This window comes from Pseudomonas sp. PvP001, assembly GCF_040546375.1.
GTDB lineage: Bacteria > Pseudomonadota > Gammaproteobacteria > Pseudomonadales > Pseudomonadaceae > Aquipseudomonas > Aquipseudomonas coleopterorum.
Window position 1 is genome coordinate 3,120,125 of record NZ_JBEPNQ010000001.1, and the last position, 112,553, is coordinate 3,232,677.

Annotated in this window: 103 protein-coding genes and 5 pseudogenes (2 of these 108 running past the window's edge); 50 read left to right on the top strand and 58 right to left on the bottom strand. The window is 63.5% G+C overall.

Annotated elements, in window-relative coordinates:
• The 6 genes from ribH to ribA all read left to right on the top strand — a co-directional run.
• Positions 1-372: the 3' portion of a 6,7-dimethyl-8-ribityllumazine synthase gene (gene ribH / locus ABMD26_RS14215; RefSeq protein ID WP_049860801.1), read on the top strand. 105 nt of this gene lie to the left of the window's left edge; the window shows 372 of its 477 coding nt (coding positions 106-477); the start codon falls outside the window, past its left edge; the stop codon is at positions 370-372.
• The gene (gene nusB / locus ABMD26_RS14220; RefSeq protein WP_049860802.1) at positions 369-869 is read left to right on the top strand and encodes a transcription antitermination factor NusB; all 501 of its coding nucleotides are present in this window, start codon (positions 369-371) and stop codon (positions 867-869) included. Before ribH ends, nusB begins: the two co-directional genes overlap by 4 nt.
• 17 nt (positions 870-886) lie before the next feature.
• The gene (gene thiL, locus ABMD26_RS14225) at positions 887-1,852 is read left to right on the top strand and encodes a thiamine-phosphate kinase (protein WP_122742730.1); all 966 of its coding nucleotides are present in this window, start codon (positions 887-889) and stop codon (positions 1,850-1,852) included.
• Positions 1,849-2,358 (top strand): phosphatidylglycerophosphatase A family protein, encoded by a 510-nt coding sequence (locus ABMD26_RS14230; RefSeq protein ID WP_049860803.1) that lies wholly within the window; start codon positions 1,849-1,851, stop codon positions 2,356-2,358. The genes thiL and ABMD26_RS14230 overlap by 4 nt, the downstream gene beginning before the upstream one ends.
• A gap of 37 nt (positions 2,359-2,395) precedes the next feature.
• Positions 2,396-3,139: a substrate-binding periplasmic protein gene (locus ABMD26_RS14235; protein WP_122742697.1), complete on the top strand. Its 744-nt coding sequence runs from the start codon at positions 2,396-2,398 to the stop codon at positions 3,137-3,139.
• A gap of 102 nt (positions 3,140-3,241) precedes the next feature.
• Positions 3,242-3,883, top strand: coding sequence for a GTP cyclohydrolase II (gene ribA / locus ABMD26_RS14240; RefSeq protein WP_134723822.1), 642 nt, complete (start codon positions 3,242-3,244; stop codon positions 3,881-3,883).
• 45 nt (positions 3,884-3,928) lie between these two features.
• Here the strand turns inward: ribA and dxs are convergent, their stop codons facing one another.
• The 6 genes from dxs to ABMD26_RS14270 form a co-directional block, all read right to left on the bottom strand.
• A complete protein-coding gene (gene dxs, locus ABMD26_RS14245) occupies positions 3,929-5,827 on the bottom strand; it encodes a 1-deoxy-D-xylulose-5-phosphate synthase (protein WP_354310340.1) in 1,899 nt (632 codons plus the stop codon).
• A 70-nt stretch (positions 5,828-5,897) separates the two neighbouring features.
• Positions 5,898-6,785, bottom strand: a complete 888-nt coding sequence (ispA, locus tag ABMD26_RS14250; RefSeq protein ID WP_134723820.1) for a (2E,6E)-farnesyl diphosphate synthase — start codon at positions 6,783-6,785, stop codon at positions 5,898-5,900.
• Complete coding sequence (locus ABMD26_RS14255) at positions 6,782-7,024, bottom strand: exodeoxyribonuclease VII small subunit (RefSeq protein ID WP_090360636.1); 243 nt, start codon at positions 7,022-7,024, stop codon at positions 6,782-6,784. Before ABMD26_RS14255 ends, ispA begins: the two co-directional genes overlap by 4 nt.
• Positions 7,025-7,104: 80 nt before the next feature.
• A complete protein-coding gene (locus ABMD26_RS14260; protein ID WP_167649373.1) occupies positions 7,105-8,130 on the bottom strand; it encodes an NAD(P)-dependent alcohol dehydrogenase in 1,026 nt (341 codons plus the stop codon).
• Between the two features lie 8 nt (positions 8,131-8,138).
• On the bottom strand, positions 8,139-12,218 hold the full coding sequence (locus ABMD26_RS14265) for an SDR family oxidoreductase (protein WP_167649372.1): 4,080 nt from the start codon (positions 12,216-12,218) through the stop codon (positions 8,139-8,141).
• 14 nt (positions 12,219-12,232) lie between these two features.
• A complete protein-coding gene (locus ABMD26_RS14270) occupies positions 12,233-13,180 on the bottom strand; it encodes a DMT family transporter (protein ID WP_354310343.1) in 948 nt (315 codons plus the stop codon).
• A gap of 62 nt (positions 13,181-13,242) precedes the next feature.
• Between ABMD26_RS14270 and ABMD26_RS14275 the strand changes: the two genes are divergently transcribed.
• Positions 13,243-14,181, top strand: coding sequence for a LysR substrate-binding domain-containing protein (locus ABMD26_RS14275; RefSeq protein ID WP_354310345.1), 939 nt, complete (start codon positions 13,243-13,245; stop codon positions 14,179-14,181).
• 3 nt (positions 14,182-14,184) lie between these two features.
• On the opposite strand, the gene cysC is transcribed toward ABMD26_RS14275, so the two are convergent.
• Genes cysC through ABMD26_RS14305 form a run of 6 tightly spaced genes read right to left on the bottom strand, consistent with a single transcriptional unit; the run spans position 14,185 to position 19,972 of the window.
• Positions 14,185-14,769 (bottom strand): adenylyl-sulfate kinase, encoded by a 585-nt coding sequence (cysC, locus tag ABMD26_RS14280; RefSeq protein ID WP_354310347.1) that lies wholly within the window; start codon positions 14,767-14,769, stop codon positions 14,185-14,187.
• Complete coding sequence (locus tag ABMD26_RS14285; protein ID WP_354310349.1) at positions 14,762-15,916, bottom strand: aromatic ring-hydroxylating oxygenase subunit alpha; 1,155 nt, start codon at positions 15,914-15,916, stop codon at positions 14,762-14,764. The genes cysC and ABMD26_RS14285 overlap by 8 nt, the downstream gene beginning before the upstream one ends.
• Positions 15,909-17,012 (bottom strand): mandelate racemase/muconate lactonizing enzyme family protein, encoded by a 1,104-nt coding sequence (locus tag ABMD26_RS14290; protein WP_134723814.1) that lies wholly within the window; start codon positions 17,010-17,012, stop codon positions 15,909-15,911. Before ABMD26_RS14290 ends, ABMD26_RS14285 begins: the two co-directional genes overlap by 8 nt.
• Positions 17,009-18,337 (bottom strand): NAD(P)-dependent oxidoreductase, encoded by a 1,329-nt coding sequence (locus ABMD26_RS14295; protein ID WP_320523176.1) that lies wholly within the window; start codon positions 18,335-18,337, stop codon positions 17,009-17,011. The genes ABMD26_RS14290 and ABMD26_RS14295 overlap by 4 nt, the downstream gene beginning before the upstream one ends.
• Before the next feature lie 19 nt (positions 18,338-18,356).
• Positions 18,357-19,298 carry an isopenicillin N synthase family dioxygenase gene (locus tag ABMD26_RS14300; RefSeq protein WP_354310352.1) on the bottom strand — a complete coding sequence of 314 codons (942 nt, stop codon included), beginning with the start codon at positions 19,296-19,298 and terminating at the stop codon, positions 18,357-18,359.
• Positions 19,295-19,972 carry a class I SAM-dependent DNA methyltransferase gene (locus tag ABMD26_RS14305; protein ID WP_134723811.1) on the bottom strand — a complete coding sequence of 226 codons (678 nt, stop codon included), beginning with the start codon at positions 19,970-19,972 and terminating at the stop codon, positions 19,295-19,297. The genes ABMD26_RS14300 and ABMD26_RS14305 overlap by 4 nt, the downstream gene beginning before the upstream one ends.
• 492 nt (positions 19,973-20,464) lie before the next feature.
• On the opposite strand from ABMD26_RS14305, the gene ABMD26_RS14310 reads away from it, so the two are divergent.
• Positions 20,465-20,992, top strand: coding sequence for a glyoxalase superfamily protein (locus tag ABMD26_RS14310; protein ID WP_134723810.1), 528 nt, complete (start codon positions 20,465-20,467; stop codon positions 20,990-20,992).
• A 12-nt stretch (positions 20,993-21,004) separates the two neighbouring features.
• On the opposite strand, the gene ABMD26_RS14315 is transcribed toward ABMD26_RS14310, so the two are convergent.
• The 4 genes from ABMD26_RS14315 to ABMD26_RS14330 form a co-directional block, all read right to left on the bottom strand.
• Positions 21,005-21,778 carry an amino acid ABC transporter ATP-binding protein gene (locus tag ABMD26_RS14315; RefSeq protein WP_134723809.1) on the bottom strand — a complete coding sequence of 258 codons (774 nt, stop codon included), beginning with the start codon at positions 21,776-21,778 and terminating at the stop codon, positions 21,005-21,007.
• Positions 21,771-22,433, bottom strand: a complete 663-nt coding sequence (locus ABMD26_RS14320; protein ID WP_056843985.1) for an amino acid ABC transporter permease — start codon at positions 22,431-22,433, stop codon at positions 21,771-21,773. Before ABMD26_RS14320 ends, ABMD26_RS14315 begins: the two co-directional genes overlap by 8 nt.
• 12 nt (positions 22,434-22,445) lie before the next feature.
• Positions 22,446-23,087, bottom strand: a complete 642-nt coding sequence (locus tag ABMD26_RS14325; protein WP_043192613.1) for an amino acid ABC transporter permease — start codon at positions 23,085-23,087, stop codon at positions 22,446-22,448.
• A 172-nt stretch (positions 23,088-23,259) separates the two neighbouring features.
• Entirely contained in the window at positions 23,260-24,153 is an 894-nt protein-coding gene (locus ABMD26_RS14330; RefSeq protein WP_240050172.1) for a transporter substrate-binding domain-containing protein, read from the bottom strand.
• Between the two features lie 286 nt (positions 24,154-24,439).
• Here ABMD26_RS14330 and pdxR point away from each other — a divergent pair, with 286 nt between their 5' ends.
• Positions 24,440-25,936 carry a MocR-like pyridoxine biosynthesis transcription factor PdxR gene (gene pdxR, locus ABMD26_RS14335; RefSeq protein ID WP_134723808.1) on the top strand — a complete coding sequence of 499 codons (1,497 nt, stop codon included), beginning with the start codon at positions 24,440-24,442 and terminating at the stop codon, positions 25,934-25,936.
• Positions 25,937-26,062: 126 nt separating this feature from the next.
• Here the strand turns inward: pdxR and ABMD26_RS14340 are convergent, their stop codons facing one another.
• Positions 26,063-27,385, bottom strand: coding sequence for an aspartate aminotransferase family protein (locus tag ABMD26_RS14340; RefSeq protein WP_354310357.1), 1,323 nt, complete (start codon positions 27,383-27,385; stop codon positions 26,063-26,065).
• A 230-nt stretch (positions 27,386-27,615) separates the two neighbouring features.
• Here ABMD26_RS14340 and ABMD26_RS14345 point away from each other — a divergent pair, with 230 nt between their 5' ends.
• Complete coding sequence (locus ABMD26_RS14345) at positions 27,616-28,401, top strand: aldolase (RefSeq protein ID WP_354310359.1); 786 nt, start codon at positions 27,616-27,618, stop codon at positions 28,399-28,401.
• A gap of 368 nt (positions 28,402-28,769) precedes the next feature.
• Here ABMD26_RS14345 and ppa read toward each other — a convergent pair whose 3' ends face one another.
• From ppa to exaC, 4 genes are all read right to left on the bottom strand, one after another.
• Positions 28,770-29,297: an inorganic diphosphatase gene (gene ppa / locus ABMD26_RS14350; protein WP_354310361.1), complete on the bottom strand. Its 528-nt coding sequence runs from the start codon at positions 29,295-29,297 to the stop codon at positions 28,770-28,772.
• Between the two features lie 271 nt (positions 29,298-29,568).
• Positions 29,569-30,360, bottom strand: coding sequence for a M90 family metallopeptidase (locus ABMD26_RS14355; protein WP_320523169.1), 792 nt, complete (start codon positions 30,358-30,360; stop codon positions 29,569-29,571).
• Between the two features lie 4 nt (positions 30,361-30,364).
• Complete coding sequence (locus ABMD26_RS14360; protein ID WP_049860825.1) at positions 30,365-31,012, bottom strand: DedA family protein; 648 nt, start codon at positions 31,010-31,012, stop codon at positions 30,365-30,367.
• Positions 31,013-31,213: 201 nt separating this feature from the next.
• Positions 31,214-32,734 (bottom strand): acetaldehyde dehydrogenase ExaC, encoded by a 1,521-nt coding sequence (gene exaC, locus ABMD26_RS14365; protein WP_049860826.1) that lies wholly within the window; start codon positions 32,732-32,734, stop codon positions 31,214-31,216.
• A 187-nt stretch (positions 32,735-32,921) separates the two neighbouring features.
• Between exaC and mpl the strand changes: the two genes are divergently transcribed.
• A complete protein-coding gene (gene mpl / locus ABMD26_RS14370; RefSeq protein ID WP_354310364.1) occupies positions 32,922-34,271 on the top strand; it encodes a UDP-N-acetylmuramate:L-alanyl-gamma-D-glutamyl-meso-diaminopimelate ligase in 1,350 nt (449 codons plus the stop codon).
• A complete protein-coding gene (gene ubiX, locus ABMD26_RS14375) occupies positions 34,268-34,897 on the top strand; it encodes a flavin prenyltransferase UbiX (protein ID WP_043192628.1) in 630 nt (209 codons plus the stop codon). Before mpl ends, ubiX begins: the two co-directional genes overlap by 4 nt.
• A 15-nt stretch (positions 34,898-34,912) precedes the next feature.
• On the opposite strand, the gene ABMD26_RS14380 is transcribed toward ubiX, so the two are convergent.
• Together ABMD26_RS14380 and ABMD26_RS14385 are read right to left on the bottom strand one after the other, a co-directional pair.
• Positions 34,913-35,554 (bottom strand): oxidoreductase, encoded by a 642-nt coding sequence (locus tag ABMD26_RS14380; RefSeq protein WP_049860828.1) that lies wholly within the window; start codon positions 35,552-35,554, stop codon positions 34,913-34,915.
• Positions 35,555-35,594: 40 nt separating this feature from the next.
• Complete coding sequence (locus tag ABMD26_RS14385) at positions 35,595-37,304, bottom strand: C13 family peptidase (RefSeq protein WP_354310367.1); 1,710 nt, start codon at positions 37,302-37,304, stop codon at positions 35,595-35,597.
• Positions 37,305-37,525: 221 nt separating this feature from the next.
• Between ABMD26_RS14385 and ABMD26_RS14390 the strand changes: the two genes are divergently transcribed.
• Genes ABMD26_RS14390 through ABMD26_RS14400 form a run of 3 tightly spaced genes read left to right on the top strand, consistent with a single transcriptional unit; the run spans position 37,526 to position 39,206 of the window.
• Positions 37,526-37,891, top strand: coding sequence for a CidA/LrgA family protein (locus tag ABMD26_RS14390; RefSeq protein ID WP_049860830.1), 366 nt, complete (start codon positions 37,526-37,528; stop codon positions 37,889-37,891).
• On the top strand, positions 37,888-38,604 hold the full coding sequence (locus ABMD26_RS14395; RefSeq protein WP_049860831.1) for an LrgB family protein: 717 nt from the start codon (positions 37,888-37,890) through the stop codon (positions 38,602-38,604). Before ABMD26_RS14390 ends, ABMD26_RS14395 begins: the two co-directional genes overlap by 4 nt.
• A gap of 11 nt (positions 38,605-38,615) precedes the next feature.
• The gene (locus ABMD26_RS14400; RefSeq protein WP_320523165.1) at positions 38,616-39,206 is read left to right on the top strand and encodes an LON peptidase substrate-binding domain-containing protein; all 591 of its coding nucleotides are present in this window, start codon (positions 38,616-38,618) and stop codon (positions 39,204-39,206) included.
• 36 nt (positions 39,207-39,242) lie between these two features.
• On the opposite strand, the gene ABMD26_RS14405 is transcribed toward ABMD26_RS14400, so the two are convergent.
• Positions 39,243-40,562, bottom strand: coding sequence for a bifunctional DedA family/phosphatase PAP2 family protein (locus tag ABMD26_RS14405; protein WP_354310371.1), 1,320 nt, complete (start codon positions 40,560-40,562; stop codon positions 39,243-39,245).
• Between the two features lie 3 nt (positions 40,563-40,565).
• Complete coding sequence (locus ABMD26_RS14410) at positions 40,566-41,237, bottom strand: DNA-3-methyladenine glycosylase (RefSeq protein WP_354310373.1); 672 nt, start codon at positions 41,235-41,237, stop codon at positions 40,566-40,568.
• Positions 41,238-41,405: 168 nt separating this feature from the next.
• On the opposite strand from ABMD26_RS14410, the gene ABMD26_RS14415 reads away from it, so the two are divergent.
• The 13 genes from ABMD26_RS14415 to ABMD26_RS14475 all read left to right on the top strand — a co-directional run bounded on the left by ABMD26_RS14415 (position 41,406) and on the right by ABMD26_RS14475 (position 53,656).
• Positions 41,406-42,677, top strand: a complete 1,272-nt coding sequence (locus tag ABMD26_RS14415; protein WP_320523162.1) for a glutamate-5-semialdehyde dehydrogenase — start codon at positions 41,406-41,408, stop codon at positions 42,675-42,677.
• A 1-nt stretch (position 42,678) separates the two neighbouring features.
• Positions 42,679-43,368, top strand: coding sequence for a nicotinate-nucleotide adenylyltransferase (gene nadD / locus ABMD26_RS14420; RefSeq protein ID WP_122742659.1), 690 nt, complete (start codon positions 42,679-42,681; stop codon positions 43,366-43,368).
• Positions 43,369-43,384: 16 nt separating this feature from the next.
• Positions 43,385-43,792, top strand: coding sequence for a ribosome silencing factor (gene rsfS / locus ABMD26_RS14425; protein WP_090360562.1), 408 nt, complete (start codon positions 43,385-43,387; stop codon positions 43,790-43,792).
• 8 nt (positions 43,793-43,800) lie between these two features.
• Positions 43,801-44,268, top strand: coding sequence for a 23S rRNA (pseudouridine(1915)-N(3))-methyltransferase RlmH (gene rlmH / locus ABMD26_RS14430; RefSeq protein ID WP_043192648.1), 468 nt, complete (start codon positions 43,801-43,803; stop codon positions 44,266-44,268).
• A gap of 15 nt (positions 44,269-44,283) precedes the next feature.
• Positions 44,284-46,179, top strand: a complete 1,896-nt coding sequence (gene mrdA, locus ABMD26_RS14435) for a penicillin-binding protein 2 (RefSeq protein ID WP_310792324.1) — start codon at positions 44,284-44,286, stop codon at positions 46,177-46,179.
• A 31-nt stretch (positions 46,180-46,210) separates the two neighbouring features.
• On the top strand, positions 46,211-47,314 hold the full coding sequence (gene rodA, locus ABMD26_RS14440) for a rod shape-determining protein RodA (protein ID WP_049860839.1): 1,104 nt from the start codon (positions 46,211-46,213) through the stop codon (positions 47,312-47,314).
• A gap of 17 nt (positions 47,315-47,331) precedes the next feature.
• A complete protein-coding gene (mltB, locus tag ABMD26_RS14445; protein WP_049860840.1) occupies positions 47,332-48,342 on the top strand; it encodes a lytic murein transglycosylase B in 1,011 nt (336 codons plus the stop codon).
• Complete coding sequence (locus ABMD26_RS14450; protein WP_056843999.1) at positions 48,342-49,361, top strand: septal ring lytic transglycosylase RlpA family protein; 1,020 nt, start codon at positions 48,342-48,344, stop codon at positions 49,359-49,361. Before mltB ends, ABMD26_RS14450 begins: the two co-directional genes overlap by 1 nt.
• A gap of 122 nt (positions 49,362-49,483) precedes the next feature.
• Positions 49,484-50,644, top strand: coding sequence for a D-alanyl-D-alanine carboxypeptidase family protein (locus ABMD26_RS14455; protein ID WP_049860842.1), 1,161 nt, complete (start codon positions 49,484-49,486; stop codon positions 50,642-50,644).
• 79 nt (positions 50,645-50,723) lie between these two features.
• Complete coding sequence (locus tag ABMD26_RS14460) at positions 50,724-50,999, top strand: DUF493 domain-containing protein (RefSeq protein ID WP_049860843.1); 276 nt, start codon at positions 50,724-50,726, stop codon at positions 50,997-50,999.
• Complete coding sequence (gene lipB / locus ABMD26_RS14465; RefSeq protein WP_056844000.1) at positions 50,999-51,646, top strand: lipoyl(octanoyl) transferase LipB; 648 nt, start codon at positions 50,999-51,001, stop codon at positions 51,644-51,646. The genes ABMD26_RS14460 and lipB overlap by 1 nt, the downstream gene beginning before the upstream one ends.
• Before the next feature lies 1 nt (position 51,647).
• A complete protein-coding gene (gene lipA, locus ABMD26_RS14470; RefSeq protein ID WP_049860845.1) occupies positions 51,648-52,679 on the top strand; it encodes a lipoyl synthase in 1,032 nt (343 codons plus the stop codon).
• A 65-nt stretch (positions 52,680-52,744) separates the two neighbouring features.
• Positions 52,745-53,656 carry a S66 peptidase family protein gene (locus ABMD26_RS14475; RefSeq protein WP_354310380.1) on the top strand — a complete coding sequence of 304 codons (912 nt, stop codon included), beginning with the start codon at positions 52,745-52,747 and terminating at the stop codon, positions 53,654-53,656.
• A gap of 25 nt (positions 53,657-53,681) precedes the next feature.
• On the opposite strand, the gene ABMD26_RS14480 is transcribed toward ABMD26_RS14475, so the two are convergent.
• The 4 genes from ABMD26_RS14480 to leuS form a co-directional block, all read right to left on the bottom strand.
• On the bottom strand, positions 53,682-55,001 hold the full coding sequence (locus tag ABMD26_RS14480; RefSeq protein WP_354310382.1) for a lytic murein transglycosylase: 1,320 nt from the start codon (positions 54,999-55,001) through the stop codon (positions 53,682-53,684).
• Positions 55,002-55,199: 198 nt separating this feature from the next.
• Positions 55,200-56,237, bottom strand: coding sequence for a DNA polymerase III subunit delta (gene holA / locus ABMD26_RS14485; RefSeq protein ID WP_122742656.1), 1,038 nt, complete (start codon positions 56,235-56,237; stop codon positions 55,200-55,202).
• A gap of 74 nt (positions 56,238-56,311) precedes the next feature.
• Positions 56,312-56,917, bottom strand: coding sequence for an LPS-assembly lipoprotein LptE (locus ABMD26_RS14490; RefSeq protein WP_354310385.1), 606 nt, complete (start codon positions 56,915-56,917; stop codon positions 56,312-56,314).
• 72 nt (positions 56,918-56,989) lie between these two features.
• Positions 56,990-59,596: a leucine--tRNA ligase gene (gene leuS, locus ABMD26_RS14495; protein ID WP_354310387.1), complete on the bottom strand. Its 2,607-nt coding sequence runs from the start codon at positions 59,594-59,596 to the stop codon at positions 56,990-56,992.
• Between the two features lie 252 nt (positions 59,597-59,848).
• Here leuS and ABMD26_RS14500 point away from each other — a divergent pair, with 252 nt between their 5' ends.
• Together ABMD26_RS14500 and ABMD26_RS14505 are read left to right on the top strand one after the other, a co-directional pair.
• The gene (locus tag ABMD26_RS14500; protein WP_354310389.1) at positions 59,849-60,175 is read left to right on the top strand and encodes a hypothetical protein; all 327 of its coding nucleotides are present in this window, start codon (positions 59,849-59,851) and stop codon (positions 60,173-60,175) included.
• Between the two features lie 59 nt (positions 60,176-60,234).
• A complete protein-coding gene (locus ABMD26_RS14505; protein ID WP_354310391.1) occupies positions 60,235-60,999 on the top strand; it encodes a YdcF family protein in 765 nt (254 codons plus the stop codon).
• 106 nt (positions 61,000-61,105) lie between these two features.
• Here ABMD26_RS14505 and lnt read toward each other — a convergent pair whose 3' ends face one another.
• From lnt to miaB, 5 genes are all read right to left on the bottom strand, one after another.
• Positions 61,106-62,611, bottom strand: coding sequence for an apolipoprotein N-acyltransferase (lnt, locus tag ABMD26_RS14510; RefSeq protein ID WP_354310393.1), 1,506 nt, complete (start codon positions 62,609-62,611; stop codon positions 61,106-61,108).
• Between the two features lie 33 nt (positions 62,612-62,644).
• Positions 62,645-63,484, bottom strand: a complete 840-nt coding sequence (locus ABMD26_RS14515) for a CorC family transporter (RefSeq protein WP_354310395.1) — start codon at positions 63,482-63,484, stop codon at positions 62,645-62,647.
• A gap of 6 nt (positions 63,485-63,490) precedes the next feature.
• The gene (gene ybeY, locus ABMD26_RS14520; RefSeq protein ID WP_049860855.1) at positions 63,491-63,991 is read right to left on the bottom strand and encodes an rRNA maturation RNase YbeY; all 501 of its coding nucleotides are present in this window, start codon (positions 63,989-63,991) and stop codon (positions 63,491-63,493) included.
• Positions 63,984-64,991 carry a PhoH family protein gene (locus ABMD26_RS14525; protein ID WP_354310398.1) on the bottom strand — a complete coding sequence of 336 codons (1,008 nt, stop codon included), beginning with the start codon at positions 64,989-64,991 and terminating at the stop codon, positions 63,984-63,986. The genes ybeY and ABMD26_RS14525 overlap by 8 nt, the downstream gene beginning before the upstream one ends.
• 241 nt (positions 64,992-65,232) lie before the next feature.
• Positions 65,233-66,561, bottom strand: a complete 1,329-nt coding sequence (gene miaB, locus ABMD26_RS14530) for a tRNA (N6-isopentenyl adenosine(37)-C2)-methylthiotransferase MiaB (protein WP_090360529.1) — start codon at positions 66,559-66,561, stop codon at positions 65,233-65,235.
• A gap of 133 nt (positions 66,562-66,694) precedes the next feature.
• On the opposite strand from miaB, the gene ABMD26_RS14535 reads away from it, so the two are divergent.
• Positions 66,695-67,021, top strand: coding sequence for a DUF1820 family protein (locus tag ABMD26_RS14535; protein WP_043192686.1), 327 nt, complete (start codon positions 66,695-66,697; stop codon positions 67,019-67,021).
• 24 nt (positions 67,022-67,045) lie between these two features.
• Here ABMD26_RS14535 and ABMD26_RS14540 read toward each other — a convergent pair whose 3' ends face one another.
• The 4 genes from ABMD26_RS14540 to ABMD26_RS14555 form a co-directional block, all read right to left on the bottom strand.
• Positions 67,046-67,600, bottom strand: coding sequence for a tetratricopeptide repeat protein (locus tag ABMD26_RS14540; protein WP_049860857.1), 555 nt, complete (start codon positions 67,598-67,600; stop codon positions 67,046-67,048).
• Positions 67,601-67,915: 315 nt separating this feature from the next.
• Positions 67,916-69,199, bottom strand: coding sequence for a glutamate-1-semialdehyde 2,1-aminomutase (gene hemL / locus ABMD26_RS14545; protein WP_354310404.1), 1,284 nt, complete (start codon positions 69,197-69,199; stop codon positions 67,916-67,918).
• 17 nt (positions 69,200-69,216) lie between these two features.
• Positions 69,217-69,843, bottom strand: a complete 627-nt coding sequence (gene thiE, locus ABMD26_RS14550) for a thiamine phosphate synthase (protein ID WP_090360520.1) — start codon at positions 69,841-69,843, stop codon at positions 69,217-69,219.
• 34 nt (positions 69,844-69,877) lie between these two features.
• Positions 69,878-70,675 (bottom strand): hydroxymethylpyrimidine/phosphomethylpyrimidine kinase, encoded by a 798-nt coding sequence (locus ABMD26_RS14555; RefSeq protein WP_049860860.1) that lies wholly within the window; start codon positions 70,673-70,675, stop codon positions 69,878-69,880.
• Between the two features lie 310 nt (positions 70,676-70,985).
• On the opposite strand from ABMD26_RS14555, the gene ABMD26_RS14560 reads away from it, so the two are divergent.
• The 3 genes from ABMD26_RS14560 to ABMD26_RS14570 all read left to right on the top strand — a co-directional run bounded on the left by ABMD26_RS14560 (position 70,986) and on the right by ABMD26_RS14570 (position 75,646).
• Positions 70,986-73,412: a 7TM diverse intracellular signaling domain-containing protein gene (locus ABMD26_RS14560; protein ID WP_354310407.1), complete on the top strand. Its 2,427-nt coding sequence runs from the start codon at positions 70,986-70,988 to the stop codon at positions 73,410-73,412.
• An 80-nt stretch (positions 73,413-73,492) separates the two neighbouring features.
• On the top strand, positions 73,493-74,962 hold the full coding sequence (gene amn / locus ABMD26_RS14565) for an AMP nucleosidase (protein WP_049860862.1): 1,470 nt from the start codon (positions 73,493-73,495) through the stop codon (positions 74,960-74,962).
• Positions 74,963-75,079: 117 nt separating this feature from the next.
• Complete coding sequence (locus ABMD26_RS14570) at positions 75,080-75,646, top strand: pseudouridine synthase (RefSeq protein WP_192069080.1); 567 nt, start codon at positions 75,080-75,082, stop codon at positions 75,644-75,646.
• A 124-nt stretch (positions 75,647-75,770) separates the two neighbouring features.
• On the opposite strand, the gene ABMD26_RS14575 is transcribed toward ABMD26_RS14570, so the two are convergent.
• On the bottom strand, positions 75,771-76,250 hold the full coding sequence (locus ABMD26_RS14575; protein WP_043192694.1) for an Lrp/AsnC family transcriptional regulator: 480 nt from the start codon (positions 76,248-76,250) through the stop codon (positions 75,771-75,773).
• Positions 76,251-76,725: 475 nt separating this feature from the next.
• Here ABMD26_RS14575 and ABMD26_RS14580 point away from each other — a divergent pair, with 475 nt between their 5' ends.
• Positions 76,726-77,733: a DUF6515 family protein gene (locus ABMD26_RS14580; protein ID WP_354310410.1), complete on the top strand. Its 1,008-nt coding sequence runs from the start codon at positions 76,726-76,728 to the stop codon at positions 77,731-77,733.
• 678 nt (positions 77,734-78,411) lie between these two features.
• Here ABMD26_RS14580 and ABMD26_RS14585 read toward each other — a convergent pair.
• Entirely contained in the window at positions 78,412-79,281 is an 870-nt protein-coding gene (locus tag ABMD26_RS14585) for a cation diffusion facilitator family transporter (protein ID WP_192001359.1), read from the bottom strand.
• An 8-nt stretch (positions 79,282-79,289) separates the two neighbouring features.
• Entirely contained in the window at positions 79,290-79,709 is a 420-nt protein-coding gene (gene pmcY, locus ABMD26_RS14590) for a periplasmic Zn2+ metallochaperone PmcY (protein WP_056844017.1), read from the bottom strand.
• A gap of 283 nt (positions 79,710-79,992) precedes the next feature.
• Here pmcY and ABMD26_RS14595 point away from each other — a divergent pair, with 283 nt between their 5' ends.
• Positions 79,993-80,430 carry a YqaA family protein gene (locus ABMD26_RS14595; RefSeq protein WP_354310413.1) on the top strand — a complete coding sequence of 146 codons (438 nt, stop codon included), beginning with the start codon at positions 79,993-79,995 and terminating at the stop codon, positions 80,428-80,430.
• Between the two features lie 78 nt (positions 80,431-80,508).
• A pseudogene (gene hrpB / locus ABMD26_RS14600) lies at positions 80,509-83,017 on the top strand (ATP-dependent helicase HrpB).
• A 57-nt stretch (positions 83,018-83,074) separates the two neighbouring features.
• On the opposite strand, the pseudogene ABMD26_RS14605 reads toward hrpB, so the two are convergent.
• Together ABMD26_RS14605 and ABMD26_RS14610 are read right to left on the bottom strand one after the other, a co-directional pair.
• Positions 83,075-83,308: pseudogene (locus ABMD26_RS14605) on the bottom strand (IS3 family transposase); the annotation flags it as partial.
• Between the two features lie 311 nt (positions 83,309-83,619).
• A complete protein-coding gene (locus ABMD26_RS14610; RefSeq protein WP_354310415.1) occupies positions 83,620-84,516 on the bottom strand; it encodes a LysR family transcriptional regulator in 897 nt (298 codons plus the stop codon).
• 107 nt (positions 84,517-84,623) lie between these two features.
• Here ABMD26_RS14610 and ABMD26_RS14615 point away from each other — a divergent pair, with 107 nt between their 5' ends.
• Together ABMD26_RS14615 and ABMD26_RS14620 are read left to right on the top strand one after the other, a co-directional pair.
• Positions 84,624-85,496, top strand: coding sequence for an aspartyl/asparaginyl beta-hydroxylase domain-containing protein (locus ABMD26_RS14615; protein ID WP_354310417.1), 873 nt, complete (start codon positions 84,624-84,626; stop codon positions 85,494-85,496).
• Positions 85,497-85,510: 14 nt separating this feature from the next.
• Positions 85,511-86,416, top strand: coding sequence for a DMT family transporter (locus ABMD26_RS14620; RefSeq protein ID WP_197979283.1), 906 nt, complete (start codon positions 85,511-85,513; stop codon positions 86,414-86,416).
• A 51-nt stretch (positions 86,417-86,467) separates the two neighbouring features.
• On the opposite strand, the pseudogene ABMD26_RS14625 reads toward ABMD26_RS14620, so the two are convergent.
• Positions 86,468-86,701 (bottom strand): annotated as a pseudogene (locus ABMD26_RS14625) (IS3 family transposase); the annotation flags it as partial.
• Between the two features lie 485 nt (positions 86,702-87,186).
• Here ABMD26_RS14625 and ABMD26_RS14630 point away from each other — a divergent pair.
• Positions 87,187-88,095, top strand: coding sequence for a LysR family transcriptional regulator (locus ABMD26_RS14630; protein WP_320523148.1), 909 nt, complete (start codon positions 87,187-87,189; stop codon positions 88,093-88,095).
• Here ABMD26_RS14630 and ABMD26_RS14635 read toward each other — a convergent pair.
• From ABMD26_RS14635 to rutR, 9 genes and pseudogenes are all read right to left on the bottom strand, one after another.
• The gene (locus ABMD26_RS14635; protein WP_354310420.1) at positions 88,081-88,857 is read right to left on the bottom strand and encodes a substrate-binding domain-containing protein; all 777 of its coding nucleotides are present in this window, start codon (positions 88,855-88,857) and stop codon (positions 88,081-88,083) included. The genes ABMD26_RS14630 and ABMD26_RS14635 overlap by 15 nt on opposite strands.
• Before the next feature lie 30 nt (positions 88,858-88,887).
• The gene (locus ABMD26_RS14640; RefSeq protein ID WP_320523147.1) at positions 88,888-90,186 is read right to left on the bottom strand and encodes an MFS transporter; all 1,299 of its coding nucleotides are present in this window, start codon (positions 90,184-90,186) and stop codon (positions 88,888-88,890) included.
• A gap of 251 nt (positions 90,187-90,437) precedes the next feature.
• Positions 90,438-91,229 carry an outer membrane protein OmpK gene (locus ABMD26_RS14645; protein ID WP_134723765.1) on the bottom strand — a complete coding sequence of 264 codons (792 nt, stop codon included), beginning with the start codon at positions 91,227-91,229 and terminating at the stop codon, positions 90,438-90,440.
• A gap of 179 nt (positions 91,230-91,408) precedes the next feature.
• Complete coding sequence (locus ABMD26_RS14650; protein ID WP_122742635.1) at positions 91,409-92,167, bottom strand: SDR family NAD(P)-dependent oxidoreductase; 759 nt, start codon at positions 92,165-92,167, stop codon at positions 91,409-91,411.
• Positions 92,168-92,195: 28 nt separating this feature from the next.
• Complete coding sequence (locus ABMD26_RS14655) at positions 92,196-93,122, bottom strand: ABC transporter permease (RefSeq protein WP_354310423.1); 927 nt, start codon at positions 93,120-93,122, stop codon at positions 92,196-92,198.
• A complete protein-coding gene (locus tag ABMD26_RS14660) occupies positions 93,122-94,234 on the bottom strand; it encodes an ABC transporter permease (RefSeq protein ID WP_192069023.1) in 1,113 nt (370 codons plus the stop codon). The genes ABMD26_RS14655 and ABMD26_RS14660 overlap by 1 nt, the downstream gene beginning before the upstream one ends.
• A pseudogene (locus ABMD26_RS14665) lies at positions 94,227-95,742 on the bottom strand (ABC transporter ATP-binding protein). The gene ABMD26_RS14660 and the pseudogene ABMD26_RS14665 overlap by 8 nt, the downstream one beginning before the upstream one ends.
• Positions 95,739-96,830, bottom strand: coding sequence for a BMP family ABC transporter substrate-binding protein (locus ABMD26_RS14670; RefSeq protein ID WP_192069021.1), 1,092 nt, complete (start codon positions 96,828-96,830; stop codon positions 95,739-95,741). The pseudogene ABMD26_RS14665 and the gene ABMD26_RS14670 overlap by 4 nt, the downstream one beginning before the upstream one ends.
• A gap of 212 nt (positions 96,831-97,042) precedes the next feature.
• Positions 97,043-97,765, bottom strand: a complete 723-nt coding sequence (rutR, locus tag ABMD26_RS14675) for an HTH-type transcriptional regulator RutR (protein WP_090360487.1) — start codon at positions 97,763-97,765, stop codon at positions 97,043-97,045.
• A gap of 279 nt (positions 97,766-98,044) precedes the next feature.
• Here rutR and rutA point away from each other — a divergent pair, with 279 nt between their 5' ends.
• Genes rutA through rutF form a run of 5 tightly spaced genes read left to right on the top strand, consistent with a single transcriptional unit; the run spans position 98,045 to position 101,576 of the window.
• Positions 98,045-99,127, top strand: coding sequence for a pyrimidine utilization protein A (gene rutA, locus ABMD26_RS14680; protein WP_043192722.1), 1,083 nt, complete (start codon positions 98,045-98,047; stop codon positions 99,125-99,127).
• Entirely contained in the window at positions 99,127-99,867 is a 741-nt protein-coding gene (rutB, locus tag ABMD26_RS14685) for a pyrimidine utilization protein B (protein ID WP_354311831.1), read from the top strand. Before rutA ends, rutB begins: the two co-directional genes overlap by 1 nt.
• A 10-nt stretch (positions 99,868-99,877) precedes the next feature.
• A complete protein-coding gene (rutC, locus tag ABMD26_RS14690) occupies positions 99,878-100,261 on the top strand; it encodes a pyrimidine utilization protein C (RefSeq protein WP_310792343.1) in 384 nt (127 codons plus the stop codon).
• A gap of 20 nt (positions 100,262-100,281) precedes the next feature.
• Positions 100,282-101,064 carry a pyrimidine utilization protein D gene (gene rutD, locus ABMD26_RS14695; protein WP_354310426.1) on the top strand — a complete coding sequence of 261 codons (783 nt, stop codon included), beginning with the start codon at positions 100,282-100,284 and terminating at the stop codon, positions 101,062-101,064.
• Positions 101,061-101,576, top strand: a complete 516-nt coding sequence (rutF, locus tag ABMD26_RS14700) for an NADH-dependent FMN reductase RutF (protein ID WP_122742628.1) — start codon at positions 101,061-101,063, stop codon at positions 101,574-101,576. Before rutD ends, rutF begins: the two co-directional genes overlap by 4 nt.
• Positions 101,577-101,585: 9 nt before the next feature.
• Here rutF and ABMD26_RS14705 read toward each other — a convergent pair whose 3' ends face one another.
• Positions 101,586-102,239: a YciC family protein gene (locus ABMD26_RS14705; protein ID WP_122742627.1), complete on the bottom strand. Its 654-nt coding sequence runs from the start codon at positions 102,237-102,239 to the stop codon at positions 101,586-101,588.
• Between the two features lie 220 nt (positions 102,240-102,459).
• Between ABMD26_RS14705 and ABMD26_RS14710 the strand changes: the two genes are divergently transcribed.
• The 5 genes from ABMD26_RS14710 to rhlE1 all read left to right on the top strand — a co-directional run bounded on the left by ABMD26_RS14710 (position 102,460) and on the right by rhlE1 (position 107,005).
• A complete protein-coding gene (locus tag ABMD26_RS14710) occupies positions 102,460-103,179 on the top strand; it encodes a DUF2076 domain-containing protein (RefSeq protein ID WP_134723758.1) in 720 nt (239 codons plus the stop codon).
• A 362-nt stretch (positions 103,180-103,541) separates the two neighbouring features.
• Positions 103,542-104,021, top strand: a complete 480-nt coding sequence (locus ABMD26_RS14715; RefSeq protein ID WP_043192734.1) for a LabA-like NYN domain-containing protein — start codon at positions 103,542-103,544, stop codon at positions 104,019-104,021.
• 12 nt (positions 104,022-104,033) lie between these two features.
• On the top strand, positions 104,034-104,645 hold the full coding sequence (locus tag ABMD26_RS14720; RefSeq protein ID WP_049860889.1) for a 3'-5' exonuclease: 612 nt from the start codon (positions 104,034-104,036) through the stop codon (positions 104,643-104,645).
• A gap of 86 nt (positions 104,646-104,731) precedes the next feature.
• Complete coding sequence (yedA, locus tag ABMD26_RS14725; RefSeq protein WP_049860890.1) at positions 104,732-105,619, top strand: drug/metabolite exporter YedA; 888 nt, start codon at positions 104,732-104,734, stop codon at positions 105,617-105,619.
• A gap of 51 nt (positions 105,620-105,670) precedes the next feature.
• The gene (gene rhlE1 / locus ABMD26_RS14730; RefSeq protein ID WP_354310430.1) at positions 105,671-107,005 is read left to right on the top strand and encodes an RNA helicase RhlE1; all 1,335 of its coding nucleotides are present in this window, start codon (positions 105,671-105,673) and stop codon (positions 107,003-107,005) included.
• Between the two features lie 160 nt (positions 107,006-107,165).
• Here rhlE1 and ABMD26_RS14735 read toward each other — a convergent pair whose 3' ends face one another.
• The 4 genes and pseudogenes from ABMD26_RS14735 to ABMD26_RS14750 all read right to left on the bottom strand — a co-directional run.
• Positions 107,166-108,392: a TIGR03862 family flavoprotein gene (locus tag ABMD26_RS14735; RefSeq protein WP_354310432.1), complete on the bottom strand. Its 1,227-nt coding sequence runs from the start codon at positions 108,390-108,392 to the stop codon at positions 107,166-107,168.
• Positions 108,393-108,730: 338 nt separating this feature from the next.
• Positions 108,731-109,633 (bottom strand): LysO family transporter, encoded by a 903-nt coding sequence (locus ABMD26_RS14740; RefSeq protein WP_354310434.1) that lies wholly within the window; start codon positions 109,631-109,633, stop codon positions 108,731-108,733.
• A 169-nt stretch (positions 109,634-109,802) separates the two neighbouring features.
• Positions 109,803-111,543, bottom strand: a pseudogene (locus ABMD26_RS14745) (acetyl/propionyl/methylcrotonyl-CoA carboxylase subunit alpha).
• Positions 111,540-112,553, bottom strand: the 3' portion of a protein-coding gene (locus tag ABMD26_RS14750) for a 5-oxoprolinase subunit B/C family protein (protein WP_354310436.1). The gene runs 606 nt beyond the window's last position; only the last 1,014 of its 1,620 coding nucleotides appear in the window; its start codon lies off the right edge, out of view — the gene reads right to left on this strand; it ends in the stop codon at positions 111,540-111,542. Before ABMD26_RS14750 ends, ABMD26_RS14745 begins: the two are co-directional and overlap by 4 nt.

Genomic DNA, 112,553 nt, shown 5'->3' on the forward strand with positions numbered 1-112,553 from the left:
GCCATCGATGCCCTGGTTCGCCACGGCGTCAGCGAAAGCGACATCACCATCATTCGCGCCCCTGGCGCGTTCGAGATTCCGCTGGTCGCACAGAAAGTTGCCCAGCAAAGCGAATACGCCGCGATCATCGCCCTGGGCGCCGTCATTCGGGGCGGTACGCCGCACTTCGAATACGTCGCCGGTGAATGCACCAAGGGCCTGTCCCAGGTGTCGATGGAGTTCGGCGTGCCGGTCGCCTTCGGCGTACTGACCGTGGACACCATCGAGCAGGCCATCGAGCGTTCCGGCACCAAAGCCGGCAACAAGGGCGCCGAAGCTGCGCTGTCGGCCCTGGAAATGGTCAGCCTGCTGGCGCAGTTGGAGGCCAAGTGATCAACGACGAAAGCGATCGCTTCAATCCGCGCGATCCCAAGCCTGCAGACGCCGGCAAGCCTTCGCGCAGCGCCAAGCGTCGCGAAGCCCGCCAGTTGGCGACCCAGGCCCTGTACCAGTGGCACATGGCCAAGCACTCGTTGAACGAGATCGAAGCGCAGTTTCGCGTCGATAACGACTTCAGCGACATAGATGGCGCGTACTTCCGCGAAATCCTGCACGGTGTGCCGGCCAGCCGCGATGAAATCGACAGCGCGCTGGCGCCCTGCCTGGACATTACCATTGAAGAGCTCGATCCGGTCGAGCTCGCCGTGCTGCGCCTGTCCACCTGGGAACTGCTCAAGCGTGTCGACGTGCCGTACCGCGTGGTCATCAACGAAGGCATCGAGCTGGCCAAGGTGTTCGGTTCCACCGACGGCCACAAGTTCGTCAACGGCGTGCTCGACAAGCTGGCGCCGAGCCTGCGTGGCCCGGAAGTAGCAGCGCACAAGCGCTGATCGCGGACATGCAGCCCATGGGCGAATTCGAGCTGATCCGACACTATTTCGCCGCGGCGTCCTGTGCGCGGGCCGGCGAGGGTGTCGCCTTGGGCATCGGCGACGACTGCGCCTTGCTGGCACTGGCGCCGGGTGAGCAGATGGCGGTTTCCACCGACACCTTGGTGGCGGGCGTGCATTTTCCCGACGGTGCCGATCCTTTCCTGCTGGGCCAGCGCGCCCTGGCCGTTGCGGCCAGCGACCTGGCCGCCATGGGCGCCAGCCCCCTGGGCTTTACCCTGGCCCTGACCTTGCCCAGCGTTTCGGCGCAATGGCTGGAAGAGTTCGCCAGCGGCCTGGATGCCATGGCCGAACGCTGCGCCCTGCGCCTGGTCGGCGGCGACACGACCCGTGGCCCGCTGAGTTTGACCCTGACGGTCTTCGGCAGCATTCCTCAAGGCCAGGCCCTGACCCGCAGCGGCGCCCGACCGGGAGATCTGCTCTGCGTGGGTGGCAGGTTGGGCAACGCCGCAGGCGCCCTGCCATTGGTGCTGGACCAATGTCGCGCCGAGCCGGAGGTGGCCGGTCCTCTGCTGGCCCACTATTGGTCGCCGCTACCGCAATTCGCCTTGGGCCGGGCGTTGCGCGGCAGGGCCAGCGCGGCGCTGGACATCTCCGATGGCCTGCTGGCCGACTGTGGCCACATCGCCAGGGCGTCGAAAGTCGCCCTGCTGGTGGAACGCGAGCGGCTGCCGGTGTCCAATGCCCTGCAGGCGCTGCTTGGACTGGAAGGGGCCTGGTCGGCAGCCCTGAGTGGCGGTGACGACTATGTACTGGCGTTCACCCTGCCTCCTGAAGAAGAAGCCACCCTGCGCGCGCAGGGCGAGGTGTTTTTCGTCATCGGCCAAGCGAGTGTTGGCGAAGGCGTCACGCTGGTCGATCATCACGGCCAGGACATCACCCCGACCATCCGGGGCTACCAACATTTTGCGGAGACACCGTGACAGACCATCCCAACCAGGTTCCAGCGGAGTTCGTGCCCCCTTCGGTGTGGCGTAATCCATGGCATTTCCTGGCCTTCGGTTTCGGCTCCGGAACCTTGCCCAAGGCGCCGGGCACCTGGGGATCGATGGTCGCCGTGCCGTTCATTCCGTTGTGGCAGATGCTCCCCGATTGGGGCTACTGGCTGATGCTGGGCGTGAGCATGCTGTTCGGCATCTGGCTGTGCGGCAAGGTCGCCGACGATTTGCGTGTGCACGACCATGAAGGCATCGTCTGGGACGAGATGGTGGGCATGTGGATCACCCTGTGGCTGGTGCCCGAAGGCTGGGTGTGGTTGCTGGTGGGGTTTCTGGTGTTCCGCTTTTTCGACATTCTCAAGCCGTGGCCGATTCGCTGGATAGACCGGCATGTGCATGGAGGTGTGGGTATCATGTTCGACGATGTGCTGGCCGGGGTATTCGCCTGGTTGGCCATGCAGTTGCTGGTGTGGGGTTGGAGCTTCGTGTGAGCCGGCCTCGGGTGGATCGGCTGTGAGGGCGCAACGGATGGGTCGGTGGCGATGGTTGCTGGGAGCGGCGGTGCTGATGTGCGGGGCGGCCATTGCAGGGGTATTGCCGCAGCCGGCCCGCATCGATCTGGTCAGTGAGGCATGGGAGGACTACACCGACGCCGATGGCAAGGGCCTTGCCTGGGACGTGTTGCGTGAAGTGTTCCAGCCGGCGGGTATCACCGTGGTCATCCACACCGCGCCTTACATCCGCTCGGTGGGGTTGGTGCAGCAGGGCCAGGCCGATGCCTGGGTCGGTTCGTACCAGAACGAAACGCAGGCCCTGTACCCGCGTTGGCATTACGACACCGATCACATCTACGCCCTGAGCCTGGTCGACAGGCCCCAAGTCGATTTCACCAGTCTGGGTGGCTATCGCCTGGCCTGGGTACGGGGCTATCAGTTTCAGAAATACCTGCCGAACGTGAAAATCTACAACGAGGTTCAGCGCCGCAACGGCATCCTGCCCATGCTCGAACACGACCGTGCCGACTATTACGTCGATGCCCTGACCGAAATCGAAGTCATCCTGCGCGAGGCGGCCGATCCCGCTCGTTTCAAGCGCGTACACGTGGCCGAGCTGCCGTTGTACCTGGGCTTCAACGACAGCGCGCGCGGGCGGGCGTTGCTGGCCATCTATGACCAGCGCATGGAGCAGTTGGTCCAAGGCGGACAGCTGCGCGGGATCTACCAGCGCTGGGGCCAACCTTATCCATTCGATGCCCCCCAGCCAGCGCCTTGACCGGCATGTGTAAAGCGCGCCACGATCATCCGCTGAGCAGGCCCGCAGAGCTGCTGTTACAATACTGCCCTTGTCAAGTTCATCAAGAATCAGGAGCACCCGGTGCCCGTCGTTTTTGTCGCTGCTTCTCAGCTTCCCACGCCTTTCGCTTTGTTCACCATGCATGGTTTTCTCGATGAGGCCACAGGCCGCGAGCATGTCGTGCTCAGCCTGGGCGATGTGGCTGACGGTGCGCCCGTGTTGGGACGCCTGCATTCGGAATGTCTGACGGGGGATGCGCTGTTCAGCCAGCGCTGTGACTGCGGATCGCAGCTCGAGGCCGCGTTGCAGGCCATTGCCCGGGAAGGCCGTGGCGTATTGCTGTACCTGCGTCAGGAAGGCCGGGGTATCGGTTTGCTGAACAAGATCCGCGCCTATGAGCTGCAGGACGGCGGTGCCGATACGGTCGAGGCCAACGAGCGCCTGGGCTTCGCTGCCGATCAACGCGACTACGGCATGTGCGAACCGATGCTCGAACACCTGGGGGTCAAAGCCTTGCGCTTGATGACCAACAACCCGCGCAAGGTCAAGGCATTGACCGACATGGGCATCAACGTTGCCGAGCGAGTGCCGCTGCACACCGGGCACAACCCGCACAACAAATACTACCTGGCGACCAAGGCCGGCAAGCTTGGCCACATGATGGGCAGCGAGCATCAGGGCGAAGTCGTCGGCACGATCCGCAAGGGTAGCGAAGGGCTTTAGTGTGCAATGCCGGGCCGACGACGTCGGCCCAGCATCGCGACGTCGTCAGCGCTGCAGCAGGCGCTGGCGTAGGGTGATGGCGGCTTCGATGCCGGCGGCATCCAGGCCGCACTCGGCCAGCATCTGCGCCGGCTTTGCGTGTTCCACGTAGGTGTCCGGCAAGCCCAGGTGCAGCACCGGCTTGAGCACGCTTTCGCGGGCCAGGAACTCGCTGACCGCCGAACCGGCACCGCCCATGATGGCGTTTTCTTCCAGCGTGACCAGCAGATCGTGACTCTCAGCCAGTTCGCGCACCAGTTGCTCGTCCAGCGGTTTGACGAAGCGCATGTCGGCGACGGTGGCATCCAGCTTCTGCGCCACCTTCAGTGCTTCGGCCAGTTGCACGCCGAACACCAGAATGGCAACGCCACGACCTTGCCGACGGACCACGCCCTTGCCGATCTCGATGCTGTCCAGACCTTGGTGGATCGCCGCGCCCGGACCGTTGCCGCGTGGGTAGCGCACGGCTGCCGGACCTGGGTAGTGGTGACCGGTGCTGAGCATCAGGCGCAGCTCGTTTTCGTCGCTGGGCGTCATCACCAGCATGCCGGGGATGCAGCGCAGGTACGACAGGTCGTAGCTGCCGGCGTGGGTCGGGCCGTCTTCGCCCACCAGGCCGGCTCGGTCGATGGCGAACAGGACATCGAGGTTCTGCACCGCCACGTCGTGGATCAGTTGATCGTAACCGCGTTGCAGGAACGTGGAATAGATCGCGACTACCGGCTTGGTGCCTTCACAGGCCATGCCGGCAGCGAGGGTCACCGCATGCTGCTCGGCAATGGCCACGTCGAAATACCGTTCGGGGAAGCGCTCGCTGAACGCCACCAGGTCCGAACCTTCTTTCATGGCCGGGGTGATGCCGACCAAGCGAGGATCGGCTTCCGCCATGTCGCACAGCCATTGCCCGAATACGCCCGAGTATTTCGGCCCGCTGGCCTTGGCGGGAGCGGCGACCGGCGCGTCGAGCGGGTCGAGCTTGGTGATGGCGTGGTAGCCGATCGGGTCGACCTCGGCCGGGGCGAACCCCTTGCCCTTCTTGGTGACCACGTGCAGGAACTGCGGACCCTTGAGGTCGCGCATGTTGCGCAGGGTGGCGACGAGGGTCGGCAGGTCATGGCCGTCGATCGGGCCGATGTAGTTCCAGCCCAGTTCTTCGAACAGGGTCCCGGGAACCAGCATGCCCTTGGCGTATTCCTCGGTGCGACGGGCGATTTCCCAGGCGCCGGGCAGGCGCGACAGGACCTTCTTGCTGCCCTCGCGCATGCTGGTGTAGGTGCGGCTGGAGAGAATCTTGGCCAGATAGTTGGACAGGCCACCGACATTGCGCGAGATCGACATGTCGTTGTCGTTGAGGATCACCAGCATGTCGGCGTTGACTTCCGGCGCATGGTTGAGCGCTTCGAAGGCCATGCCTGCGGTCAGGGCGCCATCGCCGATCACGGCAATGGCCTTGCGCCCGCTGTTCTGCAGGCGTGCGCCGATGGCCATGCCCAGCGCGGCGCTGATGGACGTGCTGGAATGGCCGACGCCGAAGGTGTCGTATTCGCTTTCGCTGCGTCGCGGAAAGGCGGCGATGCCGTCCTTCTGGCGCAGGCTGGCCATGCGTTCGCGGCGACCGGTGAGGATCTTGTGCGGGTAGGCCTGGTGGCCGACGTCCCAGACCAGACGATCGTCGGGCGTGTCGAAGACGTAGTGCAGGGCGATGGTCAGCTCGATGACGCCCAGGCCGGCACCGAAATGCCCGCCGGTCTGACCGACCGTGTAGAGCAGCTCCTGGCGCAGTTCGTCGGCCAGTGTTTCGAGCTCGGCTTCGCCCAGACGGCGCAGGCCGGCAGGAGTGTCAGCACGGTCGAGCAGAGGCGTCGCCGGGCGTTCGCGGGGGATGTCTTGAAACGTCGTGGGCATCAGGCGAATCGTTATGAGTTTTAAGAATGGAGCAGTTTACCTGATGCGGCGGCGGCTGCGCACGCGCTCGTCAGTTGCGTCGCGTCACAATGTAGCGTGCCAGCCCGCGCAGCGGCTCGGCCGCGGCATCGAAAGGCTGCAACGCAAGCAAGGCTTGGTCGCGCAGATCCAGGGCGTAGGCCTTGGCGGCTTCCAGACCGAGCAGGGCCGGGTAGGTCGGTTTGTTCAAGGCGATGTCGGCACCTTGGCGCTTGCCCAGGGTGGCGGTATCGCTTTCGACGTCGAGGATGTCGTCCTGCACCTGAAAGGCCAGTCCTACCGCTTGGGCATAGGCTTGCAGCGCTTGAAGTTGCGCTGGCTCGGCGCGGGCGCTGGCCAGCGCGCCGAGGCGTACGCTAGCCTCGATCAAGGCGCCGGTCTTGTGCCGATGCATGAATTCCAGGGCGTGCCGATCAAGCTGCAGACCCACCGAGCCGAGGTCGATGGCCTGGCCGCCGACCATGCCGGCCGGGCCTGCGGCTTGGGCCAGCACCTGGACCATGCTCAGCCGGATGGTATCGCTTTGCGGGCTCAGGCTCGGGTCGAGCAGGGCAGTGAAAGCCAGGCTCTGCAGGCCATCACCGGCGAGGATCGCGCAGGCTTCGTCGAACGCCTTGTGAGTGGTCGGCTGGCCACGGCGCAGGTCGTCGTCGTCCATGGCCGGCAGGTCGTCGTGCACCAGCGAGTAGGCGTGGATCAGTTCGACCGCACAGGCCGCGCCATTGGCCTGGCTTGCGTCGCCACCCAAGGCTTCGCAGGCGGCATAGGCCAGCAGCGGACGGACCCGCTTGCCACCGTTCATGACGCTGTAGCGCATGGCCTGGTAAAGCCGTGTCAGCTCCGTCGACGGAGGGATGAACAGACCTTGCAGCGCGCCATCCACGCGTTGTTGGCAGAGAGCCTGGTAGGCAGCGATCATTCAGGCTGTTCCGTGTCGAAAGGTTCTTCGGTGAGCTCGCCGTCCTTTTCCAGCAGGACCTGGACTTTCTGCTCGGCCTGGGCGAGCGCGCTCTGGCAGTCGCGGGTGAGGCGGATGCCGTTCTCGAAAGCGCTGAGCGAGTCTTCCAGCGAAAGCTCGCCGTTCTCCAGGCGTTCGACCAGCGTCTGCAGGTCGGCAAGGGATTGTTCGAAATCCAGGGAGGCTTTTTTGCGGGCCATGGCAGCGGTCTCGGCGAGAAGGATTGAAACCGGGCGACGTTAGCAGACGGGCGGCTGCGGGGCAAATGGGAGCGCCGTGGCTACTGTGCCGGGCCGTGCTCCTTGCCGACATGCATCACGGCGCGATAGTGCACGCGTCCTTTTCGCAACTGCCGTATGGCCTGGTTGACGTCTTCCAGTGGCCAGGACTGCACCCAGGGCCGCACCCCGCGCGCTGCGGCGAAGTCCAGGGTGTCCAGGATGTCCCGTCGTCCGCCGACATTGGCGGTGGTGATGCTCAAGGTCTTGTACATCATGGAGGCGATATCGAAGGTCACCGGTGGTGGCATGCCGGCGAAACACAGCGTTCCGCAGGGCCGCAGCATGTCGATGATGGTTGGCCAGTCGCAGGCGACCGAACTGGTCACCAGGATGTAGTCCAGGGCGTTGCGCACTCGCTTGCACTCCACGGGTTCGCTGAGGTCGACGAAGCGTTTGGCGCCCAGGGTCAGGGCATCGCGTTCCTTGTGCGGGCTGCTCGACAGCGCCGTGACGTGACAGCCGCGCTTGGCCGCGAACTGGACGGCGAGGTGGCCCAGGCCACCGATACCGACGATGCCGACCACCATGTTGGGCTCGGTGGCGCGCTTGAGCGCCGTGTGCACGGTGACGCCGGCGCACAGCAGAGGTGCGGCGTGCTCGCTGCTCAGCGCGCTGGGAATGGGGAAGACGAAGCGGCTGTCGCAGTGCATGTAGTCGGCCAGCCCGCCGTGTTCACCATGGGTACAGGTGGCGATCAGGCAAGGGCAGTGCTGCTCTTGGCCACGCAGGCAGAACTCACAGGCCAGGCAGGCGCTGCGGTACCAACCGACGCCGACCCGTTGGCCCAGGCGCAGACCGGCGACGTTTTCACCCACTGCACTGATGCGACCGATCACTTCATGGCCGCACACCTGTGGGTAGACGCTGGCATCACCCCAGTGGCCATCGATCAGGTGCAGGTCGCTGCTGCACAGACCGCAATGCGTGACCTGGATTTCCACGTCCATCGGCCTCAGGGGCGGGCTGCGGTAGCTGAGCGTCATCAGTTCGCGCTTGCGCTGAGCGGCGGCCCAGGCGGTGACCATGCGCCCGCTCATGAGCGGGCCTGCTCGAGGGTACGTAGCAGCTGCCGCGTCAAGCGGGCGGCCCACTGTGGGTTCAGGCGAATCGCCGAGGTACGGGGAAACTCCAGATCGTTGCGCGGCGGCGTGGCGAGCAGATCGTCAAGGATCATCGACAGGATCAGGCGCGTCTTGGCAATGGTCGGATGCTGGCGGGTATCGTGGTCCAGGCATCGTCGCCAGCGGTCCAGGGATAGCGGGACGAAGCTGCCCGGTTCGAGGTTGTCGGCCACCCAGCCACACAAGGTTCGCCAGTCCAGGGCACCGTGTGGATGGCACAGGTTCGAGGCTCGGCTCGTTGCGCTGGCGGGTACCTGGATCGCGAGTTGCGTCATGACCTGTGCGGCGACGTCGACAGGGGTCAGATTGACACTGCCCTCGAGGTCCGGCCAGCATCCGAGCAACATACAGGTGCCCAGTAGCAGGCACACATAGTCGCTGTCGTTGACAACGCTGTGCGCAACCTCGAGGGGCGCGGCGAGGTCGCCGCAACGGGCTATGGTGACGGGCAAGCCATGTTCACGAGCGGCGTTGAGTGCCATGGCTTCGGCGACTTGCTTGCTTTCCTCGTAGCCGGTCCGCGCGCTGCCACCGCCGGCGAGGGTGGACACCAGCAGCAGTGGCATCGCGCCGTCGAGGGCCAGTTGCACGATCTGAGCGGTGCCTTCGACGTTGCACGGCACCAGGTTGGCGTAGGGCTTGACCCAGTTGACTTCGGCGCCGGCGTGGACCACGCAATCGACGGTTTCGGTCAGGTGCCGATAGGTGTCCGCAGCAAGCCCCAGGTGCGCGGTGGTCAGGTCGCCACACTCCATCTGCAGTTTGCTCAGCCAGTCCAGGGGCACGCCAGGGGGGACCAGACCATGGCGGTGCAGGCTGTCCAGGCAACGTCGGCGTGCTTCTGCCAGGTCTGTGGCACGGACCAGGCAGATCACGTGCTCGACCTCGGGCTGACGGGCCAGGGTGGCCAGGATGAACGCACCGAAAAACCCCGTGGCGCCGGTCAGCAGGATGCGTTTGCGCGGTTTGGCTCGGTAGGCGTGGATAAGGTCTTCACCGCGCTGCGGCCCGGGGCTGAATGGGTAACGCGCTGCCTCCACAGCGACTTCGCGCAGGATCGATACCGCAGGCAACCCGGCCTGGGCGCGATCGATGGCCAACGCCATGCCCTGCAGTCGCGTGTCCCTGAGCAGGGCGGAGAGGGAGAGCTGCACATCGAAGCGGTTGTTGAGCTCGAGCAGCAATTCGCTCAGCTGCAGGCTGCCGCCGCGGTCAAAGAAATCATCGTCTTCGTGCAAGGCCGGAATGTCGTCGCCCAGAACCATGCGCCACACCGTTGATACCTGTGCCTGGGTGGCGGTCAGCGTTACCTGATCCTCAGGCAGTGGTACAGCCTGATCCAGGTGCGCTGCGCTCAACCGCTCACGCTTCTGATTGCGGCCAGCATCCAGGCTGGCCACTGCATAGTAGGCGCTGGGCACGGCGAAGAACGGCAGATTGAGAGCCGCCCAGGCGCGCAGGGCCGTGGCCGTGGGCAACTGCGCGGGGTCGGCGGGGACGACGTAGGCCAGCAATTGGCGGGCGGCACCCTCGTGACGACTGCCGATGTAGCTCTGGGCCACCAGCGGGTGGTTGTTCAGGACCTGCTCGACGTTTTCCGGATGCACCTTGTAGCCGCGTATCTTCAGATGAGCGCTGTCGCGCCCGAGCAGTTGCAGGCGACCGTTGCCCAGGCAGATCACCCGGTCGCCGCTGTCGAACAGCCTGCCGTTCACCGCGGCAGTGTCGGCTTGCCCGAGGTAGCCACTGAACAACCCTGGTGTGCGCAGGTGCAGTTGGCCTGCAACGCGGAGGGGGACCGCTTGCCCTTCCCGATCCAGCACCTGCGCTTGGACGCCTCTGATCAATTGCAGGGTGCCATCGTCGTGCTTGAGCGCAACGTCGCCGGCTTCGTTGGAACCGTACAGGTCGAGCAGGTGGCAGTCAGGCAGCAGCGCCTGCACCTGTGAGCGCAAGGCTGCCGACAGCTTCTCGCCGCTGCTCCAGAGGAGCCGCAGACCCGCACAGCAGGCGACGAAGCGAATCTCTTCGCGCACCAGCCCCTGCAACAACGATGGAGTGATCATGATCTGTTGCAGCTGGTTGTCGACGATGAAGTCCATCAGGCGGATCGGGTCCAGTACCACCTCATCGGCGATGATCACGGTGGTGCACCGGCTCAGCAGCGGGTAATACAGGTAGCTGGTCAGCCAGGCGTTGAAGCCCACTCGCTGCCCCGGCTGCAGATAGTTCTGCCACAGGTGCAGGGAGTCGAGCATGGCCGACGGTGACATCAGCGCCACCTTGGCCGGACCGCTGGTGCCCGAGGTCAGCAGGCCATAGGCGATGGCCGGGCGAGTGCGTGCCCACGGCGGACAGTCGGCAGGTACCTGGCGGGCGAACTGGCTTTCCAGCAAGTAGGGTTGTGCAGCTTCCAGCTGTCGTGCGCCATCGGCGTCGCACAGCACCAGGCACTCACCCAGGCGCTCCAGCAACTGCTGGCAGTGCTGAGCGCTGTACCAGGCGGGTATCTCGAGATATCGGCGTCCAGCCAGGGCGCAGGCGGTCATGGCGACGGCGGTGTGGATGTTCTTGCGCTTGAACAACACTGCCCAGGCATCAGGCGCCAGGCGCGCCTGCAGGACCCGCGCCAGCCGCTGCGCCTGGTCATGCAGTTGCTGCAGGGTCAGGCTGTCGCGCCCATCGCTGACGGCGATGTGATCCGGCTCGGCGGTCACGCTGGCGCTGAAGGTGTCCAGCCAGTCGGGTACGTCCGCCGCGCTTCGGTTGTAATGGTTGAAGGTGCCCCAGTCATCCAGACTGCGTTCGCGCAGGCGTTGCAGTTGCAGGGTGCAGGCCTGGGGAGCTGTCAACGACGAGGGTCCGGTTCGGCCCTGCGCATCCAGCATATGAAAGCCGGTTTCGGTCAACAGGCCGATCACGCACGACTGCGCCATCAGCTTGTCGATGGACGGCCGCTGCGCCGTGGCGCTCGCTTCTGTGCAGGCCAGCAGCAGCGGCTGGCCGACCAGCTCATGCAGCTCGGACGGCTGCCGGTTCTGTGTCCAGGTGGATGCCGAGGTGTCGAGGGCATGGCAGCTCACGTTGGGGAGTTGGGCCATGCTCCAGAGCAGATGGCTGAGGTCCTCGCTGCTGCTGTGCAGCAGAACGATATCCAGGTGCGCCGAAGGCGCGCGGTGCAGGCTGCGAAGCATTCCGGCGGTGCTGCCGGGTCGCTGCAGGCCGGCCAGCAGGGCGAAGAAGCGATAGGTCGGCTGGGCGCTGTCGGCGCATTCCCTGACCACAGCCGGGTAGGTTTGCTCAGGATGGTGCACCGCTGCGAAGCCGGTCGAGCGCTGCGCCTCTTCGTGCCAGCCCTTGAAAAACTGCCAGGCCGGTACCGTTCTGGCTTCCCAGTGCAGCATGGTCGGATTGAACGGTACGCCCATGAAGTCGCACAGGGTGCTCAATCCGCTCGCGCTGTCGTGCATCAAGTCCGAATCGCTTTCCAGGGCCAGCAGGCTCTGGGCCGGACACACTCGGTGGACACGCCAGTACAGCGCCAGCAGCTCCTCGAATCCCGACTCGTCGGGATCGAACCATGTGTCCTCGCCGTGAGTGCCGACGCGATACAGGGAGCGCATGACCGCCTCCGGCTCGCGGACCAGAAACACGTGCTTGAACTGCTGCAGCCAGTCGTCGCTGATCTGGGCGAAATCGCAGAACCAGGCGATTTCCTTGCTCAACAGCACCGACTTCCCGTCGGGCAATGGCGCCTGGGCCAGCGCTTGCAGAGCCTGACCATAGGTGGGCACAAGGTCTCGGGTGCCGGTCTTGCGGCGGGTGTCGAGTACGCTGCGATACTTTTCGGGCCAATGCTGCATCAGGAACGGTTCGCTCAGGCGTTCATGCAGGACGTGCACGGCGGGGTGTTCCATCACACAGCGTTCGAGTGCGGTAGAGCGACTCCGGGACACGGCCCAGATGATCACTCGCAGCGGTCGCATCAACATGTCCAGCTCCTTGGTCAACCACGCAGCACCCATACCCCGGATGCGGCAATCAGGCCCATGCCCACGATCATGGTGGTGTCGGGGACTTCATCGAACAGGGCAAAGCCCCAGAACATCGCAAACAGCAGATAGCTGTAATCGAACGTGCCCACAACCGTGCTCTGGCCTATCTGGTAGGCCTTGGCAACGCCCACGCTCATCAGCACCATCAGTACCGCGAGCACGCTCATCAGCCCCCATTGCGCCGTTCCCATCGGCGCCCAGTGCGGGGTCAGGAAGCCATCGTGCGACGGCTCCGGTGAGGGGCCCAGTAGTCGATGGCCCAGCAACACCACTGCGCCGACCAGGCACAGGCACAGGTTGAGACTGAGCGCTAGCGACAGTGCACCGCGGTCATGGCAGCGGGTGCGCGTCACCACTGCAGCCACGGCGTAGAGCAAGGCTGCCAGCACCGGTAACAACGTCATGACGGAAAAGTCGGCAGCCGTCGGGCGCAGGATCAGCAGCACGCCCAGGAAACCCAAGACGATGGCCATCCAGCGCCGTGGGCTTACCGGTTCGCGCAGCACCCACGCCGACAACAGCGCAATGAACAGCGGCGCGGTGTAAAGCGCCAGTGCGGCCAGGCTCAGGCTCACGTGCGGCAGTGCAGCGTAGAAGGCGATCCACATCAGGGAGAGGGCCGCACTGCGAAGCAATGTCCAGCGATCCCAGGTCAGGTGATGCCACGCGCCGCTGCGCTGCGAAAGGCCCAACCACAACAGGAGCAGGGCAATGGCGATCGCGGAACGAACGACGTACAGCTGCCATACCGTGAACTGGGCGCTGCCCAGCTTGATCAAGGCATCGGATGTCGCGACCAGGAATACCGAACCGGTGATCAGCCCCGCGCCTGCGCGTGTGTCGTGGAGGAGCCGTCGCTGTTCCATGCCGTGGTGAGTCCAGGCGGTGAGTCTTTGCATGATGCCCTAAAAGGTGACATGGTCTGTAACGACCATTTATTCGGCCAGGGCAACTTTAGGTTATGGAAAACCTCCGGCGTAAATTACCGCCACTTTCAAGTCTCATCCCGTTCGAGGCAGCCGCCAGGCTACAGAGTTTTTCCCGTGCGGCGGACGAGTTGCACCTTACCCAGACGGCCATCAGCCGCCAGATTCGTTCTCTCGAAGAGAACCTGGGTGTGCAGTTGTTCGATCGCAAGAGCCGTGGCGTTTTCCTTACCGACGCGGGTGAAAGCTATCGCCAGACGGTTGCCGCCGCCTTGCGGGATATTGCCCAACGTACCGAAGAGCTGCGTCAGCATCAGTCGTCGGCACGGGTCGTGGTGCTGTCGTCGCAATTGGTCGAGGCGTTCTACCTGTTCATGCCGGCGCTGGCGGGCTTTCATCAGAAGCATCCGCAGATCGAATTACGCCTGCATTCCACATTGGCCGCTATCGGTGACGAGCGCGAACGCTTCGATGTGGCGGTCCAGACCCTGGGCCGGGCCAGTGCCGATCACGTTCTGCTGTTCAGCGCACCCGACCAGGTGTTCCCGGTGTGCAGCCCGGCCTACTACGACCGCATCTGCAGACGCTTGACCCTGGAGGAGCTGCCCAACTGCCGTCTGCTGCACTACGAGCCCAGCAGACAGGACTTCGTGGGCTGGGACCAGTGGCTGGAACATGTCGGCGCGCCGTTTCGGGTTGGCCGCAAAGGCATGGGCTTCAACAGCTTTCCGGTCATGATGCAGGCGGCGCTGGAGGGTCACGGCGTGGCGCTGGGCTGGCAGATGACCACACGGCAGATGCTCGAGGACGGCAGGCTGGTACGCCTGTTCGACGAACGCCTGACCATGCCCGACGCCTTGGGTGTCTACAAGTGGCATGCCAATCCGCTCTCGCCGGCAGCCAGCCTTTTGGTGCAGTGGCTGCAACAGCTTTTGCTGGAGTCCAGGCCCAGTGTGGAACCCGTGCCGGCCTAAGGGTCACATCACCGCATCGCGCAGGGACAGGCAGGCGAGCAGCGACTGCACGCAGCTCGCGCAGCTCATGTTGGCGGTGGTGAGCCTGACCGGTGCTGCCAGGGGCGCTTCGTAGACGGCATCGAGACCGGTGAGGCCGCTCAAGGCGCCGCTGCGTGCCTGGCGATACAGCCCCTTGGGATCACGCGCTTCGGCGAGCGCCAAAGGTGTGTCGACGAAGACTTCGACGAAGGCATCGCTGCCGATGATCCGTTGCGCCAGCGCGCGGTGGACAAGGCGTGGCGAGATCAACGAGGCCAGGACGATACTGCCCTGGGTGCAGAACAGGCGGGCGACCTCAGCGGTTCGACGCACGTGTTCCAGGCGATCGCTGTCGCTCAAGCCAAGGTCTTGGCAGAGCCCGCGCCGCAGCTCGTCGCCATCGAGTACCACACACGCGTAGCCCAGTGCCTTGAGTTCCGCGTGCGTGGCCTGGGCGATGGTGGTCTTGCCGGCGGCGGGGATGCCGGTCAGCCACAGTACCGTAGGGCGCGTGCTGACCAGGCGCCGGTTTGGCAAGCGAAAGGTACCGTGGGGGGATCTAAGCATCGCGTGCTCCAGGATCGGCAAGTGCTGCCAGCACCCTTTTCTGGATGTCGTGTACGGCATGTTCGCTGAAACCGCTGCGCGGTGCATCCACCATCAACCGCCCCCCTGAGTAGCCCAGACTGTGCAGACCTTTCTGGACACTCTCGCACAAGGGCAGATCTTCTTCACGGACCACCGCGACGAAATCGATCACGGCCTGCTCTTGGGGATCGGGGTGCGGGCCTTGGGTGAACCATTGCACGCGCTGCTCACAGCGCTGCGGGCCTGTGGGTACGTGGTGCAACAGGTTCATGTAGCCGCCGGGATAGACTTCGATGCACAGGTTCGGCCATACGTACCAGGCACCGAACTCGCCCGTGCGCGGCGCGCCGGGGTTGGTTGCATAGCCTTGTCGTTCACCCTGGTCGGCGCTCAGGTGGGCATGGAAACCCGGATGCAGGTCGATACGGTAACTGCTCAGATCCAGTGTCTGTTGCGACAGGCTGGGGTGGCAGCCGGGGCAGTGATAGCACTCTGAATAGTTTTCCACCGAGACTTTCCAGTTCGCTTGCAGCGCATAAGTATGGCTGTAGCTGTGGTAGAGCGACTCCGGCGCAGGCGAGAAGCTGCGCAGTTGCGCTTCGAGCCCGGCGAGCTGGGTGGCCAATGGTGCGGCGTCGGGGTCCAGATTGACGAAGACCAGCCCGCACATCACCTCCAGGCGGACGCTGGCCAGGCGGGCACGTCCAGGTTCGAATCCCGCCACGTCGCAGCTGTGCCGAGCGCTCAGCAAGCTGCCTGCGTGATCGTAGCGCCAGGCATGGTAGGGGCAGGTGATTGCGCCACGCAGTTGCCCGCAGCCTTCGAGCAGACGATGGGCGCGGTGCTGGCAGACGTTGTGGAACGCCCTGAGTTGGCCGTCCTGGCAATGCAGCACCAGTACGCTCTGCTGGCCGATGTCGCAGACGATATAGCTGCCTTCGACCGCCAGCGCGGAAACATGGCAGGCGTACTGCCAGGTGCGATGGAAGATGGCTTGCAGTTCCTGACCGTAACGTGCGGCGTCGAAATAGAAAGCACCGGGGAGGTTGTAGGCGTGCTCCGCATCGGGATGAAAAGCGCCGACGTCGAGGCTCGTACAGAGGTGTTCTGCGACATATTCATTCATGGACAGCCACCGCATCGCCCAGGGCGTCCAGGCACAGGGTCAGGCCCAACCCCGGACTGTCATCCAGGTGCGCGATGCCGCGGTTCACGTTCACGCCGCCCTGCGCCGTGACGATGCTGTGATGGCGGCAGGCATTCCAGCTAGCGCGCAGGTATTGGTGGGGGGTGGCCATGGCCAGGTGCATGGCCGCAGTGTCGGCGATCTGGCTGCCGCCGACGTCTTCGATGTTCATCTGGATACCTTGCTGGATGCAGTAGTCGCGCAGATGCCGGGCCTTGGTCAGGCCGCCGACCCGGGCGATCTTCAAGCCGATGACCTGGGCGGTATTCAGGGAGCAGGCGCGGTACAGGTCGGCGGCACCGTGGATGCACTCGTCCAGGATCAACGGCTGGCGCGTCAGGTTGCGCACATGCTGGCACTGCTCCAGCGTCTCGCACGGCTGCTCGAAATGCACCTCGTAGTCCCTGACGGCGTTCATCACCGCCACGGCCTGAGCGGGCAGCCAGGCGCGATTGGCGTCGAAGGTCAGGTGGTCGCCGCGCATCCGTTCGGCCAACAAACCCTGGATCCGCGACAGGTCGGCCGTCACGCCCGAGCCGACCTTGCACGAATGGGTTCGGTAGCCTTCGGCATGGGCCAGGTGCATGTCGGCGACCATCTGCCGTGGCGTCGATGTGGGGATGCTGCTTTGCAAGGTCAGCTCGGTGTTCAGGCGTCCGCCGAGCAGCGCGTGTACCGGCAGGTTGCAGTAGTGTCCCAGAAGGTCCCAGCAGGCCATGTCCACGGCGGTCTTGACGTAGGGGTGGCCCGGCAGTGCCAGGTCCATGACCTGGTTGATCGCATTCAGGTTCAGCGGGTTGCAGCCCAGCAGATGGGGCGCCAGTTCGGCCAGTCCGGCGCGCACGCCGAGCGCGAAGGCGGGCAGGTAGGACGCGCCCCACGGGCAGCTTTCGCCGATCCCGGACAAGCCCTGGTCGGTCTCAATCACCACGATGGTGCTGTCCAGCGCGCTGTAGTGCAGGCGCCCGCCGGACAGCGAGTAGGGTTTGTCCAGCGGCAGGTCCACTTGGTAGATACGCAGGCGGCTGATTTTCATGAGGCCTGCCTCACAGGTTGGCAGGCGACCACGGCGTCGAGGTCCAAGGCGCGCAGGATGGGCAGATGCAGCGATTCCATCAGCCTTGGCAGATCCTGTAGCACCGCTCCATGAGGCACATAGCGGTCGCGATGGTCATCCACCCAGCTGGCGCCGCAACTGCGGCTGACCACCTGATCGAGCAAAGAGGGCTCCAGGCCCATGGCGCGTCCCAGTTGCAACGCTTCCTGCAGGATGGCGTGGTTGGTCCAGGCCATGACTTCCAGCAGGCACTGGGCATAGCGGCCGCACGCGGGATGGCTGAGCGGATAGCCGAAGCGCTCCGGCAGACTGGGCTTGCGGCGCCCGCGGGCGTCGACGTCGAAGGTATCGGGATGGCGATAGTTGCGGTCGGCGCCGTAGGGGGAGGGCGCTGTGAAGCCTTCGATCAGCAGGCGACGCTGGTTCTCTGCTTCCATCATGGCCACCACCTTGAGGTGGTTGGCACGGGCCGGATAAAGACCCCCGGCCTGGCGATAGCGCGCCTCGGTCAGCCGACCCAGTGGCAGGTCAACGCCGAGCTCATCGGCCAGGGCCACCGTCAGGGCCATGTCCTTGACGGTGATTTCCAGGGTACAGGAATGGTCGTAGCTGCCATCGAGCAGCATCGGCGTGACCTGGTCGACAACGAAGCAGTTGGCCCGCGACGTCTTCGCTACATTCCACAGCCAGCGCAGGTCCAGGCCCTGGTTCTGTGCCACCAGCAGCAACTCGCCCCACGCCAGTGTCGCGCAATAGAACAGCAGGTTGGTCAGCAGCTTGACCGACTGGCCCTGACCGATGGCGCCGACGTGGAAGCTGTATTGGCCCATCGCGTCCAGAACTCCACGGACTTTGTCGTAGGCCTTTTTTTCGCCGCCGACATAGAAGCAGACGTTGTTGAAGTCCACGCCCATGTGCGAGAGGTTGCTCACAGGGGCTTCCAGGCTCATGACGCCGCGCAGCGCGGCCACTCGGGCGATGTCCAGGGTGTTGTGGTAGTCGGTGGTCGAGGTGTCGATCCATACCACGTCCCTGGCGTCGTCGACGGGGGCCGCAAGGGCGCCGTCGCGGCCGATCATGGTTTCGCGCACATGCTCGGGCAGCGGCAGGCAGGTGATCAACACGTCGATGTCCTGCGCCGCAGCGGCGGGCGTGCCTGCCCACTGCGCGCCCTGGCCGCGAACCCAGCGTTCGCAGCCCGGGTCATGGTCATGGACGGTGACGCGGAATCCGGTTTCCAGCAGTGCACGAATGAACGGGCGGCCCATGTTGCCTGCCCCGATAAAGCCGATAGAAAGGGTCATCGAACGATTCCTTGTGTGTTCAAACCAGTTGGCGGGCCCTTCCAGCGCCCTGTTTGCGTACCCAGATCGAGTCGAAGTTATCCAGCATCACGTCGGCGGTGGAGAAGCTCTGCCCGCCGCCGATGGGCGAGATGCTCGCGTCGATGTCCGGATAGATGAAAAAGGCCAGGGACACCCGCGCGTCGGGCTGGCGATGCAGGACTTGATGAGCAGTACTGACCAGACGTCCATTGGTCCAGCGTTGCAGCAGATCACCCAGATTGACCAGCACGGCGCCTTCCAGGCACGGCACGTCGCGCCACTCACCGCGGGTATGGACGCGTAGCGAAGGCTGCGGCAGGGGTTGCTGGATCAGTACGGTGAGAAAGCCGTTGTCGGTGTGCTTGCCGGCCGTTCCCGAGTTGGCCGGGTAATAGGAGGCGCGCTGGATCAGCGTCGGTCGGCGAAAATGCGCGTCGAAGGCGTGCGGCGGTAGCGCCAGAGCGGTGGCGATCGCACGGCGCAGGTTCGGGAACAGGTGTTCCATGACCTCGTCCTGCAAAGCGTAGGCGCTGGCGTTGAGGTCCGGGGCGACATGCTTGTCGGGCAGTACGCTGGGGCCGCTGAAGGGGGCGCCACCGCACCGATCGATGCCCCAGTCCAGGTGCTGCTTGTTGTCCGGGCCCGCGTCGGGGTGCAGGGTTTCGCCGTAGGCTGCGACGTAACCGCGCGCAGTGCGCGGGTAGCCGAGCTGCCGATGGTGGCCGAAGCGCTGTTTGACCGACTCGGGCAGGGCGAAAAAGGCCTGAGCAGCGCTCAGGTATCGCTTGATCAGCTCGTCTGAAAGATCATGCTCCACCAGATAGAAAAAACCGTCATGCACACACGCGTCGTGCAACTGCGCAAGCGCCTCCGGTTTGCGTGCGATCAGTTGCGCGAGGGAAATGACCGGAAGCACCGGCGTGCCATTGACCCGGTTCATGCGACCTGCAACGCCAGGTAGTGCGCCCGTGCGTTTTGCAGGTAGCTGGCCGACAGTTTGGTTTGCAGCACGCTCAGCCCCTGCTCGTGCACCAGCGTCTGCAGCAAAGCCTCGAAGCCGTCCGTGGTGTAGTAGGCCTCGCGAATGCTCACCACCACCACACCACCGGGTCGAGTCATGGCGATCAGGTTGCGCAGTGCAGTGGCCGGCAAATGAGTGGGAATGAAGGCGCCGCAGCACACCACCGCGTCGAAGTTGCGGGGCAGATCATCCGGCAGTGGCTGGGTCAGGTCTGTGTTGGGGTACAACGTCTTGTACACCTGGCTGGCTTCGGCCTTGTCGATCATGATCTTGGACAGGTCGCAGCCGCTGATCAGGCGATAACCGCGTGCATGCAGGGTTCGCCCGACCAGACCGGTACCGCAGCAGGCATCGAAAATGTGACTGTCATGGCGCACACCTGTGAGCTGCGCCACGGCATCGAGCAGATCAACGATCATGGTCGGGCCGCAATAGGCCTCGGCTTCCACATCGGCATCGTAATGACGCGCCCAGTGATCGTAATAGTGCTTGAGAGTATCCGTGCTGTGGTGCGACAGCGCCTCAGCGATCGAGCGAGTGCTCGAGGTCCGCGGCGCAAGGTCCGAAGGGGTGAGGGTGGTGGCTTCATCCATGGTTTGAGTCTCGAAGGAAAACTGTTGGGCGGGGTAGCTGTCGTAAGAGTTAGCAGCGCCGCCGGACAGGGTCAATCGAGCTGGAGTGACGCCGGTTTGAAAGAAAATTTACGGCCGCAGCGGGGCCTCGCGGGGTTGCCGGCGGTTGTACCTGTGTCGGTGTCCAGCGCCTGCCTCTGGACCCCGAAAGCACGCCATGCTAGGGCTGTAAATTCCTTTACGGTCCGTCATCGCGCGCGCTCGCGAATGGTCGATGCATGATTTTTTCGCCGGGCATGCCGTCAATTTAATCGTGGCTCACAGAGCAGAATTCACGGCACTTTTCGGGATGACCACCGTCCTTTTTTGCGCTAGGCTCTGCGACGGCCCATGCTGCCTGCCGCTCGCTCCGCAAGGAAAGGTGAAAGCATCTTCGAGTACCGCCCTCATACCTCTCTTGATCGTCGAGGTCTGGCAACGCGAGCACCAGCATGCATCGACTCGGGAGTTGTCATGTTTTCAATCGAGCAAGCCAAGCAGATGGCCAAGACGTTGCGCGTCGGGCTGCAGGCGCAGGGTCATGAAGTGTCCCATTCCAGCGCCTTGGAGATGGTGGCCCGGCAACTGGGGCACAAGGACTGGAACACCGCGTCAGCCAGCCTGGCGCCCACCGCTTCTGCAATGATCGGCTTCGACCGGGCCATCCCCATCCTGCGAATTTTCGACGAAGCCAAGGCCCGCGAGTTCTACCTGGACTTTCTGGGCTTCGAGGTCGAGTTCGAGCACCGTTTCGAAGCTGATTTGCCTTTGTACCTGGGCGTGGCACGAGGGAGTCTGCACCTGCATCTATCCGAGCATCATGGCGATAGCTCGCCTGGCTCGACCGTGTTCGTGCCGATGCAGGGTGTGGAAGCGTTGCGCGACGAACTGCTGGCCAAGCGTTATGGCTATGGGCGCCCGCAGATCGTCGATCAGGGGTGGGGAAGGGTATTGGAAGTGTATGACCCGTTCGGCAACCGGATTCGCTTCTGCGAAGGGTGACAGCGGCCTGATCTAGGCCGTGATTTCGAGAAACCTGCGCACCCGTTCGGTATCAGGGTTGCTGAAGAACTTCGCCGGTGGGGCTTTTTCGATGATCCGGCCCTTGTCCAGAAACACCACTTGATCGGACACGGCGCGGGCGAACTCCATTTCGTGGGTGACCACGATCATGGTGTAGCCCTCGCTGGACAGGTTCTTCATCACCTGCAACACCTCGCCGACCCGCTCGGGGTCCAGCGCCGAGGTGGGCTCGTCGAACAGGATTACCTCCGGGCTCATGGCCAGCGCTCGGGCAATGGCCACCCGTTGCTTCTGACCGCCGGAAAGGGTGAAAGGGTAGGCCTCGTGCTTGTCGGCCAGGCCAACCTTCTCCAGCAGCTCCACGGCGATCGCACGCGCCTGATCCTTGGGCATGCGCTTGACGTAGATCGGTGACTCCATGACGTTCTGGATCACGTTCAGGTGCGGCCACAGGTTAAAGCCCTGAAACACCATGCCGGTACGGGCGCGCAGCGTGGCCAGCTCCTTGCTGGTCATCTTGCGGCGCGTCTGCTCATTGATGCCGATGCGCTGGCCAGCGATGTGGATGCTGCCCCGATCCGGCTCCTCCAGCCAATTGATGCAGCGCAGCATGGTCGACTTGCCGGAGCCCGAGGAGCCCAGCACGCTGACCACTTCGCCCTTGTTCACCACCAGATCGATGTCGCGCAACACCTCGACGCCGTCGAAACTCTTGGACAGCTTGCGGATACTGACCGCCGGGATGGCGATGCTGGGTTCAGACATGGTCGAATCCTCTTCTGGCGCCGAAACGGCCGGCGCGCTTGAGCGCCAGCTCCAGGCAGATGCTGATCAGCCAATACATCACGATCACCACCACGAACGCCTGGGTCGGGATGAAATAGGTGGACTGCACCGAGTTGGCGGCGGCAGTGAGTTCCTGCACAGTGATGATGGTCAGAAAGGCGGTGTCCTTCAGCGCAATGATCAACTGGTTGCCCAGCAAGGGACGGGTCTTGATCAGCAGTTGCGGCAGGGTGATGCGCAGGTACAGACGCAGCGGGGTGAAACCGTGCGCCTTGGCGGCTTCGATGTAACCTTCGGGCAATACCAGGCGGCTGCCGCGCAGGATCTCGGCGAAATACGCTGCGTGGTAGATCACCAGGGCCAGCAGGCCGGCGGTCCAGGCGCTCATGCGCAGACCCAGTTCCGGCAAGCCGTAATACAGCAGGTAGGCGAGAATCAGGAACGGCAGGGTGCGCATCAGGTTGATCCAACCGCGCACGACTATGGACAGCCGGTTGCGCTCCTCGAGCAGGAACACCCAGGCGCAGCCCAGTACGAAGGCGCAGATAATCGATAGCGCGAACAGCCCCAGAGTGGCCAGCAGGCCATCGAGGAACAGTGCCCGTGCCTCCCACAGAATGGTCCATTCAGTCATGTCGATAATTCCTCACATGGCCAGCCGATTGGCTTTTCGTTCCGCCAGCCCTTGCAGCTTGAGCAGTACGCCGATGATCAGCATGTACAGCACGGCGGCGGCGAGGATGGGCGGCAGCGGATCGTAGGTCACCGCCGAGATGCGGTTGGTGACACGGGTCAGGTCGACGATGCCGATCACGGCCACGGCCGGACTGCCCTTGATCAGAAACGACATCTCGTTGACCAGGCCGGGCAGGCTGGTGGTGATCATTTGCGGCAACATGATGCGGCGAAAGAACACCCCACCGGTCATGCCGCAGGCCAGCGCGGCCTCGCGCTGGTCGCGGGAGAAACTGAGGAAGGCGGCACGCCAGATTTCCGCATTGAATGCGGCGGTGTTCAGGGTCATGGCGACGATGGCGGCCGTGTTGCGGTTCATGTTGATGCCGAACACCGGCGCCGAGAGGAACAGAAACAGTACCAGGGTCACCAGCGGTGTGGCCCTGGCCAGGCTGATATAGAGCACCAGCAGTTGTTCGACGAACGGGACCTTGGCCAAGCGGATCAGGGCGATGACCAGACCCAGGACGACACCGATGCCGATGGCGATGCCGCACAGCCACAGGGTGGTCCAGGCACCTTCGAGCAAGAGTAGCCAGGCTTGTGTGTTCATGGCAGGCATCCTTGGCTGGGGTTTTTGTGTTGTATGTCTTGGCCTCTTCGCGGGCAGATGGCTCGCCGCCCGCCCCGCTCCCACAGGGCTACACCGCTCATCACCCATCCGTGTGGGAGCGGGTTCTACCCGCGAAGAGGCCCGCACTGACACAACCCGATCATTCAGGCGATCACTTCATCCCCGCCAACGTGTGGAACTGCTCGACGTTGGTGATCGGCTCCTTGGGCATGTCCGGGAAGGCTTCGCCGAACCACTTGGTCTGCAACGCGGCCAGACGCCCGTTGGCGCGGATCTGGTCCATGAAGCCGCTGAGGAACGTGAGCAGCTCCGGGCTGTTCTTCGGCACGGGCCAGGCGGCGAAGCCGGCGCCCGACACGGCAATGCCCTTGGCGAAGGTGTCGCCGCGGGTCTTGACCAGGTCGTTCACCGAGATCAGCGCGTTCACGGCGTAGTCCAGGCGACCGTTGGCCAAATCGGCGTAGATTTCCGGGTACGACGGATACTCCACCACCTTACCCATCTCGCAACCCTTGTCCTTCATCATTTTCTTGAGCTCGGGCAGGCGTGCCAGCAGTGCGCTGCCGGCCTGCACGCCGACGGTCTTGCCGCACAGGCTGGCGATATCGCTGAGGCGCTTGTCATCGGCACGCTTGACGTAGAAGTGCTGGGCGGACGCGAAAGGCGGGGCGAAGTTGAACACGCGCAGACGCTCATCGGTGACCAGGGCGCCGGTGAAGGCCACGTCGTACTGACCGGAAGAAACCGACGCGAGCAGCCCGGTCCAGGGCAGGATGTCCTGCTTGACGTCGACGTTCTGGGTTTTTGCGTAGGCCTTGAGGTCCTCCAGCAGCTCCTTGTGGAAGCCTTCGGGTTTGCCATCGACGATGTAGTTGAACGGTGCGTAGTCATCCTCGGTGGCGACACTCAGGAAACCTTTGCTCTTCACCTCGGCAAGGTCGGCGTGGGCGCCGAACGAGGCCGAGAGTACCAGCGTGGCCAGGCTCAACGTGCGCAGCAGGCCCAGGGATGTGCCGGTCATCGAACGCTTGCGGGGTTGCTTCATGGATGCTGCTCCCGAGGGTTGAAATAGGCCTGATCGTTTCGCTGAACGAAGGCGTTCAGTGGCATGGCCCCAACCTTAGTGAGGCGTCTGCGCACAGCGATAGGGGCAGTTGGGCACATTCGACTGGCCAGTTGCGTGCGCGAAAAAGCATGGCGCGCTATTTGCAAAGTCCATCGATCGGCACGGGTGCCACAGGTTGGCTCGTCCTGGAAACCGGGCGGGTTCAGGACAGGTGAAAGCGCAACGACGCGGATCAATCCGCGGCGGGCCATCGCGGAGCGAGAGCATGATCGATCACGTGTTTTACCTGGATTTCGACCAGCAGCGCGGCTTGCAGGAGCAACTGCGCGAATCTCTGGTGTCGGCGATTCTGGGCGGAGGGTTTCCACCCGATGAGCCCTTGCCGTCGTGCCGCAAGCTGTCCCAGCAATTGAACATCTCGCGCAATACCGTGGCACTGGTGTACGAGAGCCTGCTGGATAACGGCTATCTGGTGAGCCGTCCCCGCAGTGGTTACTACCTGCATGCCGACTACTGCGGCGGCGATGCGCGCAACGCCTGGCCGTCGTTCAGCCGTCACCGTCCGGTCGGCTACAGCGATACCTGCGATGCGGAGCGCGCTCCGGATTGGGCCGGGCGCCTGAAGATGCTCCCCAGTTTGAAGCACGGCGTCTTGCGGCCCGGTGACTGGAGTGGCTTCAGCTACCCGTTCATCTACGGGCAGCCCATACGGGACTTGTTCCCGTTGGAACGCTGGCGCGAAGTGTCGCGCAACACCCTGCGCAGTGAACGCGATCAAGGCTGGTTGTGCGATCGTTTCGACCGCGACGATCAGATGCTCATCGAACAGCTGCGCACCCGCGTGCTGCCCAAGCGGGGCATCTGGGCCAGCTCCGACGAAATCCTGCTGACCCTGGGCTCGCAGAACGCGCTGTACCTGCTGGCTACATTGCTGATGACGCATGGCGTCAAGGTGGCCATCGAGAACCCCGGTTTTCGCGACGCCCTGAGCATCTTCGAATTGCAAGGCGCTCACGTGCACAAGCAGGACATCGACGCTCAAGGGCTGGTGGTGGATGCTCGCCTGGACGACTGTGACTACCTCTATGTGACGCCGGGCCATCAGGTGCCCACCGGCATTGCCATGAGTGCCGCACGACGGACCCGTCTGCTGCAGCATATTCGCCAGCACGACCAGATCCTCATCGAGGACGACTACGACGCCGAACTCAACCTGGACCATCATCCGCAGCCCGCGCTCAAGGCCAGCGACAGCAGTGGGCGGGTGATCTACCTGAGCAGCTTGTCGAAAGCGTTTTCACCGGGGCTGCGCCTGGGTTACATGGTGGCCGATGCCGAACTGATCAGCGAGCTGCGGGCCCTGCGCCGCTTGATGTACCGGCACCCACCGTTGAACAACCAGCGCATGCTGGCCGAGTTTCTCGCTCAAGGTCACTACGATGCGCACCTGCGCCGCTTTCGCGAGGAACATGGGCGGCGACGGGCCTCGATGCAGGACGCTGTGAGCCGATGTCTGAGCAGTTGCCAGCATCTGGGCAGCGACAGTTCCAGCGCATTCTGGCTCAAGGCACCGGCCGGCGTGGATACCCAGAAACTGGCGTGGGCGGCGGCGCAGAAGAGCATTCTGATCGAATCCGGAGCGCAGTTCTTCTTCAACCCCGCACCGCCCGGGAATTTCATGCGGCTGGGGTTTCATGCCATCGATGCCGACAAGATCCGGCCAGGGATAGAGCAGTTGGCCGGGGTGCTGGAGGGGGTGTGAGGGGCTTGGGTTTTGTGGTGCTTGTGCTGGCCTCTTCGCGGGCAGAGCCCGCTCCCACATAAAATCCGGTCCATTGTGGGAGCGGGGCGGGCGGTGAGCTCTCTGCCCGCGAAGAGGCCAGCCCATTCACCCCGAATACCTGCCCGAAAACTCACCGATCACCTCATCGAAAATCCCCAGCGCTTCCTCCACCTGGGCGGCATTGACGATGCACGGCGGCACCACGTGCAAGCGGTTCTCGACGATGAAAGTCAGCAATCCGCGCGCCTGAAATGCCGCTTTCATCTGGCCCATCACCGGAGCGGCCAGCGGCGTCTTGAGTTTTCTGTCGCTGATGAACTCCAGCGCCCAGAACAGGCCGATCCCGCGGGCCTCGCCGATCAACGGGTACTTCGCCGCCAGCGCCCGCAAGCCAGGCCCCAGCACTTCATGGCCGATCTGCCGGGCGTTGTCGACGATGCCTTCCTCGGCCATCACATCCAGCGTCGCCACAATGGCCGCCATGGCCAGCGGATGCCCGGAATAGGTCAGGCCGCCGGGGAAGAAATGGTTATCGAAATACTCGGCAATGGGTTTGGAAATCATCACCCCACCGGCGGGCACGTAGCCGGAGTTGACCCCTTTGGCGAAGCAGATCAGGTCCGGCACGATGTCGAAATGGTCCAGTGCCAGCCAGCTGCCGGTGCGCCCGAAACCGGCCATCACTTCATCGAGAATCACCAGAATGCCGTACTCGTCGGCCAACGCGCGCACGCCGGCCAGGTAGCCCTTGGGCGGCACCAGGATGCCGGCCGTGCCGGGTACGCTTTCCAGCAGGATGGCCGCAATGGCAGCCGGGCCTTCGCATTCGATGACCCGGCGCAGGTGCTGCAGTGCGCGTTCACATTCTTCCTGCTCGTTGGTGGCATGAAACTCGGTGCGAAACAGGTACGGATTGAAGAAATGCACATGGCCGCGGGCGAATTCATTGGGCACTCGCCGTGGATCGCCCGTGGCGACGATGGCCGCGCCGGTGCTGCCATGGTAGGAGCGGTAGGCGGAAAGAATCTTGTCGCGCCCGGTGAATAGCCGCGCCATGCGCATGGCGTTCTCGTTGGCGTCCGCGCCGGCATTGGTGAAGAACACTTTGCTGAAGTGGCTCGGCGCCCGCGCCAGGATGCGTTTGGCCGCCTCACCGCGCATCAGGTTGGCCGTGGCCGGAGCCACCGTGACCAGGCTGCTGGCCTGCTCGACGATGGCCGCGATGACTTTCGGATGCTGATGGCCGATGTTGGTGTTGACCAACTGACTGCTGAAGTCCAGATACTCGCGCCCCTCGTAGTCCCATAACGTGCAGCCCTGCCCGCCGGCGATCACCAGCGGATTCAGCGCGCCCTGGGTCGACCAGGAATGGAACACGAATTCACGGTCCAGGGCGTACACGTAGTCGTTGGAAACGGGCGTGCTCATGGGCTACCTCTGCAGGATCGTAGTCAGCCAAGGCTGGTGGCGGGGCCGTGAGCGCACGGCGGTGGCTCACGATAGGAACAAACGCTGCCGCGCTCGTAGGGCCAGATGGGCTGAAATAGTGGGTCAGGCAGTTCGACTGGCCCAGGCAAACCGCGTAACTGTCCCTTGGCCCGCGGCTGGTTTTGGCTACGCTTGGCAGTCTCTCTCCAGCTTTTTCAGGACCCCTGACCATGGCTCACAGTTTCGATATCCACCCTGCTGTCAGCCCTATGACGCGTACAGCCAGTCTCGACAGCCCCGAGATCCGTCAGGCGCGCACCGACTTGGCGGCCTGTTTTCGCATGGCGGCGAAACTGGGTATGGCCGAGGGGATCTGCAACCACTTTTCCTTTGTGCTGCCCGGCCATCCGCAGTTGTTTCTGGTGAACCCGTTCGGTCTGGCGTTCGCCGAAGTCACCGCGTCCTCGTTGCTGATCTGCGATTTTCAGGGGCGGGTCCTGGCCGGTGAAGGCCAGCCAGAGGCGACGGCGTTTTTCATCCACGCCCAGTTGCATCGCCTCAACCCGCGCGCCACCGCCGCGTTCCATACCCATATGCCCAACGCCACGGCGCTGTGCATGCTCGAAGGCGACCCCTTCGTGTGGGCCGGGCAAACAGCGTTGAAGTTCTATGAGCGGATGGTGGTGGACGAGCACTACAACGGCCTGGCCCTGGACGATGCCGAGGGCGAGCGCATTTCGCGCGCGGCCGGTGAGGCGGATATCGTCATGCTCAAGAATCACGGCCCGCTGGTGCTTGGCCCCAGCATCGCCGAAGCGTGGGATGACCTGTACTACCTGGAGCGCGCCGCCGAAGTGCAACTCAAGGCCATGGCCAGCGGCCGCCCGCTCAAGCCTGTGCCCCACGGCATCGCCAGCGCCGCGTGCCGGCAGATGCTGGTCGGCAATGCCGAAAGCGCGCGTCTGCATCTGGAAAGTGTCAAGCGTGGTCTGGCCGGCACCGGCTACGACCTGTAGGCGCTGCAAGTTACCGTGAAGAGGCGGGATTCGATGGCGACCCGAAGGACGCTTTCGCGGCCGATGACCGCTCCTACAGGGGTGTACAGTGTTTCGTAGGAGCGGTCTGTGGCCGCGAAACAGGCGCTGCGCAGTTTCTTGCGGGCATTAAAAAGCCGGCTTATGGCCGGCTTCTCGTCGACGATCTTGCCTTACTTTTGGTAAGCCGCAACCGCCTGCAAACTGTTGACCAGCCTGAGCTGATGAGGGCCAAAGAATACGCACGGGCGGGTGCCTGTGCAAATCTCTTTTTCCCCTCAAGGCCAAATGCCTTTGCTGCGCCCATGAAAAACCCCGGCCTTGGCCGGGGTTTTCGGTACAGCGACGGATCAGCCTTTGTACGCGGCGACCGACTTGGTGATTTCGGCGCGGGCGGCGTCTGCGTCGCCCCAGCCTTCGATCTTCACCCATTTGCCTTTCTCGAGATCCTTGTAGTTCTCGAAGAAGTGCTTGATCTGCTCCAGCAGCAGGGCTGGCAGGTCGGTGTATTCCTTGACGTCCACATACAGCTGCGACAGCTTGTCGTGCGGTACGGCGATGACCTTGGCGTCGCCGCCGCCGTCGTCGGTCATGTGCAGGATGCCGACCGGACGGGCGCGGATGACCGAGCCTGGTGCAACCGGGTAAGGGGTGACGACCAGCACGTCGAGGGGGTCGCCATCATCGGCCAGGGTGTTGGGGATGAAGCCGTAGTTGGCCGGGTAGAACATCGGCGTGGCCATGAAACGATCGACGAACAGGGTGTCGCTGTCCTTGTCGATTTCGTATTTGATCGGCGCGTGGTTGGCCGGAATCTCGATGGCGACGTAGATGTCGTTCGGCAGGTCTTTGCCAGCCGGAATCTTGCTGTAGCTCATTGGGCGTTGCCCCCGTGGTTTGGGCCAGTCTGAAGGCCGTGCAGGCCGAAAATGTGGGCGCGATTATAGGCACATTGTAGGAACGCATGCCACACGCGCCGCGGTCCGGCCCCAGTCGTCTGCAGCGCCTGCCGACGCGGCTTGCGGCGCTGCTACGGGGGACCGTGTTCATCCGCGCAATGCAGGCCATCGGTAACCTATCGCATTTCCCAACGCCGCGTTTGCCGGCAATCACCTTCCCTGTAGCAGCGGCGCAAGCCGCGTCCGGGCGTTACGCAGGTCGGGGGAGGGCCGCGAGCCGTTCGAGCGGATCCTGGCGATAAAACAGGCGCAACTGCTCGTAGACCTGCGGATAGGCCTCGTGCAGCAAATCCGGCGCGGCGAAGAAATACTCGCTGGTGACGGCGAAGAACTCCGCCGGGTTTTCCGCCGCATAGGGGTCGATGGCCGTTTCCGCATCCGGATCGGCATCGAGCTGGCGATTGAGATCGTCGTAGGCGTGCTGCATGGCGCTGGCCCAGCCGCTCACACGCATGTCCCCGTGCAGCGGCGGCAGGCCGTTGGCGTCGCCGTTGAGCATGTCGAGCTTGTGCGCCAGTTCGTGGATGACCAGGTTGTAGCCGTCCCAGCCACCGCTGGTCATCACCCCCGACCAGGCAAGGATGACCGGCCCCTGTTGCCAGGCCTCGCCACTGTGCTCGCCGTCCCACTGGTGCTCCACGCCGCTGGGATCGCGGTAACGCTGCGGGCTGACGAAATCGTCGGCGTACAGGACGATTTCGTGAAAGCCCTGATACCAGTCCAGATCGCCCAATTGCAGCAACGGTAACTGCGCCTGTGCCGCAAGGTGAAGGCGGGCGCGATCGTCGAGTTCGACACCGGGCAGACACGTCAGAGCCTTGGCCTGCAGGAACAGCACGCAGGCCTCGCGCAGGTGCTGGTCCTGCTGTGCATCGAGGCCATCGAGAATCGGCAGGTCTTCACGCACCGTTTGCCACAGTGCGTCATCGATACGGTGGCGGTCCAGAATTCGCTGGCGCCGCCAGGCCTTGTACGACCACATGATTTCAGCGCGACGGGGCAGGGCCGCCCATACGGCTGCGCACCAGGCCGATGATCATCGGCAGCAGCGAAATCAGGATGATCGCGACGATCAGCAGGGTCAGGTTCTGTTTGATGAACGGCATGTTGCCGAAGAAGTAGCCCAGGGTCACCAGGCCGCAGACCCACAACACCGTGCCCAGCACACTGAAGCCCAGGAAGCGCGGGTAGTGCATCTTGCCGACACCGGCCACGAACGGGGCGAAGGTGCGCAGGATCGGCAGGAACCGCGCCAGGGTCACGGTCTTGCCGCCGTGGCGGGCATAGAAGGCGTGGGTCTGATCCAGATAGTCGCGACGGAAGATCTTCGAGTCCGGGTTGCTGAACAGCTTGTCGCCCACGGTACGCCCGACGATGTAGTTGGTGCTGTCGCCCAGGATGGCGGCGGTCATCAGCAGGCCCGCGAGCAGGAACGGGTCCATGCCGCCACCGGCCGCCACGGCACCGGCGATGAACAACAGCGAGTCACCGGGCAGGAAAGGCATCACCACCAGGCCTGTTTCGCAGAAGATCACCAGGAACAGGATCGCGTAGACCCAGGTGCCGTACTGGGTCACCAGCATGTTGAGGTACACATCCAGGTGCAGGATGAGGTCGATGAAGCTGAATTCCATGGCGGGTACCTGTGCTGATTCGATCTTTGAGAATCCGCGCAGTATACCGATGGGTGAAGCAGGTTTGTTGGCCGGTTTGCCAGGCACAGGCAACCGACCGGCGGTCGCATGTTGGCGCAGTGAAACCATCAGGGTCGGTAGAGCAGGCCAGGGTCGGCAGAACAGGCGGGGGACGCCGAGACATCCCCCGCTGCCACGGGGTTAGAAGAAGCCCAGTGGATTGATGTCGTAGCTGACCAGCAGGTTCTTGGTCTGCTGGTAATGGTCGAGCATCATCTTGTGGGTCTCGCGGCCCACGCCGGATTTCTTGTAGCCACCGAACGCGGCATGCGCCGGGTACAGGTGGTAGCAGTTGGTCCAGACCCGTCCGGCCTTGATTCCGCGGCCCATGCGCCAGGCACGGTTGATGTCGCGGGTCCAGACCCCGGCACCCAGGCCGAACTCGGTGTCGTTGGCGATGGCCAGGGCTTCGGCTTCGTCCTTGAAGGTGGTGATGCTGACCACCGGGCCGAAGATTTCCTCCTGGAACACGCGCATCTTGTTCGTGCCTTTGAGCAGGGTCGGCTGGATGTAGTAGCCGGTTGACAGGTCACCTTCTAGCTTCTGCACCTGGCCGCCGGTGAGCAGTTCGGCGCCTTCACCCTTGGCGATTTCCAGGTAGGAGAGAATCTTGTCGAACTGCTGCTCCGACGCCTGGGCGCCGACCATGGTGTCGGTGTCCAGCGGATCGCCGCGCTTGATCTGCTCGACCTTCTTCATGACTTCCTTCATGAAAGCCGGGTAGATGGATTCCTGCACCAGCGCGCGGGAAGGGCAGGTGCACACCTCGCCCTGGTTGAAGAAGGCCAGCACCAGGCCTTCGGCGGCTTTCTCGATGAAGGTCTGCTCGGCCTGCATGATGTCTTCGAAAAAGATGTTCGGCGATTTGCCGCCCAGCTCCACCGTCGAGGGAATGATGTTCTCGGCAGCGCATTTCATGATGTGCGAGCCCACCGGTGTCGAGCCGGTGAAGGCAATCTTGGCGATGCGCTTGCTGGTGGCCAGCGCTTCGCCGGCCTCCTTGCCGAAACCCTGGACCACGTTGAGCACGCCCGGCGGCAGCAGGTCACCGATCAACTCCATCAGTACCGTGATGCCCAGCGGCGTCTGTTCGGCCGGCTTGAGCACCACGCAGTTGCCGGCGGCCAGTGCCGGGGCGAGCTTCCAGGCGGCCATCAGGATCGGGAAGTTCCAGGGAATGATCTGCCCGACCACGCCCAGCGGCTCGTGGATATGGTAGGCGACGGTGTTGCCATCGATTTCGGCGGCGCTGCCTTCCTGGGCCCGCAGGCAACCGGCGAAGTAGCGGAAATGATCGGCCGCCAGCGGAATGTCGGCGTTCAGGGTTTCGCGAATGGCCTTGCCGTTGTCCCAGGTTTCGGTGATGGCCAAGGTTTCCAGATTCTGTTCGATACGGTCGGCGATCTTCAGCAGGATCAGCGAGCGAGCCTGTACCGACGTCGTGCCCCACGCCTCGGCGGCGGCATGGGCGGCGTCCAGCGCCTTGTCGATGTCGCGGGCATTGGAACGGGGGAATTCGGCGATGGGCTTGCCGTTGACGGGTGAGGTGGTGGTGAAGTAGTTGCCGTCCACCGGCGCGACGAATTCGCCGCCAATATAGTTGCCGTACTTGGCCTTGAACTCGACCTTGGCGCCTTCGGTGCCCGGGTGTGCGTAACGCATGGGGAGTCTCCTGCTGTTGTGGTTCTGTGGAGGACGCGCGGTAGCGCCCCTTAAGCGTAGAACAAAGCCGGGCAGGGCGCCTTGAAACCACTGCAGGGCGGCAGGCCGGAGGCGGGTGATCGCCAATCAAAGGATGCGATTTTTCCTACCCTACGCTACCCTGCCTCGACGTTTTACGAGGCCAACCATGCACATTCACATTCTCGGTATCTGCGGCACCTTCATGGGCTCTCTGGCGGTGCTCGCCAAGGAACTGGGCCACCGTGTCACGGGGTCGGACGCCAACGTCTATCCGCCCATGAGCACCCAGCTGCAGGCTCAGGGCATCGAGTTGACCCAAGGCTACGACGCCGCTCAGCTGGAGCCTGCACCCGATCTGGTGGTGATCGGCAATGCCCTGTCGCGCGGCAACCCAGCGGTCGAATACGTGCTGAACAAAGGCCTGCCCTACGTTTCCGGCCCCCAATGGCTGGCCGACCATGTGCTGCAGGGGCGCTGGGTGCTGGCCGTTGCCGGCACCCACGGCAAGACCACCACCAGCAGCATGCTGGCCTGGGTGCTGGAGCATGCCGGCATGGCGCCGGGCTTCCTGATCGGCGGCGTGCCACAGAATTTCGCGGTGTCCGCCCGCCTGGGGCAGACGCCGTTCTTCGTGGTCGAGGCAGACGAATACGACAGCGCGTTTTTCGACAAGCGCTCCAAGTTCGTCCACTACCGCCCGCGGACCACGATCCTCAACAACCTGGAATTCGATCACGCTGACATCTTCCCCGACCTGGCGGCTATCGAGCGTCAGTTCCATCACCTCATCCGCACGGTGCCCAGCGAAGGCCTGGTCATCCACCCCACCACCGAGCCGGCTTTGAGTCGCGTGATTGAGATGGGTTGCTGGACACCGGTGCAGACCACGGGCGAGAGCGGCCAATGGCAGGCGAATCTGCTCAGCGCCGATGGCTCGCGCTTCGAGGTGTCGTTCGAGGGTGTGGTGCAGGGCACGGTGGATTGGCCGCTGACCGGCCAGCACAACGTGGCCAATGCCTTGGCAACCCTGGCCGCCGCCCGCCACGTCGGCGTGGTTGCGCCGCTGGGTATCGAGGCGCTGTGCGCGTTCAAGAGCGTCAAGCGGCGTATGGAATGGGTCGCCGAAGTGCAGGGCGTTACTCTCTACGACGATTTCGCACACCACCCCACGGCCATCGCCACGACGCTGGACGGCCTGCGCAAGCGCATTGGTGATGCAGCATTGATCGCCGTGATCGAACCGCGTTCCAACTCCATGAGGCTTGGCGCCCACCGCGACGGCCTGCCCGAGAGCGTCCGCGACGCCGATCAGGTGATCTGGTACGCGCCCCCCAATCTGGGCTGGGACCTGGCCGCGACGGCGGCGCAGTGCCCGGTCCCGGCGGTCGTGGCCGATTCGCTGGAAGCCATCATCGAGCGGGTCAAGGGCCAGGCTCGGCCCGGCACCCATGTGGTGATCATGAGCAACGGCGGCTTCGGCGGCCTGCATCTGAAACTGGCGGAGGCGCTTAAATGAGCGGTCCGCAGCGCATCACCCTGGCCATGACCGGCGCCTCGGGCGCGCAGTATGGCTTGCGCCTGCTCGACTGCCTGGTGCGTGAGGACCGCGAGGTGCATTTCCTCATCTCCAAGGCCGCGCAACTGGTGCTGGCTACCGAGACCGACGTCACCCTGCCGGCCAAACCGCAGGCCATGCAGGCTTTTCTCAACGAGTACACCGGAGCGTCCGCCGGGCAGATCCGCGTGTATGGCAAGGAAGACTGGATGTCGCCGGTGGCCTCGGGTTCCGGTGCGCCCAGTGCGATGGTGGTGGTGCCGTGCTCGACGGGAACGCTGTCGGCCATTGCCACCGGCGCCTGCAACAACCTCATCGAGCGCGCCGCCGACGTCACCCTCAAGGAGCGTCGGCAGTTGATTCTGGTGCCGCGGGAAGCACCGTTCTCGACCATTCACCTGGAAAACATGCTCAAGCTGTCGCAGATGGGCGCGGTGATCCTGCCGGCGGCACCGGGTTTCTATCACCAGCCGCAGACCATCGACGACCTGATCGACTTCGTCGTCGCGCGCGTGCTGAATCTGCTCGATATTCCTCAGGACATGCTGCCGCGTTGGGGCGAGCACCACCACGGCAGCGACGACTGAGGCGCGGGCGGCAAGCTATTTACCCAGGCGCCGCAGTTCGTCCGATTCCACCACGCGCACGCCGTCCTGTTCCTCCAGCGCCAGGCGCCAAAGCGCACGGGCCAGTTGCAGCGCTTCGATGCCGTGGTACTTGCCCGGAATCAGTTTCGACAGGGGCCCGGCAATGCGCTCGGCCAGGCGTGCCTCGACGCGGTCACCGATCAGCAGCGAAGGTCGGGCGATGGTCAGTTGCGGCCAGCCCTGCGCACGCAGGGCCTCTTCGGTTTCGCCCTTCACCCGATTGTAGAAAACCGAGGATTGCGGGTCGGCGTCGATGGCGCTGATCAGCAGAAAGTGTCGCGCACCCAGTTCCAGGGCGCGCTGGGCATAGGCGACGATGAGCGTATGGTCGACCTCGCGAAACGCCTCCTGGGAGCCAGCCTGCTTGATGGTCGTGCCCAGGCACGAGAAGGCGATGTCCACCGGCCCTTGCAGGTCTGCCAGCAGGGGCAACAACGGCCCCACCGGGTTTTCCAGGTGCGCGTGCTCGGCGAGGGGGCGGCGGGTGGGCGCCAGGACTCTTTTCACGGTGGGTTCGGCGAGCAGGCGATCGAGCAGATGCTCGCCGGTCAGGCCCGTGGCGCCCGCGAGAAGGATGTGCTGCGGCGTCAAGTACATGCGGTGTCTCCCTTGATACAGGCAGCGTGAAGCGGATGCCCTATGGCGTGTTCTCAGGCGCTGCGGCATCGTGCAATGCGCGCTTGGCCTGTTGTTGGCGCAATCGCTGCCAATGCGCGAGCACCCCCTTGGGCGCCCAGATCTGTGGCTGCGAGGCCTCGTAATTGTCGGCGATCTCCCGTTCGGCAACGTGCCGGCTGGCAAGTTCGAAAGCCTGCTGCAGGTCGTCCGTCTGGTTCAGCGCCTGGGCGAACAGGGCGTCGCCGAAATAGGTGAAGTCGGCCTCTTCGGAGCAGCCGAAGGACACGCGATCGGCTCGCGAGGCGGTCATGATCAGGGTTTTCTCGTCCCTGAGCGCCGGGATGAACCCGCCCGAGTAACAGGCCGAAATGACCACCACCTTGTCGCGGCCCTTGAGCGGTGCCAGCACGGCGGCCAGTTCATCGGCGGGCAGGTCGCCCAACTGCAGGCGAGGTTGGTCGAGCACCAGTTCGTGCTCGCTGGTGCCGTGGCTGGTCAGGTAGATGAACACCAGGTCTTCCGGACCGCTGCGCGCCGCCAGCGTCTGGACGCTGCGGCTCAGGGTCTCGCGACTGGCCATCACGCGATCGGCCAGGTGATCGCGATGGTTGGCCAGGGTGATCTGGCCGATGGCGCCGAAACGGCTGGCGAGCATGCCGGTGACGTAGTCGGCTTCGCGCATGAACACGCTTTGCTTGCCATCCCCGGCCAGCGCCAGGCTGTACAGTTCGATCGCTGCGGTGGACGGCGGAACGGCGGCGAGCGCCTGCTCCAGCAGCCGGCCCTGGTTGAGCAGCCCCTGCTCCAGCGGATCGGGCAACAGGTGGCCCTGGGCATCGCGAATGCGCTGGCCATTGAGCCAAAAGCCGACCTGGGTGCTGCCATCCTTGAGGGTCAGGGTGCCTTGGCCTTGATAGGTGTCGTTCTCGAAGGTGCCGCTGTAGGTGCTGCCGTCGGCCAGGGCCAGCCAACCCTTGCCGCTGAAACGCCAATCGGCGAATTCGCCCTTGTAGTGGCTGCCATCGCTGGCAAACATTTCGCCCTTGCCGCTGAGCACGCCTTCCTTGAAGGTGCCGATCCACACGTCGCCTGCGGCATTCTCGTAGCGGCCACGACCGTGCAGCTGGTTGAGGTGGAAGTTGCCGATGTACTGGTCGCCGTCGGCGTTGCTGAACGTGCCGTGGCCTTCGAGCAGGCCGTTGACGAAGGTGCCAGTGAACTGATTGCCCGCCGCATCGCTGCGCGTGCCTTCGCCATTGGGTTTGCCGTGGGCGAACCAGCCCTGGTACTGGCTGCCGTCGTCGAGCTCGATGTGGCCTCCACCCCAGTACTGATCTTCCTTGAAGCCGCCGCGGTACGACACGCCGGCTTCCTTGAAGGTGCCCTCACCCTGGCGCCGTCCCTTGACGAAGCCGCCGGTGTAGGTGGTGCCGCGCGCGATCAGCGTTCCCTGGCCATGAAACAGGCCATGGTCGAAACCACCGGTGTAGACCTCGCCATTGCGCCCGTGCCATTGGCCTTCACCCTGCCACTGGCCGTCCTTGAACTGCCCGGCGTAGCCGCTGCCGTTGGGGTAGTCGACCCGGCCCTGGCCCTGCAACAGCCCATTGACCACGTCCCCGCGATAGCGACCGCCATCGGGCAGTCGCGCATCGGGCGGCGACAGTGGCTCGCCATCCCCGCAAGCGGCGATCAACAACGACAGGGCGAGGGGAACGAGAGGGCGCATGAGCGGGTCCGGGCGATTGAGGCGCCGAGTATGCCGCAGATGCAAGGGTGGAAAACAGATGCAGGGTGCTTTTCGGCCACGCGCTGCCTGCACGCCGACAGCGTTCGGGTCATCGTCGCCTGCCTGCTCGGTCCGTAGCCCGCCAAGGGGTGCGCCATCTTGCATCACCCAGGCGTACGCCCGAGGTGCTTATAATGCCTGGCTTGCGAAGGAGACCCCCAATGTTGCTACGCGGTTTGACCTGGCTGGTCCTGTTCCAGCTGTTGGGCACGGCCCTCAATCATCTGATCCTGCCTGTGTTGCCCGGTCCGATCATCGGTCTGGTGCTGCTGCTGATCTACCTGATGGTCCGTGGCGAGGTCAGCGAGCCGCTGAGCCTGGCGGCCAACAACCTGTTGCGCTACCTGCCCTTGCTGCTGGTGCCGCCTGCAGTGGGCGTGATGGTGTATGCCCAGCAGATCGCCGATGACTTCTGGGCCATCGTCGGCTCGCTGGTGATTTCCGTCACGGTATCCACGGTGTTCGTCGGCTGGCTGATGCAGCGCCTGATCCGTCGCCGCCGACACGACACCCCGGTGCAACCATGATGCTGGACTGGCAGGGCGCGGTGCAGGCCGTCATCCATCATCCGCTGTTCGGCATCGGCATCACCTTGGGCGCCTATCAACTGGTGCTGGCCGGCTACGAGAAGACCCGCTGGATCTTCCTGCAACCGGTGCTGCTGTCGATGCTGCTGCTGGTCGCGGTGCTGGTCGGCTGCGGGATCAGCTATGCCGAATACCGCAAGAGCACGGAAATTCTCGGCATTCTGCTGGGCCCGGCGACGGTGGCCCTGGCGGTGCCGCTGTTTCTCAACCTGCGGCGGATTCGTCAGTTGCTGTGGCCGACGCTGATCACCTTGGGCCTGGGCGGCCTGTTCGCCACAGCGTTGTGCCTGCTGCTGGGGCGTTGGCTGGGGGCCGATCACATGATTCTGATGACCATGGCGCCCAAGTCGGTCACCTCGCCGATCGCCATGCTGGTGGCGGAGCAGATTGGTGGCGTCGCGGCGCTGGCGGCCGTGTTCGTACTGATCACCGGCGTCATCGGTGGAATCTTCGGCCCCGGCCTGCTGTCTTTGCTGGGCGTCGAGCATCCGGCGGCGCGCGGGATGGCACTGGGCCTGAACGCGCATGCGGTGGGGACCTCGGTGGCATTGCAGGAAAGTGAAGAAACCGGCGCCTTCGCGGCGCTGGCCATGAGTCTGATGGGCGTCGGCACGGCGGTTTTCCTGCCGTTGGCCATCAGCGCATTCGCGTGAGGACACAAGCCATGACATTGCCGCTCTTTCCCCTCAACACCGTGCTGTTCCCGGGCTGCGTGCTGGACTTGCAGCTCTTCGAGGCGCGTTATCTGGACATGATCGGTCGCTGCATGAAGCAGGGTACCGGCTTCGGGGTGGTCGGTATCGTCGACGGCGCAGAAGTCGGCCACGCGCCGAGCGCGCACGCCCAGGTGGGCTGTGAGGCGGTGATCATCGACTTCCAGAAGCAGGACAATGGCCTGCTGGGCATTCGCGTGAAAGGTGCGCGGCGTTTCCGTGTCGAGCGTACCGAGGTGCAGAAGGATCAGTTGCTGGTGGCCGACGTGAGCTGGCTGGATGAGCAGGCGGACCCGCCGCTGACCGAAGAACATGCCGATCTGCAGGCCCTGTTGCAGGCATTGGCCGAACATCCCATGGTCGCCGCTCTGGGCATGACCGAAGGTGCTCAGGGGCAGCAGTCGTTGGCCAACCAACTGGCCTATCTGCTGCCGTTCACCGAGCAGGAAAAAAGCCGATTGCTGGCCCAGAGCGACCCTGGCGTGAGCCTGACGCAGATCCAGGCCCTGCTCGATACTCTGCAGGGCGACGCCCAGGCCTGATCTTTCGCAGGATCAAGGGCGTTCCCTGCGCTTGGGCTACATATAGCGATACTGTTCCAGTGCCATCGGCAGCCCGTGCACGGCGAAGAAGCCGAGCAGCAGCGCGCACGCCGGTACCACCAGCCACCACACATGCAGGGGCATGGCCGGCAACGGCTTGCGATATTCCACGGCCGCCAGGCACGAGGCGCAGACGAAGCAGGCCAGCATGGTTCCGGCCATGATGTCGGTCGGCCAATGGGCGCCCAGGTAGACCCGCGACAAGGCAATCGACAGCGCTGGAATGCTCGCCAGGATGATCCAGACCAGGCGCATGCGCGGCGTCTGCCGACGTCCGGCCAGGATCGCCAGGCTCAGAAAGAACGCGAAGGCCGCCGAGCTGTGCCCGCTGGGCATGCTGAAGGTGGTCAGCGGTTCGAGCAGCACGTCGGGCCGCTGCCTCGCCACCAGATGTTTCAGCGAGCCGTTGAGCGATGCGGTGATCAGCATGGTCGAGCAGGCGAACAGGGCCGGCCGCCATTGGCGAGTGATCAGCAGCAGTACGGTGAGCAATCCGGCCACCATGAACTGGGTGCGGAAATCACCGATGCGTGTCACCAGCACCACGAAGGTTTCCGCTGCCTCGCTGCGGTGCTCCTGCACCAGGGTCTTGAGGCCGTTGTCCAGTGCGCTCAGGTGTGGGAAACCGAAGAACAAGGCAATCAGCATGATCAAGGAGGCGAGGGCGATCAGCATCGTGCCGCGCTCGCGGTTGCGCCAGGTGGCATGCAGGCTCAGGCCCATCAGCAGGGCGATACAGGCAACGACGATACCGGCCTGCGGCCAGAAGTCATCGGGCAGGGGCAGGCGGAATGCCGCACCGGTTGCCCAGCCTGGTAGCAGATAGGCCACGGACCAGCCGGCTGCCGCTACCAGGCTGACGAGAATGAAGCGCGGCAAGGGCATGTCGAGCATGCCGGCGACCATGGGCAGCATCGGCCGCAGTGGGCCGATGAAGCGGCCGACCAGCAGGCTGGCGACGCCGTAGCGCTGGAAATAGCTCTCGGCGGTTTCCAGCCATTGCGGGTGCGTGCGCAGCAACGGCAGGCCACGGATGTTCTGGTGAAAGCGCCTGCCCAAGGCGTACGAGATGGCGTCACCCAACAGGCCGCCGGCGTAGCCCAGCAGCAGGGTTTCGCTGAGAGACAGCGCACCGTTGCCCGCCAGCACCGCCACGGCGAACAACACCACCGTGCCGGGTACGACGATCCCGGCGATCGCCAGGCATTCGATGCAGGCGATGGCGAAGATCGCCACGCCCAGCCACTGCGGATGCAACGTCAGCCAGCCTGTCAGACTGTCCAGCCATTCGCCCATGAGTCAGGTTCCTTGAAAGATCGAGAAGTAATCGCGGCCTTCGATCTGGCCGCGACGCAGGGGGTTGCGCGTGCAGAAGCGGGCATAGCCGGCATCCACGAAGCGATAGGGCAGGTGTTCGTCCCGGCCCAGCGGAATGCCCAGGCGCGTGGTCTGCACCACGTGCGGGACAGTGGCGCCGACGTCGTCGACGAACAGTTGTTCGGTGTCGAAGCGCTGGGCGTCCCACACCGGCACTTTCAGGCCCAGGGCCTTGCACAGCAGGGTCTGCCCGGCGCACAGGCGCTCGGCCGGACGTGGCTGGCCGCTCGCATCGGGATTGTTGAGCTGCATCTGGGCGAAGGCGTTGTCGTCGGTGCAGGCGTCGAGCCAGGGGTAGGCCGACTTGATCAGCACCGCGTTGCCCGGCCCCTGGGCACTGAAATTCAGCGAATCGCCACCGCGGGCGTAATACATATAGATGTGGCCGCCGTCCAGGAACAGCGCGCGGCGCTTGTGGGTATAGCCAAGCGAGGCATGGCTGCCGCGATCCGTGACGTAGTACGCCTCGGTTTCGATGATGCGCGCCGACAGCCAATAGGGACCCTGACGGTGGCGAATCACCTTGCCGAGCAAAGCACGGGCCAGGGATTGCGCGTCGGTATCGAAGAAGGCGTCGGGCAACGGGTTGAACATAACGGGGTCCATTCGGTGTCGCGGTGGATGATAGCAATTGCACATCGGCCAGGCCCGTGGACATATGTTTAAAGAGGTGTTTTCGACCATCCGCCCGTCACCGCTGTTAGTGGGCGTACGTGACAGCTATAATCAGCCGCTTTCCTCTTTGCCAAGACCACAGAGACCATGACCGAGTCCGTTCTTGACTACATGACCCGCCTGGGTCGCGCCGCCCGCGAAGCCTCGCGGGTCATTGGCCGTGCCAGCACCGCGCAGAAGAATCGCGCCCTGCAGGCGGCGGCCAGTGCCTTGGACAGCGCCCGCGCCGAACTGGTTGCCGCCAACGAGCAGGATTTGGCATCGGGTCGTGCCAATGGCCTGGACGCGGCCATGCTCGAGCGCCTGGCGCTGACCCCTGCGCGCATCGACGGCATGATCGTCGGCCTGCGCCAGGTGGCCAGCCTGCCGGACCCGGTAGGGGCGATCCGCGACATGAGCTACCGGCCTTCGGGCATTCAGGTCGGCAAGATGCGCGTGCCCCTGGGCGTGGTCGGTATCATCTACGAGTCGCGGCCCAACGTGACCATCGACGCCGCCAGCCTGTGCCTGAAGTCAGGCAACGCGACCATCCTGCGCGGCGGCTCCGAGGCCATCCACTCCAACCGTGCCATCGCCGCCTGCATCCAGCGCGGCCTGGCCGAAGCCGGCTTGCCCGCCGCCGTGGTGCAGGTGGTCGACACCACTGACCGCGCGGCGGTCGGCGCCCTGATCAGCATGCCCGAGTACGTGGACATCATCGTGCCGCGCGGCGGACGTGGTTTGATCGAGCGCGTCAGCCGCGAGGCCAAGGTGCCGGTGATCAAGCACCTGGACGGCATCTGCCATGTGTTCGTCGACGCCGGGGCCGACCTGGCCAAGGCGCAACGCATCGCCTTCAACGCCAAGACCTACCGCTACGGCATCTGCGGGGCCATGGAAACCCTGCTGGTCGACCAGTCGGTGGCGGCCAGCTTCCTGCCGCCCATGGCGGCGCAGTTCCGCGACAAAGGCGTCGAGCTGCGCGGTTGCCCGCGCACCCGCGACCTCATCGAAGCGGTACCGGCCAGCGAAGAAGACTGGGATACCGAGTACCTGGCGGCCATACTGTCGATCCGCGTAGTGGACGGCCTGGACCAGGCGATCGAGCACATCAACCAGCACGGCTCGCACCACACCGATGCGATCGTGACCGAGCAGCAGGGTCACGCCCGGCGTTTCGTCGCCGAAGTCGACTCGGCCTCGGTAATGGTCAATGCCCCGACCTGTTTCGCCGACGGCTTCGAGTACGGTCTGGGCGCCGAGATCGGCATTTCCACCGACAAGATCCACGCCCGCGGTCCGGTGGGGCTGGAGGGCCTGACCTGCGAGAAATACGTGGTAATCGGCGACGGCCAGCTGCGCGGCCAGGAGCCGGTCTGAGTTGACCGCACCGAACCGCCCCGGTCCCCACGCTGTACACTCCCGCGCTGCGCGTCGAATCGGCGTGCTGGGCGGTACCTTCGACCCGGTGCACATTGGTCATCTGCGCGGTGCCGTGGAGGTGGCCGAGGCACTGGGTCTGGATGACCTGCGGCTGGTGCCCAGCGCGCGGCCGCCGCATCGCGACCAGCCGCAGGTATCGGCCGAGCAGCGCCTGGCCATGGTGCGCGCAGCGGTGCAGGGGCTGGCGCCCTTGAGCGTGGACGACCGCGAACTGGCGCGCGACAAACCGTCGTACACCCTCGACACCCTGGTGTCGATGCGTGCCGAGCTGGACCCGCAAGACCAGTTGCTCCTGCTGCTGGGCTGGGACGCCTTTTGTGGCCTGCCCACCTGGTACCGCTGGGAAGAACTGCTGCAACACTGCCATATCGTCGTGTTGCAGCGACCTGATGCCGACACCGAGCTGCCCGATGCCTTGCGCAACCTGGTGGCGGCGCGTTCCATCAGCGACCCGCAAGCCCTCAAGGGGCCCTGCGGGCAGATTACTTTCGTCTGGCAGGCACCGCTCGCGGTGTCGGCCACCCAGATCCGTCAACTGCTGGCCAGCGGCAAGTCGGTGCGTTTCCTGGTGCCTGACGCTGTACTGGCCTACATCGAGGCGCACGGGCTGTACCGTGCGTCCAATTGAACTGAACGAGTTTTTTATGAGCAATAAGCAAGCAATCCCCGCAGAAGAAATCGTCGAGCTGACCAAAGCCGCTCTGGAAGACGTCAAGGCCCAGGACATTCTGGTCATCGACGTGCGTGACAAGAACAGCATCACCGACTTCATGGTCATCGCCACCGGTACCTCCAACCGCCAGATCAGCGCCATGCGCGAGAAGGTTCGCGAATTGGTCAAGGCCAAGGGCGTCAAGCCGCTGGGCGAAGAAGGCGCGGGCGACAGCGACTGGGTCCTGCTGGACCTGGACACCGTGGTGGTGCACATGATGACCGCCGCCTCGCGCCAGTTCTACGACCTGGAACGCCTGTGGCAGGGCGCCGAGCAGAGCCGTGCCGCCAGCGCCGCGCACCATACCCCTGGCCACCAGGCTCTTAACGACCAAGAGTAGTCTGGGCCATGCGTCTGCGTCTGATCGCGGTGGGTTCGCGCATGCCCAAGTGGGTGGAAGAAGGCTGGCATGAGTATGCCAAGCGTCTACCTGCCGAGCTTGCGCTGGACCTGGTCGAAATTCCGCTGAACACCCGCGGCAAGAATGCCGACGTCGCACGCTTCATCCGTCAGGAAGGCGAAGCGATGCTGGCCAAGGTCGGTCCGGGCGAGCGCATCGTCACCCTGGAAGTGCACGGCAAGCCCTGGAGCACCGAGCAGCTGGCGGTGGAACTGGATCGCTGGCGCCTGGACTCGCGCACGGTGAACTTCATGGTCGGTGGCCCCGAGGGGCTGGCGCCGGAAGTCTGCGCCCGTGCCGAGCAGCGCTGGTCGTTGTCGCCGCTGACCTTGCCTCACCCGCTGGTACGGATACTCATCGGCGAGCAGCTGTATCGCGCCTGGACCGTACTGTCCGGGCACCCTTATCACAAATAGGCCGTAAACCAGCCGATGTCCCAGCCGATTCGCCTCAAGGACCACGAGAAAGACGCGCGCACCGTGCGCAGCCGCGTCGTGGTCGGTGCGGCGGCGATTCTGGTGCTGATCTGCGTCCTGATCGCGCGCCTGTATTTCCTGCAGGTGATCCAGTACGAGTATCACTCCACGCTGTCGGAAAACAATCGGGTGCACGTGCAGCCGATTCCGCCCACGCGCGGGCTGATCTTCGATCGCAATGGCGTGGTCGTGGCCGACAACCGGCCCAGTTTCAGCCTGAGCATGACCCGCGAGCGCTCCGGCGACTGGCGCCAGGTGCTCGACACCATCGTCGAGGTGCTGGAGCTCAGCGACGAAGACAGGCAACTGTTCGAACGCCGCATGAAACAGGGGCGCCGGCCGTTCGAGCCGGTGCCGATCCTGTTCGAGCTCAACGAAGAGCAGATCGCCCGAGTCGCGGTGAACCAGTTTCGTCTGCCCGGTGTGGAAGTGGTCGCGCAATTGGTGCGGCACTACCCGCAGGGCGCGCATTTCGCGCACTCGGTGGGCTATGTCGGACGCATCAACGAGAAGGAACTCAAGACCCTGGATCCGGTGGACTACAGCGGTACTCACCACATCGGCAAGACCGGCATCGAGCGCTTCTACGAGCCGGAACTGCACGGCACGGTGGGTTACGAGGAAGTCGAGACCAATGCCCGCGGCCGTGTACTGCGGGTGCTCAAGCGCACCGATCCGAAACCGGGCAAGGACATCGTCCTGAGCCTGGACATCAAGCTGCAGGAAGCTGCCGAAGAAGCGCTGGGCGGTCGGCGCGGTGCCATCGTGGCGATGGACCCGCGCACCGGTGAAGTGCTGGCCATGGTCAGCCAGCCCAGTTTCGACCCCAACCTGTTCGTCACCGGCATCGGCTTCCAGGCCTATGCCGACCTGCGCGACTCGATCGATCGGCCGCTGTTCAACCGTGTATTGCGCGGCCTGTATCCACCCGGTTCGACGATCAAGCCCGCAGTGGCAATCGCCGGCCTGGATTCCGGTGTGATCAACGCCGGTTCGCGGGTGTTCGACCCTGGCTTCTATCAGTTGCCCAACTACGACCACAAGTACCGCAACTGGAACCGCACCGGCGATGGCTGGGTGGACCTGGACACCGCCATCATGCGTTCCAACGACACCTATTTCTATGACCTGGCGCACAAGCTGGGCATCGACAAGCTGGACAGCTACATGGGCCAGTTCGGCATCGGCCAGAAGGTGTCCCTGGACATGTTCGAGGAGTCGCCGGGCCTGATGCCTTCGCGCGAATGGAAGCGCAAGACCCGTCGCCAGGCCTGGTTCCCCGGCGAAACGCTGATCCTGGGCATCGGCCAGGGCTACATGCAGGCCACCCCGCTGCAATTGGCCCAGGCCACGGCCCTGGTGGCCAACAAGGGCAAATGGAATCGTCCGCGGCTGGCGCGCACCATCGAGGGCGCGCCCCCGGTGGACGAGAACCCCATGCCCGACATCGTACTGCGCAACCCCTCCGATTGGGGCAAGGTCACCCATGGGATGGAGATGGTCATGCAAGGTGCCCGCGGTACCGCGCGCAAGGCGGCCATCGGCGCCAAGTACCGCATCGCCGGCAAGTCCGGTACGGCTCAGGTCGTCGCCATCCGCCAGGGCGAAAAGTACGACCGCAGCAAGGTCCAGGAGCGCCATCGCGATCATGCCCTATTCGTCGGCTTCGCGCCTGCCGACAACCCGCGCATCGTGGTGTCGGTGATGGTCGAGAACGGCGAGTCCGGCTCAGGCGTCGCCGCGCCCGTGGTGCGGCAGATCATGGATGCCTGGCTGCTCGGCCCCGACGGCCAGTTGAAACCCGAATACGCCAGCGCCACGGGCGCGGAGATCACCGCCCTTGAAGAGTAATTTCGACCGCATCCTCTCCAGCGAGGATGTGATGCGTCGCCGCGCGACGTTCCTGCAGCGCATCCACGTCGACGGCCCCCTGCTGATCCTGCTGCTGACCCTGGCGGCCGGCAGCCTGTTCGTCCTGTATTCGGCCAGCGGCAAGAACTGGGACCTGCTGATCAAGCAGGCGACCTCGTTTGGCCTGGGCCTGGTCTCGATGTTCGTCATAGCCCAGCTGGAGCCGCGCTTCATGGCGCGCTGGGTTCCCCTGGCCTATGTGGCCGGGGTGATACTGCTGGTGGTGGTGGACGTGATGGGCCACAACGCCATGGGCGCCACGCGCTGGATCAACATTCCCGGGGTCATCCGCTTTCAGCCCTCGGAGTTCATGAAGATCATCATGCCGGCGACCATCGCCTGGTACCTGGCCAAGCGAACCCTGCCTCCCACGCTCAAGCACGTGGCGGCCAGCCTGGCCCTGATCGGCATTCCCTTCGTGCTGATCGTGCGGCAGCCGGACCTGGGCACGTCGCTGCTGATCCTGGCTTCGGGCGCCTTCGTGCTGTTCATGGCCGGGCTGCGCTGGCGCTGGATCCTCAGCGTGCTGGCTGCCGCCGTGCCCGTTGCCGTGGCCATGTGGTTCTTCATCATGCACGACTACCAGAAGCAGCGGATCCTGACCTTCCTCGACCCGGAGAGCGATCCGCTGGGCACCGGCTGGAACATCATACAGTCCAAGGCGGCCATCGGCTCCGGCGGCGTGTTTGGCAAGGGCTGGCTGCTGGGCACTCAGTCGCACCTGGACTTCCTGCCCGAAAGCCATACCGACTTCATCATCGCGGTGCTGGGCGAGGAGTTCGGCCTGGTCGGTATCTGTGCGCTGCTGTTGATCTATCTGCTGTTGATCGGCCGCGGGCTGGTGATCACTGCGCAGGCCCAGACCCTGTACGGAAAGTTGCTGGCCGGCAGCCTGACCATGACTTTTTTTGTTTACGTTTTCGTCAATATCGGTATGGTCAGTGGCCTGCTGCCGGTGGTGGGGGTGCCGTTGCCATTCATTAGCTACGGCGGAACTTCGTTGGTGACCCTACTGTCAGCGTTTGGCGTTTTGATGTCGATCCACACCCATCGCAAGTGGATCGCACAGGTTTGAATAAGGTGAGCAATTGCATGCAAGTAATGCGTAGCTGGGCAGCTCGAAGCGTTCCCTGGATCGGCCTGATGGGTCTGTTGGGGTCGGCACAGCAAGCCAGCGCCGGCGACTACGGTGGCTCACCGCAGGTGACCCAGTTCATTGGTGAGATGACCCGCGACTATGGCTTCGCCAGCGACCAGTTGAACGAGGTGTTCAGGGAAGTCGAGCGCAAGCAGTCTATTCTCGACGCGATCTCGCGTCCCGCCGAACGGGTCAAGCCGTGGAGCGAGTACCGGCCGATGTTCATCACCGATGCGCGTATCGCCCGCGGCGTCGACTTCTGGCGTCAGCACGAAGCGGTGCTGGCCCGTGCGGAACGCGAATACGGCGTCCCGGCGCAGGTCATCGTCGCGATCATCGGTGTCGAAACCTTCTTCGGCCGCAACACCGGCAATTATCGGGTGATCGACGCGCTGTCCACCCTGAGCTTCGATTACCCGCCGCGCGCGCCATTCTTCCGCAAGGAGCTGCGCGAGTTCCTCATGCTGGCGCGCGACGAGCAGCTCGATCCGTTGACCCTCAAGGGCTCGTACGCGGGGGCCATGGGGCTGCCGCAGTTCATGCCCAGCAGCTTCCGCGCCTACGCGGTGGATTTCGACGGCGACGGCCACATCAATATCTGGACCGACGCCGATGACGCCATCGGCAGCGTCGCAAGCTATTTCAAGGAGCATGGATGGGTCGCCGGTCAGCCAGTGGTCAGCCGAGCCAGCGTTTCCGGTCCGCAGGTCGACGATGGCTTGAGCCCGGGCATCGACCCGGTCAAGAATGTCGGGCAGTTGCGGGCGCTGGGCTGGTCGAGTCATGATGCGCTGCGCGACGACCTGCCAGTGACCGCCTTCCGCCTGCAGGGCGCCGAAGGTCCGGAATACTGGATGGGCCTGAAGAATTTCTATGCAATCACTCGCTACAACCGCAGTGTGATGTACGCCATGGCCGTGCACCAACTGTCGGAATCGCTGGTTCAAGCACGGGGCGTCAAGTAATGCGGGCAATGCCGATACGTACATCCTCAGCCATCGCGGCCTGCGCGGCACTGGGCCTGTTGCTCGCCAGCTGCTCGTCGACCCCGCCGCCGTCGCGTACCGTCAAGCAATCGGGCCCGACCGTCAAAGCCATTCCCGGCCTGAACATCAATCGAGCCCACAAGGACGGCGCGCCATGGTGGGACGTCGACGTGTCGAAGATCCCCGACGCCGTACCGACCCTGCACACCGGTCCCTACAAGGCCAACCCCTACACGGTGCTGGGCAAGACCTACTTCCCGATAGCCGAGTCGCGCCAGTATCAGGCCACCGGCACGGCGTCCTGGTATGGGACCAAGTTCCACGGCCAGAACACCGCCAACGGTGAGGTCTACGACCTGTATGGCATGAGCGCGGCGCACAAGACCCTGCCGCTGCCCAGCTATGTGCGCGTGACCAACCTGGACAACAATCGCACGGTGGTGCTGCGGGTCAACGACCGCGGGCCTTTCTATTCCGACCGGATCATCGACCTGTCCTATGCCGCCGCCAAGAAACTGGGTTACGCCGAAACGGGCACTGCGCGGGTCCGGGTCGAGGGGATCGATCCTCAGGAATGGTGGGCCCAGCGTGGTCGCCCGGCGCCGCTGGTGCTGAACCAGGGGCCGGTGGTGGCTCAGGCCCGGCCCAACATCACGCCGTCGGCCGGTACGGTCGAGCAATACACGCCGCCGCCCCAGCAACACGCGGTCGCCACGCTGCCGGTGCAGATGGACGCAAAAAAAAACGGTTCTGCACAAGCGTCTGGCCTGTATCTCCAGGTGGGAGCGTTCGCCAACCCCGACGCTGCGGAGCTGCTGCGTTCCAAGCTGAGCTCGATGGTCAGCGCACCGGCCTTCACCAGCCAGATCGCGGTCAACCAGCAGACGTTCTATCGGGTACGCCTGGGACCGATCAATTCCCAGGGTGAAGCCCAGCAGATACAGGACAACGTGCGCATGGCCAACCTCGGCGTGCCCAAGTTGGTGACACTGGATTGAACCGCGCCGCCTGCGGGCGGCGCTGCAATGAACGCCCGGCAACGGGCGTGCGACACCGGGCCGCCCGCCCACAACAAGACTGCCCGCAAGGGCATGTGCCCATCAGCAATTTCGAGAGACGGATGAACATCACCACATTTGCCAAACGCCTGTGCCTGCTTGTACCGCTGATCATTGCCCCTGCCGCTTGGGCGGCAGATCAGATGATGCCAGCGCCGCCGCAACTGGCTGCCAAATCCTACGTGCTGATGGAAGCTTCCAGCGGTAACGTGCTGGTTGAAAACAACGGCGACCAGCGTCTGCCGCCAGCCAGCCTGACCAAACTGATGACCGCGTACATCGCCACCCTGGAGATCCGTCGCGGCCAGATCGGCGAGAACGACCCGGTCACCGTCAGCGAAAACGCCTGGCGCACCGGCGGCTCGCGGATGTTCATCAAGGTCGGCACCCAGGTGTCGGTCAGCGACCTGCTGCACGGCATCATCATCCAGTCGGGCAACGACGCTTCGGTAGCGCTCTCCGAGCACATCGCCGGCAGCGAAGACGCCTTCGCCGACATGATGAACACCACCGCCGGCAAACTGGGCATGAGCAACAGCCACTTCATGAACCCGACCGGCCTGCCGAACCCTGAGCACTACTCCACCGCTCACGACATGGCCCTGCTGGCTCGCGCGATCATCCACGAAGACCCGGCCCACTATGCGATCTACTCGCAGAAGGAGTTCTTCTGGAACAACATCAAGCAGCCCAACCGCAACCTGCTGCTATGGCGTGACAAGACCGTCGACGGTCTGAAGACCGGCCACACCGAAGAAGCCGGCTACTGCATGGTGTCCTCGGCCGTGCGCGACGGCATGCGTCTGATCGCCGTGGTGTTCGGCACCAACAGCGAGCAGGCCCGTGCAGCCGAGACCCAGAAGCTGTTGACCTACGGCTTCCGCTTCTACGAAACCCAGACCTTCTACCAGAAGGGCACCGAGCTGGCCAAAGCACCGGTGTGGAAGGGCGACATCCGCGAGATCAAGGCCGGCCTGGCTGAAGATCTGACCATGACGCTGCCCAAGGGTCAGTTGAAGAACCTGGCTGCCAGCATGACCATCAACCCGCAGCTGACCGCGCCCATCGCCAAGGGCGACGTGATCGGCAAGGTCGAAGTGAAGAACGGTGACAAGATCGTTCAGACCTCCGATCTGATCGCGTTGGACGATGTACAGGAAGGTGGTATTTTCCGCCGCGTGTGGGATAGCGTTCGTCTATTCTTCTACGGCTTGTTCAACTGATATCGCGACCGCGCGCCCTCGCCTTGGCAACAGGCGGGGGCGTTGTTGTTTTCACGGTTTACCCGAGGCCGTCATCGCCATGACCGATACCGAAGTAAAAGAACCGAAGATCGAATTCCCCTGCGCCGACTACCCGATCAAGATCATCGGCGACACCGGTGTGGGCTTTCGCGACACGGTGGTGAAAATCGTCGAGAAGCACGCCACCGTCAATCACGACAAGAACGCCGAGCGCCAGAGCACCAACGGCAACTACACCACCCTGCAGTTGCACATCCTGGCCACCGGCCAGGAACAGCTCTACAACATCAACAGTGAGCTGCGCGCCACCGGCATCGTCAAAATGGTGCTCTGATGCCGCAATGCCTGGGGTTCCGCGAACTCGGTCTGATGCCTTACGAGCCTGTCTGGCACGCGATGCAGCGGTTCACCGATCAGCGCGATGCAGACGCCGCCGATGAAGTCTGGCTGGTCCAGCATCCGGCGGTCTTCACCCAGGGCCAGGCGGGCAAGGCCGAGCATCTGCTGGTGCCCGGCGAGATTCCGGTGGTGCAGGTCGACCGCGGTGGCCAGGTGACCTACCATGGCCCTGGCCAGCTGGTGGTGTACCTGCTACTGGACGTGCGCCGGCTGGGCTACGGTGTGCGTGAGCTGGTCACGCGCATGGAGCATACCCTGATCGATCTGCTTGCCTCCTATGGGGTGCCTGCCGCAGCCCGTGCGGATGCCCCCGGCGTCTATGTGAACGGCGCGAAGATCGCCTCGCTGGGTCTGCGTATCCGCCGTGGTTGTTCATTCCACGGCCTGGCGCTGAACGTCGATATGGACCTCGCGCCTTTTCGGCGGATAAATCCATGTGGATATGCCGGCCTGCCGATGACGCAGATGTGCGATCATGTCGCACCCCTTGAATTTGCCGAGGTCAGTGCAAGGCTGCGAGCGCAGCTGGTCAAGCACCTCGACTATGTTGAGCAGACGACCCTTACGGGCGGAATCGACTGATATGACTACCGCGACAGAAGCTGTGCAAACGCTGATCCCCCTGCAGAACCTCGCCGAGGGTGCGCCCAAGGCCAACGCGCCGCGGCCCAAGGTCGAGGCGGGCGTCAAGCTGCGCGGTGCCGAAAAGGTCGCGCGCATCCCGGTCAAGATCATCCCCACCGAAGAGCTGCCGAAAAAGCCCGACTGGATCCGTGTGCGCATTCCGGTGTCGCCCGAAGTCGACCGCATCAAGCAGCTGCTGCGCAAGCACAAGCTGCACAGCGTCTGCGAAGAGGCCAGCTGCCCCAACCTGGGCGAATGCTTTTCCGGCGGTACCGCGACCTTCATGATCATGGGCGACATCTGCACCCGTCGCTGCCCGTTCTGCGATGTGGGCCACGGTCGCCCCAAGGCGCTGGACGCCGACGAGCCGATGAACCTGGCCGTGGCCATCGCCGATCTGCGCCTCAAGTACGTGGTGATCACCTCGGTGGACCGCGACGACCTGCGCGACGGCGGTGCCCAGCACTTCGCCGACTGCCTGCGCGAGATCCGCAAGCTGTCACCCGGCGTGCAGTTGGAAACCCTGGTGCCCGACTACCGTGGGCGCATGGATGTGGCGCTGGCCATCACGGCGCAAGAGCCGCCTGATGTGTTCAACCACAACCTGGAAACCGTGCCGCGTCTGTACAAGGCCGCGCGTCCGGGTTCGGACTACCAGTGGTCGCTGACCCTGCTGCAGAAGTTCAAGGAGCTGGTGCCCCATGTGCCGACCAAGTCCGGCCTGATGCTGGGTCTGGGCGAAACCGACGAGGAAGTGATCGAGGTCATGCACCGCATGCGCGAGCACAACATCGACATGTTGACCCTGGGCCAGTACCTGCAGCCATCGCGCAGCCACTTGCCGGTCCAGCGCTTCGTACACCCGGACACCTTCGCCTGGTTCGCCGAGGAAGGCTACAAGATGGGCTTCAAGAACGTCGCTTCCGGGCCGTTGGTGCGCTCCTCGTACCACGCCGACCAGCAGGCTCACGAAGCCAAGATCAAGCTCTGACATCTGCCGGCGTAGAGCAGGCACCGCCTGGTCTACGCCGGACCCACGATTGCGGAGTCTTTCCCATGCAATTACCTCCACGCCTGCCCGACCACGGCACGATCGCGCTTATCGCGCCGGCCGGCCCCATCGAATTGAATGTCGAAGCAGCCTTTGACTGGTTCCGTGCGCGGGGCCACACGCTGCGCATCTACCCCAGTGTCGCGCTAGCGCAAGGCTATCTGGCCGGTAGCGACGAGGCCCGCCTGCAAGACCTCCACGACGCGTTTTCCGATCCCGAAGTGGATGCCATTTTCTGCCTGCGTGGTGGCTACGGCACGCCCCGTCTGCTGGACAAGATCGACTTCGCTTTGCTGGCGCGCCACCCCAAACTTTTCGTGGGCTACAGCGATATCACCGCGCTGCATATGGCCATCGCTCGCCATGCCGGGTTCGTGACCTTCCATGGGCCGCTGTTCAAATCCGATCTGCTGACGCAGAAACAGGCGCCGACCGAGTCTTCGTTGTGGCAGATGCTGCGCGGAGAGCTGGGGGCAGGGGACCTGTTGCAGCATCCGCCAGCGTGGCCGCTGACCACGATACTGCCTGGCCAGGCTCGAGGGCGATTGATGGGCGGCAACCTGGCGATGATCAGTGCCACGCTGGGAACGGCGTACGAGCTGCCTGGCGATGACATCGTGCTGTTCATCGAGGACGTCAACGAGCCGCTGTACCGCGTGGATCGTTTCCTGACCCACCTGCGCCTGGCCGGCAAGCTGCGTGGAGTGCGGGGTGTGATCGTGGGCGACTTCGCGGGGATCGGTGTCGAGCAGATGACGCCGCTGCTGCTCGATACGTTTCAGGCCGATGGCATTCCAGTGCTGGCCGGGTGGCGCAGTGGTCACTGCGATCCGAACCTGACCTTGCCCCTGGGCGTGCAGGTCAGGCTCGATGCCACTGAGCGGCAGGTCTGGTTGGAGCAGGACGTGGTGGCCTAGGCGACGCCAAGGCCACCACGTCCTGTTACTGCTGCGCTCGCAGCGCTTCCAGCAGCTTGTGGGTCGGATAGCCGTCAGCTGGCCAGCCCAGGGTTTGCTGCGCACTGCGGATCGCCTTGCGGGTATTGGCGCCGATGATGCCGTCGGGCGCGCCGGCATCGTAATTGCGCGCGGTTAACCGGCTCTGCAGTTCGATGCGCTCGGTGCGTGTGAGGGGCATGTCATCTTTCGGCCAAGTGCCTTGAATGTAGCCCGAACTCTGGAAGCGCTGCGCGAGCAGGCTTACGCCCAGCGCGTACGATGAGGAGTTGTTGTACTTCAGGATCGCGCGGAAATTATCGAACACCAGAAAGGCCGGGCCGCGGTAGCCGGCGGGCAGAAGCAGCGCCGCCGAGGCATTCTCGCTGCCCGCCGGGACTGCGCCGCCGGGCATCGTCGCTACACCCAGACGCTGCCACTCGCTGACCGGCTTGCGACTGCTGCCGTCGGCCAGGGCGTAGTCGAAGCCGTCGGGCAGGCGCACTTCCAGGCCCCAGGTCTGGCCGCTTTGCCAGCCAGAGCTTTGCAGGTAGTGGGCCGTAGAGGCGAGGGCGTCGGCGGCGCTGTTCCAGATGTCGCGGCGACCATCGCCGTCGAAGTCGACGGCGTGGGAATTGTAGGTGGTGGGGATGAATTGGGTCTGGCCCATGGCACCGGCCCACGAGCCGAGCATGCGCTCAGGTTGGATGTCGCCATTCTGCAGGATCTGCAACGCAGCCAGCAGCTGGCTTTGCGCGAACTCAGGGCGGCGGCCTTCGTAGGCCAGGGTCGCCAACGAGCGGATCACCGATTTGTCGCCCTGGATCTGACCGAAGCTGCTTTCCATGCCCCACACGGCAACCAGCACCTGGCGCTCGACGCCGTAGCGCTGCTCGATGCTCGTCAGCACGTCAGCGTACTGGTCAAGCATGGCCTGGCCACGGCGCACGCGAGTCGGGGAGATGGCGCCGTCGAGGTATTCCCACACCGGGCGGCTGAATTCAGGTTGGCTGCGATCAGCCTTGATCACGCTCATGTCGGGCGTGACGCCTTCAAAGGCACGGTCGAACAGCTGCGCGTCGACGCCGCTGCGCAGCGCTTGCTGGCGGAAGCCCTGTTGCCATTCGGCGAATGTCTGGGTCGGCAGCACCGGGGTGTCGACGCTGCTCGGCGCGGGCGCCATGGGCACCGGCAGGGAAGGCTGGACGATCGGAGCGGGCAGGGTGTCGGCGACGGTGGGTTTTTCCGCGCAGGCAACCAGCAAGGCCAGGCAGGTAGTCACGGCGAACTGGCGCATGGGCCAGCCAGAGGTACGACGAGAAGACATTCACAAGTCCAGGGCTTTCGGGGCAGAGGCAAACCTTAACATGCCAGCCTGACCTGTAGCATGGGTTTAGCCTTGTAAGCGCTTACCCTGACATTCTGCGGTGAAGCTTTGTGGGAGCGGGCTCTGCCCGCGAATGCAGCGCCGCAATGTATCTGACATGCCGCAGTGCAGGCTTCATCTGCCTACCAGAATGCTGCGCTATTCCGCAGGAAGGGCCAGGCGCTGGCCCGCCATCAACAACGACAAGCGCGACAACCCCACCCACACCGAACCTGGCGCCTGGCCCTTGATCTGCGCGTCGATGCGTTGCGCATCCTGCAACAACTGCGCCCAGCGCAGTGCCGAATGCCGCTGCAGAGCCTTGCTCATCAGCGGCTTGCGCTTGTCCCAGACGGGCGGGCGGGCTTGGCTGAACGCCTTGTCCAGCGGCACCCCCTGGCTGTACTGCTGCGACAGGCTGGCCAGCAGCCGCAGCTCGCGGGCCAGGGCCCAGAGAATGACCGGCGGCTCGACACCTTCGCCGCGCAAGCCTTCGAGCATGCGCAGAGCATGTTCGGCCTGGCCATTGAGGATCGCATCGATCAGGCCGAAGACGTCGAAGCGGGCACTGTCGGCAACCGCCGATTGCACCGTTTCCAGCGTGATCTGATTACCCTCGGCCAGCAACTTGAGCTTTTCGATCTCCTGCGCGGCCGCCAGCAGATTGCCTTCCACCCGCGCGGCGATCAGCTCGACCGCGTCCGGTTGCGCCGCCAGCCCGGCCTGGGCCAGGCGCTGACGGATCCACTGCGGCAACTGCTGCGCATCCACCGGCCAGATCTGCACGAACTGCGTGTGCGCGCCATCCACCAGGGCCTTGCCCCATTTGGTTTTCTGCGCACTGCCATCCAGCTTGGGCAGGCTGATCAACAGCACGGTATCTTCAGCCGGCCGTGAACAGTACTCGATCAGCGCCGCGGCGCCCTTGTCACCCGGCTTGCCCGAAGGCAGGCGCAGTTCCAGCAGGCGCCGCTCGGCGAACAGCGACAGGCTGGCACCGGCCTGCAGCAGCGTGCCCCAATCGAAGTTGCTGTCGGCACTGAACACCTGACGCTCGTCGAAGCCTTGCTGACGCGCCGCGGCACGAATGGCGTCCGCCGCTTCCTGACAGAGCAGCGGATCGTCGCCGCTGACCACATAGACGGGCGCAAGCGGGCCTTGCAGGTGTTTGCCGAGCTGGGCGGGGCTGATCTTCATGGACGCATCGACAGGGTTGGAATCTCAACGGGAACGATGGCAGCGAAAAGGGCGCCTGAGCGCCCTTGTCTGCGTTACTGGTTGGGGATCTGGATCGGCGACTGCTGGGGCGTTGCATCGATCACACGCTGAGCTTCGGCGGCCGCGTCGGCTTCGGCCTTGGCGCGTGCGTCGGCATCCACCTGCAGCTTTTGCAGCTGGGCAGGGGTGATCTGCTGCAGACGCAGCATCATGCGCTGAACCAGCTCGTTGCGCATTTCACGACGTACCTGGCTGGCTTCCTGGTCCGAACCGGTCAGGTTGTTGCCGTCGTGGACGTAGACCTTCTGCACTTCGATCTTGTCGTTGAGCAGGCTCAGGTTGTTCCGGCCGCGAATCTCGTACTGCAGTGTGTTGCTCAGCTCGTACTCGGAGGAGCGCGCCGAACCGCTGTAGCTGGCGGTGCGTCGATCATCGCGCTCGTTCACCAGATCCAGGGTGTACGGTGCACCGTTGGCCACGTTGACACCGCTGTTCTGCAGTGCTTTGCGCAGTTGCACCACGGTCTGGCCGTAGGCGTCGCGAGCGGTGACGTTGAGTTCCTTGAGGGCCATTTCGTTGGTGCCGGTGCCACGGAGCTGGAAACCACAGGCGCTCAGCAGGACAGCCAGGCCCATAACCAGCAGATTGCGTTTGATCATCTTGTTGCTCCCTAGAAACCTTGTTGGCTGTGGCGTGCATGACGGGCGCCCGGTAAGGCGGGCGCCGGTCGATCAGCTGGCGACGATGTTGACCAGTTTACCCGGTACGACGATGACCTTGCGGATGGTCAGGCCGTCGGTGAAACGCAGCACGTTTTCGTTGACCCGTGCGGCGGCTTCGATCTCTTCGCGGCTGGCGCTGGCCGGCATGTCGATCTGGCCGCGCAGCTTGCCGTTGACCTGGATGACCAACTGCAGGCTGTCCTGCACCAGGGCCGATTCGTCCAAAACAGGCCAGCCTGCATCGATCACCGCATCGGTGTGGCCCAGTTGCTGCCAGAGCTCGTGGCTGATGTGCGGCGTGATCGGTGCCAGCAGCAGGGTCACGGTTTCCAGACCTTCGTGCAGCAGGGCGCGATCCTGAGCCGTGGCCTGCGAGGCCTTCTCCAGCACGTTCATCAGCGTCATCACCTGGGCGATAGCCGTGTTGAACTTGTGGTTCTGGCCTACATCCTGACTGGCCTGCTTGATCGCCAGGTGAATCGCACGGCGAACGGCTTTCTGCTCGTCGTCCAGAACCGCGACGTCGAGCGGGGCATGCGAACCCTGGCCCACGTGTGCCTGCGCCAGGCGCCAGACGCGCTTGAGGAAGCGGTGCGAGCCTTCCACGCCGGAGTCGGACCACTCCAGGCTCATGTCCGGTGGCGAGGCGAACATCATGAACAGGCGGCAGGTATCGGCACCGTACTGGTCGATCATCGATTGCGGATCGACGCCGTTGTTCTTCGACTTGGCCATCTTCTCGGTCCCGCCGATTTCCACCGGCAGGCCGTCGCTGATGAGCTTGGCCGAGACAACCTTGGCCTTGGCATCGCGAACCAGCTCGACGTCGGCCGGGTTGAACCAGGTCTTGCTGCCGTTGGCTTCGAGACGGTAGTAGGTTTCGGCGATGACCATGCCCTGGGTGAGCAGGTTCTTGAACGGCTCGTTGGAACTGACCAGGCCTTCGTCGCGCATCAGCTTGTGGAAGAAGCGCGCGTACAGCAGGTGCAGGATCGCGTGCTCGATACCACCGATGTACTGGTCCACCGGCAACCAATGGTTGGCAGCGGCCGGATCGACCATGCCGCCTTCATAGTGTGGCGAAGCGTAACGGGCGAAGTACCAGGACGATTCCACGAAGGTGTCCATGGTGTCGGTTTCGCGCTTGGCCGGTGCGCCGCATTTCGGGCAGGTGCACTCGTAGAATTCGGGCATGCGCGCCAGTGGCGAACCGGCGCCATCGGGGACCACGTCTTCAGGCAGCACGACCGGCAGTTGGTCTTCGGGGACCGGAACGTCGCCGCAGGCGTCGCAGTGCACGATCGGGATCGGGCAACCCCAGTAGCGCTGGCGGCTGATGCCCCAGTCACGCAGGCGGAACTGGGTACGCGACTTGCCCAGGTCCTTCTTGATCAGGGCCACTTCGATGGCGTCGAATGCACCTTCGAAATCGAGGCCGTCGAATTCGCCGGAGTTGATCAGCGGACCGTGTTCATTATAGGCAGCGACCCATGGTGCAGGCGTCAGATCGCCCGCACTGGTGCGCACCACCGGCTTGATCGGCAGGTCGTACTTCAAGGCGAATTCGAAATCGCGTTCGTCGTGAGCCGGAACGGCCATGACCGCGCCGTCGCCGTAGTGCATCAGCACGTAGTTGGCGACCCAGACCGGCAGCTTTTCGCCGGTGAGCGGATGCTCGACGAACAGCGCGGTTGGCATCCCGCGTTTTTCCTGGGTGGCGACGTCGGCCTCGGCCACGCTGCCGCTCTTGCACTCCTCGATGAAGGCCTGCAGCGCGGCATCGGAGCGTGCGGCCAGGGTCGCCAGCGGATGTTCCGCGGCAACGGCAACGTAGGTGGCGCCCATCAGCGTGTCGGGACGTGTGGTGAACACCTTCAGCGTCCCGGCCTCGCCGATCGAAGACTGATCGTAAGGGAACTGCACTTCCATGCCCTTGGACTTGCCGATCCAGTTGCGCTGCATGGTCTTGACCTGTTCAGGCCAGCCCGGCAGTTCGTCGAGGCTCTCCAGGAGCTCGTCGGCGTACGCGGTGATCTTGAAGTAGTACATCGGGATTTCGCGCTTCTCGATGAGCGCGCCCGAACGCCAGCCACGACCGTCGATGACCTGTTCGTTGGCCAGCACCGTCTGGTCGACCGGGTCCCAGTTCACGGTACCGTTCTTGCGGTAGATCACGCCTTTTTCGAACAGGCGGGTGAACAGCCATTGTTCCCAGCGGTAGTAGTCGGGCTTGCAGGTGGTGACTTCGCGCGACCAGTCGATGGCCAGGCCCAGGCTCTTGAGCTGGGTCTTCATGTAGGCGATGTTTTCGTACGTCCACTTGGCCGGCGCGACGTTGTTCTTCATGGCCGCGTTTTCCGCAGGCATGCCGAAGGCGTCCCAACCCATGGGCTGCAGGACGTTCTTGCCCTGCATGCGCTGATAGCGAGCGATCACATCGCCAATGGTGTAGTTGCGCACGTGCCCCATGTGCAGTTTGCCGCTGGGGTAGGGGAACATCGACAGGCAGTAGTACGTGTCCTTGCCTGGCTGTTCACTCACTTCAAAAGACTTCTTCGCATCCCAGAACGACTGGGCGGCGGCTTCGATTTCGCGGGGCTGATAGAGTTCGTGCATGGCTACTTTGCGCTGAGAAATGGGTGACCTTATCCGGCAGCTGCTAAATAGGCTGAGCCTGTTGGCAAGGTACGATGATATTAAACGCCGTAGCATACATGACCCCCCTCTATCGAGGGAAACCTTGATTGCAGCTGCCAAGGCTCGATCAGGCGCGTGGCGCGTTCCGTTGGTCGCTGCAACCGACTGATTTTCCAGCCAGCGCTAAGCTTGTGGAGGATAGAACGTTTTTCTCTGGAGTGAGGTGAGCCAATGGTAGAGCCGCATATCGAAGCCATGCAGCCTGATGTTTACGAACGTCTCATCGACCGTCTGGGGCTGGCCCTGGACGTGGCCCGAACGGCGGTTCGCCTGCGCGATGAAAAGCCAGCGGAACTGGAGTTGCGTGGCTTGAGCCGGGCCGAGTATGAATTGATCGACGCCTACCTGCATGTCTGTGGCGAGCGCGCCCGTGCCGAGCCGTCGGCCCCCACTGTTCCGGTACGCAAGGCATCGGCCAAAGTGTATTGGCTGCACGAGCGCGACCGACGCAGGTCGTCCATTGGCAGGCATGGCCGCGGGTACTCCGGGAAACCGTGAGCGCGGTTGTTCGCCGGCGCGGCAACGCTTAGGCTTCGGGCATTTTCTGGAGATGCCCGATGTTTTCACGTTTCATCCTCAAACAATTGTTGCTGCCGCCCGGAATCTTTTTCGTCCTGTTGCTGGCCGCCTGGTGGCTGCGCCGTCGCTGGCCACGGTTGGCGGGCGCCTGCTTCGTCGCCGGATTGGGCGGACTATGGCTGATGAGTCTGCCGGTGGTGATGCAGCATGCGGCGAGCCGGCTCGAGAGCGAGCCGGCACTGCCGGTGCAGGCGTGGAGCACCCTTGCGCAGCGCGCCGACGCCATCGTGATACTGGGAGCTGGTCGCGAGCGCGGCGACCCGGCCTGGGACGGCATCGATCAGCCGACCGGTATCGCCCTCGAACGGGTCCGCTACGCGGCCAGGCTGGCCAAGGCGTCCGGGCTTCCGGTGCTGACTTCCGGTGGCCTGCACTACGGCTCGCCGCCCAGCGAGGCGTGGATCATGGCGCAGTCCTTGCGCGACGATTTCGGCACCTCGGCGCGCTGGATGGAGGAGCGCAGCCGCACGACGTGGGAGAACGCCGAATTCAGCGCCCAGTTACTCGCCGAGCACGGCATCAAGCGTGTGGTGGTGGTGACTCAAGCCTGGCACATGCAGCGCTCGCGCTGGAGCTTCGAACAGCAGGGACTGCAGGTGATACCGGCACCGGTGGGCTTTCTGGGTACAGACAATGCACGGCCGCTGGGAGGGTGGTTGCCTGAGAGCAAGGCCATTTGGCAGAACGGCCAGTTGCTCAATGAGGCGGTGGGGTTGGTGGGGTATAAGATGTTTTATCGGTGATCTTGAGGGCCTCTTCGCGGGCAGAGCCCCGCTCCCACAACCCCCCCTGTGGGAGCGGGGGCGGGCGGCGAGCCCTCTGCCCGCGAAGAGGCCGGTACAGACAGCATCAAGCCCTTCTACGCAGCAACGCCCACCCCAGCAGCAACACGCACACCACCGTCATCGGCCATGACCGGAGCTGCAGATAAGGCGTCAGACCCTGCATCGGCGTCACCTCGCCATACATCACCGCTTCCTCGAACTGCGGCACCTGGGTGGTGATGTTGCCGAACGGATCGATCAACGCAGTAACACCGTTGTTGGTGGCGCGGATCATCCAACGGCCGGCTTCCAGCGCGCGCATCTGTGCCATCTGCAGGTGTTGCAGCGGACCTATCGAAGTGCCGAACCAGGTGTCGTTGCTGATCGTCAGCAGCAGGTCGCTGCGCGCGGCCATGCTCGCGGCCAGCTCCGGATACACCACTTCGTAGCAGATGAACGGCGCGATCTGGTATCCCTTGGCCTGCAGCAACGGCTGGTCGGCCGGGCCGCGGGCGAAGTCGGACATGGGCAGGTCGAAGAACGCGATCAGGCCGCGCAGCAGATCCTGCAAGGGCACGTATTCGCCGAAGGGCACCAGCTTCTGCTTGCGGTACAAGCCTTCGCCGTCACCTACCACGGTAATGCCGTTGTAGAACCGGCGCTGACCGTCTTCCACCTGGCGTATGGGCACGCCGGTGATCAGTGCCGAATGCCGGTCGCTGGCAAACCTGCCCATCATCGCCAGATAGCCTTGAGCCGAGTCCATCAGTACCGGCACCGCCGTTTCCGGCCAGACGATCAGGTCCACCGGCTTGGAAACGAAGGTCTTGTCGCGATACAGCTGCAACTGGTGATCGACCGCTTCGGGGTTCCACTTGATGCTCTGGGCAATGTTGCCCTGAACCGCCGCCACGTTCAGCGGCTCGCCGGCGGGGGTCGTCCAGTTGTGGCCCTTGAATGCCTGGCCGAGGACCCACGGCGCCAGCAGCAACACCACAGCGCCCGCCAGCAATGGCTTGCGGTGGCGCAGGCGTGCAAGGTTGCACAACAGCGCCGCGGTCAAGGCGAGGGCGAAGGACACCAGCCACATGCCGCCCACTGGCGCCAGGCCGGCAAGCGGACCGTGCAACTGGCTGTAGCCGCTGTACAGCCAGGGGAAACCGGTCAAAAACCATCCGCGGAATGCTTCCTGACCCAACCACAGCGCGGCAAAGGCCAGAGCGTCAGCCAATGGCGCATCGGTGCGCCGCAACCAGCGCGCCCACACCCACGCCGGGAGGGCGAAGAACAGCGCGACCGCAGCGACGAAGCCAAGCATCAGCAAACCTGCCAACGCCACCGACGCGCCACCGTAGGTGTGGATGCTGACGTAGATCCAGCTGGTGCCAGCGCCGAACAGACCGAAACCGTAGCACCAGCCACGACCGAGCGCCTGGCGCGGTTTCAGCTCGCGCAGGCCGAGGTAGAACATCGCCAGTGAAAGCAGGGCCAGCGGCCAGAGATCGAAGGGGGCCAGGAACAGCGGGGTCAACCCGCCGGCCGCCATGGCCAGCAGGTTACCGGGCCAGCCGGGGCGGGTGATCCAGCGCATTATTTTCCTTAACGAGGAGTCTGGGCAGGTGCCTCAGCGGGCGATTGGCGTAAGGCGCAGCAGGTGGATGCGGCGGCTGTCGGCGTTGAGGATGCGAAAGCGCCAGGCACCGATCTCGGTCGTCTCGTTGCGCTTGGGCAGGTGGCCAAAGGCACTCATCACCAAGCCGCCGACGGTGTCGAATTCATCGTCGGAGAACTGACTTTCGAAGAACTCGTTGAAGTTCTCGATCGGAGTCAGTGCCTTGATCAGAAAGTCACCGCTGGGCAGGGGCTTGATGTAGCTGTCTTCCTCGACGTCGTGCTCGTCCTCGATGTCGCCGACGATCTGTTCCAGCACGTCTTCGATGGTCACCAGGCCCGCCACACCGCCGTACTCGTCGATCACGATGGCCATGTGGTTGTGGTTGGCGCGGAACTCGCGCAGCAACACGTTCAGACGCTTGGACTCGGGCACGAAGGTGGCCGGGCGCAGCAGATCCTTGATGTTGAAGTTCTCGTGGTCGTTCTGCAGGATCAACGGCAGCAGGTCTTTGGCCAGCAGCACGCCGATCACGTCGTCGTGGTTCTCGCCGACCACCGGGTAGCGCGAGTGTGCAGCATCGATGACCGCCGGCAGGAATTCGTGCAGGGTCTGTGTGGACTTGATGCTGATCAGTTGCGAGCGCGGCACCATGATGTCGCGCACTTGCAGGTCGGCGACCTGGATGGCGCCTTCCACGATGGTCAATGCTTCGCTGTCCAGGAGCTTGTTCTGGTGCGCTTCGCGCAGCAGTTCCAGCAGTTCCTGGCGGTTCTTGGGCTCATGGGCAAAGGCCTGGGTCAGTTTACCCAACCATGACTTCTGCCCGTTGCTCGATCGATCTTCGCTCATAGCCCTTTACTCGTGATCCTTGCCAATTGCTTTGGTGGGGGTGTCGTCGACGTCTTCGTCGGCGGCATAGGGGTCCGGATGACCCAATTCTGCTAGCAACTCTCGTTCCAGCGCTTCCATTTCCTCGGCCTCATCGTCGTCGATGTGGTCATAGCCCAGCAGGTGCAGGCAGCCGTGCATCACCAGGTGCGCCCAGTGTGCGTCCAGGGCCTTGCCCTGTTCGGCGGCTTCGCGCTCGACCACCGGGACGCAGATGACCAGGTCGCCCAGCAGCGGAATGTCGAGCAGGTCGTCGGGCACGTCTGCGGGAAATGAAAGCACGTTGGTTGCGTAATCTTTGTGACGATAGGTGAGATTCAGCTCGCGGCCTTCGGTTTCATCGACCAGGCGGATGGTCATCTCCGAATCGGCGCTGCGCTGGCGCAACGCCAGCTCGCACCAGCGGCGGAACTCGGCATCGCTCGGGCCAGGCGCGGTGCTGGCCCGTTGCAGGTCAAGCTCAAGCATCGCGGCGTTTGTCCCCGGCCTCGTTGACGGTGGCGGGCTGGGCGTCGAAACGCTCGTAGGCCTCGACGATGCGCTGCACCAGCGGGTGACGAACGACGTCCTTGGGCATGAAGTGGGTGAAGCTGATGCCCGGAACGTCCTTGAGCACTTCGATGACCTGGCCCAGGCCCGACTTGGTGCCCTTGGGCAGGTCGACCTGGGTGATGTCGCCGGTGATCACCGCGGTCGAGCCGAAGCCGATGCGGGTCAGGAACATCTTCATCTGTTCCACGGTGGTGTTCTGGCTCTCATCGAGGATGATGAAGCTGTTGTTCAGGGTGCGTCCGCGCATGTAGGCCAGTGGCGCGATCTCGATGACCTGTTTTTCGATCAGCTTGGCGACGTGTTCGAAGCCGAGCATTTCATACAGGGCGTCGTACAGCGGACGCAGGTAGGGGTCGATCTTCTGGGCCAGGTCGCCGGGCAGGAACCCGAGCTTTTCGCCCGCTTCCACGGCAGGGCGCACCAGAAGAATGCGTCGAACCTGCTCGCGCTCCAGTGCATCGACAGCGGCGGCCACGGCCAGGTAGGTCTTGCCGGTACCGGCCGGGCCGATGCCGAAGTTGATGTCGTTGGCCAGGATTTCCTTGACGTAGCGCTGCTGGTTCAAGCCGCGTGGCTTGATCATGCCCTTGCGGGTACGCAGCGCGACCGGCACTTCGCCCGAAGCCGGGCTGTCCAGCTCCTCGACGGCCGACTCCTGCAAAAACAGGTGAACGGTGTCGGGGGACAGCTCGGTGGCCTTGGTTTCCCGGTACAGGCGGCGCAGCAGGTTTTCCGCCGAGCGCGTGTGCTGGGCGTCGCCGATCAGTTCGAACTGATTGCCACGGTTGCGAATTTCGATTTCCAGGCGCTGTTCGATCAAGCGCAGATGCTCGTCGAATTGTCCGCACAGGTTGGCGAAGCGGCGAGCCTCGAAAGGCTCGAGCAAGAAGCGATGTGGTTCGATAGGTGCGTTCAAGGTCGTATTCGGCCGCCCGACGGCAATTGAAATGAGTCCAAGGATAACCCCTGTCAGGGGCGGGGCGAAAGGGGCGAGCGGCGAATGGCGCTCCACGCAACTTGTAGGAGCGGCCATCGGCCGCGAAGCGTTCGCCGCGGTCAACCAGACAACCGCGGCGCGGCGTTCGCGGCCACGGACCGCTCCTACGCAGGCGTGCAGCAGGATGTGCGGTCGCGAACGGCCTGTTGTGGTGACGCAGTCAGGCCAGCAGTTCACCACGCAGGGAGTGGGGGCGGGCCTCGGCGATGTGGATGTCGACGAACTGGCCGATCAGTCGGGCATCCGAGCAGCTGAAGTTGACGATACGGTTGTTCTCGGTGCGCCCCTGCAACTGGCCCGGATCCTTGCGCGAATAATCGGTGACGAGGATGCGCTGGGTGGTCCCGACCATCTGCCGGCTGATCTCGAACCCTTGCTGATTCAGGCGATGCTGCAAGGCATCCAGGCGCTGCTTCTTCACCGCCTCGGGGGTGTCGTCGGCCAGGTCGGCCGCCGGTGTGCCGGGCCGCTGGCTATAGATGAAGGAATACGAGAAATCCATGCCCACGTCCGCGACCAGCTTCATGGTCTGCTCGAAGTCTTTCTCGGTCTCGCCGGGGAAACCGATGATGAAGTCCGAACTGATGCAGATGTCCGGCACCGCTGCCTTGAGCTTGCGCAACTTGGACTTGTATTCCAGCACCGTGTGCCCGCGCTTCATCGCGGCCAGCACGCGGTCCGAACCGGACTGCACCGGCAGGTGCAGGTGTTTCACCAACTGCGGCACTTCGGCGTGGGCCAGGATCAGGCTGTCGGAAAACTCCAGCGGGTGCGAAGTGGTGTAGCGGATGCGCTCGATCCCGTCGATCTGGGCGACCACGCGGATCAGCTCGGCCAGATCGGCCAGGCGGCCGTCGTGGGTCTGGCCTCGGTAGCCGTTGACGTTCTGGCCCAGCAGGGTGACTTCGCGCACGCCGTTGTCGGCCAGGTGCATGACCTCGGCCAGAACGTCGTCGAAAGGTCGGCTGACTTCTTCGCCACGGGTATAGGGCACCACGCAGAAGGTGCAGTATTTGCTGCAGCCTTCCATCACCGACACGTAGGCGGTCGGCCCGTCGATACGCGGTTCGGGCAGGTGGTCGAATTTCTCGATCTCGGGGAAGGAGATGTCGACCTGCGGCAGGCGGGTGATGCGCGCTGCGTCGATCATCTCGGGCAGGCGGTGCAGGGTCTGCGGGCCGAACACCACGTCGACGTAGGGCGCGCGGTCGCGGATGGCCTCGCCTTCCTGGCTGGCCACGCAGCCGCCCACGGCGATGACCATTTCCGGCTTGGCCAGCTTGAGCTCGCGCCAGCGACCCAGCTGCGAATAGACGCGGTCCTGGGCACGCTCGCGAATCGAACAGGTGTTGAGCAGGATCACGTCGGCGTCTTCGGCACGGGCCGTGACTTCCAGGGCTTGATGTTCACCCAGCAGGTCGACCATGCGCGAGCTGTCGTACTCGTTCATCTGGCAGCCGTGGGTTTCGATGTAAAGCTTCTTGGCCATTAGGTGATCATCAAGTGGTTCAAAGAACCGCGCATTATAGTGCCCGTGGTCGGTGGTTCCTAGCATTGCCTGTCGGGCGGCTATGCTATAGTTTTCGCCCTCTTTCAAGCTCACGACCTTGTATCTGCCGACGATGACCAAACGCGAAGCTCCAATCTACAAAGTGATTTTCCTCAATCAGGGCCAGGTATTCGAGATGTACGCCAAGCAGATCTACCAGAGCGATCTGTGGGGGTTTCTGGAGGTCGAGGAATTTGTCTTTGGCGAGCGCACCACCGTGGTCGTCGACCCCAGCGAAGAAAAGCTCAAGGCGCAGTTCGAAGGCGTGACGCGCAGTTTCGTGCCGATGCATTCGATCGTGCGGATCGATGAGGTCGAGCGTCTGGGCACGCCGAAGATCAGCGAGGCGCGCATGACCGGCAACGTGATGCCCTTCCCCATGCCGATGCCCGACAAGTAACCGCTCGCCGGACAGCGACCCGGCTCAGGGCAGGGGGGCGAAGGGCGAGCGGCTGCCGCCGTCGGCGGTCTGCAGTTCGAGCAGGTATTTGCGGAAAATCTGCCCCAGCACCTGGGTGGCCACTTCGAGGTCTTCGCGGCGCATCTGCCCGGACACCTCGTCGGCCACGTCCAGCGCATCTTCGGCGCCGTTGACCGCGGCCATCTTCAGCACGATGTAGGCCTGGATGTTGTTGGCCGCCACGCCCTCACCCTTGAAGAACATGGTCCCCAGGTGATACTGCGCTTCGGCATGGCCTTGCAGGGAAGCCTGTTCGAAATAGCTGAGGGCCTGATTGAGGTCACGCTCGGTGCGCGTGCCGTCGTAGTAGAACTGACCCAGCTCGAATTGCGCCTGTGCATCGCCATCCTTTGCGGCCTGCTGACAGGCAGCCAGCGCTGCGGGCAAGGCCTGGGCAGAAGTATTGAGGGTGCAGCGACCCACCGCCGGGATCAACAACGAATTGCCGCCTGCGGTAGCCATTAGCGGCTGAAGAAGCAACAGGCAGCCCAATGCAAGGGCGCGGCCGGTGCGGTTCATGGGGATCGACTTACCTCTGCGGAATGCGGGCGGACCCGACGTGGAAACGTGGCGGGTGCTGCATTATGAAATAAGCGGGGGGGCGGTTACAAAGTCTTTACTCGTTTTTCTGCGATATCGTCCAGATGGTCAGACTTCACAGGGACGAGCGGCCGTTCGAAGACGCGATCATGTGAACGGCTGGAAGGGGTGGCAAGGCTATCTGTAGGAGCGGTCAGTGGCCGCGAAAGCTCATGCGCGGCAAATCTGACCCTGCGCGGTGAATTCTTCGCGGCCACTGACCGCTCCTACAGGATGGCTATTCCCGGTTTGGACTTACTTCAGCGCGGCGAACGCTTTCTCGGCGGCATCCAGGGTGATCTTCAGTTCCGCATCGCCGTGGGCGATGGAGGTGAAGCCTGCTTCGAACGCGCTCGGCGCCAGGTACACGCCGCCGTCGAGCATCAAATGGAAGAAGCGCTTGAAGCGCTCGGAATCGCTGCTCATGACGTCTTCGAAGGTGACGATGTCGTCGGCGCCGCTGAAGTACAGGCCGAACATGCCGCCCGCCTGGGTGGTCACGAACGGGATGCCTGCGGCATCGGCTCGCTGCTGCAGGCCATCGAGCAGGCGGGCGGTGTAGTCGCTCAGCTCGTCATGGAAGCCCGGACGGCTGATCAGGTTCAGGGTGGTCAGGCCGGCGGCCATGGCCAAGGGATTGCCTGACAGCGTGCCAGCCTGGTAGACCGGGCCCAGCGGCGCGATGTGCGACATGATCTCGCGCTTGCCGCCGAAGCAGCCCACCGGCATGCCGCCACCGATGATCTTGCCGAACGTGCTCAGGTCGGGCGTGACGCCGTAGTACGCCTGAGCGCCGCCCAGGGCCACGCGGAAACCGGTCATCACTTCGTCGAAGATCAGCACCACGCCGTACTGGTCGCACAGGCGACGCAGGCCTTCCAGAAAACCGGGTGCCGGCGGTACGCAGTTCATGTTGCCCGCCACGGGTTCGACGATGATGCAGGCCACCTCATCGGCGACTTCGGCCAGCATCTGCTCAACTGCAGCGATGTCGTTGAACGGCAGGGTCAGGGTATGTTTGGCGAACGCCGCCGGCACGCCGGGCGAGCTGGGCACACCGAGGGTGAGGGCGCCGGAGCCGGCCTTGACCAGCAGGCTGTCGGAGTGGCCGTGGTAGCAACCTTCGAACTTGATGATGCTGTCGCGACCGGTGAAACCACGGGCCAGACGAATGGCGCTCATGGTCGCCTCGGTGCCCGAACTGACCATGCGCACCATTTCCATGGACGGCACGATGGCGCAGACCAGGTCGGCCATCTGGGTTTCCATTTCGGTCGGCGCGCCGTATGACAAACCATGTTCGAGCTGCTTGCGCACGGCGTCGAGCACGTCCGGATGGCTGTGACCCAGAATCATCGGCCCCCAGGAACCGACGTAGTCCACGTAGCGCTTGTCGTCTTCGTCGGTGACATAGGCGCCGGCAGCGTGCTTGAAGAACAGCGGCGTGCCGCCGACGCTCTTGAAGGCACGCACGGGCGAGTTGACACCGCCGGGGATGTGCTTCTGGGCATTGGCGAACAGGGTTTCGGAACGGGACATAAATAAGCTCTCTAGCATCAGGCAGTTTCGAACAACGCGTTCAGGGCGCGGGCGCGGCGGGTGACTTCCTGGGCTGTGTCGGCGCCGAACAGCGCATGCACCACGGCCAGCAGGTCGGCACCGCAGGCCACCAGCGGCGCTGCGTTGTCCAGGGTGATGCCGCCAATGACGGCAATCGGCAATTTCAATTCGGCCCGCGCCTGGCCCAACAGTTCAATGCTGGCAGGCGATGCGTCGGGCTTGGTCTGGGAGGCGAAGAAGCGGCCAAAGGCGACGTAGCTCGCCCCTTCGCGGGCCGCCTGGCGCGCCAGGTCGAGGTTGGCATGGCAGGTGCTGCCGATGATCGCCTTGCGCCCCAGCAGGGCGCGGGCCGGAGTCAACGGGCCATCGGTCTGGCCCAGGTGCACGCCGACGTTGAGCCGCGCGGCCAGTTCGGCGTCGTCGTTGATGATCAGGTGCGCCTTGTAGCGCTCGCACAGCTGACGCAGTTTTTCCGCTTCGCGCAGGCGACGGGCTTCGTCGTTGCTCTTGTCACGGTACTGCAGCAGGGTGATGCCGCCATCCAGGGCGGCCTCGACGTACTTGAGGAACTTGCCGGCCAACAGCTGGCTGTCGGTGATGGCGTAGACGCCACGTAAGTTCATCGCTCGGGCCTCGGGCAGGGGGCGGAGATTTGGCTCAAGAGCAGAAATCCAGGGGCAGGCGACGGGGCACGAATTGCCCGTGGCCCAGTTGCTCGGCGTCGCGCAGGGTGCGCCAGGTGTAGTCGAGCGCCGACTGCACGGCGCTTTCCAGGCCTTCGCCCAGTGCCAGGCGACCGGCCAGGGCACTGGCCAGGGTGCACCCGGAGCCGTGATAGCTGCCGGGCAGGCGCTGGCAGGTGAAGGTGCGACGGCTGCCGTCGCGGCTGTACAGGCGGTTGTGCACTTCGTGCTCGTCGCCGTGACCGCCGGTGATCAGCAGGTGCTTGCAGAACGGCAGCAGCTTTTGCGCGCATTCGTCGGCGCTGCCTTCGGGCAGGTCGGCGAGGATGCGTGCCTCGGGCAGGTTCGGCGTGGCGATGGTGGCCAGCGGCAGCAGCCGTTCGCGCATCGCGTAGCCGACCTCGTCCTTGCCCAGGCTGCCGCCACCGCCGGCGCGCAATACCGGGTCGCAGACCATCGGTAGATGAGGGTGGGCCGACAACAGCTCGACCACAGTCGCGACCATGTCCACCGAGCCGAGCATGCCCAGCTTGACCGCCGCCACCGGCGAATCGCTGAGCACGGCATTGGCCTGGGCCAGGATCCATTCGCGGTCGAGCACACGGAAATCGCTGACGTTGACGGTGTTCTGCACGGTCAGCGCGGTAACCGTCGGCGCGGCATGGCAGCCCTGAGCGAGCAAGGCTTCGATATCTGCCTGCAGGCCGGCGCCGCCACTGGGGTCGTGGCCGGAGAGACAGAGGACAACGGGGCGGGAGCTATAGATATTCATGGTGCGCGAGCTTATCACGGCGCACGGCGTTGTAGCAGGGCCGCAAGCGCTGGGCAGGGTGCCCTGATGACTGGTTCGATGGACAGGGTTCGCGCTTTGTACGGTGCCTCTGTATCATATTGACATTACACTCTGACAGGTTCCGAAAGCAGCGGCCCAGAGCCGACTGAGGGAACATTGCGCACCGCCCGTCGTGCACGCAGACGCTGTGCTAGAGTCATTCGATATCGATAACAGGCTGTGCCGATTGCATCGAACCAAAGGGAATGGGGGCTTCCCGATGCGATCAGGTGTGCCACGCTGGGGCTGTATGCGCTATTTGCTTATCCTGATCATGGCCTTGCTGCCCATGCTGGCGTGTGCAGTCGACTTCGACGAGACCACGCGCAGCCTTGCGCTCGGCCGCTCGATGCAGGTCTACGAAGACGTGGCCGGCGATGCGACCATCGAGCAGGTCACCCGCGACCTGGCTCCGGCCTTCCATCAGCATCATGCCGACGTGCTCAATGCGGGCTATTCGAAGTCGGTGTTCTGGCTGCGTATCGATCTGCGCTATGTGCCGCGTGCCGACAGATCGCCACACAGCTGGCTGCTGGAGCTGGCGTATCCGCCGATGGATCACCTGGAACTGTACCTGCCCGATGCTGCCGGCCAGTACCACCTGGTGCAGCGAACCGGCGATGCGTTGCCGTACGACAGCCGCCAGATCAAGCAGAACAACTACCTGTTCGAAGTGCCTTTCCAGCCCGATGAAGCCAAGACGGTGTACCTGCGCCTGCACAGCCAGGGCTCGGTCCAGGCGCCGGTAAGCCTGTGGTCGGCCAATGCCTACCTGGAGGCGCAGCCTTCACGGCTGTACGTGCTCGGGCTGATCTACGGCGTGCTGCTGGGCATGCTGGTGTACAACCTGTTCATCTTCCTCAGCGTGCGCGACTGCAGCTATCTCTACTACATCGTCTATATCGCCTCATTCGGGCTCTACCAGGTGTCGGTGAACGGCGCCGGGGTCGAGTATTTCTGGCCGAACAACCCGTGGTGGGCCAACGCCGCCACGCCGTTCTTCATCGGCGCGGCCGGGTTCTTTGGCTGCCTGTTCTCGCGCAGTTTTCTGCAGACCGCCCGCCACAGTCGTTGGATGGATCGGCTGCTGGTCGGCCTGATGGTGTACGGCGCCGTGGTCATGGCGCTGTCGCTGTCGACCAGCTACGCCCTGGCGTTGCGTCTGGCCACGGCGCTGGCGTTGTGTTTCACCGTAGTGATCTTCACCGCCGGTATCGTCGCCTGGTTGCGCGGCATGCGCCTGGCGCGCTATTTCATCATTGCCTGGAGCGCGTTCCTGCTGGGCGGCATCGTCAACACCCTGATGGTGCTGGGCTACCTGCCCAACGTGTTCATCACCATGTACGCCAGTCAGATCGGCTCGGCGCTGGAGGTCGGCCTGTTGTCGCTGGCGCTGGCCGACCGCATCAACGTGCTGCGCGACCAGCAGGCGCAGACCCTCAAGGAAGCCGGGCTCAAGCTGGAACTGGCGAACCAGGAACTGGCGGCGAGCAACCGTTTGAAGGATGAATTCCTGGCCACCGTCACCCACGAACTGCGCACGCCGATGAATGGCGTGATCGGCTCGCTGGAGCTGATGCAGACCGTGCACATGGGACCGGAGCTGGCTCAGTATCAACACACTGCGGCAGGCTCGGCGCGGGACATGATGCGCATGGTCGATGACATTCTGATCCTGACCGAACTGCAGGCCGGGCGGCTCTATCCGCGCAATGAACCGTTCAGCCTGCAGGCGTTGCTCGACAGCATGCAGATGCAGTTCAGTCGCCAGGCCCATGCCAAGGGGCTGGCGTTCACCGTCGAGCGGGCGGCGGGGTTGCCCGATCGTTTGCAGGGGGACGCCAAGAAGCTCGCGCTGTGCCTGGCCTGCCTGATCGACAATGGCATCAAGTTCACCCGCGAAGGCAGCGTCAACGTGCGGGTCAGCGGCGGCGATCCGCAGGACGATCACCTGCAGGTCATCTTCAAGGTCAGCGACAGCGGCATCGGCTTCACGCATCGTGACGAAGAGACGCTCTATCAACGCTTCTACCAACTCGATGGTTCCATGACCCGCGAATACGGCGGGCTGGGCATCGGTCTGGCGATCTGTCGGCAATTGGCCGAGTTGGTGGGTGGTCAACTTCATCACCAGTCCGAGCCCGGACGCGGCAGCTGTTTCGAATTCAGCGTGCGTCTGGGGGTGGTCGAAGCCCATCCGGGCCGGGCCTTGAGCACCAGTGCCGGTGCCTTCGGTACCCAGCGCGCTGCCCACGAATGCACCGTGTTGCTGGTGGACGACAACAGCGTCGACCAGTTGGTCGTTCGCGGCATGCTGCTCAAGCTCGGCTATCGGGTACGGACCGCCGAGGACGGTTCAGGCGCATTGGCCCTGCTGGCGCGCGAGCGGTTCGATGCGGTGCTGATGGAGTGCAGCCTGCCGACCCAAAGCGCCCTGCAGACCACCCGCGCGCTGCGCAGCCTGCCAGGGTGCGAGCGGCTGCCGGTGCTGGCGATCACCGATGTCGGCCAGCAGGGGCAGCGCGAGCGTTGCCTGGAGGCAGGTGTGTCGGTGTGTCTGGCGCGTCCGGTGCGCTTCGAAGAACTGCAGGCGCTGTTGCATGGCTGCGTCCTCGCTCAGCCCAAGCCCCTCTCGCCGCTGGCTGCGGACGCTCCGCCCGGAGCCGCCCCGGCATAATCCGGGACGCGTCACGGGGGTGCCTTTCGTCGGCATTGCAGGCAAGATGCAAGACTGCCAGATCAGCCAGGACATGCCCCATGAGTAATGCCCCAGACTTCGTAGTTGTAGAAACCGCCGAACAAGCCGTGGATCGGCTGGCGGAGCTGCACGAACGGGCCACCCGCGCCCTGAGCCAGGCACTCAAGCGCTACCTCAAGGATCGCAGCGAGCCGGATGCGGCCGAACGTGACCTGTTCCGCTACCCCGAACTGCGCCTGACCTACGCCTACAACGGCGAATTGCCGGCCATCACCCGCGCCTACGCCAAGGTCAACCTGCCTGGCGTCTATTCGGTGACCGTGACCCAGCCCGCGGCCTTCCGCGGCTATCTGCTGGACCAGTTGCGGCCCTTGATGCGCGACTTCGCGGTGACCATCGAAGTCGGTGTCAGCGAGCAGAACATCCCTTACCCCTACGTCGTCGACCAGGGCGACGAGCTGGCCGGCAGCGGTGTGACCGCCGCAGCGCTGGCGCGAGTGTTCCCCAGCACCGACCTGTCCGCCGCCACCGACGGTATCGCCGACGGCCTGTACGATTGGGCCACGGCCGATCCGCTGCCGCTGGCGCTGTTCGATGCCGCGCGGGTGGATTTCTCCCTGCGCCGCCTGATCCACTACACCGGCAGCGACTGGAAGCATGTGCAGCCCTGGATCCTGCTGACCAACTATCACCGCTACGTCGACCAGTTCGTCACCCACGGCCTGGAGCAGCTGCGCAACGACCCACGCTTCGTGCGCCTGGTGATGCCGGGCAACGTGATCATCGAAAAGAGCATGGACAACGGTGAGGCCCAGGCGCTGGTGGCCAGCGTGGTCTGGCACCGCTACCAGATGCCGGCCTACCACCTGATCGCCGAGGACGGCGATGGCGTGACCCTGGTGAACATCGGCGTCGGCCCGTCGAATGCCAAGAACATCACCGACCACCTGGCCGTGCTGCGCCCGCATTGCTGGTTGATGATCGGCCACTGCGGTGGCCTGCGCCAGTCGCAGACCATCGGCGACTACGTGCTGGCCCATGCCTACATGCGCCAGGACGGGATTCTCGATCGGGTCCTGCCGCCCAACATCCCCATCCCGGCCCTGGCCGAAGTGCAGTTGGCCTTGCAGGAAGCGGCGGCGCAAGTCACCGGCGAGCGCGGCGACGACCTCAAGAAGCGCCTGCGCACCGGCACCGTGCTGACCTACGACGACCGCAACTGGGAACTGCGCTGGGCCCAGGAGCGGCCGCTGATCAACCTGTCGCGCGCCGTGGCGGTGGACATGGAAAGCGGCACCATCGCCGCCCAGGGTTATCGCCTGCGGGTGCCCTACGGCACCTTGCTGTGCGTGTCGGATAAACCGCTGCACAGCGAGATCAAGCTGCCGGGCTCGGCCAACGCGTTCTACAATCGTGCGGTCAGCCAGCACCTGAACATCGGCATCGCTGCCTTGAATCTGCTGCGCAGCCAGCTCAATTCGCTGCACTCGCGCAAGCTGCGCAGCTTCGACGAGCCACCGTTCCGCTGACAGGTTTGCCGTGGCGGGCAGGGGCCTCTAGCATGAGCGCCCTTGTCCGCACGAAAGCCTTTTGTCATGCCTTTGCCTCCTCGCTCCAAGCAACGTCCTGCCGCCGGTAAACGCCGCGTGGCCAAGGCGCCACCTGCCCAACCTCGGCTGGTGCTGTTCAACAAGCCGTTCGACGTGCTGACCCAGTTCAGCGACGGTGAGGGGCGCGCGACCTTGAAGGATTTCATCGACATCGCCGGGATCTACCCGGCCGGCCGTCTGGACCGCGACAGCGAAGGACTGTTGTTGCTGACCAACGATGGGCAACTGCAGGCGCGCATCGCCGACCCGAAGCACAAGCTGGCCAAGACCTATTGGGTGCAGGTCGAAGGCGCGCCCGACGAGGCGCAATTGCTGCGTTTGCGCAGCGGGGTGGAACTCAACGATGGCATGACCTTGCCCGCCGAGGCGCGGTTGCTGGACGAGCCGGACCTGTGGCCGCGCGATCCGCCCGTACGCTTTCGCAAGAGCGTGCCGACCCATTGGCTGGAACTGGTGATCAAGGAAGGGCGCAACCGTCAGGTGCGACGCATGACGGCGGCGGTGGGCCTGCCGACCTTGCGTCTGGTACGGGTGCGCATCGGCGACTGGAGCCTCGAGGGCCTGGGACAGGGCGAATGGCGCGAGGTGCCGGCCACTTTGTAGCAAGCCCTGCCCCCTGTGGGAGCGGGCTCTGCCCGCGAAGATCTACCAGCCTACCTCCGGCGCTGCCCCTTGTGGGAGCGGGCTCTGCCCGCGAAGATCTACCAGCCTGCCTCAGGCCTCAGCCTCAGCTACGCAGATGGGTCAACGGCAGTTCAGTACTGGCCATGACCTGGTTGAGCACGAAGCTGGAACGCACGCTGGTCACCCCTTCGATCCGCGTCAGGTGGCCCAGCAGCAGCTTTTGATAGTGGTCCATGTCCGGTACCACTACCTTGAGCTGATAGTCGGCATCCATGCCGGTCACCAGGCTGCATTCGAGCACCTGCGGCAGTCCGCGAATGGCCGCTTCGAAGGTTTCGAAACGTTCCGGGGTATGGCGGTCCATGCCGATCAGCACATAGGCGGTCAGGCTCAACCCCAGCTTCTTGCGGTCCAGCAGAGCGACCTGGCGGGAAATGTAGCCGTCGTCTTCGAGCTGCTTGACGCGCCGAGAGCAGGGCGACGGCGAAAGACCAATGCGTTCGGCCAGTTCCTGGTTGGAAATGCGCGCGTCGCGCTGCAATTCAGCCAGGATGCTCAGGTCATAGCGATCAAGTTTGCTCATCAAATCTGCCTTCGTGTTTTTGCGTTGCGGCAAATTATCCATCCGAAGGCAAAAATTGCGCAAGTGCTGTGTAAATCAGCAATGTTCGCAATCGGCTGCTGCACCTGCGGCGCTATAGTTATCCCACAGAATCACTGCCCGGACATGAGTCCACTGCGATCCGCTCAATCAGGCGGGTTGCGGCCACCACCCCCACCGGGGTTGCGCTGGCCCCCGGGCTGCACACTGCCCAGAAGGTGGCGTGAGGTGAGCCGACGTCACAAGCGTCGAGCAGGGACAGAGTTCGAGAGAGGAGGCCGACGGGTCTCCTTTTTTTTCGCCTGCGAAACGGTGGTGAGTGCGGCGCAGTGGATCAGTCATGAAGTGGCTGCCTGTGCCGATAACCTGTGCAGGTCCCTGACGGGATCTTCACAGAACCGCGTTCGGGTTTGTCAGTCTGATGATTAGTAGCTCCCCTTATCTTGCGAGGAACAGCATGAAATCGCCCCTCTGGCGTCTGGCCGGTGTCGCTGCGCTCTGCCTGGCCGTAGGCGCGCCGGCGTATGCGGAAGGTCCGCAGGATCAGTTGCGCGGCAGCTCCAACGGCGGCCAGCGCGGGCCGGGTCAGCAACCCGGGGGTGGTCAGTATCGGCCGCAGCCCGGTGGCAATCAGGGCCAGTGGCAAGGGCGGCCTGTGCAGGGCAATCAGGGGCAGTGGCAAGGCCGGCCAGGCGGCAATACGAACCAGTGGCAGGGCAACAGGCCGGAGCAGGGTCGCCCAGAACAGGGTCGCCCGGAGCAGGGTCGCCCCGAAGGTGGCCAGCAGGACAATCGGCCGCCGATCATCGGCAAGCCTGACGAAGTGCGCCAGACCCAGGCGCCGTTGAGAGGCAGCTATCCGGACCTGCGTCGAGACAACGACCGGCGCTGGGAGGGCGGTCGTGATCGCTGGCCCGGTGATCACGGTGGCGGCTGGGGCCCCGGCCCGCAGTATCGTCCGGGGCAGGTGATCGACCGTTTCCCCGGCCAGAATTATCGCGTGCCGTACCGGGGGCAGGATTATTACTATTCGGGTGGGTATTGGTACCGACCCCAAGGCCCGCGGTATGTGGTGATCGAACCTCCGCGCGGCGTTCGAGTGCGCGTGCTGCCCGATTACGCGCAGCGCATGTGGATCGGTAGCTCGGTGTTCTTCGTGGCGGCGGGGACGTACTACCAGTGGGTCGATAACACCCAGGAATACGTGGTGGTGAATCCGCCGGTGAATGCCAGCATTCCACAGCCGGCGCCGACCTTGACCAGCTACGACGTTGCGGCGTATCCGGCCCAGGGCCAGAGTCCGGAGCAGATTGCCCAGGATCAATACGAGTGCAAGCGCTGGGCCGTTGAACAAAGCCGCTTCGACCCCGCCAGCGCCACCTATGCGCCATCACCTGAAGTGGTCAGCGTGTACCGACAAAGCCTCGCCAACTGCTTCGCGTCACGCGGCTACACGGTGAATTGATCGCGTCCCGACGCGGCTCGCGCCGCAGCCACAAGGCACCGCGTTCTGCCTGACACACCGCATTCGCCGCCGACGCGGCTCGCGCCGCTGCTACAGGGGGCGCGTTGACGGGTCGCCGCAATCCCTGTAGCAGCGGCGCAAGCCGCGTCCGGGGGCACCGCGTTTTTTCAGCCGGACCGCATTCACCGCCGACGCGGCTCGCGCCGCTGCTACACGGGGGCGTGTGTTTACGGGTCGCCGCGATCCCCTGTAGCAGCGGCGCAAGCCGCGTCCGGGGGCACCGCGTTTTTTCAGCCGGACCGCATTCGCCGCCGACGCGGCTCGCGCCGCTGCTACAGGGGGCGTGTGTTTACGGGGCGCCGCGATCCCCTGTAGCAGCGGCGCAAGCCGCGTCCGGGGGCACCGCGTTTTTTCAGCCGGACCGCATTCGCCGCCGACGCGGCTTGCGCCGCTGCTACACGGGGGCGTGTGTTTACGGGTCGCCGCGATCCCCTGTAGCAGCGGCGCAAGCCGCGTCCGGGGGCACCGCGTTTTTTCAGGCGGACCGCATCGACCGCCGACGCGGCTCGCGCCGCTGCTACACGGGGGCGTGCGTTTGCGGGGCGCCGAGATCCCCTGTAGCAGCGGCGCAAGCCGCGTCCGGGAGCACTGCGGTTTTGCAGGCTGCCCGCATTTCTTTCAAACGGGATCGGCGTGCACCAGGACTTCGGCGCGTGGATACTGGCTTTCGATGGCGGCTTCCACGTCCTCGCAGATGCCGTGGGCTTCGGCCAGCGACAACTGCCCCGGCAACTCCAGATGCACCTGCACGAACCAATGGTTGCCCGACATGCGCGTGCGCAGATCATGGGCGCCCAGCACCCCCGGCACGTTGCACGCCAGCGCCAGCATCTGTTCGCTGACATCCAGCGGCAGTTCCTGGTCCATCAGGATCGCCGTGCTTTCGCGGGCGATGTGCACCGCACTCCACAGAATATACAGCGCAATGCCCAGGCCAAAGAAGGCATCCAGCTGCGGCCAGCCATAGCTGGCCAGGATCAGCGCCACCAGGATGCTGCCGTTGAGCAGCAGGTCCGAACGATAATGCAGCGAGTCCGCACGCACCGCCGTCGAACCGGTTTCGCGGATGACCTTGTATTGCAGGGCCAACAGCGCCACGGTCAGGGCCAGGGAAAGGATCATCACCGCGATGCCCACCCCCGCAGCGCCCAGCGGCTGGGGATCCTGCAACTGCTTCCACGCCTGATAACCGATCAGCACGGCGCTGGACCCGATGAACAACGCCTGGGCCATCCCCGCCAAGGCCTCGGCCTTGCCGTGCCCATAACGGTGATCATCATCGGCAGGACGCAGCGCATAGTGCACCGCCAACAGATTGAGAAACGACGCCGCACCATCGAGCACCGAATCGGTCAGCCCCGCCAGCAGGCTCACCGAACCACTGAGCCACCAGGCCACGGCCTTGGCCACGATGAGAATGCTGGCCACCGCCAGCGACGCCCGTGTCGCGAGGCGAAGCAGCCGCGCATGTTCCTTGCTGGTTGGCATCGCAATCCTTAAGCGGCGGGCTTCAGACCATACATGGCCAGCTGTTCGACACTGCCCTTGTGCTGGATCAGGCGTGGATCGTCGAGCGGCAGGCTGCGGCCCAGTTCGGTTTCAAGAATGGCCTGCAGTTTGAGGTTGTCCACCTTGCCATCGCGGCCTACCGCTGGCTGCAGTTTTTCCGGCGAAATCTGCGCGGTCTTGCCGTCGTTGAGGTAAATCGCGCCCGTGGCGAAGTCCACACCGAAGGCGATCAACCCAGGAATCACATAGAACAGGATCCCGATGGCATCCAGCGCCGCCACGACCGGATCGATACGGCCTTCGATCTGCCCGCGCCGATCGGGCCAGAACAAGGTGCCGCAAGCGGTCAACTGGGTCATCAGGGCAGCGGCAACGGCGCCGCCGATCAAACGTTGGGGAATACGCATGACAATCTCCGCGAAATAAGCTGCAACGATACAAGCAAATGGTCGAGCGGAGTAGATGGGGCGCAGGGTCCGACCATGCCAGCGTAGATCGATACCGGCTTCAAGCGTGGCTGAGCTTCCAGCAGTCCAAGATCTGCAAGGGCTACATTCAGCTGTTGTACTCGACACTCGTCGGTCAATACCTGGACACTGCCAGGCCAATGCTGGAGAGGCGATTACGCCTACCGCTCGACCCATCGGTCTTTACGGCTGGATCGGCCCGAACTTGTAAGGCAAGTCCTCGATGTTTGAACTCACCAGTTACCTGGGTCTTTTCTTGGCAGCGTTCGGTGCCGCCACGGTGCTGCCGATGCAGTCCGAGGCGGTGCTGGTTGGCATGTTGTTGTCCGATCGCTACGTCATCTCGACCCTGTTGGCGGTCGCCATAGTCGGTAACGTACTGGGCTCTGTACTGAACTGGGTGCTGGGCCGCTGCGTTGAGCGATTCCGCCACAGCCGCTGGTTTCCAGTGAGCGAGGCAAAGCTCGCAAAGGCCCAGCAGTCCTATCTGCGCTACGGGCACTGGTCGTTGTTGCTGAGCTGGGTGCCGATCATTGGCGATCCGCTGACCGTCGTTGCCGGCGTCATGCGCGAGCCCTTCTGGCGCTTCCTGCTGATCGTCACCCTGGCCAAAGGCATGCGTTATCTGGTGCTGGCCGCCGTGGCGCTGGGGTGGACATGACGGCTGCGCATGGGGATCCGAGTACGCCCGTCGGCCTGCCGTAGCTTGTATAATTGCGGCACCACTGCCGGAGAGACCATGACCTCGTTGCCGATTGACGCCGCCTTGCCGGCTCTCCTCGAAGCCCTTCACGATCGCAATGAGGCCGTGCTGCAAGCGCCGCCCGGCGCCGGTAAAACCACACGCGTTCCGCTGGCGCTGCTGGATCAGCCGTGGCTGGCCGGGCAGACCATCGTCATGCTCGAACCCCGTCGATTGGCCGCTCGCGCAGCAGCAGAACGGATGGCAAAGGAACTGGGCGAAGCGGTGGGCGAAACGGTCGGCTATCGAATCCGTCTCGAAAGCCGCGTTGGTCCCAGGACTCGAATCGAGGTGGTGACCGAAGGGATTCTTGCACGCAGGCTGCAGGACGATCCTTCGTTGGATGGCGTGGGCCTGATCATCTTCGACGAATTTCACCTGCGCAATCTGGACGCAGATCTGGCGCTGGCACTCGCCCTGAATGGCCGCGAGCTGTTCCGTGACGACTCGCCACTGAAGGTGCTGGTGATGTCCGCCACGCTGGACGGCGAGCGGATATCGGCCTTGCTCGACGATGCGCTGATCGTCAGCAGCGAAGGCCGGATGTACCCGGTGGACGTGGTCTGGGGAAAGTCCACGCAGCCCGGGGAGTATGTAGAGCCTCGCGTCGTCTCGACCTGTATCGAGGTGATCGAGGAACAGGAAGGCAGCGTACTGGTGTTCCTCCCAGGCCAGGCCGAGATTCGACGTGTCCACCGCGACCTGGAAGACTGGCTCGGCAGGCAACCACCTGATCACGCGTCACAGATCCTGATCTGTCCGCTGTATGGCGAGCTGTCCCTGAGCGAACAGCGCACCGCCATCGAGCCTGCGCCGTCCGGGAAACGCAAAGTCGTACTGGCCACGAACCTGGCCGAAACGAGCATCACCATCGAAGGGGTGCGGATCGTCATCGATTCCGGCCTGGAGCGAGTGCCCCGATTCGATCCGCGCAGCTCGATGACCCGCCTCGCCACGCAGCGCATTTCCAAAGCCAGTGCCACTCAACGCGCTGGCCGGGCAGGGAGGCTGGAACCTGGTGTCTGCTACCGGTTGTGGTCAGAAGCCCAGCATGAACAGCTCGCCAGCTTCAGCACCCCGGAAATCCAGCAAGCCGACCTCGCCGCGTTGGCGTTGCATCTGGCGCGCTGGGGGGTGACGCCCGATCAGTTGCACTGGCTGGATGCGCCACCGACGGCAGCGTTTTCCCAGGCCAGCGACTTGCTCTGTCGGCTGGGTGCTCTGGATGCCAAGGGCCTTCTCACAGCCCATGGCCAGGCCATGGCGCAGTTGCCTGCCCATCCGCGTATCGCCCATCTTCTGATCCGTGGGCACGAGCTCGGTCTGTCTCAGCACGCCTGTGACCTGGCGGCGCTATTGGGGGAGCGCGACATTCAGCGTGGAGGCGGTGCCGATGTGCACAGCCGAATGGCAATGCTGGCAGGGCCTCGTGTGCACCGCGATGCGCAACGGGCCAAGCAGTTGGCGAAGCAGTACCGTTCCTATCTGCAAGGACCCTCGCTGAATGCTGTCGCCGATGCGGATGACCCGAAGTGGGTAGGGTGCCTGCTGGCGCTTGCCTACCCGGATCGTATCGCCCGGCAGCGGCGTCCCGGTGGGGCCGAGTACCGGTTGAGCAACGGGCGCGCGGCGATGTTCGCCGATGTCGATGCACTCATGAAGCAGGCCTGGCTGGTCATCGCCGACCTGGGCAGCCGCCAGGGGCAGCGCGAGGAGCGAATCTATCTGGCGGCGGATCTTGATCCGCAGCTGTTCGAGAGCGTTCTGCAGGATCAGGTCCGCCTGGTGGATGAGCTGGATTGGGATGAGCGTGAGGGAGCATTGCGTGCCGAGCGTCAGCGCAAAGTGGGCGAGCTGATCCTGAGCCGCGAATCCTTGCCAGGCCTGGACGCCGACGCTCGCGCCACGGCCCTGCTCGGGCTGGTGCGCCGCAAGGGCCTGGAACTGTTGCCCTGGACCCCGGAGCTGCGCCAGTGGCAGGCACGGGTCATGCTGTTGCGAGAAGTGGACGCCCAGAACCCTTGGCCGGACGTCAGCGACACCGCACTGTTGAAACAGCTGGAGCACTGGCTGCAGCCCTACCTGGGCAAGGTCACGCGCCTGAGCCATTTTGGCCAGCTCGATTTGTCTTCCATTCTGCGCAACAGCCTGCCATGGCCGCTGCCACAGAAACTCGACGAGCTGGCGCCGACCCACATCGCTGTGCCGTCAGGCTCATCGGTACGCCTGGACTATAGCGAGCACCCGCCGATTCTGGCGGTGCGTTTGCAGGAGCTGTTCGGCCTGGCCGAGACCCCGCGCATCGCCGGTGGACGACAGGCGATGAAGTTGCACCTGCTGTCGCCAGCGCGGCGACCGGTGCAAGGTGACGCAGGATCTGGCGAGTTTCTGGGCCAATACCTACGAAGAGGTGAAGAAGGATTTGAAGGGGCGGTATCCCAAGCATTATTGGCCGGAGGATCCGTTGGTGGCGGAGGCTACTGCCCGCATCAAACCTCGCAAGTAAAACCCTGGCTAGAACAGCGCAATGTCGTGCGAGTGTTCTAGGCTCTGTATGTAGTGGTCAATTGATCCCGGATACTGAATTGAGCTTTTCCTCGGCAACGCCAGGCGCCAAGCCCTCGTTGAACTGATGCGGTCGCCGCCAGTTGTACCCCTCCATCAAAAACCGACTGATATTTTGCTGTGCCAGCACAGCGCTCATTTAGCTCACCGTCAGTATCCATTCAGTTTTCAGGCTGCAAAATAGCCGCTTCATCGACGCGTTGTCATGGCAGCAGTTGCCGCGCCGCCTCAACCAGCCCAAGCGAACGGGCCGCTTCAATGGACTGTAGGCCTGGTCAAGCACCAGGCACGCAGCCTCGCGCTTGAACTCAGGGGTAAAGATACGACGTTGCTTGGTTATTAGACACCTCTCTATGGCGAGCATTCTCGTCTAAATGGGTATCCAAAGTCATTAGGCTACTACAGATTGTGGATTAAATGGGAGGTTACGCCACACTACCGATTTTTGAAGAATCATCTAACCTCTTAGCCTCACTGAAGCAGATAACCATTGAGTAATGAAACTTCCCGAAACGACTAATCCACTCCCAAGCTTGTCGTTGCTCAATTTGTCTGGGTTTTTTCAGTGCTATAAATAAAATTTACCGTGCTCAAGGATTGAAAGTAACTTCGCGATATATCCGCAAATAGGCCAGCAAGGGACGTTTTAGACTTGTCACGATACGCAAGTGAAATATCCAAGTTACCTATGACTGGGAAACCCTCAGCCTCTCCTAGTATGCGAAACTCTTCACCTACTGTGCTTAATAAAACCGCTGAAACATAGCAACCCGATGACAAGGCGGCAACAATACCGGAGTGGCTTGTACTGTGGTAACTAATTCTATAAGTTTTTCCTACTCGATTAAGGGCGCTTAGTATTAAATCCCTATCTCCGCACCCTTTAGTGAAAAGAGCCAGTGGAATTGGTTCTTTCTCAAAAATTAAACTCTCTCGAGCACTAACCCATGTCAAAGGTTCTGAATGTAGTAACTCTGAGGGAATCCTAGCGGGACAGCCCTGCGTAAGCACCACATCGAGTCCACCAGCCTCATAGCTCCGCCAGAGCTCACTACTGTATCCGCAGTGAACTTCAATTTCGATGTCAGGAAAACGATCCGAACAGCATTTTATGATTTCAGAGAAGTAGCTAGATGCGTATGTATCTGAAGAGCCTACTCTAACAACTCCTGCATACGATTTGTCTGTTAGCTTTGCTACAGCCTGATCGTTAACTTCTAAAATCTTCACCGCATATGCCAACATGCTATCCCCATGAGCCGTCAATTCAAGGCTACGTCCTCCCCTGATAAAAAGGTCTGAGCCTAGCGATCCTTCGAGCTTTTGAATTTGTTGACTCACTGCGGACTGCACGCGGCATAATTTCTGAGATGCTTTCGAAAAGCTTTTAAGCTCTGCAACAGTTACAAACGCTCGCAGCTGATTCATGTCTAAATTCATACTGATACTCCCTTATCACAGCATGTGATAGGTCGTATCATAATTATTAACAAGCCGGCAGTCAATGCATGTCTTAGTATGGGGTCCCCAACCAAAGGAGCATGACCGTGGCGTCGGAAATTATAGGAAAAATCAAGGTAGATGACTATGATCTCGAGAAAGATATTAAGTATCTGAACTCAGTCACTAAGCAACCAGAAGAATATGACGAGTTTGGGCAGGGATACTGGAAAAATCTGTCGCTCTATAATGCAAGCGGCAATGCGAGTGACACCCAATATCGAAACACCGATAAATGCTTTCCTACTGAGTATGCGACTCAATGCCCTAGCATCCAAAAGCTTGTTCAGCAGAACTTCAAGCCTGACAATCTCAAGATGATTCGGGCTAGAAGCCTCGTGGATGGATTAGTTATACCGCATCGGGACTTCGTTGAGTTGGATAAGAAAATCACCTATTTTCGAGTATTTTTAGCACTTGAAAACAATAAGGACGCCTTTCATTCAGACGAACATGGTGTCTTCCAAATGAAAGCAGGGGAGGTTTGGTTTCTGGATGCGGGTATAAGTCGTGCAGCTGTCAACTTCGGGCTTAATAGTCGGATGTTCCTTTGCTTGGACTTCATGTATGAAGGAGAGTTTGAATATACAGATATTTTCACCGACCAATCTGTGCTTGAAGAATGTCGCCGATCGTTTTATGTTTCTCGCGAAATTTTTACAAGCTCACAAAAAGAAGCAGTTATATCCGGAGCCTCAAAGATCTTAGATCGCTTCACGTTCAAGGACGTAGTATTTGCCCTCTCAAAATATCATTTTATTTATGACATACCTGTATCGTCTTGCTACGACTGGATCATTAGCGCAGCAGAGCAGAAAAACAACATTGAGATCGTCAAGAAAGCCAAGTCGTTACGCAGGTATCTTATTGAAAAAAGAGATATGGGTGAACGCTACTCAATAAATGACTGGAACATCTAGGCTGGAGCTCCACTATGAATGCATTGGAAAGGTATTCCCCTTTACTATTTCTTCTGATGTGGAGTAGTGGAGCTATATTTGTAAAGCTAGGTCTTGAAGATGCCTCGGTTTCGGTTTTTTTGACCGTTCGCGCTATTGGAGCTACAGCAGCACTTTTCATGGTTTTTTTATTCATCGCGAGAGGGGCAGGAGCCAAGTCACTACTTCTTCCAAAGCCCTTAATGATTAGAGCGATACTTATCGGAATACTTTTGCAGGTAGGATATCAGTCTGCATATTTCTTGGCGCTAAATTATAAAATAACTCCAGGCGTCCTGGCAATTATTCTAGGCCTTCAGCCAATTATAACTCCGATGTTTGCAAATGAAAAAATCGGCAGGCTTGGATATTTTTATCTGAGCCTTGGCTTGGTCGGTTTGATAACTGCAATATTTGGGGCCCGTGAAATCGGGGCCGTAACTGGGCTCGGTCTGCTTTTTGGACTAATCTCTGTCGTTGCGATAAGTATTGGCTCAGTAATGCAGAAGCGATCTGTAATTAACCCTATTGCCTCAGCATTCTATCAAGCTTTAACTGCGTCTTTCGTGTTTTTAGCAGTACTTCCATTTACCACGTTAAGACTGAATTTAACTCCTGAATTCATACTTTCTGCCAGCTGGATGATAGTTGTAGTCTCGACATTAGCAGTCCTCCTGTTATTCCGTATGCTGGTAAAGGACTCAGCCAGTAAGGTAGGTGTGCTTTTCTACATGGTGCCGGTAGTTACAATTTTTCTGGATTACTTAACGTTTGGTAATACAGTTTCGTGGATTACTGTCGCAGGAGCTTTATTAATCATCATGGCCGTTAAGGGGTTTGGCAAAGTTCACTTCACAAAAGCCCCTGCCCCCCCCGTTCACACGAAAAAAACTTACGACTAGTTTTTTTGGAGCTCTATCGCAGCCTGATAGGCTGAGAGGTGATTGTAGTGGTCAACTGATCCCGGGTACTGAATTGAGCTTTTCCTCGGCAACGGCAGGCGCCAAGCCCTCGTTGAACTGATGCGATCGCCGCTAGTTGTACCGCTCCATCAAAAACCGACTGATATTTTGCTGTGCCAGCACAGCGCTCACGTAGCCCACCGTCGGTATCCATTCAGTTTTCAGGCTGCGAAATAGCCGCTTCATCGACGCGTTGTCATGGCGGCAGTTGCCGCGCCGCCTCAACCAGCTCAAGCGAACGGGCCGCTTCAATGGACTGTAGGCCTGGTCAAGCACCAGGCACGCAGCCTCGCGCTTGAACTCAGGGGTAAAGATACGACGTTGCTTGGTTATTAGACACCTCTCTATGGCGAGCATCCTCGCCTAAATGGGAGTCCGGTTTCGTTGGACCACTCCATTCTCCAGCCCCTATGGCGAACTGTACTTCCAAGCTGAATCATGGAACAACGTCGAGGGCTATAGGGTAGACCTCGAGGCCGTTCGTAGCTGGGTGTGCCCCTGACCACACTCGATCAGTTCATTGCAAAACATCGAGACAGGTTCGTCATTGGCTGAGTTTTTGCCCATCCAGACTGCGGGCTTCGTCTCCGGGCCTTGGGACGCGTTGGCAGACATCAAGCCGCACAGGCAGCCAGCAACAAATGCTGGCTGCTGCCTCCCCCGCCAACCTACCATCGGCGCACGTACCGGCTTGAAGCGATGACATCACCGTGAGCATCAACTTTGATTTGAATGACCTGCAGGCTTTTCGGGCAGTGGTCGAGCAGGGCAGTTTTCGGCGGGCGGCGGAGGCGATTCGCCTCACCCAGTCTGCGCTGAGTCGTCGCATCGAAAAGCTTGAGGGGGCGTTGGGCGTGAAGCTGTTCGAGCGGACGACGCGGCGGGTGTCTCTGACCAACCAGGGACGGGCGTTTCTGCCGCAGGTGGAACGGTTGCTCGATGATCTCGATCTGGCGTTATTGAGCATCGGCGAGCCGGGGGCGTTGCGCGGCGGCACGCTGGTCGTTGCCTGCGTGCCGTCGGCGGCGTATTACTTCATGCCCCATGCGATCCGCAGCTTTCGTGGCCGCTACCCGAAGGTAAAGGTCAGGTTGATCGACGTTTCGGCCCATGAGGTCAGTGCGGCGGTGTCATCGGGCGAGGCGGATTTCGGTGTCAGCTTCGGCGGCAATCTGGCGCCGGACATCGAGTTCAGTACCTTGATGGATGAGCGCTATGTCATCGCCTGCCGCAAGGACCACCCGCTGGCCGAGCTGGAAGTGGTGACGTGGGCGCAGGCTTACGAGCATGACTACATCACCCTGGATCGATCATCCGGCAATCGCCTGGTGCTGGACCGGGCCATGCCCGGCCTGACGTTCGCCAGGCCGAGCCTGTGCGAGGCGCGGCACGTGACGACGGTGCTGGGGCTGGTCGAAGCCGGGCTGGGGGTGGCGGCGGTGCCGTCGATCGCCATGCCGCCGGCCTCCCATCCCATTCTGGCCAGTGTGCCGTTGATCGAGCCGCAGGTGCAGAGGCACCTGGGGCTGCTCAAGCGTCGTGGCCGCACCCTGACCCCGGCGGCGCTGGAAATGGAAGGCCTGATCCGAGCCTTGCCGGGTACTTTAGCGCGGCACTGAATCCAGACCCGTAGCGCGTACGGCATCCTGTACCTTGGGCGACGCCAGGTAGTCCAGCAACTGCTTGGCTTCGGTCGGGTGCGCAGCGTTTTTTGGGATGCCCGCGGCATAGCGGGTCACCGACTGCACGTCTTCCGGGATCTTGCCGACGAAGGTGATGCCGGGAATCGGCAGCAGTTCGGCCACTTGCTGGAAGCCCAGCTGGTAGTCGCCCTTGGCAACCATGGAAGCCACGGGAATGCGCTCGATCATCTTGCTCTTGGGCGCCAGTTGATCCTCGATGCCCAGCTTCTTGTACAGCTGTTTCTCGATGTAGACGCCGCTGGCGCTGTCGGAATAAGCCACCGACTTCGCCGCCAGCAGGGTCTGCTTGAGCTCGGCGTCGGTGCCGATGGCAGGTTTCGTTGCACCGGCCTTGACCGCCAGGCCGATCCGCGAATCGGCCAGCTCGACGCGTGAGCCGGGGTCGACCTTGCCCTGCTTGATCAGCTCATCCAGCGCATAGCCCACCATGATCACGACGTCCGCCTGTTCGCCACGTTCCAGGCGGTTGGGGATGGCTTCCTGGGCCTTGCCCATGGACGGGCCGAGCACAGTGTTCAGGGTGTTGCCAGTGTCTTTGGTGTAGCTGGGGGCCAGGCTTTTGTAGGCAGCGGTGAAGCCACCGGAGGTCATCACGGTGAGCTCTTGCGCCTGGGCCAGGGGGCTCAGGACGAAGGCCGCCAGGGCCAGTGCGGACAGAGATTTGAAGGGCAGTGTCATGGTGTTTCCTTTTTCAGACGTTTCAGGCGTTCAGGCGATGACGGGGGACTTGACTGCAAGTCGGCGGTACAAAACTAACGTGGCCACGAACGCGCAGAGGGCTGCAAAGATCATCCAGTAAGCCGGTGCAGCCTTGTCGCCACTGACGTGGATGAGCCAGGTGGAAATTGCGGGTGTGAAGCCGCCGAACACGGCGGTGGCCAGGCTATAGGCCAGGGAGAAGCCGGCTACCCGCACCTCGACCGGCATGATCTCGGTAAGCGCCGGAATCATCGCGCCGTTGTACAGGCCGTACAGAAAGGAGAACCACAACAGGACTTCGAGCATGTGGCCGAATGTCGGCGCCTGGGCGAGGAAGGACAGGGCGGGATAGGCCGTGACCGCGGTCACCAGCGACATGGTCGCCAACAGTGGCTTGCGGCCGAAGCGGTCGCTCAAGGCGCCACCGACAGGTAGCCAGAAGAAGTTCGAGACGCCGACCAGCAAGGTCACGATCAGCGCATCGCTGGTGCTCAGTTGCAATACGGTCTTGCCGAAGGTCGGCGCGTAGATGGTGATCATGTAAAAGGCCGTGGTGGTCATGGCCACCATCAGCATGCCGAGTACGACCAGCCCGGCGTTGGCGTACAGCGTGGCGAAGACCGCTTTCATCGAAGGTCGACGTACGCGACTGGAAAACTCGGCGGTCTCTTCCAGGCTGCGACGCAGGAAGAAGATGAACGGCACGATCAGGCAGCCGATGGCGAACGGAATGCGCCAGCCCCATTCGGCCACCTGGGCCGGGGCCAGCCATTGGTTGAGGCCGTAGCCCAGCCCGGCTGCAACGACGATCGCCACCTGCTGGCTCGCCGATTGCCAACTGGCGTAGAAGCCTTTGTGCCCAGGCGTCGCCATTTCGGACAGGTACACCGAAACACCACCCAGTTCCGCGCCTGCGGAAAACCCCTGCAGCAGCCGCCCCAACAACACCAGGGCAGGTGCCCACAGACCAATCGTGGCGTAACCAGGAACCAGCACGATGAGCAGGGTGCCGCTGGCCATGATGGCCAACGTGACGATCAGACCTTTGCGGCGGCCCACGTCATCGATGTACGCCCCCAGCAATACCGCACCCAGCGGACGCATGAGAAACCCCGCGCCGAATACGGCGAAGGTCATCATCAGGGAGGCAAATTCGTTCGAAGCGGGGAAGAAAACGCCCGCAATCTGCGTGGCGTAGAAACCGAAGAGGAAGAAGTCGAACTGTTCGAGGAAATTCCCGGAGGTCACCCGGAAGACCATTCCGGCTTTCGACCCTGTCCGATCGGACGGGCGCGATATCTGATGCATTGTTGTTCTCCAGCGCTTTTTTGAGATTATTTGTAACCGCTCGTTACGCAATATTCTCGGGTAAACCGGTCTCCAGGTTAATCGTTGATTTCGCATGGATTGATGCATGAAAGCGATCAATACGGGATTTGATTTTGTATCGGTATGGTGCGGGCCACTGCCGCGAACGGGGAAATCCCAGTGGCCCGTCAAGCTTCGAACTCCAGCCCAGCCCGCCCGGTGGGCGTGCTTGCCGAGCAAACCTGCTCGATCTAGAACTGATACTTCACCAACAAACTCGCCGTGTCCTGGTCGGTGGTGAAAGAGCCGTCATCCTTGATGCCGTATTTGTCGGACCAGTAATCGTATTCCACACCCACATACAGATGCTTGGCTTCGTAGCCCAGGCTTTTGCCCAAGTCATACTTGATCTGCGGGTTGAAGTGCAGGTTGGCGTGGTAGTCGGACTGGTTGTTGCCATGGCCGCTCTTGTTGTTCACCACCCAGTCGATGAAACCGTCGATCAACAGGTTCGAGTTGCCCAAGGGCAAGGTGTAGGACCAGGCCGGGGTGATCTGCCAGGCGCCGGAGGGCACGCGGTTGCCGTCGGGTTTGCGGTAGTAGAAATTCAGCTGGAAATAGTCGAAGCCTGGAATGTCCAGGTCGAAGCCCGGACCTATCAGGTAGGCATCCACGTCGTCATCGCCGAACTCGTAGGTGGTGGCGAGCAGCACGTCTTTCACCGGTCCGAATGAGAGGTCCTGGCCCAGCAACTTGCCGGCGCTGAAGCGTGGGCTGAATTCGCCGTAGAGGCTGTAATGGCCATTGCCGGATCGCGCGCCGTTGTACCAGCTGTTGTCGACGAAGGCGAACAGGTCGCCCCACGTCCAGGCGCTGGCATGTTCGACGGTGACGGTTTGCTGTATCGCCGGATCGACCTTGTAATTCTTGCCGTACAGATACGTCAGACTTTCTCCGTGCCACAACAATGGCCCGTCAGCATGAGCACTGCCAGCGCCCAGCAGACCCAACATGCACAGTGATGCTCCCCAAGCGTTTTTCATGTTTTACCCATCAATCAATGTGGTGTTTATGGCGCACCGGCATTGGTCCGACAGATGTCGTGGACCGGGCGGCGAAGTTGTGGGCAGACAACCGAGTTGGCTTCCCGGCCCCGTGCGGGGCGCGGGCTTGTTGCGTTGGCGCCTTGCTGGCCGAAACGGGCCGGACGACGCTTCTTGTTTCAGTCGCGGTCGATCGCGAACGGTCCCCAGGCCTGACGCACGGGGACCATTTCCAGGCGATTGATGTTGATGTGGGCGGGCAGGGTGGCGACGTGGAAAATCTGTTCGGCGATATCTTCCGCCGTCAGTGGTGTGGTGCCCTGGTAGACCTGGCCGGCCGCCTGCTGGTCGCCCTGGGTGCGCACCAGGGTGAACTCGGTTTCGGCGATTCCGGGCGCCAGGTCGGTGACCCGTACACCGGTGCTCAGCAGGTCGCAGCGCAGGTTGTAGGAAAACTGTTTGACGAAAGCCTTGCTCGCGCCATAGACGTGGCTGCCGGGGTAGGGGCACTCACCGGCGATCGAGCCGATGTTGATGATGCTGGCCCCGGCGCCGGTTTCCAGCAGTGCTGGCAGCACCGCGTGGGTCACGTTGACCAGGCCGGTCACGTTGGTGTCGATCATGGTGTGCCAGTCAGCCAGGTTGGCCTGTTGCGCTGGTACCGGGGCCAGGGCCAGGCCGGCGTTGTTGATCAGCGCCGTCACGCGCTGGAAGGCCGGGGGCAAACCGGCGACGACGGCCGCGACCGCTGCGGCATCGCGCACATCCAGCGCTGCGACGTGCACCGGCACCTGCGCGCCCAGTTCATCCAGCAGGGCATGCAGGCGCTCCAGGCGCCGCCCGGTGAGAATCAGCGACCAGCCAGCCTGGGCAAAACGACGGGCCGTGGCCCGCCCGAAACCGGACGTCGCACCGGTGATGAAAACAGTACCGCTCATGTGGAAACCTCGACCGTTCAAAAATCGCTCAGCGTCGCTCTTCGCGAACATAGGGTTCACCCAGCGCGCCCGGCTGGCTGGCACCTGCGCGCTTGCTGGCAGCGACCCAGACCATGACCGCCAGGGTCACGGCGTAGGGCGTCATCAGCATGAAATACTGCGGCAGTTGCACACCGGCGGCGGCCAGTTGGGGAATCAGTGCCTCGATACCGCCGAACAGCAGGGCACCGGCGAACGCGCGCCAAGGTGACCAGCGCGCGAAGATCACCAGGGCAATGGCGATCCAGCCACGGCCGCCGGTCATGTCGGCGATCCACATCTTGGTGCTGAGCACGGCAATGAATCCGCCCGCCAGCCCCATCAGTGCGCTGCCGGCCAGAATCGCGGCGAGCCGATAGCGCAGCACCGGCAGGCCGGCGGCATCGGCGGCCTGGGGGTTCTCGCCCACGGCGCGCAGTTTCAGCCCGGTGCGGGTGCGGTTGAGAAACCAGACCACGGCAAAGAAGATCACCACGGTGAGGAACACCATCGGGTTCTGCCTGAACAGGCCACCCACCACCGGCAACTCGCTCAGCGGCCACAGCTCGACGGCCGTAAGTCCGCTGACCGGGCGATTGGTCCAGCCCAGCAGGGTGCCCAGCAAGCCGGTCAGGCCCTGACAGAAAAACACCAGGGCCAGCCCGGCAATCACCTGATTGATGCGCAGCACCAGCACCATCAGCGCGAACAGCAGCGAGACCACGCTGGCGGCCGCCATGGCCGCGAGCAGGGACAGCCCCGGCAGGCCCTGGGCCAGTTGCATGCCGATCCCGGCCAGGGCGCCCACCAGCATCATGCCTTCGGCGCCCAGCGCCAGCACGCCGGCACGCTCGATGATGATCAAACCCAGCGCGGCGAGGGCGAAGGGCACGGCGAATTCGGGAACGCTGCTCAGCCAGTAAGTCACCAGATCCATCACTGTTCTCCCGCCTGGATGCGCCGCAAACGGTGCCGTATGAAGAAGTCCGAAGAGGCCACGCAGATCACCAGGATGGCCTGGATCAACTGCACCATCGAAAAGGGGATCTGGTAGAACACCTGCAGGTTGCGCCCGGCGACGAACAGCATCGCCACCAGCAAGGCGACGATGGCGGCGGCGAACGGGTTGTTGCGCGCCAGAAACGCGATGAGAATTCCCGAGAAACCGTAGCCTTGGTAGAACGACTGGGTCAGCCGACCTTCCTGGCCTGCGCTGACGATGAAGCCCGCGACACCGGCCAGGGCGCCGGACAGCAACACGGTGCCGAGGATCATCCGCCGTACCGGCACCCCGACGGCGCTGGCCACGCGCGGGTTGGCATCGACGAAGCGCAGGTACAGGCCGGCGCGCGATACGCTGATGAACCACACGGCCAGGGCCATGATGACCACGGCGATGACGATCGCCACGTTGTAGCCGGCGAACAGGTCGGGCAGCCGTTCGAACGGGCGGAAGGCGGGCGAGTAGGGGAAGTTGTCCCGTGGGTCTTTCCAGCTGCCGTAGAGCAGGTGCAGCAGGAAGTTGGCGGCGATGTAGTTGAGCATCAAGGTCGAAATCACTTCGTTGACCTTCAGGCGCAACTTGAGCAGGACCGGTGCCAGGGTCCAGAGCATCGCGCAGACGATGGCCGAGGCCATCATCAACGGCAGGCGCAGGGCCTCGGGGCCGATCTGGAAGATCGAGATGGCCGCCGCACCGATCCCGCCCCAGATCATCTGGCCTTCCAGGCCCAGATTCCAGAAGCGTGCGCGAAACGCCAGGCAGCCGGCCATGCCGACCAGAATCATCGGCGCCGCCTGGAACAGCACGGCCTTGAAGTTGCCGGCATCGAGCAGCGTCTGGCCGACGAACTCTTCCAGCAGTTGGTCGGCCGGCACGCCCGCCGCCACCAGAATGGCTGTGCTCAGCGCCAAGCCGACGAGCACCGCCAGGCCGATCACCAGCGCCTGGCCGCCCCAGCCCATCTGCTGGCGCAGCTCCAGGGTGTAGCGTCGGCCGAGCAGCGGTTGGCGTGGGGTCTTGAGCAGGGGTTGGGAGAGTTCAGTCATGGCTCACCATCGCTTTGCCAATGGCCTGGCGGTCGGCCGGGCAGTCGAATTCGGCGACGATGCGGCCGCCATTCATCACCCCGATGCGATCGGCCAGGGCCAGCACTTCGTCCAGGTCTTCACTGATCACCAGTACCGCCCGCCCCGGCATCGCGGGCGGCGCGCAGGCGTGCATGCACCGCCTGGGTGGCGCGCGCGTCCAGGCCGCGGCTGGGGCTGTGCACCAGGATCAGCCGTGGATTGCGGCTGAACTCTCGTGCGATCACCAGCTTCTGGGCATTGCCGCCGGACAGCAGCGCGGCTTTCTGCTGCAGCGAGCGCACACCCTGGACATCGAAGTCGGCCACCGCCTGGGCGGCGTCTTCCAGCAGCCGTTGGCCGCGCAGGCGCAGGAAAGAGCCGTAACGTCCATCGTGCAGTTGGCCGATGGCGAAGTTCTCGGCCACCGACAGCGAGCCGGCCAGCGCCGCGCCATATCGATCGGCGGGGATGGCGGCGATACGCAGGGTTCGGCGTTGTTGGGCGCTGGCCGCGCGCAGGTCGCCGAAGGACGCCAGGTGGATATCCCCCTCGGTCGGTTGTTCGAGGCCCATCAGGGCATTGGCCAACTCGCCCTGGCCGTTGCCACCGACCCCGGCGATGCCATAGATCTGTCCGGCGTGGAGTGTCATGTCGACACCCTTAAGCCCACCGGTGCCGGCCACGCTGGTGAGATTGCTGACCCGCAGCAACGCTTCGCCCGGCGCTGCCGGCAGGGTCGGGCTGAGCGCTGCCGATTCGCCGACGGTGAGGCGCACCAGCTCCTCGACGCTGACCCCCTGCGGGTCGAGGGTTTTGATCGTGCGGCCGCCGCGCATGACCGTCACCCGGTCGGCGTAGCGTTTCACATCGGCCATCTTGTGGGTGACCAGCACCACTGCGGCGCCCTGGCGGGCGAAGGACTGCACCGTGCTCAACAGGCGCTCGGCCTCCTGGTCGGTGAGCACCGCAGTGGGCTCATCGAGAATCAGGATGCGCGCGCCCGCCAGCAGCACCTTGAGAATTTCCACGCGCTGCTGCTCGGCCACCGACAGGGTTTCCACCACCTGGCGCGGATCGAGGACGAAACCCAGCTCCTCGGCCTTGCGGGCGATGGTCTGCTCAAGCGCTGCCAGCCGCTTGCGATAGCTGCCTTCTCCCGGTTGCTCGGGCAGGCCGAGCAGGATGTTCTGCGCCACGGTGAAGGGGCGCACCAGCTTGAAGTGCTGGTGAACCATGCCGATGCGATAGCGGCTGGCATCCTTGGGACTGTGCAGCCGCACGCTGTTGTCGTCGATCAGCACGCTGCCGGTTTCCGGTGCGTACAGGCCGGCGGCAATGTTCATCAGCGACGACTTGCCAGCGCCGTTCTCGCCAAGCAGGGCATGCACCTCGCCCCAGCGGGCGCTGAAGTCGGCTTCGCTCAGCGCCTTGAAGCCGTCGAACGACTTGCTGATACCGGTGAGTTGGAGCGCGTTGGCCTGGCTCATTTCTGGGTCATCACGCCTTTGACGAACCAGTCCATTTTCCACAGATCCGGATCGCTCATGACCTGGCCTGGGGCGAGCCGCTGCTGGCCATCACGGTCAGCCATGGGCCCGGTATAGAGCGTCTTGGTGCCGGCCAGCAGCTCGGCCCGCGCCGCGTCGATCTTGGCTCGGTTCTCGGGGCTGATCACGGCGTCCTGGGTCAGGCTGATGTCGGTGCCGCCCTGCTGCATCGACAGCAGCGCGCCATTGGCCTGGGGAACCCAGTTGCCGGCCATGATCTTCTTCACCTCAGGCGTGAGGAAACGGTCCCACACCCACATCGACGAGCATACGGTGGCCTTGGGCGCGAACTCGCTCAGGTCCCGGTGATGACCGGTGCCATGAATGCCCCGCTCCTGGGCGACGATCTGCGGTGTCGGGCTGTCGACGTGCTGGCCGATCACGTCGACGCCGTTGTCGATCAGCGCCATGGTGGCAGCGCGCTCCTTGACCGGATCGTTCCAGGCGCCGGTGTAGATGACCGTGACCGTGGCCGCAGGATTGATTTGCTGCGCGCCCAGTTCGTACGCGTTGATGGTCCAGTTGACCTGGCCGAAGGGGTTGGCGGCCACGAAGCCCAGCTTGCCCGACTTCGACGCCGCACCCGCCGCCATGCCGCACAGGTACTGGCTTTCGTAGGTACGGCCGTAGAAGGATTCGAGGTTCGCGGCGTTGGTGGTGCCCGAACCGTTGAGGAAGGCCACGTCGGGGTATTTCTTCGCCAACGCCAGGAAGGTGTCGGAATAGCCGAACGCGGTGCCGATGATGATGTTGGCGCCGCGAGCGATCAGGCGGTCGACCACCGGCGTGATGGCTGCGGCGTTTTCGGGAACGCTCTCGACGTACTGGATCTTCTGATCCAGGCTCTTTTCCAGCTTGATCCGGGCTTCGTCGAATGCCTGGGTCCAGCCGCCGTCGTTGCGCGGGCTGATGTAGACCATGGCGATCTTCGCCGGGCCCTTGAGGGTCAGTCCCTCGGCGTAGGCAGCAGTGCCTGTCCCGCAGGCCGAAGCGGCTAGCAAAATTCCCGGTAGCAGTTTCTTGATCATGAGGCGCCTTCCTGAAATGTGAGCATGGGGCAGCGGGATGCTGCCGTGGCCAGGAACCCGCCCTAAGCCGCCCGGAGCTCGAAAGCAGCATCCGTGCCATTTCAGAAAAGCGCTTTGGTTACAGCGTGTTGGGCTATTTCGGACGCTTAATTCAGATCAATTGGTCCGAACTAGAGCACTTGGTTTGTGCGCTCGGCACGATTAGAGGGCATTCACGCAGGTCTTGGCCGCACGCCATCGAGTATCAAACCGCGCAACCCCACCAGGACCTCTTCGAAAAATACCGGATCGTGCAGGGTCTTGCCGGTCACGGCCTCGACCTGGGTGCGGAAGTCGGCGTAATGCTGGGTGGTTGCCCACAGCGAGAAGATGAAGTGGTGCGGGTTGATCGGTGCCAGTTGGCCTGTCGCGATCCAGTGTTCGATCACCGCCACCTTTGTGTCGACGGTTTCGCGCAAGGGCTGCTGCAGTTCACTGAGCATCAGCGGCGCGCCCTGCATGATCTCCATGCAGAACAGACGCGACTCTGCCGCGTGATCCCGGGAGAGTTCGAGCTTGGCCTTGATATAGGCGCCGATGGCCTCGACCGGATTTTTGTCGGCGGTGAAGTACTGCAGGGGGCTTAGCCAGACCTCCAGCAACTGCCTGAGCACGCTCAGGTAGAGATCGTCCTTGCTGGAAAAGTAGTACAGCAGGTTGGTCTTTGAGACGTCAGCCCGAGTGGCCACCTGGTCGAGGCTGCTGCCGTGCAGGCCATAGCGGGAGAACACATCCAGCGCGGCGCCCAGTATCGCGGTGCGTTTGCTTTCCATCAGTTGCAAACGGCGCTTGAGTGCCGCCGCGCTCGGCTCGCGGGTGGCCTTGGCCGCGGGCTTGGGCTTGACGTTGCGCGTGCGCTTGGCACGGGGCTCGTTGGCGGGGGGATGCTCTTTCACGCGTCTGGAACCTGCGGCTGGAGGTAGGCGGCCATGATAACGGGCGAATGTCCGCTGACGATACAGGCGCGGGGACGTCGTGCATCGTTTTGCACCGCGACGCGGAAAATCGCACAAACCAAGTGCTCTACTTCGGACCGTTTGGTCCGACAAAGTTTGCCAGTTGTCTGCAACCTTCTGAAAGTAAAGGGTTAACCAAACATGGCCTGATCCCTGCTAAGTGACTTTCATGCGCAACCTGTCCGGTGCGTAACGATCATCACTCAGAAAGGGAACCACATGGATATCGGTGTTTTCACTCCTATTGGCAACAACGGCTGGCTGATTTCCGAAAACGCGCCGCAGTACCTGCCCACCTTCGAATTGAACAAGCAGATCGTGCAGAAGGCCGAGCACTACGGCTTCGACTTCGCGCTGTCGATGATCAAGTTGCGTGGCTTCGGCGGCAAGACGGAATTCTGGGAACACAACATGGAATCCTTCACGCTGATGGCCGGCCTTGCCGCCGTCACCAGCAAGATCCAGTTGTTCGCCACTGTTGCCACGCTGACCATCCCGCCTGCCATTACTGCACGCATGGCGGCGACCATCGATTCGATTTCCAACGGTCGCTTCGGGGTCAACCTGGTGACCGGCTGGCAGAAACCGGAGTACGAGCAGATGGGCCTGTGGCCCGGCGACGAATTCTTCGGCACCCGCTATCAGTATCTGGGCGAATACGCGCAGGTCCTGCGCGACCTGTGGAGCACCGGGCGCAGCGACTTCAAGGGTGAGCATTTCACCATGCAGGACTGCCGCGTCAGCCCGCGCCCGCAGGCTGACATGAAGCTCATCTGCGCCGGCCAGAGCGAGGCGGGCATGGCCTTCTCGGCGCAGTACGCCGACTACAACTTCTGCTTCGGCAAAGGCGTGAACACCCCGACCGCGTTCGCGCCCACGGCCCAGGCGTTGCTCGAAGCCAACAAGAAGACCGGGCGCCACGTGACCTCCTGCGTGCTGTTCATGATCATCGCCGCCGACACCGACGAGGCCGCCCGCGCGCGCTGGGAGCACATCAAGGCCGGTGCCGATCAGGAAGCCATCGCCTGGCTGGGCGAGAAGGGCTCGGCAGACAAGGGCGCCAGCTCCAACCTGCGGCAGATGGCCGACCCTACCTCGGCGGTCAACATCAACATGGGCACCCTGGTCGGTTCCTGGGCCAGCGTGGCGCGCATGCTCGACGAAGTCGCCAGCGTGCCGGGTACCCAGGGTGTGATGCTGACGTTCGATGATTTCGTGCAAGGCATCGAAGACTTCGGCCGCAAGATCCAGCCGCTGATGAGCAGCCGCCAGCACGTGATGCCCACTTTGGAGGCCGTATGATGAATGTGCCCGTCAACGTCGCCGGTGTGTCCCTGCCGCAGGACGCGCACCCCGCCCGTGAACTTCCCGCCCGCCCCGAAGCCCTGCGCATGAAGGCCAGCGAAACCGCGCTGGTGGTGGTCGACATGCAGAACGCGTACGCTACTTTGGGCGGCTACCTGGACCTGGCCGGCTTCGATGTATCGAGCACAGGCCCGGTGATCGCGGCCATCGAGAAAGCCTTGGTGGCAGCGCGCGCGGCAGGTATTCCGGTGATCTTCCTGCAGAACGGCTGGGACCCCGACTACGTCGAGGCGGGCGGGCCTGGCTCACCCAACTGGCACAAGTCCAATGCCCTGAAAACCATGCGCAAGCGCCCCGAGCTGCAAGGCCAACTGCTGGCCAAGGGCGGGTGGGACTATGCCCTGGTCGACCCGCTCAAGCCCCAGCCGGGCGATATCGTGGTCCCGAAAACCCGCTACAGCGCGTTCTTCAACTCCACGTTCGACAGCACCCTGCGCGCTCGCGGCATCCGCAACTTGGTGTTCACCGGCATCGCCACCAATGTCTGCGTGGAGTCGACCCTGCGCGACGGTTTCCATCTGGAGTATTTCGGTGTGGTGCTGGCCGATGCCACCCACCAGGCCGGGCCGGCGTTCGCGCAGCAGGCAGCGCTGTTCAACATCGAAACCTTCTTCGGCTGGGTCTCCAGCGTCGACGACTTCTGCACCACATTCGCCCCCGTCGGGGCTGTTTCCTGAGGATGCACAGATGAGCAAACGATCGATTATCCCTGCCGGCACCGGCAAGCCCCTGGCCCCTTTCGTTCCCGGTTCCATGGCCGATGGCGTGCTGTACGTCTCGGGCACGTTGCCATTCGACAAGGACAACAACGTGGTGCACGTCGGCGACGCGACGGCGCAGACCCGCCATGTGCTGGAGATCATCAAGGGCGTGGTCGAAGCGGCCGGCGGCACCCTGGATGACGTGACCTTCAACATGATCATGATCCGTGACTGGGCCGACTACGCCAAGGTCAACGAGGTGTACGCCCAGTACTTCGCCGGCGAGAAGCCTGCGCGCTATTGCATCCAGTGCGGTCTGGTCAAACCTGACGCGCTGATCGAAATCGCCAGCATTGCGCACATCGGCTGACACTCACTGCGGAGGTTTGCATGTACCACGCCATACACGGTCGGCAGGATGCCGACGCACCCACCCTGGTACTGAGTTCGGGACTCGGCGGTTCAGCCGGGTTCTGGGCGGGCGATCTGGCGCTGCTCGGCGAGCAGTTTCGCGTCGTGACCTATGACCATGCCGGAACCGGGCGCAGCCCCGCGCAGTTGCCCGAGGGCTACAGCATCCAGCACATGGCCGAAGAGCTATTGGGGCTGCTCGACGAACTCAATATCGAGCGATGCCATTTCATGGGCCACGCCCTGGGTGGCCTGGTGGGATTGGCGCTGGCAGCGCTGCAGCCCCAGCGCCTGAGCAGCCTGGTGTTGATCAATGCCTGGAGCAGCCCCAATCCGCACAGCGCGCGCTGTTTTGCCGTGCGCAAGAACCTGCTGCGTGACAGTGGCGCCGAGGCTTACGTACAGGCGCAGGCGTTGTTCCTGTACCCGGCCGACTGGATTGCCAGCAACGGTGCGCGCCTGGCCGCGGACGAGGCCCATGCGCTGGCGCATTTCCCCAGCCACGACAACCTGCTGCGGCGGATCAACGCGCTGGAAACCTTCGACATCGAATCGCGCCTGGCGAGCATCGACACGCCTGCGCTGGTGATCGCCAACCGAGACGACATGCTGGTGCCCTGGCAGCGTTCCCGGCACCTGGCCGAGCACCTGCCCAACGCCAAATTGGTGGTGCTCGAATACGGCGGACACGCCTCGAGCGTCAGCGATCCGCAACCCTTTCATCACGCTGTGCTGGACTACTTTCAAGGACTTTCACTATGACCGTGTCTCATTCGATTCCCGTCGAGCGTCAAGCCTTCCGCGACGCCATGGCAGGGCTTGCCGCTGCGGTGAACGTCGTCACCACCGACGGTCCTCATGGGCGCGCGGGATTTACGGCGACGGCGGTGTGCAGCGTGACCGACCAGCCGCCGACGCTGTTGGTGTGCATCAACCGCGCGGCATCGGTGTACGAATCTTTCACGGGCAACGGCATGGTGTGCGTCAACACCCTGGGCAATGGCCAGCAAGCCCTGTCCAACGCCTTCGGCGGCAAGCTTCCCCAGGAGGAGCGCTTCGCGGCCGGGCACTGGAGCCAAGGGGTGACCGGCGCGCCGATTCTGGAGGGCGCCAAGCTGTCCTTCGATTGCAGGATCACCAGCAGCACCAGCGTCGGCACCCACGATGTTCTGATCTGTGAAGTGCTGGACATTCGCCAGCAGAACGAGGCCGATGTGCTGGTCTATTTCGCTCGCCGCTACCATGAGCTGGCGGGCACTCAGGCCAGCGCGTGAGCGGCGCCGTCAGTCCGGCCTGCCCATCAGCATGAACAGGCGGAACAGCACCACGGTGGGCAACAGCTGCAGGAAGCTGTTGAGGCTGTCGACCAGCAGCCGCGCCGGCAGGGGCTGGGTATCGGCCCAGGCCATGGCGATCAGACCGTCGAGCAACCACAGCGGGATCATGATCGACAACAGCGTGATCAGGATCGGCCAGAACTTGCCTTTGGTCAGGTCGAAGCTTTCGCGCATGGCCTGCAGTGGGGTGATGTTGCGCAGCACCAGCAGGTATTCCGAGAACGACAGCTTGATCATCAGGTACACCCCCGGCAGCACGAACAGCCACAGGCCGAACATGATCAGCAGGGTGCTGATGGCCGCCATCAGGGCGAAGCGCGGCCACAGGTGCAGCGCCTGGCCCAACAGGTGTCGGCCCTGAGGCTCGTAGCCATCGGTTCGGGCATCCAGGAACAGGATCAGCGCTGCGGTGTACAGCGGGTAGAACAGCAGGCCCATGCCCACGTCGTAGATCGCCGGGGCATCCGGGCCGCTGGCGTGTGCCACGAGCTCGCGCGCCAGAGCCTCGCAGATCACCAGCGGCAGGCACAGGCGAACGATCGCCCATAGGTTGATGCGGAAGAAATAGAACGAGTCGCGCAATACGATCAGCGGGTTCATGGGGCCGGGTCACAGGTCAAAAAGCAGGTCGACACTTTAGCCGATGGTGGGGCTTTTCAACACCCGCTCGGCGCGTCGTGGAATGTGGCGGCGGGCGCGGGTGAACAAAGTTTAATCGCGGCCGGTCATTGAAAGACGGGGCAGCAGCCCCATCATTGCAGCAGAACCGACGCATTGTGCGCCGGCCACGCCATTTTCCGGGCAATCGAACGAGGTCGCCATGAACACTGATGAACAAAGCCTGATCGACGGTCTGTTCACCCGCCTCCAGCAGGCCGAAAAGGAAGGCAGTGCGCGCGATGCGCAGGCCGACGAGCGCATCAAGGGGCACGTCTCCGCCCAGCCCGCCGCGCCCTATTACATGGCGCAGGCGATCCTGGTCCAGGAAGCGGCGATCAAGCGCTTGAGCGAGCAGAATCAGCAGTTGCAGACTGAACTGCAGCAGGCGCGCAGCCAGGCGGCCGCGCCGGCGCAGCAGGGCGGTGGTGGTTTCCTGTCGAGCATTTTCGGCGGCGGCAACCGCGACGTGCAGCAACCGGCGCGGGCCGTGCAGCCGCAGGGCAACGGCTGGCGCGAACCGGCCCGCCAGGCGCCGGCGTATCAGCCGCCGCCCCAGCAGAACTACGCCGCTCCAGGCGCTCAGGCCCCGGCGGGTGGCGGTTTCATGCGCGGCGCCCTGCAGACGGCTGCCGGTGTGGCCGGGGGCGTGATGCTGGCACAGGGCATCAGCAGCCTGTTTCACCACGACAACCCCCAGGAGATCGTCGAGGTGATCAAGGAAGAGCCGGCCCAGGCCAGCGACAGCGGCGGCTGGAACGACAGCGGTGATGCCCAGCAGGTGAGCAATGACAGCTGGAACGATCAGGGCGGGCTGGCCGATGCCGGTTACGACAGCAGCGGCGACAGTGGCTTCTTTTCCGACGATGATGATTTTGTGTAAGGCCTGAGGGCCTCTTCGCGGGCAGAGCCCGCTCCCACAGGATCGCGCACAACCCTGTGGGAGCGGGTCTCTGCCCGCGAAGAGGCCGGCACTGACACCCCTATCCTCGCCCCAACACTGGCATACTGGCCCCTCACATGATCACCACCACTGTGGGAGCGGGTCTCTGCCCGCGAAGAGGCCGGCACTGACACCCCCATCCTCGCCCCAACACTGGCATACTGGCCCCTCACATGATCACCAACCACTGTGGGAGCGGGTCTCTGCCCGCGAAGAGGCCGGCACTGACACCCCATCCTCGCCCCAACACTGGCATACTGGCTCTCCAGAAGCTCAGGCGCCCAGCGCGACGAGGAAGTGCGGTGAAGAAGATCGCGGTGTTCGCCGATGTACAGAACCTTTATTACACCGTGCGCCAGGCCTACGGCTGTCACTTCAACTACGCCGCACTGTGGGCCGACATCGGCCAGCGCGGGCAGATCGTCGAGGCCTATGCCTACGCCATCGACCGTGGCGACAGCAAGCAGCAGCAGTTTCAGCAGATCCTGCGCAACCTCGGCTTCACGGTCAAACTCAAGCCCTACATCCAGCGCAGCGACGGCTCGGCCAAGGGCGACTGGGATGTGGGCATCACCATCGATATCATGGACGCCGCCGATCACGTCGACGAGATCGTGCTCGCCTCGGGCGACGGTGATTTCGACCTGCTGCTCGACCGCATCATCGGCAAGCATGGCGTCGAGGCCGTGGCCTATGGGGTGCCAGGTCTGACCGCCAACTCGCTGATCCGCGCCGCCACCCGCTACGTGCCCATCGAGGGTGCATTGCTGCTGAAGAATTGAGGTTTCACCGCTTTGGAACGCATTGCTGTCATCGACTTCGAAACCACCGGCATCTCGCCGAACATGGGTTGCCGCGCCACGGAAATCGCCGTGGTCATGCTCGAGCGCGGCGAAATCGTCGGCCGCTATCAGAGCCTGATGAACGCCGGCCTGCCCGTGCCCGGCTTCGTTGCCAGCCTGACCGGCATCACCACGGCCATGGTGCGCAAGGCGCCGCCTGCGGCCGAGGTGATGGCCGAAGTCGCCGAGTTCGTCGGTAGCACGCCGTTGCTGGCGCACAACGCCTCCTTCGACCAGAAGTTCTGGGATCACGAGCTCAGCCTGCTGCGTCGTGAGCGGGTGCAGAGCTTTGCCTGCTCGATGCTGATGGCCCGGCGCCTGTTCCCCGGCGCGCCGAATCACAAGCTGGGCACCTTGACCCAGTGGGCGAGGCTGCCACATACCGGCCAGGCTCACCGGGCCATGGCCGATGCCGAGATGGCGGCCAACCTGACCCAGCATCTGGCGCGCGAGTTGCGCGAGCGGCACGGGCTGGCCGAGGTGTCCCACGGGCTGTTCTGCACGCTGCAGAAAGTGCCGATGGCGAAGATGCGCGAGGTGTTGCAGAAGCATCGGTTGGGGTAGGGCTGGAGGGCCTCTTCGCGGGCAGAGGGCTCGCCGCCCGGTTCCCACCAGGAAAGAACAAAAACACACCATGGACGACCTTTGAAATGCCTGCTCAAGCCCGCTTTCCCCTGTTGCTCATCGGCGCCTTTCTGGCCCTGTATTTCGTCTGGGGTTCGACCTACCTGTTCATTCGTATCGGCGTCGAGTCGTGGCCGCCGTTGCTGATGGCCGGGGTGCGCTTTCTCATCGCCGGGACGATTCTCTATGCCTTCCTGCGCCTGCGTGGCGCGCCCAACCCGACCTGGCCACAGTGGCGCGCGGCCGGGTGCGTGGGGATCCTGTTGCTCAGTTGCGGCAACGGCGGCGTGACGGTCGCCGAACATGCGGGCGTATCGTCTGGCGTCGCGGCGCTGGCCGTGGCCACCGTGCCGTTGTTCACCCTGTTCTTCGGCCTGTTCCGGGGGCAGCGCAACACTCGCCTGGAGTGGGCGGGGATCGTCCTCGGGCTGGTCGGCATCGGCCTGCTCAACCTGGGTTCCAACCTGCAGGCCAGCCCACTGGGCGCGGCGTTGCTGATCTTCGCCGCGGCCGCCTGGGCCTTCGGCTCGGTCTGGAGCCGCAGTCTGCCATTGCCCCAGGGCGCCATGGCCGCGGCGACGGAAATGCTCATCGGCGGCGCGGTGTTGCTGCTGGGCAGCCTGATCTCGGGCGAGCGCATGCAGCAATGGCCCACCGCCGCTGGCTGGGGCGCGCTGGCCTATCTGGTGTGCTTCGGCTCGATCCTTGCCTTCAGTGCCTACATGTACCTGCTCAAGCACGTGCGCCCGGCGGCGGCCACCAGCTATGCCTACGTCAACCCGGCGGTGGCCGTGTTGCTGGGCATCCTGTTCGCCGGTGAGCACATCGGTGTCGAGGAATGCGTGGCCATGGCGGTGATCATCGGCGCGGTGGTGTTGATCGGCGTGCCGCAATGGCGCAAGGCGAAAGCCTAGCCAACAAGGTAAACTGCCGGCCATTGCGAAACATCTTCTGACGGTAGACCCATGACATTCGCCACCCTTGGCCTGATCGAACCCCTGCAACGCGCCCTTGAAACGCTTGGCTACCAGACGCCGACCCCGGTGCAGGCCCAAGCCATTCCTGCGGTGCTGGCCGGTCGCGACCTGATGGCTGCGGCCCAGACCGGCACCGGCAAGACCGCCGGTTTTGCCTTGCCGTTGCTGCAGTTGCTGGCCATGGAAGGACCCAAGGTGGCGAGCAACTCGGTCCGCGCCCTGGTGCTGTGCCCCACGCGCGAGCTGGCCGAGCAGGTTCACGCCAATATCGTCGAGTACGGCGAGCACCTGCCGCTGAGCACCTATGCGGTGTACGGCGGGGTCAGCATCAACCCGCAGATGATGAAGCTGCGCAAGGGCGTCGACCTGTTGGTCGCAACGCCGGGGCGCCTGCTCGATCTGTATCGACAGAACGCGATCAAGTTCTCCCAGTTGCAGACCCTGGTGCTGGACGAAGCCGACCGCATGCTCGACCTGGGTTTTTCCGAGGAGCTGCGGGATATCTATGCAGCCCTGCCGAAGAAGCGCCAGACCTTGCTGTTCTCGGCGACCTTTTCCGATTCCATCCGCCTGCTGGCCGGGCAGATGCTCAACGACCCGCTGAGCATCGAAGTGAGCCCGCGCAACGTGGCCGCCAGCTCGGTGCAGCAGTGGATCGTGCCGGTGGACAAGAAGCGCAAGGCGGAGCTGTTCTGCCATCTTCTGAAGAAGCAGCGCTGGAAGCAGGTGCTGGTGTTCGCCAAGACCCGCAACGGCGTGGACGCGCTGGTCGAAAAGCTGCAGGGGCTGGGCATCAACGCCGACGGCATCCACGGCGACAAGCCCCAGGCAACGCGCCAGCGTGCACTGGATCGTTTCAAGGCTTCGGAGGTGCAGATCCTGATGGCCACCGATGTCGCCGCACGCGGCCTGGATATCGACGATCTGCCGCTGGTGGTCAACTTCGACCTGCCGATCGTGGCCGAAGACTACATTCACCGCATCGGCCGTACCGGCCGGGCAGGGGCCACGGGGGAGGCGATCTCGCTGGTCTGCGCCGACGAGGTGCAGTTGCTGTCGGCCATCGAAATGCTGACCCGGCAGACGTTGAAGCGTGTCGACGAACCGGACTTCGTGCCCGATCACCGGGTGCCGGACACCGATGCCAGCGGCCAGGTGGTGAAGAAGCCGAAAAAACCGAAGAAGCCCAAGGTCAGTGGTAGCAAGAAGAACCTGGGCAAGTGGGTCGACAGCGGCGATTCACCGGTGGATGCGACCCCTGTGGTCAAGCCGGTGCGCAAGGTGCCGGTGTTCAATACAGGGCCGCGCAAGCGCAAGCCTTGAGGTGTGTGGGGGGCTGATGGCCTCTTCGCGGGCAGAGGCTCTCACATTGTGTGGTGTGACTGATGGCCTCTTCGCGGGCAGAGCCCGCTCCCACAGGGGCAGCATTCTCTTTAACTTGTGGGAGCGGGCTCTGCCCGCGAAGAGGCCCCTGAGGCAAACACTATTCCCGCGCCAACCACTCCAGAACGCCATCCGCCGCCCGCCGTCCGCTGGCGAAACAGGCCGTCAGCAGATAGCCACCGGTTGGCGCTTCCCAATCCAGCATTTCACCTGCACAGAACGTACCCGGCACATCGATAAGCATCAGCCGCCGATCCAGCCCCTGCAGATCCACACCGCCCGCCGTGCTGATCGCCTCATCCAGCGGCTTGGCGCGCACCAGCGTTAACGGCAGGGCTTTGATCGCCGAGGTCAGTGCATCGAGGTCGGCGAAGGTCTGCGCATCGGTCAGTTCACGCAGCAGGCCGGCCTTGACACCCTCCAGGCCCAGTTGCCCCTGAAGATGCCGGGCCATGGACTTGGATCCCCGCGGTTTGTGCAACGCCGCACGGACTTTATCCACAGGTCGATCCGGCAGCAGGTCGAGGTGCAGGGTCGCTTTTCCCGTGCGGTTGATCGCCTCGCGAATCCCGGCGGACAGTGCATACACCAGGCTGCCTTCCACACCCGTTTTAGTCAGCACGAACTCGCCAGTGCGCAACGGCTCGCCAGCCAGCCCGAGGGCGACGTTCTTCAGCGGTGCACCGGCGAATTTCTCCCGCAACACTGCGCTCCAGCCCGGCACCTCGAAGCCGCAGTTGGAGGGTTGCAGCGGCTTGATGGGTACACCGCGCCCTTGCAGCCAAGGCACCCAGGCGCCGTCGGAACCCAGCCGCGCCCAACTGGCACCGCCCAACGCCAGCACCGTGGCCGTCGGGCGCACCGCCAATTCGCCGTGCGGATGCTCGATACGCAAGCTGCCGTCGTCGTCCCACCCCAGCCAGCGGTGCCGGGTGTGGATAACCACACCGGCCTCGCGCAGGCGCTTGAGCCAGGCACGCAGCAGCGGTGCGGCCTTCATGTCGGTCGGAAACACCCGTCCGGAGGTGCCGACGAAGGTCTGGATGCCCAGGCCATGAATCCATTCGCGCAACCGTGGGCCATCGAACGGAGTCAGCCATTCCCCCACTGCTTGCGCGCGTTCGGCGTAGCGAGCGACGAAGGCGGGCTGGGGCTCGGAATGGGTGATGTTCATGCCACCGACACCAGCGAGCAGGAATTTGCGGCCCACCGAGGGCATGCCGTCGTAGACGTCGACGGCCACGCCAGCCAGGCTCAGCACTTCGGCGGCCATCAGGCCCGCCGGGCCGCCGCCGATCACGGCAACGCGAGGGGAAGAAGAGTGCATGGAAACGGATCGACAGAAAAAGAAGGCGAATTCTACACGCCCCGTTCCGCTCCTGTATTCACGCGCGCCACTGATCAAAATTTGATCGACGCTCTGAAAGCCTTGCCGTATGCGGCTTGTGGCCTGTTTTGCGCAGGTTATCCACATGCGGCTGCACAGCGGATGTGAGTAACTCGCGGAGTTTGTGCAAAACCGCCCTGCAAAGCTGATCAAAAAATGATCGCATTGCCCAAGGCCCCGGCTGCGCGGGGCTTCATTCGCTTATGCGCAGATTATCCACAGGCGGTTGCACAGCCATTGTGTGTAACTTATCCACCGGCTGTCGCGATGTGCATAACTCATACGGTGAGGAAAAACACCATCAGCAGGGGTCCGATCACGGTCAGCAGAAAACCGCTGACCAGCGCTACGGGCAGCAATTCGGGCGGGCACTTCTGCTTGACGATCGGCAACGTCGAATCCAGCGACGTGGCGCCGCCTGCGGCGATGCATTGCAAGGGTCGCCGGGCACCCAGGCTGTACAGCAGACCGATGGCTAGGATCTCGCGAAACAGGTCGGTCAACAGGGCCATGGCACCGAACGCTTCACCGGCATGGTGGCCCACCATCACTCCGGACAGGGTGAACCAGCCGAAGCCACTGGACAGCGCGAGGGAGATGGCCAACGGCTGGCCGGTGGTCCAGGCCGCAAGCAGGCCGCCGAGCAGCGAACCGATCACCACCATGGCGGGAATCTTCAAGGTGCGCAGCGAGTACCACGACGGGTCGGGCCTGACTCCGTAGAGGTCCAGCCCGACCAGTACGATCAGTACATAGAGGAAGTAGCTGGTCGAAGGCCAGCCAAAGCCCGAGCCGTCGGCCGCGCCCCACAGGTGATACATGCCAACGCCCAAAGCCAGGGCCAGCAGCGCGATCAGGCATTCCTTGAGCGGCGGGATGATCCCTGCCAGCCCTTGGCGGTCCGATGTCGGGCGTACCACCGCGGCATTGGCACCCCACGACAGCAACAACCACGGCACGGCGGTCGTGAGCAGGGCGAAGACCAGTGCGGTGAGTGCCGATTCACGCGCCGAGTTCAAGGCGCCCAGGACGTTGCCGAACTCGTAGCCGATCGAGAACAGCAGCAGCCAGATGAACGGGGTGATCAGCTTCACCAGCCGATGACGCAGCTCGGGGCTGATGAAGATTGCCAACACCCAGCCGCCGGCCAGCGCCAGCAGGATGGGCAGGAGTGAAGCCACTATCGAAAGCATTGTCGCAAGCCTTGTGCAGGAGATCCATGGAGTGCCGTGTGTGCCGAAGGCGGGCATTATTCCAGATGCGCGACCCGTCTGGCTGGGCTTTTTCCATGTCGCGGCACCTGGGCCAGGGCCCGGTGCCGCCGGCTGCTGTTAGGCCTGCAGCCACCGCTCAGTCGTCGGTCTGGATACGACCGATCAGGGCGCCTGCTTCGAAGTACTCACCGGCTTGCTGGCCGATCTGCACGCGGCCTGCACACGGCGCCAGCACCGAGGTTTCCATCTTCATCGCTTCCACCACGGCCACTACCTGCCCGCTGGAAACGTCGGCACCGTCTTCCACCACCCAGGTGTGCAGGTTGCCCGCCACCGGAGTGAGCAGCGCCTGGGCATCCACCTCTGCCACAGGCGAAGCCTGTGCCTGGGCAGCGGGTGCCGCGTCCAGGCTCATGCCACGCAGCAATGCAGCAGGTAGACCGAGCGCGTGGCGCTTGCCGTCGATCTCGACGAAGGTACGCAGAATGTCCGCCTCGGCCTTGGGCTCGACCCGCGGCGCCAGGGTGAGGGATTCGGCGAAGTCGGTTTCGATCCAGCGCGTGTGCACGGCGAAGCGCTCGGGACCGGTGAAATCCGCGTGATCCATCACGGCGCGGTGGAACGGCAGTACCGAGGCGATGCCTTCGATACTGAATTCGGCCAGGGCGCGTCGGGCGCGGGCAATGGCCTGCTTACGATTGGCGCCGGGTGACGATGAGCTTGGCCATCATCGAGTCGAAGTGGCTGGGCACGCTCGACCCGCTGACCACGCCACTGTCCAGGCGTACGCCGGGACCGAATGGCGGAAGGAACTCACCGATCTGGCCAGGTGTGGGCAGAAAGCCCTTGCCCGGGTCTTCGGCGTTGATGCGGAATTCGAAGCTGTGGCCTCTCGGCACGGGCGTTTCGGTGAACGACAAGGGCAAGCCGTCCGCGATCCGCAGTTGCTCGATCACCAGGTCCACGCCCGTGGTTTCCTCGGTGACCGGGTGTTCGACCTGCAGGCGCGTGTTCACTTCCAGGAACGACAGGGTGCCATCCTGGCTGAGCAGGAACTCGACCGTACCGGCGCCGACGTACCCGGCCTTGGCGCAGATGTCGCGGGCCGCCTGGTGGATACGCTCGCGCTGCTGTTGCGTGATGAACGGCGCGGGCGCTTCTTCCACCAGCTTCTGGTTGCGGCGCTGCAAGGAGCAGTCGCGCGTGCCCACGACCACGACCTGGCCGTGCCGGTCGGCCAGGATCTGCGCTTCGATGTGGCGCGGGCGGTCGAGAAACTGTTCGACGTAGCATTCGCCACGGCCGAAGGCGGCCTCGGCCTCGCGCACCGCCGAGGCGAACAGCTCAGTCACCTCGTCCAGGCGCCAGGCGACTTTCATGCCGCGTCCGCCACCGCCGAACGCGGCTTTTATGGCGATCGGCAGGCCGTGCTGCTCGGCGAAGGCCAACACCTCCTCGGCGCTTTCCACCGGCCCCGGCGTACCGGCCACCAGAGGCGCACCCACGGCCTGGGCGATCTTGCGGGCTTCGACCTTGTCGCCCAGCACGTCGATGGTCTCGGGATTGGGGCCGACCCAGATCAGCCCGGCCTCGATGACGGCGCGGGCGAAATCGGCCCGCTCGGAGAGGAAACCATAGCCGGGATGCACGGCATCGGCGCCGCTGCGCTTGGCCACCGCCAGCAACTTCTCGATGTTCAGGTAGGTTTCGGCAGGGCGCTGGCCGTCGAGCCCATAGGCTTCGTCGGCGTGGCGTACATGCAGGGCGTCGATGTCGGCATCGGCGTACACCGCCACGCACTGCACGCCGTGGTCGCGACAGGCACGGGCGATACGCACGGCGATCTCGCCGCGGTTGGCAATCAGGAGCTTTTTCATGGAAGGCGTTCCACATCGGCAGGTGAAGAAGGGGCAGGCGCGGTAGGGTGCAGCGCTTCGAAGGCGGCCACCGGGTTGAAGCGAATCCAGGCGTTGACCGGTATCTGTCCTGCCAGATCGAGGTGGTAGTTGGCGACCACGGCGATCACCGGGTAGCCGCCGGTCAGCGGGTGGTCGGCGAGGAACAGCACCGGCTGGCCGCTCGCGGGCACCTGAATGGCGCCCACGGCGGTGCCTTCGCTGGGCAGCTCCTGGTGATTGCTGCGTTCCAGCGGCGTTTCACCGGCCAGGCGAATGCCGACGCGGTTGGACTGTGCGGTGACCTGCCACGGCTGGCTGCTCAGGCGCTCGATGGCGTCGGCGGTGAACCAGTCGCTGCGCGGGCCCAACAGCACATCCAGAGTGACGGTGTCGGTGGTTTTCGGCAGGGCAAACGCCGGGGCTTCACTGAGCGACACGCTGGTGCCGCCCGTCGGCGATGTGAACCCCAAGTGGTCGCCGGTGGCCAGGGCGGGCGGGCCGACCTGGGCCAGGGTGTCGGTCGACAGGCTGCCGAGCACCGGGGTCACGTCGAAGCCCCCGCGGATCGCCAGGTAGCTGCGCAGTCCAGCGCTGGGCGCACCCAGGGTGACGGTGTCGCCCGGCGCCAGTTCGATGGGCCGATAGTTGTCCACAGGCCATTGCAGGCCACTGGCACTGGTGAGGGTGACCGGGGTCTGTGCGCCGGTGACGGCGATCACCGCGTGGCCATGGCAGGTGAAGCGCAGGCCGCCGAGCACGGTTTCCACGCAGGCCATGTCCGAGCGGTTACCAACGGCGCGGTTGGCGGCGCGCAGGGCGCCCAGGTCCAGCGCGCCGGAGCGGGACACGCCCTGGCCGGTCTGGCCGATGCGGCCGGTGTCCTGCAGCACGCTGTGCAGGCCGGGGCTGAGAATCTGCAGATACGCGCCGCTCGGCGGCAGGGCCGGGGCGGGCGCAGCCGGTGCGGGCAGGCCGCCTGCGGGCAGAGG

Excerpts from the sequence above, each read along its gene's own strand:
- ABMD26_RS14705 (WP_122742627.1), bottom strand. The coding sequence starts at position 102,239 with ATGAACCCGCTGATCGTATTGCGCGACTCGTTCTATTTCTTCCGCATC.
- ABMD26_RS14395 (WP_049860831.1), top strand. The coding sequence starts at position 37,888 with ATGATGCTGGACTGGCAGGGCGCGGTGCAGGCCGTCATCCATCATCCG.
- hemL (WP_354310404.1), bottom strand. The coding sequence starts at position 69,199 with ATGTCCCGTTCCGAAACCCTGTTCGCCAATGCCCAGAAGCACATCCCC.
- ABMD26_RS14645 (WP_134723765.1), bottom strand. The coding sequence starts at position 91,229 with ATGAAAAACGCTTGGGGAGCATCACTGTGCATGTTGGGTCTGCTGGGC.
- ABMD26_RS14480 (WP_354310382.1), bottom strand. The coding sequence starts at position 55,001 with ATGTCTTCTCGTCGTACCTCTGGCTGGCCCATGCGCCAGTTCGCCGTG.
- rutF (WP_122742628.1), top strand. The coding sequence starts at position 101,061 with ATGACCGTGTCTCATTCGATTCCCGTCGAGCGTCAAGCCTTCCGCGAC.
- ABMD26_RS14535 (WP_043192686.1), top strand. The coding sequence starts at position 66,695 with ATGACCAAACGCGAAGCTCCAATCTACAAAGTGATTTTCCTCAATCAG.
- ABMD26_RS14235 (WP_122742697.1), top strand. The coding sequence starts at position 2,396 with ATGGGTCGGTGGCGATGGTTGCTGGGAGCGGCGGTGCTGATGTGCGGG.
- ABMD26_RS14255 (WP_090360636.1), bottom strand. The coding sequence starts at position 7,024 with ATGGCCCGCAAAAAAGCCTCCCTGGATTTCGAACAATCCCTTGCCGAC.
- lipB (WP_056844000.1), top strand. The coding sequence starts at position 50,999 with ATGCCGCAATGCCTGGGGTTCCGCGAACTCGGTCTGATGCCTTACGAG.
- ABMD26_RS14505 (WP_354310391.1), top strand. The coding sequence starts at position 60,235 with ATGTTTTCACGTTTCATCCTCAAACAATTGTTGCTGCCGCCCGGAATC.
- rsfS (WP_090360562.1), top strand. The coding sequence starts at position 43,385 with ATGAGCAATAAGCAAGCAATCCCCGCAGAAGAAATCGTCGAGCTGACC.
- ABMD26_RS14360 (WP_049860825.1), bottom strand. The coding sequence starts at position 31,012 with ATGGAATTCAGCTTCATCGACCTCATCCTGCACCTGGATGTGTACCTC.
- ABMD26_RS14580 (WP_354310410.1), top strand. The coding sequence starts at position 76,726 with ATGAAATCGCCCCTCTGGCGTCTGGCCGGTGTCGCTGCGCTCTGCCTG.
- rodA (WP_049860839.1), top strand. The coding sequence starts at position 46,211 with ATGCGTCGCCGCGCGACGTTCCTGCAGCGCATCCACGTCGACGGCCCC.
- ABMD26_RS14355 (WP_320523169.1), bottom strand. The coding sequence starts at position 30,360 with ATGTGGTCGTACAAGGCCTGGCGGCGCCAGCGAATTCTGGACCGCCAC.
- ABMD26_RS14310 (WP_134723810.1), top strand. The coding sequence starts at position 20,465 with ATGTTTTCAATCGAGCAAGCCAAGCAGATGGCCAAGACGTTGCGCGTC.
- rlmH (WP_043192648.1), top strand. The coding sequence starts at position 43,801 with ATGCGTCTGCGTCTGATCGCGGTGGGTTCGCGCATGCCCAAGTGGGTG.
- ABMD26_RS14500 (WP_354310389.1), top strand. The coding sequence starts at position 59,849 with ATGGTAGAGCCGCATATCGAAGCCATGCAGCCTGATGTTTACGAACGT.
- ABMD26_RS14300 (WP_354310352.1), bottom strand. The coding sequence starts at position 19,298 with ATGAACCGGGTCAATGGCACGCCGGTGCTTCCGGTCATTTCCCTCGCG.
- ABMD26_RS14660 (WP_192069023.1), bottom strand. The coding sequence starts at position 94,234 with ATGACTGAACTCTCCCAACCCCTGCTCAAGACCCCACGCCAACCGCTG.
- ABMD26_RS14260 (WP_167649373.1), bottom strand. The coding sequence starts at position 8,130 with ATGGTCACCGCCTGGGCCGCCGCTCAGCGCAAGCGCGAACTGATGACG.
- amn (WP_049860862.1), top strand. The coding sequence starts at position 73,493 with ATGAGTAATGCCCCAGACTTCGTAGTTGTAGAAACCGCCGAACAAGCC.
- ABMD26_RS14555 (WP_049860860.1), bottom strand. The coding sequence starts at position 70,675 with ATGAATATCTATAGCTCCCGCCCCGTTGTCCTCTGTCTCTCCGGCCAC.
- ABMD26_RS14390 (WP_049860830.1), top strand. The coding sequence starts at position 37,526 with ATGTTGCTACGCGGTTTGACCTGGCTGGTCCTGTTCCAGCTGTTGGGC.
- ABMD26_RS14450 (WP_056843999.1), top strand. The coding sequence starts at position 48,342 with ATGCGGGCAATGCCGATACGTACATCCTCAGCCATCGCGGCCTGCGCG.
- rhlE1 (WP_354310430.1), top strand. The coding sequence starts at position 105,671 with ATGACATTCGCCACCCTTGGCCTGATCGAACCCCTGCAACGCGCCCTT.
- ABMD26_RS14410 (WP_354310373.1), bottom strand. The coding sequence starts at position 41,237 with ATGTTCAACCCGTTGCCCGACGCCTTCTTCGATACCGACGCGCAATCC.
- ABMD26_RS14315 (WP_134723809.1), bottom strand. The coding sequence starts at position 21,778 with ATGTCTGAACCCAGCATCGCCATCCCGGCGGTCAGTATCCGCAAGCTG.
- ppa (WP_354310361.1), bottom strand. The coding sequence starts at position 29,297 with ATGAGCTACAGCAAGATTCCGGCTGGCAAAGACCTGCCGAACGACATC.
- ABMD26_RS14585 (WP_192001359.1), bottom strand. The coding sequence starts at position 79,281 with ATGCCAACCAGCAAGGAACATGCGCGGCTGCTTCGCCTCGCGACACGG.
- thiL (WP_122742730.1), top strand. The coding sequence starts at position 887 with ATGGGCGAATTCGAGCTGATCCGACACTATTTCGCCGCGGCGTCCTGT.
- pmcY (WP_056844017.1), bottom strand. The coding sequence starts at position 79,709 with ATGCGTATTCCCCAACGTTTGATCGGCGGCGCCGTTGCCGCTGCCCTG.
- lipA (WP_049860845.1), top strand. The coding sequence starts at position 51,648 with ATGACTACCGCGACAGAAGCTGTGCAAACGCTGATCCCCCTGCAGAAC.
- ABMD26_RS14670 (WP_192069021.1), bottom strand. The coding sequence starts at position 96,830 with ATGATCAAGAAACTGCTACCGGGAATTTTGCTAGCCGCTTCGGCCTGC.
- pdxR (WP_134723808.1), top strand. The coding sequence starts at position 24,440 with ATGATCGATCACGTGTTTTACCTGGATTTCGACCAGCAGCGCGGCTTG.
- mltB (WP_049860840.1), top strand. The coding sequence starts at position 47,332 with ATGCAAGTAATGCGTAGCTGGGCAGCTCGAAGCGTTCCCTGGATCGGC.
- ABMD26_RS14330 (WP_240050172.1), bottom strand. The coding sequence starts at position 24,153 with ATGAAGCAACCCCGCAAGCGTTCGATGACCGGCACATCCCTGGGCCTG.
- ABMD26_RS14385 (WP_354310367.1), bottom strand. The coding sequence starts at position 37,304 with ATGCGCCCTCTCGTTCCCCTCGCCCTGTCGTTGTTGATCGCCGCTTGC.
- ABMD26_RS14380 (WP_049860828.1), bottom strand. The coding sequence starts at position 35,554 with ATGTACTTGACGCCGCAGCACATCCTTCTCGCGGGCGCCACGGGCCTG.
- ispA (WP_134723820.1), bottom strand. The coding sequence starts at position 6,785 with ATGATCGCTGCCTACCAGGCTCTCTGCCAACAACGCGTGGATGGCGCG.
- cysC (WP_354310347.1), bottom strand. The coding sequence starts at position 14,769 with ATGCTTAGATCCCCCCACGGTACCTTTCGCTTGCCAAACCGGCGCCTG.
- ABMD26_RS14415 (WP_320523162.1), top strand. The coding sequence starts at position 41,406 with ATGACCGAGTCCGTTCTTGACTACATGACCCGCCTGGGTCGCGCCGCC.
- ubiX (WP_043192628.1), top strand. The coding sequence starts at position 34,268 with ATGAGCGGTCCGCAGCGCATCACCCTGGCCATGACCGGCGCCTCGGGC.
- ABMD26_RS14305 (WP_134723811.1), bottom strand. The coding sequence starts at position 19,972 with ATGGATGAAGCCACCACCCTCACCCCTTCGGACCTTGCGCCGCGGACC.
- rutA (WP_043192722.1), top strand. The coding sequence starts at position 98,045 with ATGGATATCGGTGTTTTCACTCCTATTGGCAACAACGGCTGGCTGATT.
- rutC (WP_310792343.1), top strand. The coding sequence starts at position 99,878 with ATGAGCAAACGATCGATTATCCCTGCCGGCACCGGCAAGCCCCTGGCC.
- ABMD26_RS14455 (WP_049860842.1), top strand. The coding sequence starts at position 49,484 with ATGAACATCACCACATTTGCCAAACGCCTGTGCCTGCTTGTACCGCTG.
- rutD (WP_354310426.1), top strand. The coding sequence starts at position 100,282 with ATGTACCACGCCATACACGGTCGGCAGGATGCCGACGCACCCACCCTG.
- dxs (WP_354310340.1), bottom strand. The coding sequence starts at position 5,827 with ATGCCCACGACGTTTCAAGACATCCCCCGCGAACGCCCGGCGACGCCT.
- holA (WP_122742656.1), bottom strand. The coding sequence starts at position 56,237 with ATGAAGATCAGCCCCGCCCAGCTCGGCAAACACCTGCAAGGCCCGCTT.
- ABMD26_RS14710 (WP_134723758.1), top strand. The coding sequence starts at position 102,460 with ATGAACACTGATGAACAAAGCCTGATCGACGGTCTGTTCACCCGCCTC.
- ABMD26_RS14595 (WP_354310413.1), top strand. The coding sequence starts at position 79,993 with ATGTTTGAACTCACCAGTTACCTGGGTCTTTTCTTGGCAGCGTTCGGT.
- ABMD26_RS14265 (WP_167649372.1), bottom strand. The coding sequence starts at position 12,218 with ATGTTGATGCGACCGCTGCGAGTGATCATCTGGGCCGTGTCCCGGAGT.
- ABMD26_RS14490 (WP_354310385.1), bottom strand. The coding sequence starts at position 56,917 with ATGATCAAACGCAATCTGCTGGTTATGGGCCTGGCTGTCCTGCTGAGC.
- miaB (WP_090360529.1), bottom strand. The coding sequence starts at position 66,561 with ATGGCCAAGAAGCTTTACATCGAAACCCACGGCTGCCAGATGAACGAG.
- ABMD26_RS14275 (WP_354310345.1), top strand. The coding sequence starts at position 13,243 with ATGGAAAACCTCCGGCGTAAATTACCGCCACTTTCAAGTCTCATCCCG.
- rutB (WP_354311831.1), top strand. The coding sequence starts at position 99,127 with ATGAATGTGCCCGTCAACGTCGCCGGTGTGTCCCTGCCGCAGGACGCG.
- ABMD26_RS14655 (WP_354310423.1), bottom strand. The coding sequence starts at position 93,122 with ATGGATCTGGTGACTTACTGGCTGAGCAGCGTTCCCGAATTCGCCGTG.
- thiE (WP_090360520.1), bottom strand. The coding sequence starts at position 69,843 with ATGAACTTACGTGGCGTCTACGCCATCACCGACAGCCAGCTGTTGGCC.
- ABMD26_RS14345 (WP_354310359.1), top strand. The coding sequence starts at position 27,616 with ATGGCTCACAGTTTCGATATCCACCCTGCTGTCAGCCCTATGACGCGT.
- ABMD26_RS14285 (WP_354310349.1), bottom strand. The coding sequence starts at position 15,916 with ATGAATGAATATGTCGCAGAACACCTCTGTACGAGCCTCGACGTCGGC.
- leuS (WP_354310387.1), bottom strand. The coding sequence starts at position 59,596 with ATGCACGAACTCTATCAGCCCCGCGAAATCGAAGCCGCCGCCCAGTCG.
- ABMD26_RS14515 (WP_354310395.1), bottom strand. The coding sequence starts at position 63,484 with ATGAGCGAAGATCGATCGAGCAACGGGCAGAAGTCATGGTTGGGTAAA.
- ABMD26_RS14635 (WP_354310420.1), bottom strand. The coding sequence starts at position 88,857 with ATGACACTGCCCTTCAAATCTCTGTCCGCACTGGCCCTGGCGGCCTTC.
- ABMD26_RS14460 (WP_049860843.1), top strand. The coding sequence starts at position 50,724 with ATGACCGATACCGAAGTAAAAGAACCGAAGATCGAATTCCCCTGCGCC.
- ABMD26_RS14640 (WP_320523147.1), bottom strand. The coding sequence starts at position 90,186 with ATGCATCAGATATCGCGCCCGTCCGATCGGACAGGGTCGAAAGCCGGA.
- ABMD26_RS14540 (WP_049860857.1), bottom strand. The coding sequence starts at position 67,600 with ATGAACCGCACCGGCCGCGCCCTTGCATTGGGCTGCCTGTTGCTTCTT.
- ABMD26_RS14620 (WP_197979283.1), top strand. The coding sequence starts at position 85,511 with ATGAATGCATTGGAAAGGTATTCCCCTTTACTATTTCTTCTGATGTGG.
- ABMD26_RS14475 (WP_354310380.1), top strand. The coding sequence starts at position 52,745 with ATGCAATTACCTCCACGCCTGCCCGACCACGGCACGATCGCGCTTATC.
- ABMD26_RS14340 (WP_354310357.1), bottom strand. The coding sequence starts at position 27,385 with ATGAGCACGCCCGTTTCCAACGACTACGTGTACGCCCTGGACCGTGAA.
- exaC (WP_049860826.1), bottom strand. The coding sequence starts at position 32,734 with ATGCGTTACGCACACCCGGGCACCGAAGGCGCCAAGGTCGAGTTCAAG.
- ABMD26_RS14290 (WP_134723814.1), bottom strand. The coding sequence starts at position 17,012 with ATGAAAATCAGCCGCCTGCGTATCTACCAAGTGGACCTGCCGCTGGAC.
- mpl (WP_354310364.1), top strand. The coding sequence starts at position 32,922 with ATGCACATTCACATTCTCGGTATCTGCGGCACCTTCATGGGCTCTCTG.
- ABMD26_RS14575 (WP_043192694.1), bottom strand. The coding sequence starts at position 76,250 with ATGAGCAAACTTGATCGCTATGACCTGAGCATCCTGGCTGAATTGCAG.
- ABMD26_RS14610 (WP_354310415.1), bottom strand. The coding sequence starts at position 84,516 with ATGAATTTAGACATGAATCAGCTGCGAGCGTTTGTAACTGTTGCAGAG.
- ybeY (WP_049860855.1), bottom strand. The coding sequence starts at position 63,991 with ATGCTTGAGCTTGACCTGCAACGGGCCAGCACCGCGCCTGGCCCGAGC.
- ABMD26_RS14325 (WP_043192613.1), bottom strand. The coding sequence starts at position 23,087 with ATGAACACACAAGCCTGGCTACTCTTGCTCGAAGGTGCCTGGACCACC.
- ABMD26_RS14295 (WP_320523176.1), bottom strand. The coding sequence starts at position 18,337 with ATGACCCTTTCTATCGGCTTTATCGGGGCAGGCAACATGGGCCGCCCG.
- lnt (WP_354310393.1), bottom strand. The coding sequence starts at position 62,611 with ATGCGCTGGATCACCCGCCCCGGCTGGCCCGGTAACCTGCTGGCCATG.
- ABMD26_RS14405 (WP_354310371.1), bottom strand. The coding sequence starts at position 40,562 with ATGGGCGAATGGCTGGACAGTCTGACAGGCTGGCTGACGTTGCATCCG.
- ABMD26_RS14560 (WP_354310407.1), top strand. The coding sequence starts at position 70,986 with ATGCGCTATTTGCTTATCCTGATCATGGCCTTGCTGCCCATGCTGGCG.
- ABMD26_RS14650 (WP_122742635.1), bottom strand. The coding sequence starts at position 92,167 with ATGAGCGGTACTGTTTTCATCACCGGTGCGACGTCCGGTTTCGGGCGG.
- ABMD26_RS14400 (WP_320523165.1), top strand. The coding sequence starts at position 38,616 with ATGACATTGCCGCTCTTTCCCCTCAACACCGTGCTGTTCCCGGGCTGC.
- mrdA (WP_310792324.1), top strand. The coding sequence starts at position 44,284 with ATGTCCCAGCCGATTCGCCTCAAGGACCACGAGAAAGACGCGCGCACC.
- yedA (WP_049860890.1), top strand. The coding sequence starts at position 104,732 with ATGCCTGCTCAAGCCCGCTTTCCCCTGTTGCTCATCGGCGCCTTTCTG.
- ABMD26_RS14320 (WP_056843985.1), bottom strand. The coding sequence starts at position 22,433 with ATGACTGAATGGACCATTCTGTGGGAGGCACGGGCACTGTTCCTCGAT.
- ABMD26_RS14735 (WP_354310432.1), bottom strand. The coding sequence starts at position 108,392 with ATGCACTCTTCTTCCCCTCGCGTTGCCGTGATCGGCGGCGGCCCGGCG.
- ABMD26_RS14270 (WP_354310343.1), bottom strand. The coding sequence starts at position 13,180 with ATGCAAAGACTCACCGCCTGGACTCACCACGGCATGGAACAGCGACGG.